Source organism: Streptomyces sp. KL116D (assembly GCF_030766975.1).
Classification (GTDB): domain Bacteria; phylum Actinomycetota; class Actinomycetes; order Streptomycetales; family Streptomycetaceae; genus Streptomyces; species Streptomyces longispororuber_A.
The window spans coordinates 1-108171 of record NZ_JASERH010000042.1 but is presented as its reverse complement, the minus strand read 5'-3'; the positions used below and the strand labels follow the sequence as shown (position 1 = coordinate 108171).

Below are 108171 nucleotides of genomic sequence, written 5' to 3'. Positions count from 1 at the left end.
CGTCTGCACGGCGGCCTCGTCGAGAAGGGTGCGCGGGGTGGCCGACGAGCGGCGCTCCGTGCCCAGCAGCGCGGCCGTGACCAGGTCGTCCCAGGTGGCGGGAGCGGTGCCCGTGGTGCTCTTGGTACCTGTGGTGCCCGTGGTGATGGTGCGGCCATCAGTGCCAGCGGTATCCGTGATGTCCGTGGTGGTTGAGGGGGTTGAGGAGGTTGAGATGGTCGAGGTGGTGGCGGTGGTCGTCATGAGGGTCTCCGGTCCTTTCCGTCGTGCACCTGCTGCGGCCCCGTCTCGGTGCGGGATGTCTCCGCGCGGCGAGGCCGCGGGGCGGCTCCGCCGCGCTCCGGTCAGCACAGCGATATGACCTCGGCCGCGTCGTCCGGCGTCCACGTCGACAGCGGGCGGAAACCGGTGTGCCCGCACTCGCCGAAGACCGTCACCGGACCCCCGCCGGACAGCGCCGCAAGCCGCCACAGACCGGGGGACGCGATCGCCTGCGCGGTCACGGGGAGCGCCGACTTGCCGTCGGAGTCGGCCAGTTGCCAGCCGCCGTCCGGGTCCTGGGTCGGTATGACGTCCGCGAGCGTCACCGGCCAGGACACCAGCCACGGATCGTCGGTCAGGGCCCGCCCGTACGCGGCGAGCGCGCCGGCCACGTCAACCCCCGCAGGACGTACGGGGCTTGGCGACGGCACCCCGAACTGGCCGCCCAGCTCCGCCCGCAGGGACCCCGCCCCGGGATGACGCGACACGGCGGCGTCCAGGGTCAGGCCCACCGGCAGGGCCAGGGAGGGGGCGCGGCCCGCCGCCCCATAAGAGAGGAGGAGTGCCGTGCGCTCCGACGCCGTGCCGTACAGCCAGACGCGACGCGTGGTGAGGTGGCCGTCCGCCGAGTCGTACTGGGACAGGACCAGCCAGTGGTCCCGCGCCGGCGCCGCCGTGGCCTGGGGTGACAGGCCCACACGGGTGCGGACCGTCGCCGCCAGGTCGTCGGGCAGCTCGTCGCGGTGCAGCCAGCCCTGGTCGAGGAGGTGCAGCAGCGCGCACTCCTCCAGCAGCCGCACCGGCCAGCCAGGACCCGAACCCGGTATCGCCCCCAACTCCCGCACCCGCGCCGCGAGTCCGGGCGCCTGCGCGTCGACCATCCGGGCGGCCGCCTCGTCCCACATCCCGTAGCCCGCCTGCTCGGCCTGGGCCAGACCGCCGCGCAGCAGATCAGCGAGCCGCTGCTCCAGCTCGGTGACGCCCGCGCTGATCCGCTGCGCGCGCCGCTCGGCTCTGCGCCGCACCGCCTCCGGATCTGCCGGGGGCGCGGCGGAATCCGGTGCCGCCGCGGCGGCCTCCTTCGACTCCGCCCGCTTCCTGCGCCCTTCCAGCCACTGCTCCGCCCAGTCCGGCGGCGTCCCCCCGGCCGGCAGCTGGGCGTCCCCGCCCGCCCAGAGCAGCAGCAGTCCCAGCGCGTGCTTGCACGGGAACTTCCGGCTCGGGCAACTGCACTTGTACGCCGGGCCCGCCCCGCCGCCCGCGCCCGCCCCCGTGTCCACGATCGTCTGGTACGGCCTGCTGCCGCTGCCCTTGCACAGTCCCCACACCGCCCCCTCGTCCGAACTCCCGGTCGCCGACCAGGGTCCCGCTGCCCCGAGCTTGCTTCCCGCCTTGCGTGACGCGGCGTCAGGCGCCATTGCCAGCACCTGGTCCGTCGTCCAGCGCACCCCCTGCTGAGTCATGTCTTCGACGGTAGGTCCCGCCACTGACAATCCGTCCGACAACTGCTGTGACCTGCGGCGATGTTCAGGCCGACGTCGATTGTCAGTGGCGTGGTGCACCGTGGAACACATCGCTCGACGAGGGCGGACAACTCCTCGTCGGGATGGTTCGAGTTGGGCGAGTTGGAGGGGGACAGCCATGACCGTTTCCGTCGAGGACCAGGCCGGAAGCACGAGCGGGACCGGGGCGGGGGCCGGGGCCGGGACCGAAGTCGCGGAGCAGGTGCTGCGGCCGCACGCCGAGGACGCGTTCGCGGACGAGCTCGCCGCGCTGGCCGCACAGGACGACCGGCCGCGGCCGGCCCGCTGGCGCCTGTCGCCGTGGGCCGTCGCCACGTATCTGCTCGGCGGCACCCTGCCCGACGGCACGGTGATCACGCCGAAGTACGTGGGACCGCGCCGCATCGTCGAGGTGGCCGTCACGACGCTGGCGACGGACCGGGCGCTGCTGCTGCTCGGCGTCCCCGGCACCGCCAAGACGTGGGTGTCCGAGCATCTCGCGGCCGCCGTGAGCGGGGACTCCACGCTGCTGGTGCAGGGCACCGCGGGCACGCCGGAGGAAGCGATCCGGTACGGGTGGAACTACGCACAGCTGCTGGCGCACGGTCCGAGCAGGGACGCGCTCGTGCCCAGCCCCGTCATGCGCGCGATGGCGGACGGGATGACGGCGCGTGTGGAGGAGCTGACCCGTATCCCCGCGGACGTCCAGGACACGCTGATCACGATCCTGTCCGAGAAGACGCTGCCCATACCGGAGTTGGGGCAGGAGGTGCAGGCGGTGCGCGGGTTCAATCTGATCGCCACCGCCAATGACCGCGACCGCGGGGTCAACGACCTGTCGAGCGCGCTGCGCCGCCGGTTCAACACCGTGGTGCTGCCGCTGCCCGCGAGCGTCGAGGCGGAGGTCGGCATCGTCTCGCAGCGGGTCGAACAGCTGGGCCGTTCCCTGGAACTGCCCGCCGCGCCGGACGGCATCGACGAGATCCGCCGGGTCGTCACCGTCTTCCGCGAGCTGCGCGACGGCGTGACCGCGGACGGCCGGACGAAGGTGAAGTCGCCCAGCGGCACGCTGTCCACGGCGGAGGCGATCAGCGTCGTCACGAACGGCCTGGCCCTGTCCGCGCACTTCGGGGACGGCGTGCTGCGCCCCTCGGACATCGCCGCGGGGATCCTCGGCGCCGTGGTCCGCGACCCGGCCGCCGACCGGGTCGTCTGGCAGGAGTACCTGGAGGCCGTGGTCCGCGAGCGGGACGGGTGGAAGGACTTCTACCGGGCCTGCCGCGAGGTGAGCGCATGACCGCGCCGCTGCTGCTCGGCGTCCGGCACCACGGGCCGGGCTCCGCGCGGGCCGTGCGCACCGCCCTCGACGCGGCCCGGCCCCGGGTCGTCCTCATCGAGGGGCCGCCGGAGGCGGACGGCCTGGTGGCGCTCGCCGCCGACGAGGACATGCGGCCACCGGTGGCGCTCCTCGCCCATGTCGTCGACGAGCCGGGCAGGTCGGCGTTCTGGCCGTTCGCCGAGTTCTCGCCCGAGTGGGTCGCGATCCGCTGGGCGCTGCGGCACGAGGTGCCCGTCCGCTTCATCGACCTGCCGGCCGCGCACAGCCTCGCGATGCGTGGTGCGGAGGAGGAGGGGAGTGAGGGAGGGCACGGAGGGGACGACGGAGCTCCCGAGGGCGACCGGGGCGTGGCGGCCGCGGTGCGGGTCGATCCGCTCCGGGTGCTCGCCGAGACCGCCGGGTACGACGACGCGGAGCGCTGGTGGGAGGACGTCGTCGAGCACCGGGAGGGCGACCCGTTCGCCGCGCTCGGCGAGGCGATGGGCGCGCTGCGGGAGTCATCGGGGGACGGAGCGGACGGGACGGAGGGGGCGGAGGGAGCGGAGGGTGCCTACGGGGGCGACCGCCGTGACCTGCTGCGCGAGGCGTACATGCGCCTGCAAGTGCGGGCCGCGCAGCGCGAGTTCACGGACGGGGTCGCCGTCGTGTGCGGCGCGTGGCACGTGCCCGCGCTGCGCCTGCGCACCACCGCGACCGCCGACCGCGCCCTGTTGAAGGGACTGCCGAAGGCCAAGGTCGACATGACGTGGGTGCCGTGGACCCACCGGCGGCTCGCGCGGTCGAGCGGCTACGGGGCGGGCATCGAGTCACCCGGCTGGTACGGACACCTCTTCAGCGTGCCCGACCGGCCCGTGGAGCGGTGGCTGACCAAGGTCGCGGGACTGCTGCGCGACGAGGACCGCATCGTGTCGTCCGCCCACGTCATCGAGGCGGTGCGGCTCGCCGAGAGCCTCGCCGTGATGCGCGGCAGGCCGCTGGCCGGGCTGACGGAGACCACCGACGCCGTGCGGGCCGTCCTGTGCGAGGGCTCGGACGTGCCGCTGTCGCTCATCCACGACAAGCTCGTCGTCGGCGACGTCCTGGGCGAGGTGCCCGAGTCCGCCCCCGCCGTGCCGCTGCAGCGCGACCTCGCCCGGCAGCAGCGCACCCTGCGCCTCAAACCGGCGGCGCTGGAGAAGGAGTTGGACCTCGACCTGCGGGGCGACACCGACGCCGCGCGCAGCCGGCTGCTGCACCGCCTGCGGCTCCTCGGCATCGCCTGGGGCGAGCCGGCCAGATCCGCCCGCGGCTCCACCGGCACCTTCCGGGAGACGTGGCGGCTGCGCTGGGAGCCGGAGCTGTCGGTGCGGGTCGCCGAGGCGGGCGTGTGGGGGACGACCGTGCTGGCCGCGGCGACCGCCAAGGCGGAGACGGACGCCGTCGCCGCGACCGCGCTCGCCGACGTCACCGCGCTCGCCGAGCACTGCCTGCTGGCCGGCCTCGCGGACGCGCTGCCCACGGTGATGCGGGTGCTCGCCGACCGGGCCGCTCTCGACGCGGACGTCGGCCACCTCGCCCAGGCGCTGCCCGCCCTCGTCCGCGCCCTGCGCTACGGGGACGTGCGCGGTACGGACACCGGCGCGCTCGCCGGGGTGGCGACGGGCCTCGCCGAGCGCGTCTTCGTCGGCCTGCCGCCGGCCTGCGCGGGCCTGGACACGGACGCGGCGACGGAGATGCGCGGCCATGTGGACGCGGTGCACACCGCGGTCGGCCTCCTTGAGGACACGGGGCTGCGCGAGCGCTGGCGCGCGGTGCTGCGCACCCTCGCCGGGCGGGACGGCGTGGCCGGGGTGATCAGGGGCCGGTCGGCGCGGATCCTGCTGGACGAGGGCGAGTTGACGGACGAGGACACGGCCCGCCTGATGGGTCTCGCACTGTCCCCCGGCACCCCGCCCGCCGAGGCCGCCGCGTGGATCGAGGGGTTCGTGGGCGGCGGCTCGGGCGGCGGCCTGCTCCTCGTCCACGACGAGCGGCTCCTCGCGCTGGTCGACGGCTGGCTGACGGGTGTCCCGGAGTCCGCGTTCACCGATGTGCTGCCGCTGCTGCGCCGCACGTTCTCCGCGTACGAGCCCGGGGTCCGGCGCACGCTGGGCGAGCTGGTCCGCCGGGGGCCCTCCGGGGGTGGGGCGGTCGGGGTGAGCGGGACTCCGTCCGGTTTCGCGGAGGACCTCGACGCCGAGCGGGCCGATGCGGTGGTGCCCGTGGTGCGGTTGCTTCTTGGGGCGGGTGCCGGGGTTGGGGTCGGCGGATGAGGGTGGGGCGGGCCGGTGCGTTCCCGGGTGCGGGCCGGTGGGGGCTGGTCGCGCAGTTCCCCGCGCCCCTGAAAGGCATGCGCTGGCGCGCAGCCTTCAACGGGCCGCCCAGGGGCGCGGGGAACTGCGCGACCGGCCACGACGAGACCCGCGGACGCCGACGAGAAGCGCCCGGCGGACGGCACTGCGCAACAGCGACCACGTGAAGGCGGCGACATGACCGAAACGACTACCGGCACCGGCCACGACGAACCCGCACCCGCCTCCGGCGAGAACCTGGCAGACGCGACAGTGCGACAACAGCGGGAACGACCTTGAGGGGGAAGTGAGATGACGTACCCAGAAGCCGGCGGAGCCGAGCGGTTGCGGCGCTGGCGCCTCGTGCTGGGCGGCGATGCCGCCGACGGCACCGGCTGCCAACTGGCGGGCCAGGACGCCGCGATGGACGGCGCCCTGACCGCGCTGTACGGCTCGGGCCAGGGCAAGAACCAGCCGGCCGGCGGCAGCCGATCCGCCGGGCTCGGCGCCTCCGCCCCCTCGGTCGCCCGCTGGCTCGGCGACATCCGCACGTACTTCCCGTCCTCCGTCGTCCAGGTCATGCAGCGCGACGCGATCGACCGCCTCGGCCTCTCCGCGCTCCTCCTGGAGCCGGAGATGCTGGAGGCGCTCGACGCGGACGTGCACCTGGTCGGCACGCTCCTCTCGCTCAACAAGGCGATGCCGGAGACGACCAAGGAGACGGCCCGCGCCGTCGTCCGCAAGGTCGTCGACGACCTGGAGAAGAAGCTCGCCACGCGCACCCGGGCGACGCTCACCGGCGCCCTCGACCGCAGCGCCCGGATCAGCCGCCCGCGCCACCACGACATCGACTGGAACCGCACGATCGCGGCCAACCTCAAGCACTACCTGCCGGAGTACCGCACGATCGTGCCCGAGCGGCTCATCGGGTACGGGCGGGCCTCGCAGGCGGTGAAGAAGGAAGTCATCCTCTGCATCGACCAGTCGGGCTCGATGGCGGCGTCCGTCGTCTACGCCTCCGTGTTCGGCGCCGTGCTCGCCTCCATGCGCTCGATCCAGACCCGCCTCGTCGTCTTCGACACGGCGGTGGTCGACCTCACCGACCAGCTGGACGACCCGGTCGACGTCCTCTTCGGCACCCAGCTCGGCGGCGGCACCGACATCAACCGGGCGCTCGCGTACTGCCAGTCGCAGATCACCCGGCCCGCGGAGACCGTCGTCGTCCTCATCTCGGACCTCTACGAGGGCGGGATACGCAACGAGATGCTGAAGCGGGTCGCCGCGATGAAGGCGTCCGGGGTGCAGTTCGTGACGCTGCTCGCGCTCTCCGACGAGGGCGCGCCCGCCTACGACCGGGAACACGCGGCGGCGCTCGCCGGACTCGGGGCGCCGGCGTTCGCCTGCACGCCCGACCTGTTTCCCGACGTCATGGCCGCGGCCATCGAGAAGCGGCCGCTGCCGATACCGGACGCGGCGGCGGAAACCGGGGGAGCGGTGGCGAACCGGATATGAGTACCCATCGGTAACACGGGGCTTGCGCAGCCTCCCGCGTCCCGTGCGAGGATCGGCGCACCGTGACTTCCCCGATGGCCCTTCCCGCCCCCGCCGAGCGCCTGCCGCGCTCGACGGGCGGTCGGCGTGCGCTGCAACTGGCGCTGCTGCTCGGCGGGTTGATCGCCCTCGGTTTCCTCTGCGGCGGCCGGGCCCACGCGGACACGTCCACCGACAGCCTCGTACCGCACACCGCGGCGGCACGGGACGCGGTGTCCGATGCGGTGCGCGGAGTGCGCGAGCGGGTGGCGGAGCCGGTGCGCGAGCGCGTGGCCGAGCCCGCCACCGAGCCGGTCAGGGAGCACCTCGCCGAGCCGGTTCGGGAGCACGTCACCGAACCCGTTCGGCACCGGGTCACCGAGCCCGTGCGCGACCGGGTGGTCGACCCCGTGCGCGAGCAGGTGGTCGACCGGGCCACCGAACCGGTTCGCGAGCACGTCGTCGACCCGGTGAACGACCGGGTCCTGCGGCCCGTCCTCCACACGGTGGACGACGTCGTGCGGCCGGTCGGCGCCTTGACCGGGGCGGTCGTCGAGGGGCTCGCCGAGGCGGCGCCCCGGCCGTTGCCGTCCGGCTCGCCGTCGTGGCCGGGACTCCCCGGACTCCCGGGCCTGCCCGGCGTGTCCGACCCGGCGCCGCAGCCGCCCACCACGGGCGTACCGCGGCAGCCGGGCAGTGACGTGGTCCCGGCCGGCACCGAGAAGCGGCCCGCCACCCGCCCGGACGCCAAGTCCCCGGCGGAGCGGACGGCTCACGCGGTCGTGGACCAAGGTGCCGGATACGCGTACGGATACCGGCCCGCCGGCCACCGGGCGGCTCCGGTCGCACGGGCCGCGGGTCAGCCGGGCGCGCCCGCCGCGCCGCCGCGTCCCGACGGCGTGCCCTCGGCCGGTGCGGCCGCGGGTGACGGCGGTTCGACCCGGCACGGTGATCTGCACGCGGCGGCGTTCGGCGGCCGCCTGCCCGTTCTGCTGGTGCCCGGCGCGCTCGCGTCCGGCGCCCCCTCGCCGGTGGCCGACCGGCATCGCGACATTCCCGAATTTCCCGGCTAGGGCAGCCAGTTCCCCGCTCGACCTGCCGCGCGGGGGCGGAACAGGTCTGCCCGACACCCCGGAGTCCCTCCGGAACCAGCCGGAACTCGAAGGAATCACGCACTCATGAACAAGAACATCCGCCGCTCCATCGTCATAGCCGCGGGCGTCTCCGGCGCCTGGGCCCTCGGCTCGGCCGTGGCCAGCGCCGACGAGCTGCCCGCCCACTCGGTCTCCGTACCGGACGTGGCCGGTGACGCCGTCGCCGACGTCCAGGACACGGCCGCGCACGTGACGGACCAGGTCACCGGCAAGGCGACCGGCAGCAAGGCCGCCGACCGGGTCACCGACAAGGCCGCCGCCACGAAGGCCGCCGCCAAGGCCGCGCCCGCCGCCGAGGCCACCGCCGCCAAGGTCACGGCCCACGCGACCGCCGCCGCCGAGCAGGCCCGCCAGTACGTCGAGGGCGCACACACGGCGGTCACCGACAAGGCCGCCCCGTCCGTCCCCTCCGTGGCCGACGCCCGGCAGGAGGTCGACTACCTCTTCGGCCCGCTCGCCTCCTTCGCCCCCGAGCTCCAGCAGGAGCTGTCGCGGGCCGCCGCCCAGGACCCCGGCTACGTGCTGGACCAGACGCGCGAGCAGGTCCAGGACCAGGTGACGACCAGCGCGCAGTTCGCGCAGGTCCACGCGCAGAACCTGGTCGACCAGGTGCGCGTCGACCAGGTGCGGGCGACCGCGACCCCGGTCGTCGACGAGACCGCCACCGCCGTCCTGCCGCCCGTCGCCGCCACCGCGGTGCACGGCGTGCTGCCGGTCGTGGACCAGGCGCTCGGCGACGTCACGGTGCTCGCGGGCGGTGCCGTCGGGGACGTGACGCCGTTCGCGCAGACCGTCGTCGGCGACAACGTCGCGCCCTTCGCCGCCGGCGTCACCGGGCAGGTCCAGCCGCTGGCCACCGGGGTCACCGGTGAGGTCACCCCGTTCGCGCAGGCGGTCGTCGGGGACGACGTCCAGCCGTTCGCCGGCGGCGTCGTCGGCGCCGTGCAGCCGCTGGTGCAGACGGTCGTCGACCACGTGCGGCCGGTCGTGCAGGGCGTCGGCACCAGCGCGTACGGCCTGGCGCAGGGCGTGACCGGTGACGTGGCGCCGTTCGCGTACGGGGTGGTCGGCGAGAACGTCGCGCCGTTCGCGCAGACCGTGGTCGGCGACGACGTGGCGCCGCTGGCGGGCGGCGTCGTCGGCGAGGTCGCCCCGTTCGCCCAGGACCTCACGGGCACCGTCACCGCCGACGTCCAGCCGCTCGCGGGCAACGCCGTCAGCGGCGTGCAGGGCGTCGCGTCCGCCGTCGCGCCCAGCTACGTCCAGGGCATCTGACCGACGCCGCGACGCCCGGACGGCCGAACGCCATCGGTCGGACCGGGCGGACAGCCGGCGTACGGGCGGGTGACCCCGTGGGGACGGGACCGCCCGCCCAGGGCTCCGGTGTGAACTTCCGGCGCCCATCGGGTGGCCTCACCGTGCGTACCCCCGCACGGTGAGGCCTCGCACAGCCGCAGAGAAGCGGCGAACGGCGGCAAACAGCGGCACAAACGGGACGCTCTGTGACCGGTATCACCGCTCAGGTGTGATCTGTGATTTAGAAGCCGTCGCTGAGCGGCGATAACCTGCGAGACGGACATGCCGCGTACCCGGCCACTGTGTACGCCTCGTACGCCTCCCTTGTGACAGCGGAGTCACGTTGCCCATCGCGGCACGCCCACGCAGGAAATCGAACCGCGAGATCACTGATAGGGACGGACGCGCGTGGACCTGTTCGAGTACCAGGCGAGGGACCTCTTCGCCAAGCACGGTGTACCGGTGCTGGCCGGTGAAGTCATCGACACGCCTGAGGCAGCCCGCGAGGCGACCGAGCGTCTTGGCGGCAAGTCTGTCGTCAAGGCCCAGGTGAAGGTCGGCGGCCGCGGCAAGGCGGGCGGCGTCAAGCTGGCCGCGAACGCCGACGAGGCCGTGGCCCGAGCCACCGACATCCTCGGTATGGACATCAAGGGCCACACGGTCCACAAGGTGATGATCGCCGAGCTGTCTCCGGAGATCGAGGCGGAGTACTACGTCTCGTACCTCCTCGACCGCACCAACCGCACCTTCCTGGCCATGGCCTCGGTGCAGGGCGGCATGGACATCGAGGAGGTCGCGGAGAAGACCCCCGAGGCCCTCGCGAAGGTCCCGGTCAACGCCGTGGACGGCGTGGACATCGCCAAGGCCCGCGAGATCGTCGCCCAGGCGAAGTTCCCGGCCGACGTGGCCGAGGGCGTCGCCGAGGCCCTGGTCACCCTGTGGGACACCTTCGTCGCCGAGGACGCGCTCCTCGTCGAGGTGAACCCGCTGGTCAAGACCAAGGACGGCCGCATCCTGGCGCTCGACGGCAAGGTGTCCCTGGACGCCAACGCCGACTTCCGCCAGCCGGAGCACGAGGCTCTCGAGGACAAGGACGCAGCCAACCCGCTCGAGGCTGCTGCCAAGGCCAAGGGCCTCAACTACGTCAAGCTCGACGGCGAGGTCGGCATCATCGGCAACGGTGCCGGTCTGGTCATGTCGACGCTGGACGTCGTCGCGTACGCCGGTGAGAACCACGGCGGCGTGAAGCCGGCCAACTTCCTCGACATCGGCGGCGGCGCCTCGGCCGCGGTCATGGCGAACGGCCTGGAGATCATCCTCGGCGACCCGGACGTCAAGTCCGTGTTCGTCAACGTCTTCGGCGGCATCACCGCCTGTGACGAGGTCGCCAACGGCATCGTCCAGGCGCTTGCCCTCCTGGAGGAGAAGGGCGAGAAGGTCGAGAAGCCGCTCGTCGTCCGCCTCGACGGCAACAACGCCGAGCTGGGTCGCAAGATCCTCTCCGACGCCAACCACCCGCTGGTGCAGCGCGTGGACACCATGGACGGCGCGGCCGACAAGGCCGCCGAGCTCGCGGCCGCGAAGTAAGGGACGAGGGACAGAACAGCCATGGCTATCTTCCTCAACAAGGACAGCAAGGTCATCGTCCAGGGCATGACCGGTGCCACGGGCATGAAGCACACCAAGCTCATGCTGGCCGACGGCACGAACATCGTCGGTGGCGTCAACCCGCGCAAGGCGGGCACGTCCGTCGACTTCGACGGCACCGAGGTCCCGGTCTTCGGCTCGGTCGCCGAGGCGATGGAGAAGACGGGCGCCAACGTGTCCGTCCTCTTCGTCCCGCCGGCCTTCTCCAAGGCCGCCGTGGTCGAGGCGATCGACGCCGAGATCCCCCTCGCCGTCGTCATCACCGAGGGCATCGCCGTCCACGACTCCGCCGCCTTCTGGGCGTACGCGCAGTCGAAGGGCAACAAGACCCGCATCATCGGCCCGAACTGCCCCGGCCTCATCACGCCGGGCCAGTCGAACGCCGGCATCATCCCGGGCGACATCACGAAGCCGGGCCGCATCGGCCTGGTCTCGAAGTCCGGCACGCTGACGTACCAGATGATGTACGAGCTCCGTGACATCGGCTTCTCGTCGGCCGTCGGCATCGGTGGCGACCCGGTCATCGGCACCACGCACATCGACGCGCTCGCCGCGTTCGAGGCCGACCCCGAGACCGACCTGATCGTCATGATCGGTGAGATCGGCGGCGACGCCGAGGAGCGCGCGGCCGACTTCATCAAGGCCAACGTGACGAAGCCGGTCGTCGGCTACGTCGCCGGCTTCACGGCGCCCGAGGGCAAGACCATGGGCCACGCCGGCGCCATCGTCTCCGGCTCCTCCGGCACCGCGCAGGCGAAGAAGGAGGCCCTCGAGGCCGCCGGCGTCAAGGTCGGCAAGACGCCGACCGAGACGGCGAAGCTGGCCCGCGAGCTCCTCTCGTAACCAGCGGCTGTACACAGATCAGTGGGCCCGCACCGGCGACGGTACGGGCCCACTGATCGTTTCCGGCTACTCGGCGGCGGGGGCGAGCCGCTCGGGACCGCCGCTCAGCTCGCCGCGCAACTGCCTGCGCAGCTCCAGGTCGCCCTCCGTCAGCCGGTCGGGGCCGGTCAGCGGCGGTACGCCGCTGATGGGTGCGCCGGGCGCGGGCACCGGTTCGTAGTGCGTCGGCGCGACCCGGACGGTGAGGGCCGTGGCGCCGACGATCAGCACGGTGACGGCGATCGCGGCCCGGGTCCAGAACCGGGTGCGCTTCTCGCTGCCGCTGCGCACCAGGGTCGAACCGGGCGCGTCGAGCTTCTCCGCGCCCGCCAGCTCCGTCAGCCGCCGGTGCAGCTGCTCGGGGACGGCGAGGTCGGGCAGCTGCTCGGCGACGGCCTCGCGGGCGTGCAGGATCCGGTTGGCGGCGGCCGGGGTGCTGGCCTCCGTCTCCGCGGCGGTCTCCGGCAGGTCGAGACCCACCCCGTCGTAGAGCAGCAGCGTGCGCCGGTAGGCCGGCGGCAGGCTCAGGAGTACGTCGAGGAGCTTGCGGTCGTCCGGGTCGGCGGGCGGCGCGTCCGGGTGGCGGTGGGCCGGGCGCATCCGGTGCCAGGGCGACATCGCGTACTCGTACGCCGCGGCCCGCACCCAGCCCGCCGGATCGGGGTCGACCGCGACCTCCGGCCAGCGCTGCCAGGCCTGCTGGAAGGCGCGTTCCACGGACTCGCGGGCGAGCGTGCGGCGGCCGGTGAGCAGATAGGTCTGGCGCACCAGGTGCGGTGCGCAGTGGGTGTAGAGCGCGTCGAAGGCCTCGGACGCGGACTTCAGGGGGGTCCGTTCGGTGGGGCGGGGCTTCGGGGACGTCGTCTTCGCCAGGTCCACCGATGGGGTGGTGCTCGCCGCGCCGACCGCGACCAGCTCCGGTTCCTGCACCGGCGCGGCTGCCGGTGCCGGTGTTCCGGCGAGCTCCGTGAGGAGCTTCGCGTAGGCGACTCTCTTACGGCCTCTGGGGGAGGTACGGCCCGATTCCCAGGAACGGACCGTTTCGCGTGTCACGCCGACCGTCGCGGCGACCTGAGCCTGTGTCAGGGACTTCGCCTCGCGGAGCCTGCGGCGCTCCTTCGGCGTCGGCAGTGGGGTGGCAGGGCCCTGCGTCATGGTGAACTCCACACACCCTTTCGCGCGAAAAAGTACATAAACGTATCTTGAGCGACACATCCGGACTTCGCCTGTTGCAAGGGGAAAGCGCGTGTCGTTGGGAGCATGGCCCGGTGACCCAAATGACCGGCCGTGGACTGTCGTTGCCCCTGCTGCTGACCCGGGTGCGGGAGCGATCGCCGGGCCCCGCCTCCGGGGTGTTCGGCGGGGCCGTGGCGGCGGGTCTCGGGCTCGGGGCGTGCGCGGTGCTCGTGATGGTGCTGTGGATCAGCTCGCCGTACCCGGACAGCGGCCCCGGCGGCGCCCTGCACACCGCCGCCGCGCTGTGGCTGCTGGCGCACGGCGCCGAGGTGGTCAGGACGGACACGCTCTCCGGGGTGCCCGCGCCGATGGGCGTGACGCCGTTGCTGCTGCTCGCGCTGCCGGTGTGGCTGGTGCACCGGGCGGCGCGGGACGCCGCGGAGACCGCGGAGGGCGAGCCCGCGGCGTCCGCGGCCGGGGCGTGGGGCGGGGTGGCGCTCGGCTATCTGCTGGTCGGCTCCGCGGCTGCGTACTACGCGTCGGGCGGTGAGCTGCGGCCCTCCTGGGTGAGCTGCGGGGCACATCTGCTCGTGGTCGCCGTCGTGGCGGCCGGGGCCGGGGTGTGGACCGCGCACGGGCGGCCGCGGGGGCCGGTGCCCGGGGTGCTGCGGCGGTGCGCGGAGGTGCTGCCGGAGTCGTTCGTACGGGAGGTGCTGCCGGTCGCCGCGCGGGCGGCGGCCGCCGGGGTGCTGGTGCTGGTGGCCGGGGGCGCGCTGGTGGTGGCCGCGGGGCTCGTCCGGCACGGGGTGGCGGTGCGGGAGTCGTTCCTGCAGCTGACGGCGGCGTGGTCGGGGCGGTTCGCGGTGCTGCTGCTCTGCTTCGCGCTGGTGCCGAACGCGGTGATCTGGGGTGCCTCCTACGCGCTCGGGCCCGGGGTCGTGCTCGGGGCGGGGCACGCCGTGGGGCCGCTCGGCGGGTCCGGTGGTCCGCTGCTGTCCGCGTTCCCCCTGCTCGCGGCGTTGCCCTCCGAGGGTGGTGGGGGGCCGCTCACGTGGGCCGTCGGAGTGGTGCCGGTCGCCGCCGCGGTGACCGTGGCGTGGTTCGTGGTCGGGGAGACGGGGGCGTGGTCGGCGGGGCGGGTCGCCGGGGCGGTGGCGGTGGCCGCGGGGCTGTGCGGCGCGGGGATGGCGTGTCTGGGGGTCGCCGCGGGCGGGGCGCTCGGGCTGGTGGCGCTGGCGGAGTTCGGGCCGGTGGGGTGGCTGGTGGGGGCGGCCTCGGTGGGGTGGGTCGTGGGGGTGGGGGTGCCGGTGGCGCTCGGGGTGCGGTGGTGGCGGGAGGCCGGGGTGCGGGGGCGGGTGTCGGCGTGGGCGGCGTCGGTGGTGGTGCGCAGGCGTGCGGCGGGGGAGCCGGAGTCTGAACTGGGGCCCGGCTCCGGTTCTGGTTCCGGCTCGGGTTCCGGCTCCGGCCCCGCCGAGTTCGAGCCCTACGACTTCTTCGACCAGGCGTCCCGCGAGTCCCGCTGGGCGGCCCTCAAGGAGGCGTCGTCGTCTCCGACGGACCACCCCGGGACGGGCGGCACCACAGACGACTGACCCGTACCGGTCCGGCCCCCGATCACTGGTGCGCGGCACCGGGGGCCGCCTTGCCCACCCTGCCGCCCCAGGCGGCAGATTGCCCAAGGCGAGGGCGGCAGTCGTTCGGTGGCGGGGAGCCGTTGCCCAGGGCGGCTGGGCGGGAGGTGTCCGAGGCGGGGCGGCAGTCGTTGTCCACGGCGGCGCGGCAGCCGCTGCCCGTGGGGGCGGGAGCCGTTGCCCTGGGTGTGGGCGGCCGCAGCTCGTTGGCCGAGGTCGGGTGACGGTCAGCGGGTGCCCAGGAGGGGGCGGAGTTCCTTCGGGAGGAGGTCTTCGCAGGACTGCTTCGCCGCGTTCGTCAGGGCGTCCGCCCGGCACTCGTAGTAGTCGCTGTACGCCATCTTGGCCGTGAACATCGCCGCCACCATCGCCAGCGCGAGACCGCCGGTGACCAGGCCGCTGACCGCCGCCGTCGTCTGCGGACGGGACGCGTCGGGGGTCGGCCTCGCCGGGGCCGGGGCGTCCGGGTCCGGGGTGCGGGGCTTCGCCCGCAGGGCGCTGATGCCCCAGTACAGGGCGAGCGCGCCGAGCAGCAGTGCCACGTACGGCCAGTTGAACAGGGCGAAGAAGAAGCCCCACATGCCGGAGAGCAGTGCGTAGCGCGCGCGGCGCTGGGCCGGGTCCGTGGGGTCCCAGCGCATGCCGCCGGCCGGACCGGGGCCCTGGCCCTCGGGCCCGCCCTGTCCGTTGCCACCGCCGCCGATGCGGGGGCGCTCGCCGAAGCCGCCGCCCTGGGCGCGGCCGGGCTGGCGGTCGCTCCACTGGCTGCCCCACGGCGTGGAGTCCGACGGCTCGTCCGAGCCCTCCGGACGGCGCGGCTGCCACGGACGGTCGGGCGTGCCCTCGGGCGGCGGCGCGAACGGGTTGTCCTCACCGGAACCGCCGGAACCACCGGAACCGCCGGAGCCACTGGAACCGCCGGAGGCCCCGGCGTTCTTCCCGGGTCCGTCGGACTCCTTGGCCGGCGACGGCGTGGGTCGGCCTTCGCGCGGCAGGACGGCGCCGGCGGGCAGCGTGAGGCGAAGGCTTCGGTCCGGCATCAGGTGTGCGTCTTCCCTTGGGTCGTCGGTCACATAGGTCGTCGGTCACATGGTTCGCGGTGCGGGTCGGCCCGCTCTTCAGGTCAACGTCCAGTGGCCGTCCAGCGTTCCGTGACGCTGACGCTACCTTCAGCCCTCGCCCCCGTCCCATGGGGCCCGTCCGGTGTGCCGGTATCGTTGCTGCCGGTCGGCCGCTTCGTAGGGTTCCCCGTATCGGGGACGCCGAAGCCTTCGTACGACCGTACAAAAACGCATGACGCTCTCCAGAAAGGGCCCCGCCGTGGCCAAGGCCAAGCGCCTCGTCGTGCTGGTCTCCGGATCAGGTACGAATCTGCAGGCTCTGCTCGACGCCATCGCGGCACAGGGGACCGGGGCGTACGGCGCCGAGATCGTGGCCGTCGGCGCCGACCGCGAGGACATCGCCGGACTCGAGCGCGCCGAACGCGCCGGAATCCCCACCTTCGTGTGCCGGGTCAAGGACCACGCGGACCGCGCCGACTGGGACCGGGCGCTCGCCGAGGCGACCGCCGCGTACGAGCCGGACCTGGTGGTCTCGGCGGGCTTCATGAAGATCGTGGGGAAGCACTTCCTCGCGCGGTTCGGCGGGCGGTTCGTGAACACGCACCCGGCCCTGCTGCCCAGTTTTCCCGGTGCGCACGGTGTGCGGGACGCGCTCGCGTACGGCGCCAAGGTCACCGGATGCACCGTCCACTTCGTCGACGACGGCGTCGACACCGGCCCCATCATCGCCCAGGGCGTGGTCGAGGTCCGGGACGAGGACGACGAGAGCGCTCTGCACGAGCGCATCAAGGAAGTCGAGCGCACGCTGCTCGTCGATGTCGTGGGGCGTCTGGCCCGTAACGGCTTCAGCATTGAGGGACGAAAGGTAGTTATCCCGTGACCGCCGAGAGCAACAAGCGGCCCATTCGCCGGGCGCTGGTCAGCGTCTACGACAAGACCGGTCTGGAGGAGCTGGCGCGCGGGCTCCACGAGGCGGGCGTCGAGCTGGTGTCCACCGGTTCGACCGCCGCGAAGATCGCCGGTGCCGGGGTCCCCGTCACCAAGGTCGAGGAGCTCACCGGGTTCCCCGAGTGCCTCGACGGGCGCGTGAAGACGCTGCACCCGAAGGTCCACGCCGGCATCCTCGCCGACCTGCGCCTCGAGGACCACCAGAAGCAGCTCGCCGACCTGGGCGTGAAGCCGTTCGACCTGGTCGTCGTGAACCTCTACCCGTTCCGCGAGACCGTCGCCTCGGGCGCCACCCCCGACGAGTGCGTCGAGCAGATCGACATCGGCGGTCCGTCGATGGTCCGCGCCGCCGCCAAGAACCACCCGTCGGTCGCGGTCGTCGTCAACCCGGGCGCGTACGGCGACGTGCTGAAGGCCGTCGCGGACGGCGGTTTCGACCTGACCGCCCGCAAGCGCCTGGCCGCCGAGGCGTTCCAGCACACCGCCTCGTACGACGTGGCCGTGGCCTCCTGGTTCGCGGACGACTACGCCGCCGCCGACGACAGCGGTCACCCCGAGTTCCTGGGCGCCACCTACACGCGCAAGAACGTCCTGCGCTACGGCGAGAACCCGCACCAGGGCGCGGCCCTCTACGTCGACGGCACGGGCGGCCTCGCCGAGGCCGAGCAGCTGCACGGCAAGGAGATGTCGTACAACAACTTCACGGACACGGACGCCGCGCGCCGTGCCGCGTACGACCACGAGGACCCCTGCGTCGCGATCATCAAGCACGCGAATCCGTGCGGCATCGCGGTCGCCGGGAACGTGGCGGAGGCCCACCGCAAGGCCCACGCCTGCGACCCGGTCTCGGCCTACGGCGGCGTCATCGCCGTGAACCGGCCGGTCACCAAGGAGATGGCGGAGCAGGTCGCCGACATCTTCACCGAGGTCATCGTCGCGCCCGACTACGAGGACGGCGCCCTCGAAGCCCTCACCAAGAAGAAGAACATCCGCGTGCTGCGCGCCCCGAACGGCCCGGCCGCGACGGTCGAGACGAAGCAGATCGACGGCGGCGCGCTGCTCCAGGTCACCGACCGCCTCCAGGCCGACGGCGACAACCCGGCCACCTGGACCCTCGCGACCGGCGACGCCCTGTCGCAGGGCGAGCTGGACGAGCTGGCGTTCGCCTGGCGCGCCTGCCGCGCCGTGAAGTCCAACGCGATCCTGCTCGCCAAGGACGGCGCCTCCGTCGGCGTCGGCATGGGCCAGGTCAACCGCGTCGACTCCTGCAAGCTCGCCGTCGAGCGGGCCGGCGAGGAGCGGGCACGCGGCTCGTACGCCGCCTCGGACGCGTTCTTCCCGTTCCCCGACGGGCCGCAGATCCTGATCGACGCCGGAGTGCGGGCGATCGTGCAGCCCGGCGGTTCGATCCGTGACGAGCAGGTCGTCGAGGCTGCCAAGAAGGCCGGCGTGACGATGTACTTCACGGGCACGCGGCACTTCTTCCACTGAGCCGCCCCGCACCACACGCGGAAGGGCCCGCCGGTCGACGACCGGCGGGCCCTTCCGCGTGTGGTGCGGGTTCACCGCACCTGGACGACGACCGTGCTCGCGACCTTGTCGTGCCAGCCCTGCTTGCGGCCGGACTTGTCCCAGAACGGGGAGAGGTAGACGAGGAGCTGGCCGATGCCGCAGGCGAACGCGCCGACCGTCGGGATGACCCAGCGCAGGAAGCCGCCGCCGATGCCCGGCTTCTCACCGGTCTCCGCCTTCAGGACGCGGATGCCGACCGCCATCTTGCCCAGCGTGGCGCCGGCGAACGCGACCATCAGGACCTCGTAGAGCAGCACGAGGAGCATGAACAGGCCGGCGACCGGCAGGACCGAGGACTGGAAGTCCGAGACGGCGTTGTCCATGCACGTGTCGTACGTCGACGAGCCGGCGTCACAGGCGCGCACGTCGTCGACCAGGTCGGTGAACTTCGGCGCCAGGATCACCGCGTACACGATGAAGAACAGCACCCCGTCGATCAGCCGCGCGCCGAACCTGCGGCCCATCGAGGCGATCGGCGGCGTACCGGGCGGCATCCCCTGCTGGGGGTAGGCGCCGTAGGGCTGGCCGGGCTGCTGCGGGTAGCCGTAGCCCTGCGGCGGCACTCCCTGCGGGGCCTGCTGCCCGTACGGGCTGCCCTGCGGCGGTTGCTGTCCGTAGGGGTTGTTGGGGTCGCCGAAACTCATGGCGTGATTCCTCCGGGGACGGTGAGAGGCAGTGGTGGACGATGTGAGGGAGCGGCGCCGATCATGGTTCTCAACCCGATGGCCCCCTGTCCAGTGGGGGGTATGGGCTGTTGTGCAAGTGCAACTTGGGTGAACCAGGGCCGCCCTGAAACAATGGGTGCCATGACCGCCCAGATTCTCGATGGCAAGGCCACCGCAGCCGCGATCAAGTCCGAACTGACCGCCCGCGTGGCGGCGCTGAAGGAGAAGGGCGTCACGCCCGGCCTCGGCACGATTCTCGTGGGGGAGGACCCCGGCAGCCAGAAGTACGTGGCAGGAAAGCACCGTGACTGCGCGCAGGTCGGCATCGCGTCGATCCAGCGCGAACTGCCCGCCACGGCGACGCAGGAGGAGATCGAGGCGGTCGTCCGCGAGCTCAACGAGGACCCGGCCTGCACCGGCTACATCGTGCAGCTGCCGCTCCCCAAGGGCATCGACGAGAACCGCATCCTCGAACTGATGGATCCGGCCAAGGACGCCGACGGCCTGCACCCGATGAACCTCGGCCGCCTGGTCCTGAACGAGCCGGCGCCGCTGCCCTGCACCCCGTACGGCATCATCACGCTGCTCCGGCAGCACGGCGTCGAGATCAAGGGCGCCGAGGTCGTCGTGGTCGGCCGTGGCGTGACCATCGGACGGCCGATGCCGCTGCTGCTCACCCGCAAGTCCGAGAACGCCACGGTCACCCAGTGCCACACCGGCACCCGTGACCTCGCGAGCCACCTGCGGCGCGCCGACATCGTCGTGGCCGCCGCGGGCGTCCCGCACCTGATCAAGCCCGAGGACATCAAGCCGGGCGCGGCCGTGCTCGACGTCGGCGTCTCGCGCGACGCGAACGGCAAGATCGTCGGCGACGTCCACCCGGGCGTGGCCGAGGTCGCCGGCTGGATCTCGCCGAACCCGGGCGGCGTCGGCCCGATGACCCGCGCCCAGCTCCTCGTGAACGTCGTGGAAGCAGCCGAACGGAACGCGAACGGTGTCGGCTGACGCGGCCGGGGGCGAGAAGAAGCGGGGCACCCGGCGCTTCCCGCTGTGGACGCGCGACACCGCGCGCCCCGAGGGCGGCGGCCGGGCGGCCCCGGGTGACGCCCCGGCGCCCGCCCGGCAGTGGCCGCTGATCGCCGTCCTGTCGGTGGCCGGGCTCGGGCTGCTGCTCACCGCCTTCGACCTGTTCCGGGTCGGCTGCATCCTGGTCGGGGTCGCCCTGCTCGGCGGGGCCGTGCTGCGCTGGGTGCTGCCGTCGGTCGGCATGCTGGCCGTGCGCTCGCGCTTCACGGACCTGGTCACGTACGGGATCCTCGGCCTCGCCATCGTGCTGCTCGCGATGATGGCGCAGCCGGATCCCTGGCTGAAGATCCCCTTCCTCCAGGACACTTTGCACTTCACCGTGAGATGAGCAGGGACACGTGACGGACGGGGCGCCCGAGGTGGAGCCCCGTCGTCCCTGTGTGGTGATGTCCGGGTAAGTTCGGGGATTTTGTCGTACGAAGGTGGACAACGCACCTAGTCTGGGAAATCCGGACGGTCTCGGACGTCCCGGGCCCGGAGTCGTGCGAGGGGGCACGCTTCGGTGGTCCGCGCCTGTCGAATGCTGTCGAATGCCCCCGTGCGCCCCCGCCCGGGGAACTGACATCCTGGCTACTCGCATCCCATTGGGTAGCCAGTGGGGGGCCACAGCGTTGGCGCGGCGCGGGGGGAATCAGGCACGTATGGGGGGAATAGGGGGAAGGCAATGCCTCGTTGGAGGGCGCTACCGGACGAACTCGACCCGCAGGTCAAGGAGTTCGCCAGCCAGTTGCGTCGGCTGGTGGACCGCAGCGGGCTCGGGATCGCCGCTCTGGCGGACCGCACCGGGTACAGCAAGACCTCGTGGGAGCGGTATCTGAACGGACGGCTGCTGGCACCGAAGGGCGCGATCGTCGCGCTCGCCGAGGTGACCGGCACCAATCCCGTTCACCTGACCACGATGTGGGAGCTCGCGGAGCGCGCGTGGAGCCGCTCCGAGATGCGCCACGACATGACCATGGAGGCGATACGGATCTCCCAGGCGCGGGCCGCCCTGGGAGAGTTCGGCGGACCCGCGGCCGGGACCAAGCAGGCCGGCGGCAAGAACGGGAGCGCGACCGCCTCCCGGGTCACCGGCGTCGCCGGACCCGCCGGCGTGTCGCCGACCGTGCCGCCGCAGGGCTCGGCGCCGCGCGTGGACCAGTTCGGTCCGCCCGCGTCACCGGCGGCCCCCGCGGCCCCGGCCACGCCGCAGGGGGGCGGCGGAGGCAGGCGGCGGCTCACCATGTTCCTGGCCGGAGTCCTCGGCGCGGCGATCGTCGTGCTCATCGCCTACGTCCTGACCAGCGGCGACGACGACAAGGGCAACAAGGCGGAGCCGACGCCCGCGGCGACGACCAGCGCGCCCCAGCTGCCCGCGGGCGTCCAGTGCGTGGGCGCCGACTGCACCGGCAAGGACCCGGAGGCCATGGGCTGCGGCGGCGACCTCGCGGACAGCCCCGCCACGACCACCGTCGGCACCGTCACCGTGCAGGTCCGCTACAGCAAGACGTGCAAGGCGGCCTGGGCCCGCGTCCAGGGCGCCACGCCCGGCGACAGCGTGCAGCTCAAGGCCGGTGCCAAGGCGTCCAAGAAGGGCCTGGTCGGCGACGCCGACACGGACGCGTACACGCCGATGCTCGCCGTCGGCTCCGCCGCCGAGGCGAAGGCCTGCGCGACCCTCGCGTCCGGCCAGAAGGGCTGCACGGAGTAACGGAGCAACCCGTCGGTGAAGAAGTGCGCATGGGGGAGCCCCTTCGGGGAAGGCGCAGAAATACCCCCACGGGAGTGCTCACCCCAGTGGCACCCCCACGGCGGCCGCCGCAGCCCACTCTCCCGGGCCGGCGGCCGCCCCCGTGTTCGGACACCGACACGGTGGGGTGGCTCTGTGGGGCGAGCCACACGAACCCGGGGGTTCGGTGCGGGCGGGGCGCGATAGCCTGACGAGCGGATCTCTTGATGTAGAGAGATCGATCAAAAGACCTGCTGTCATACGGAGAACGCCATGACCCGCACTCCCGTGAACGTCACCGTCACCGGCGCCGCCGGCCAGATCGGCTACGCACTGCTCTTCCGCATCGCCTCCGGCCAGCTGCTCGGCGCGGACGTGCCGGTCAAGCTGCGCCTCCTGGAGATCACCCCGGCGCTGAAGGCCGCCGAGGGCACCGCCATGGAGCTCGACGACTGCGCGTTCCCGCTGCTCCAGGGCATCGACATCACCGACGACCCGAACGTCGCCTTCGACGGCACGAACGTCGGCCTGCTCGTCGGCGCCCGCCCCCGCACCAAGGGCATGGAGCGCGGTGACCTCCTGGAGGCCAACGGCGGCATCTTCAAGCCCCAGGGCAAGGCCATCAACGACAACGCCGCGGACGACGTCAAGATCCTCGTCGTCGGCAACCCGGCCAACACCAACGCCCTCATCGCCCAGGCCGCCGCGCCGGACGTACCGGCCGAGCGCTTCACCGCGATGACCCGTCTGGACCACAACCGCGCGCTCACGCAGCTCGCGAAGAAGACGGGCTCCACGGTCGCCGACATCAAGCACCTGACGATCTGGGGCAACCACTCGGCCACCCAGTACCCGGACATCTTCCAGGCGTCCGTCGCGGGCAAGCCGGCCATCGAGGCCATCGGCGGCGACGAGGCGTGGCTGGCCGACGAGTTCATCCCGACCGTCGCCAAGCGCGGCGCCGCGATCATCGAGGCCCGTGGCGCGTCCTCGGCCGCGTCGGCCGCCAACGCCGCGATCGACCACGTGTACACGTGGGTCAACGGCACGGCCGAGGGCGACTGGACCTCCATGGGCATCCCGTCGGACGGCTCCTACGGCGTCCCGGAGGGCCTGATCTCCTCCTTCCCCGTCACCACGAAGGACGGCAAGTACGAGATCGTCCAGGGTCTGGACATCAACGAGTTCTCGCGTGCGCGGATCGACGCGTCCGTCAAGGAGCTGGCGGAGGAGCGCGAGGCGGTTCGCGGCCTCGGCCTCATCTAGGCTCCGGCCACTTCCGGCATCCGCAGTACGCCGACCGCCCGCACGGGTCTCCACGACCCGCCGCGGGCGGTTCACGTTTTCGGGCCGGGCGCGGCTCCGGTGGGTGCTGGTCGCGCAGTTCCCCGCGCCCCTGGAAGGCCGACTTCGGCTGCGGGCCGGTGGGGGCTGGTCGCGCCGTTCCCCGCGCCCCTGGAAGGCATGCGCTGCGCGCAGCCTTCCCCCGGCGGGGAGAGGCCGCACCGCAGGTGCGCTTCTCAGGGGCGCGGGGAACTGCGCGACCAGCCACGACGAGAGCCGCACTCGACCAGAAGTCGAACGTCCCACGGCGAACAGGCGGCTCACCCGCGGAGCGTCGTGGCGCACCAGTCCGCAAGCCGCCCCAACCACGCGCCCCGAACATTGCCGAGCAGATGATCACCACCCGGCACCGACAGATACGTGCCGGACGGCGCATCCGCGGCGAGGCGAGCCCCGTTGCACACCCCCGGGATCACATCGTCCGCCCCGTCCACGACGAGCACCGGCACCGTGATCCGCGAAGCGACCCCGCGCAGGTCGACGCACGCGAGGAAGTCGCGCGCGGCACCCTCCGAACCGGCCCGCTGCACCAGCGTCTCCCGCACGAACGGCACCGTGTCGTCCCAGCCGGTGATCCGGTACGGCCCGCTGACCGTGGCCACCGCCCGGATCCGCGGTTCGTGGGCCGCGCTCCACGCCGCGTAGTAGCCGCCCAGGCTGAGCCCGACGACACCGACCGGCACCGGGCCGAGCCGCTCGTGCAGCGCGTCGACGACCCGGCCCACGACCCGTTCGTAGTCCGCGGTGACCGTGGTCGTCGCGGCGCGCACGCCCTGGCCGGGGCCGTCCATCGTGAAGACGGCGGTGCCGCGCGCGAGCAGCGCCTCCGTGAGGTCGTGGAACTCCTCCTTGGACGAGTCGAGACCGGGGATCACCACGACCACCCCGTGGGCGGCGTGCCCGGCGCCGCGCAGCCAGCCCGCGTACGACTCGTCCTCGACGCGCACCGCGTCCGGTTCGAGGAGCGCCAGGGCGCGGCCCATCGCCGCGTCGGCCTGCGCGGCGGCGTCCGCTGTCAGGGCGCGGTCGGGGTGCGGGAGCAGGACGGCGCAGTGGAACCAGCGGGCGGCCGTACGGAAGGCCTCCCCTGCGGACCGGTCCGCGCCGTGGGCCGACTCGTATCGGGCGGCGTCGGCGAGGTGGCCGCGTGCGGCGTCCACGAACGCGGCCGGCCAGTCGAGGAGGTCGGTGAGACCGTGGGTGACCCGCTCGTACGCGAAGGGGTCGAGGCCCGCGCCGTACGTGCGTGAACGGTTCTGGGCGATGAAGTCCGGGAGGATGGAAGGGAGTTGGAAGAAGGCGGAGCGGTGGGACATGGCCAGGGCCTCCGGGGTCGGTTCAGGTTCGGGTTCGGGTCCGGGTTTGGATTCGGATTCAGGAAACGGTCAAGACGGCATTGCCGCGGATACGGCGGTCACGCAGGTCGACGAGGGTCGCGGCGGTCTCCGACCAGTCCGTGACACGGCCCAGCTCCGGGTGCAGCCGGCCGTCGGCGACGAGACGGACCAGTGCCGCGAGGTCGTCGGCGTAGGACTCGGGGAAGTCCGCGTAGTGGAAGTGGCGCAGGGTCGCGGACTCGGGGCCCTTGAAGAAGTCGAAGAAGTCCAGGGTGACCGGGGTCCGGCTCGCCTGGCCGAACCAGACGAGCGTGCCGCCGCGCCGCAGCTTCGCCAGGGCGACGGGCAGCGCGCCGCCGCCGGTGGACTCCAGGACCAGGTCGTACGGCCCGCCGCCGCCCGCGCCGGCGACGTCCGCGACGACGTCCCGCGCACCCAACTCCCGCAGCCGCGCGCCCCGTTCGGGGGTCGCCGACACCGCGGTGAGGTGCGCGCCCGCGGCCGCCGCGAGCTCGGTGACGTAGTGGCCGACGCCGCCGGACGCCCCGGTCAGCAGTACCCGGCGCCCGCCGACCGGACCCGCCGCCCGCAGCAGCCGCAGAGCCGTCAGCCCGGCGAGGGGGAGTGCGGCGGCCCGCACCGTGTCGACGGAGTCGGGCAGTTCGGCGAGCGCCGATGACGGCACCGCCGCGTACTCGGCCCAGCCGCCGCCCGCCGGATGGCCCACGACGCGGCGCCCCGCCTCCGGCCCGCTGCCGTCCGCCGCCTGCTGCACGACGAGGCCCGCCACGTCCTTGCCGGGCCGCCAGCTCGCCCCGGGCTCCTCCAGCTTGAACGTCTCGCCGCGGTTCACCGAGTACGCCTCGACCTTGATCAGCGCCTCGTCGGGGCGCGGCCGAGGCTGCGGCAGCTCGGCGAGGACGACGTGCGGTTCTCCGGAGTGGGCCTTGCCCGTGGGTACGTAAGCTCGCATGCCGTCAGTGGACCGGGGCGGGCACCGGGCGGTCCAACAACCGGTCACCGGGTACGACAACCGATGGTTGTTCCCTAGGGTGCCGGGTGTGAGCACCGGTGAATCAGACCCCGAGAGCGCAGTGGACCTCGATTCGGGCCTTGATGCGGACCTCGATGCGGACCTTGATGCGGACCCCGATGTGGACCTCGATCTGGCACAGGTCCGCGCCTTCGCCGCGGTGGCCGACGAGCGGCACTTCGGGCGGGCCGCGGCCCGGCTCGGCATCACCCAGCAGGCCCTGTCCAAGCGCGTCGCCCGCCTCGAATCCCTGCTGGGCGTACGGCTCTTCGAGCGCGGCCCGGGAGGTGTCACGCTGAGCGGCGCCGGCGCACGGTTCCTGGAACCGGCCCGCGGCGCCCTCGACGCGGGCCGGACCGCCGTCGACGCCGTGCGCGGCACCCCGCCGCGGCCCCTGCGCATCGATGTGTGGGGGCACCTCTACGCGCCGATGCGCACGGTCGCCGCCCTGATCGAGGGAGCGCCGGGGTGCGCCGTCGAACCCGGGGCGGGCCGCGACTACCCGTCGGTCGTCGACGCGCTGCTGCGGGGTGACGCGGACGCCGGGTTCGGGCGCGTGCACGCCCTGCCCGACCAGGACCGGGCCCTGGTGCGCCGCCTCGTGCGCCTCGAACCGGTCGACGCCGTGCTCAGCGCCCGCCATCCGCTGGCCGGCGCCGACAGCCTGCGCCCGGCCGACCTGCGCGACTCCACGCTCCGCTACCCGGCCGAGACGGTGCGGCTCGACTTCCTCACCCGGTTCGCCGACCGGTTCGGGATCGCGTCGCGCCGGGGCGGGCCCAACCTCGGCCTGGAGTCCTTCCTCGACCGTCTCCGCGACGAGCCGGGGCAGTTCACCCTCTTCCCCTCCGACGTGCCACTGCCGGACGACCCCGGCCTGCGCGTCGTACCGCTCGTCGACCCGACCCCGCTCTACGCGTGGTCCCTGGTCTGGCCCGCCGGGCGCGAGCATCCGGGGATCGCCGGACTCCTGCGGGCCGCCGCCCGCTCGGCGGGCACCCGCCGCTGGCTCGACCACGATCCGGTACGGGACTGGCTGCCGGACACGGACCGGCCCTGAGGGGGGGGGTGGGGGCTGGCCCGCGCCGATGCAAGTGGGCTCAGCGGGTGCCGTCGCCGAGTGACGCCAGCTTCGACACGTCCACCGACGCGTCGGCCGGCGGCGTCCTGACCGGGACCGGCTTCCCGTAGTCCGCGTAACGGGTCGTCGTGTCGGTGGCCCGCGCCCCGGCCGCGCCGGCGCTCACCTCCGTGTACCCGAGGGCGTACGGCGTCCCGTGCGCGGCCACGTACAGCGTGCTCGTCGTGCCGTCCGCCTCGGTGGTCAGCGGGACGACGCGGGTGCCGTCGAGCGTGGTGGGCTCGCCCTCGCGCACGGTCTCCCGGCCCGTCCCGCCGTCGCGGATCTGCCGGCGCAGGGCGCTCAGGTCGCAGACGCTCGCCAGGTCCGCGAGGGTCCGGTCGTCGGCGGGGCCGGTGACGTAGCGGCCCTTGAGGAGCTTCGCCGCCGCCCTGCCCTCGGCGCCCGGCAGGCGGGTGCGCCACAGCTTCGCGTCCATGCGCATCCACACCCGGTCGTCGCTGCGCACGATGTCGGCCCTGCCGTGGGCGCCGAACGTGACCGACGCCATGCAGTCGTCCTCGCGGTCAAGGGCCAGGTCCAATGCGGACGGGGCCGACGTGCCGGCACCCTTCGACCGGTCCTCGACCGTGACGTGCAGTGACGAGGAGTTCAGCAGCGCCTGCCGGGCCCGGTCGGCCAGCTCGCGGGCGCTGGAACCGCGCCCGGCGCCGACCGGTGCGCCGTCCTTGTCGTCGTCGCCCGACCAGGCCGTCGCCGCGATCAGCGTCGCCGTGCACACCGCCGACACCAGCACCCACCCGTAGCCGGTCTTCCTGGCCTCGGACTTCTTCGCCTCGGACTTCCTCGCCGCGGCCTTCTTCGCCTCGGCCTTCATGGCACACACCCCCAGGGACAGAACGTCCCTCAGGGTACGTTTCGGCGCTTTCGCAGGTGTACGTGGTGACGCAGCGCACTTTCGACCACGGTTCGCGCATGCTTTCCACACCCCAGGGCAGGGGCTTCCGACGTCACCACGAAACCTTCCACGGCTTTCGCGGTGCTCGGGGGACAGATCCGGAACGGAAGGCAAAGCAGGACGTGTCAGTACAACAGACCATCCATGTCGGCGGAACGTGGCGCGGAGCCACCTCAGGGGACACCCGTGACGTCATCGACCCCGCGGATGCCAAGCCGTTCGCCGTGATCGCCGAGGGCGGCGCCGACGACGCGGACGCCGCGATCGCCGCCGCGCGCCGGGCCTTCGACGAAGGGCCCTGGCCGACGACGCCCGTCGCCGAGCGCGCCGCGCTGCTGCGCCGCGTCGCGGACCTCCTCGTGCGCGACCGGGAGGAGATCGGCCTCCTGGAGAGCCGGGACGCCGGAAAGACCGTCGAGGAGGGGCGCGTCGACGTCGACTGCGTCGCCGACGCCTTCCGCTACTTCGCCGACCTCGTCGTCGGCGAGGGCGCGGGCCGTGTCGTCGACGCCGGCTCCGACGAGATCCACAGCGTCGTCGTGCACGAGCCGGTCGGCGTCTGCACGATGATCACGCCCTGGAACTACCCGTTGCTGCAGGCGAGTTGGAAGATCGCCCCGGCGCTCGCCGCGGGCAACACCTTCGTCATCAAGCCGAGCGAGATCACACCGCTGACCACGGTCGTGCTCATCGAACTCCTCGTGGAGGCCGGCCTGCCGGACGGCGTCGCCAACATCGTGACCGGCCCCGGTGCCACCGTCGGCGCCCGCCTCTCCGACCACCCCGACGTCGACCTCGTCTCCTTCACCGGCGGCCTGGTCAGCGGCACCAAGGTCGCCCAGGCGGCGGCCGCGTCCGTGAAGAAGGTCGCCCTGGAACTCGGCGGCAAGAACCCGAACGTCGTCTTCGCCGACGCCTGCGAGACGGAGGACGGCTTCGACACCGCCGTCGACCAGGCCCTCAACGCCGCCTTCATCCACAGCGGCCAGGTCTGCTCGGCCGGCTCGCGCCTCATCATCGAGGAGTCGGTGCGCGAGCGCTTCGTCGCCGAACTCGCCCGCCGCGCCGCGAAGATCCGCCTCGGCCGCGGCACCGAGGACGGTGTCGAGTGCGGGCCGCTCGTCAGCGAGCAGCAGCGCGACAAGACGGAGTCGTACGTCGCCTCCGCGCTCGCCGAGGGCGCCGTCCTGCGCTCCGGCGGCAAGCGCCCCGAGCCGTCCGACGTACGGCCCGCCAGCGGCTACTTCTACGAGGCGACCGTCCTCGACCAGTGCCACCGCGAGATGCGCGTCGTGCGCGAGGAGACCTTCGGGCCGATCCTCACCGTCGAGACGTTCCGCACCGAGGACGAGGCCGTCGCGCTCGCCAACGACACCGAGTACGGGCTCGCCGGCGCCGTCTGGACCGCGGACGCGGGCCGCGCCCGCCGGGTCGCGGGACGGCTGCGCCACGGCACCGTCTGGATCAACGACTTCCACCCCTACCTGCCGCAGGCGGAGTGGGGCGGCTTCGGGAAGAGCGGCGTGGGCCGCGAACTGGGCCCCGCCGGACTCGCCGAGTACCGCGAGACCAAGCACGTCTACCAGAACCTGGCACCGAAGCCGGTGCGCTGGTTCGCGGGCTGAGCCCGCCCCCGTACACGTACGCCCCATTACGCGAAGTACCTTGCGACGCCTTGGAGTTGACGCATGCCTGAGAAGAACGAGAAGCCCGGCGACGGGACCACGTACGACTACGACTACGTCGTCGTCGGCGGCGGCACGGCCGGATCGGTGATCGCCTCCCGGCTCACCGAGAACCCCGACGTCACCGTCGCCGTCATCGAGGGCGGCCCCAGCGACATCGACCGCGACGACGTGCTGACGCTGCGCCGCTGGCTCGGCCTGCTCGGCGGCGACCTCGACTACGGCTACACCACCACCGAGCAGCCGCGCGGCAACTCGCACATCCTGCACAGCCGCGCCAAGGTGCTCGGCGGCTGCTCGTCGCACAACACGCTCATCTCGTTCAAGCCGCTGCCCGGCGACTGGGACGAGTGGGCGGCCGCGGGCGCCGAGGGCTGGGACCACACGGCGATGGACCCGTACTTCGCCAAGCTGCGCAACAACATCGTCCCCGTCGACGAGAAGGACCGGAACGCCATCGCCCGCGACTTCGTCGAGGCCGCGCAGGCCGCGACCGGCGTCCCGCGCGTCGAGGGCTTCAACAAGGGCCCGTTCAAGGACGGCGTCGGCTTCTTCGACCTGGCGTACCACCCCGAGAACAACAAGCGCTCGTCCGCCTCGGTGGCCTATCTGCACCCGCACATGGAGGCCGGCGACCGGCCCAACCTGACGCTGCTGCTGGAGACCTGGGCCCACCGGCTGGAGTTCGACGACTCGCTCACCGCGCGCGGAGTGCGGGTGCGCGGCAGGACGGCGCGGAAGCGCTCATATCCGCCCGGCGCGAGGTCATCGTCTGCGCCGGCGCCGTCGACACCCCGGCTGCTCCTGCGCACTCCGGCATCGGCGCCGACGCAGGACCTGGAGAAGCTCGGCATCCCCGACTGCACGACCTGCACGGCGTCGGCGAGAACCTGCTCGACCAATCCCGGAGTCGGTCATCGTCTCGGGAGACCGACGGCGCCGATCCCCGATCAACAGCGCCGATGCGGACAGCGACGCGGCCTGTTCGTCCAGCGCGACCCGGACGCGCCGGGCCCGACCTGATGTTCCACTTCTACGCAGATCCCGTTCACCGACAACCCCGAGCGGCCCGGCTACGAGAAGCCCGCGCACGGGTGTCGATGACGCTCGAACATCCCAAGCCGCGCAGCCGCGCCGCGCTCTACCTGACCAGCGCCGACCCCGAGTCAAAGCTTCCGCCCTCGACTTCCGCTACTTCACCGACGAGGAGCGACTACGACGGCCGGACGCTCGTCGACGGGATCCGATCGCGCGCGAGATCGCGCGGACGCGCTGGCCGGCTGGCTCAAGCGCGAGGTGTGCCCTGGGCCGGACGTCGCGGGCGACGAGGCGCTCAGCTGAGCACGCCCGCAAGGCCGCCCACACACCGCCTACCACCCGGCCGGCACCTGTCGGATGGCGCGCCACGAGCGACGAACTCGCTACGTGGTCGACCCCGAGCTGAGGGTGCGCGGGCTGGATTCGGCATCCGGATCGCCGACGCGCGTCCGTCTTCCCGACGACGCCCGCGGTCGAACCCTGATGCAAGTACGGCGCTCGATGGCCGGGCGAGCGAGTCGCGCCGAGCTGTTGGGCGGTGGTGCGCGATGAGCACGTCCACGCACACGTGCACGCAGATCCCGCTCCGGCGCAGGCGCGCCCCGGCGCCAGAGCCCTCGTCTGCGGTCCGTACGCGACCCGTGGAAGGTCTTCGGCCCGAAGGCCAGACCGCGTCCCCGGCGACCGCCGAGCTGGCCGGCCTGGGCGCCGCCGACCTGCGCGCCCGCACCGTTTCTGCACGCGCCGCCGTGCGCGACGTCTCCTTCTGACGTCCGCAAGCGCGGCGAGGTCTTCGTCGTCATGGGCCTGTCCGGCTCGGCAAGCCGACCCTCGTGCGCTGCCTGACCCGCCTCATCGAGCCGACGTCCGGCACTCCTGTCGATCGACGGCGAGGACGTCCCGGCATGGACAAGGCCCGGCTGCGCGAACCGCGCCGCCACCGCGCCGCGATGGTCTTCCAGCACTACGGCCTGCTCGCCGCACCGCGCGCGTCATCGACAGCGTCGCCTACGCGCCCGAGAGATCAGGGCATGCGGCCGCGCCGAGCGCCGCGCCAGCGTCTTCAGGCCGCCGGATCGTCGCGCAGGTCGGCCTGGAGGGCTCGGAGCAGCGCCGCCCCGGCCAGCTCTCCGGCGGCCAGCAGCAGCGTCGTGCGCGCCCGCGCCCGGCGCTGGCCGTCGACGAAGTCCTGCTCTTCGGCGAGCCGTTCGGCGCGCACTCGACCCGCTGATCCGGCGCGACATGCAGGAGAGGTCGTGCGCCTGCACCGCGAGGAGGGCCGCACGATGGTCTTCATCACGCACGACCTGCAAAGCGAGGCCCTGCGCCTCGGCGACCGGACATCGCCCTGATGCGCGACGGCGAGACCGTGCAGCTCGGCGCGCCCGAGGAGATCGTCGGGCGCGCCCGCCGACGACTACGTCCGCGACGTTCGTCCGCGACGTGCCGCGCGAGCAGATCATGACGGTGCGGCGGGCCATGCGCCCCGCCGACGCCGACGAGGCCGAACGCGGCGTCGCCCTCGCACCGACGCCACCGTGTCCGACGCCATCGAGGCGGTGGCCCGCAGCGGTTCGCCGCGCGGGTGATGGACGGGGGCCGCTGCCTCGGCATCGTCGACCACGAGCGCCTGATCGCGGCTGCTGGGAGTCCGCCTGGGGCTGGTGACGGGGCTGATGGGGTTGCTGGGTCCACCGGGTCCGACGGATCGCGCTGGGACCTCTGGGTCCGACGGATCACTGGACCGGCTTGGGATCACTGGGACCGACTAGGATCACTGGGACCGACAGGATCACTGGGACCGACGGGTCGGAGGTCGAGAAGGAGGCACCGGCCACGGGTGGGGCGGCACGCCCGCGACGGAGGCCGAGGTGGCGCCCGAGGCGGCGCCCCGAGCGGCTTCCGCGGGCGAGAGGCGGTCTGATGACGGCCGCCGTCACCACCGCCCCGCTGGACAAGCGCGGGGCGGGCCCCCTCGCGGGTCTGCGCCGCCACCGCGGCCTCGGCAGCTCCTGCTGCTCGCCGTCTGCGCCGCGGCGGTGATCATCCCGCTCGTCGACGCCAAGTGGTCCAGCGGGACCTGGCCCCACGCCCTCACCGTCGACCTGACCGAGCCGCTCTCGGCAAGGCCAGCGACTGGATCATCGACAACCGCGACAGCCACCCGCTGTTCCTCTACTTCTTCGGCCACATCAGCAACGCCATCGTGAGATGCTCGTACGCGCCGTCTACCTCGTGCTCCTCGCCGCCGGCTGGCCGGAGTGACCGCCGCCGCCGGGCTCATCGCCTGGCGCGTCGCCGGCTGGCGCGCCTCGCCGCGTCCGCCGCGATCGCCTTCCTGATCTGCGGCTCCTCGGCATGTGGGTGCCACCGTGCAGACCTACCGCGCTCATGGTCGTCGCCGTGTTCGCCTCGGTGGTCATCGGCGCCCTGTTCGGCCTCGCCGCCGGACTGAGCGACCGCATGCACCGGGCCCTGCGCCCGGTCCTCGACACCATGCAGGTCTTCCCCGCGTACGCGTACCTCCTCCCGGTCGTCCTCGTCTTCGGCATCGGCGTGCCCGCCGCGGTCCTCGCCACCGTCGTCTACGCCGCACCGCCCATGGCCCGCCTCACCGCGCTCGGCCTGCGCGCTCCGCCGACGGCGGCGTCATGGAGGCCGACGCCTCCCTCGGCGCCACCGCCCGCCAGCGCCTGGTGACCGCCCGCCTGCCCTGGCCCGCCAGGAGATCCTGCTCGGCCTCAACCAGACGATCATGATGGCCCTCTCCATGGCCGTCATCGCCTCGGTGATCGGCGCGAGGCGGCCTCGGCGACCGCGTCTACCGGCCTCGCCTCGGTCGACGTCGGCGCCGCACTCGCCGCCGGCATCCCGATCGTGCTGCTCGCCGTCGTCGCTCGACCGCGTGACCAGCGCGGCAGGCGCGGGACGGGGCGACGACAAGCCCGCCTCGCCCTGGAGGTGGGGCGTCGTCGCGGCCGGCACCGTGGTGGAATCGCGCTCGCGGCCCGCTTCGCCGACCGCCTCGACTGGCCCGACGCGTGGATCGTCAACATCGCCGACCCCGTCAACGACGCCGTCGACTGGATGACCGACCACCTCTACGCGGTGTCTACATCGGCGGCACCGCCGACTGGGCCGCCCACTTCACCACCTGTCCTCGACCCGGTGCGCTCCGGCCTGACCACGGCTGCCCTGGTGGTCCGATGCTGCTGATCGTCGCCGCGCTCGCCTGGCTCATCGGCACCTGGCGCACCGCCCTGACCGCCGTCCTCGCCATGGCCGCGATCGGCGTGCTCGGCGTCTGGGCAGCCGTCTCTCGACACGCTCTCCCAGGTCCCCGCCGCCGTCGCGGTCACCCTGGTCATCGGCTTCGCCATCGGCATCGCCGCGCGGCCCGCAGCGAACGCCTCGAACGGACCCTGCGCCCGTCCTCGACGTCTTCCAGACGATGCCGCAGTTCGTCTACTCTGATCCCGGTCGTCGCCCTCTTCGGCGTCGGCCGCGCCCCGGCCGTCGCCGCGGCCGTCGTCTGGCGCCGCACTGCCCGCCGTCATCCGCATCACCACGCAGGGCCTGCGCCAGGTCGACCCGGCCGCGATGGAGGCAGCCCGCTCCATGGGCGCCACCAGCGGCCAGCAGCTGCGCCAGGTCCAACTCCCGCTCGCCCGCCCGGCACTGCTCCTCGCCAGTCAACCAGGGCGTCGTCTGGTCCTCGCCGTCGACATCATCGGCGGCCTCGTCGGCGGCGTGACGCACTCGGCTACGACGTCGTCTTCGGCCTCGCCCAGGGCGACCTCGCCACCGGCCTCGTCGCCGGCGCCGCGATCGTCTGCCTCGGTCTGATGCTGGACCGGGTGACCCAGCCGACGGAACGCCGCGCACGCGGCGGGAAGGAGAGCACCTGACCATGGCATCGCACACGCACCCGCACCCGCATGCGCCCCCGCACGCGTAAGGCGGTGGCGGCCGTCGCCGGGCGGGCGCCCTGCTCGTCGTCACCGGCTGCGGCGCCGCCGACATGACCAAGCAGGCGTCCCCGTACGCCAACGCCCACGGCGCCAAGACCGTGACCTCTCCGTCCAGTCCTGGGTCGGCGCCCAGGCCAACGTCGCCGTCGCCCAGTACCTCCTGGAACACGAACTCGGCTACCGCGTCGACACTGCGTCCAGGTCGACGAGGTCCCCGCCTAGAGACGCCTCAGCCAGGGCCGCGTCGACGCGATCATGGAGGACTGGGGCCACCCCGACCAGGAGGCCCGGTACGTCAGGACAAGAAGACCATCGTGAACAGGCGGCGACCTCGGCGTCACCGGACACATCGGCTGGTTCGTCCCACGTACTTCGTCAAACAGCACCCGGACGTCACGGACTGGAAGAACCTCAACAAGTACGCCGACAGCTGAAGACCGCGGAGAGCGGCGGCAGAGGGCCAACTCCTCGACGGCTCGTCCTACGTCACCAACGACAAGGCCTGGTCCAGAACCTCAAGCTCGACTACCAGGTCGTCTTCTCCGGCTCCGAGGCCGCCCAGATCACCAGATCAAGCAGTTCGCCAAGCAGAAGAAGCCGTTCCTGACGTGCTGGTACCAGCCCCAGTGGCTCTTCAAGAAGGTGCCGATGACCGAGGTGAAGCTGCCCGCCTACAGGAGGGCTGCGACGCCGACCCAAGAAGGTCGCCTGCGCCTACCCGAAGACACCACTGCAGAAGTGCCTCAACGCCGACTTCTCCAAGGACGGCGGCAAGGCGGCGGCCTTCTGAAGAACTTCCAGTGGACGACGGAGGACCAGAACGAGGTCTCCCTCTGATCGCCGACCAGAAGCTGTCCCGGACGAGGCGGCGAAGCGGTGGATCGACGAGCACCGGTCCACGTGGGAGGCGTGGATGCCCAAGTAGGGCTTCGGGGAGGGGCGACCGCGTCGGAGGCGTGGTTGTCGGAGAGCGGGCAGATTTCTGGTGCCGGGTGCCTTTCCTGACGGGGGCACCCGGCACGCTCGTCTGCCGCCACCCGGGCCACGCGCTACCGCAGACCGTCCGCGATCTCCCGCAACGCCGCTACCGCAGACCGTCCAGTGATCTCCCGCAACGCCGCTGCCGCCCTGCGCTGCAACCCCGGCCCGAACGTGATCCGCGTCACGCCCCCGCCTCGCCCCACTCCCGCAACGAGGGCCCGCCGGGCGGCGCCCCACGGTGATCAGGCCCCTCGATCTCGGCCCGCAACCGCGGCAACGCGTCGATCGGCGCCCCGATCGGACACACGCAGTCGACGCCCGCCGCGACATACAGCCGAGCCCGCTCCACCGCCTTCGCGACCGGGTCGTCCACGCCCCTGATGAACGTGTCGATCCGCGCGTTGAGCACGATCGGTCCGGCCGCCGCCGTACCTCGGCGGCACCAGCCAGTCGGCCTGCCGGTGCGGATCCTCGAGCGCCGGCCGCCCGCACGCGGGAGCCGAGTCCTCCAGGTTGCACCCGGCGGCCCCGGTGCTCGAGGGCATGCCGCTCCGCAGCTCCACTTCGGCGCGATCCGTACCCGCCCTCGATGTCCGCCGACACGGGCACGGACGCCCCGCCCGCACGGTCCGATCGAGATCACCGCGGCGAACATCTCCTCCGCCGGCGCGTCTCCCCGTCCGCAGCGTAGCCGAGCAGAAGCGGCCACTCCGGCACTCGGCGTCGCCAGAGGCGGGACCCGGCCTCCTCGAAGACCCGCGCACTCGCCGCGTCCCACGGCCCGCAGAACCAGCGGGTCACCCGGGGAGCGAGCTTGGTGCAACGCACGCAGGGCGTCGACCTGCGGCCACGCTGGTGGCCACGAGTCCGCCTGGGACGCCCGGCCGGTCTGGTCGGTCTGGTCGGTCTGGTCGGCCGGGTCGTCATGGTCTGTCCGACCGGCCTGGCCTGTCTGACCGGTCTGATTACCACCACGCTGGTCCTCCCGGCTCCGATCCGACGGCTCACCATCAGCCGGTTCCAACTGTTGATCACGGTGATCACCCCGAGTCAGATGGGCGCAGTTCGGCCTCACTGAAGTTAGCTTGGCGGCGAGCCCTACCGTTGCACACCTCGTCGGGCACGAACCTCGGTCAGCACGGTCCGCCGGCGTCCGTCAACGCCAGCGCCGCCCGCTCCCGCTCGCTGTGTACAACTCCCGGCCTCGCGCCAGGCATTGAGCAGCGCGATCCGCTTCGCGCTCTCCCATTCTTCTCCACGGCGACGTCGACGTGCATGTCCAGACAGAACGCGCACTCATTGATCTGCGACGCCCGGATCATCACCAGCTCTGCGAGGACCGGATCACCCAGGCCCTTCCTGGCAGCCGCACCGAACGCGACCATCGCGTCCCGAACCTTGGGGTCCAACTGCGTCATCCGCGCGGTCGCCTGAAGTCCCCCGCCTTGTAGTGCCCGGCCACCTTGCGCGTGCTGACCCCGAACCGGTTCCACGCGTTGATCGTCGCGATCGTCGCGATCAACTGGCTCAGCTCCCGCTCGCCGTACACACGCGCGCGCCCGCTCGTACACGTCGTCCGGCACGAACCCGTCCGTGAGCACGGTGACCGCCTCGGTCAGTGCGAGCGCCGCCACCCCCCGCTCCGTGTAGACGTGCTGGGACTCCTCCCACGCGCTGAGCTGGATGATCCGCTCCGCACTCTCTCCGCCGCCAACGCGTCCTTGGAGTGGATGTCCAGGCAGAACGCACAGTGGTTGAGCTGCGAGGCCCGGATGAGCACCAGCTGGTACGTCACCGATCCAGCCCTGACGAGCCGCCGCGTCGAGCCGGACCATCGCCTTGTAGACCTCGGGCGCATGCCGCGCCCAGTCGAGCCGAGGCGTGTGCTCGTGCACGAACCCGGTGCCGGCGGCATCGCGTCGAGCGCGGCGGAGCGGCCGTGGCAGTGGCGGCAGCGGGTGCGGCCGTGCTGCTGGGGGCGGCGGCAGTGGGCGTCGCAGTGGTGGGCGTCGCAGTGGTGGGCGTCGCGCTCGGCGGCCGCGCCGGTCGTCGCGCTGCCCGTCTTCTCGTTCGCTGTGGTCATGCTCGACCCTACGAACGCATTAGCCCAGGGGTATGGTCCATTTCCATGGTGGATTCCTGGGCCACTTCGCCCTCCGGTCAGGCACTCGGTATCGATCTCCACATCGAGCCCACCGGCTCCGGCCTGCGCAAAGGCCTGACCGACGCTCCCTGCGCGAGCCGTCCGCGGCGGACGCCTGGCCCGGGCACCCGGCTCCCCGCCTCGCGCACCCTCGCCGTGGACCTGGGCATCGCCCTGCAACACCGTCGCCGACGCCTACGCCGACCTCGTCGCCGAGGGCTGGCTCACCGCCCGCCAGGGCTCCGGCACCCGGGTGGCCGAACGCCCCGTGGAGGCGCCCACGCCCCACGCCCGCCCCTGGCCGCCGCACCTCGGGTGGCCTGCGCTACGACCTGCACCCCGGCAGACCCTGACCTCGCCTCCTTTCCCCGCGCCGACTGGCTCAAGGCCGCCTCGCCGCGCCCTGACCTCCGCCCCGAACGAAGCCTCTCGGCTACGGCGACCCCCGCGGCCGCCCCGAACTGCGCACCTCCTCGCCGGCTACCTCGCCCGTGCCCGCGGCGTCCACACCGACCCCGACCGCATCGTCATCTGCGCCGGATTCCACCACGGCCTGATGCTGCTCGGCGATGTGCTGTGCCGTCGCGGCGTGCGGAACGTGGCAGTGGAGTCGTGACGGCCTCGACGCTCCACTGGGACGTCCTCACCCGCACAGGCCTGCGCACCCGCCCTCTTCCCTTCGACGAACTGGGCACGGACCCCGGGGCACTGGACGACTGGGGACCGGCACGAGGGGCTCGGTGGGGCAGCCGGGTGGGGCGACGCGCGGGTGGCGGGCGGGCGGCGGGCGTGGGAGCAGCGCTGCTGACGCCCGCCCACCAGTTCCCGATGGGCGTGCCCCTGCACCCCGACCGGCGCGCTGCCGCCGTCGACTGGGCGCCGCACGGGCGGCCTGATCCTGGAGGACGACTACGACGGCGAGTTCCGCTACGACCGCCAACCCGTCGGCGCACTGCAGGGCCTCGACCCCGACCGGTCGTCTACCTCGGTACCGCGAGCAGTCCCTCGCCCCCGGCCTACGCCTCGGGTGGATGGTCCTGCCCGCCGCCCTGACCCAGAAGTGGTCGAGGCCAGGGCAGCATCGACTGTCGTGCGGAGTCTCGACCAGCTCACCCTCGCCGAGTTCCTGAACTCCGGCGCCTACGACCGCCATCTCGCGCGGCGCCCGCCTGCGCTACCGACGTCGCCGCGACCAACTCGTCGCAGCCCTGGCCGAACACGCCCCGGCCGTCCACGCCACCGGCATCGCCGCCGGTCTCCACGCCGTCCTCCAACTCCCCCGGCACCGAACAGTCCGTGGTCCGAGCCGCCGCCTGGCAAGGACTGGGCGTGGCCGGCCTGTCCAGCTTCCGCCACGAGGACACCGCCGCCTCCGACGCCCGGGCCGACGCTTGCGGTGGGTTACGGCACCCACCCGACCACGCCTGGTCCGGTGCACTGGACGCCTTGTGCCGAGTACTGCCCTAGGGCTTGAGGTCTGCCGGTTTGGGCTCGAGACCGTGCCCCGGCCTGAGCTGGACTCTGCCCCTTGGCGTTGGCCCTTGGTGTTCGCCCTGGTGGTGGCCCTTGGTGTTGGCCGTCGGCTTGACCCTTGGCGTTGGCCCTTGGTGTTCGCCCTGGTGGTGGCCCTTGGTGTTGGCCGTCGAGCTTGACCCTTGGCGCTGACTGCCCCTGAGCAGCCACCCGGACGATCTCCTAAGCAGCCACTCGAACGATCTCTCCTAAGCAGCCACCCGAACGCCCCCCTACTCGACCACCCCAACCGACTCCACGCCATCCGCCACCGGCGCCTCCCCGAACCTCGCCAACGCCAGGGCCCCCGCCACAGCCACCACAAACCCCAGCACCGCCAGCCACTCGAACCCCGGTCGCGTCCGGTCCCCGAGCCACACCACCCCGACCAGGGCCGGCCCACGGTCTCCCCGACGACCATCCCTGCCGTCGCCACCGTCACCGATCCACGCTGCAACGCCGACGTCAGCAGCAAGAACGCCGCACCGCCGCACCAACAGCGCATAGGTCGCCGGATCTCGTCAGCAGCTCTCCCGGTGACACGTCGTCGATGAGCCGCACACTCACCTCGACCACTCCGAATCCCAACCCGGCCGAGCCCGAGCGCCACGGGCCCGCCCCGCCCGGGCAGCCGCCCCGCCACGCCGCCGAGCAGCAGCACCCCGGCCGCGACCCCGAGCATCGCGAACCGCAGCGCGTCCGAGCCGGTCCCGTCTCAGCGCCCGACGCCAGCCCCAACATCGCCAGTCCCGCACACACGGTTCCCACCGCGCCCCACTCCGCGCCGGTCAACCGGACCCGCAGCAACCGCGCCGCGACTCACCGCCGTGACCGCCAGACTCGCCGCGAGCGCCGCCCCCACGGCGTAGATGGGAATCGACCGCAACGCGACGACCTGCAGCACGAATCCGAGCCCGTCGAGCCCGAGCCCCACGACATAGCGCCACCGCCGCAGTGCCCTCATCAGCAGAGCCGGGTCCACCCCCGAACCTGTTCCCTGGCTCCGCCGCCCGCGCGGCCATCGCCTGGAGAACGGACGCCGTACCGAAGCAGATCGCCGAGCCGAGCGCACAAATCATTCCAAGAGGCACAAAGCGACTGTAGAGGAAGGGAGTCGGAGGCCGCCCGCGGAGCGGTATGCGTTGCGGCTGCCCACTCTTCTACGCCGACCGCCGACGAACATCTGACGGCGCCGTGGCAGAGGACGACAGGCCACGGCCGAGCAGGAGCCGCCGGCCACACACCCGGCGGTGCCTGCGGTAAACGGGGGAGTTGAACTGATGGCGGAGAAGAGGCGACGCGCTGCGGTCCAGCACGGTCGTGCTCGGCGGCATGGGCGTGCTGGCCACAGCCCTGACGTCCTGTGGATCCGATCCGGACCAGCGCTGTGTGGACCGCGACAGCTACGACGTGGTCAACGGCTGCAAGATCGTCAGCGACCAGTACTGCAAGAACGGTTCCGGTCGAGCACGGTCGGCAAGGGCCGCAAGTCCGGCACCGGAACCGGCGGCAGCGCCGGCAGCACTGAAAGAGCGGCCGGGTCGACGGCGACTGGTACCACGACGCCGACGTCAGCGGCCGATACGCCGACTACGGGACCTTCAGCCGCAGTGAGGCCGTGGACCGCGACGGCTTCGATGCTCGGCTCCGCGGCTGAACCAGCGATGCGCCGCCACACCATTCAGCCCCGCGACGGCTGGCGGCAGACCGTCGAGAGCCAAGGGCTCATCTACCCCCTCACCCGCTACCCGGACGACTCCTGCGCCCGTACTGGGACGAGAGCGCCTACTACGAGTTCACTCTCCCGAGGTCGAGGCCCTGGAGGAGGTCGTCGAGGAACTGCACGAGATGTGCCTGGCCGCGGCCGAGCACCTCGTCACCCACGATCGCCTCACCGACCTCGGCATCACCGATCCACGGCTCGCGTCACTGATCCGTGAGTCCTGGCACCGGCGTGCCGAACTTCCCTCCGTGTACGGCCGGTTCGATCTCCACTACGACGGCCGCACGGGAGCGGCGAAGCTCCTGGAGTACAACGCCGACACCCCCACCTCCCTGGTCGAGGCAGCCAGCCCGCAGTGGTTCTGGATGGAGGAGCGCTTCCCGGTGCCGATCAGTGAACTCCTTCACGAACGGCTGATCGACGCCTGAAGAAGCGGCGGCGCTCCTGCCGCCGGGCAGCCCTCTACTACTCGCCCACTCGGCCGGCGATGAACTCGGCGAGGACCTGATGACCGTCGCCTATCTGCGGGAGACCGCGGAGCAGGCCGGGCTGGAGACGGACTCCATCTCCATGGAGGACATCGGCTGGGACCGGCTCTCGGGCCGTTTCGTCGACAAGAAGCTCCGCTTCATCCGCAGCTGCTTCAAGCTCTACCCTGGGAATGGCTCACCACCGACCGCTTCGCCCCGCACGTGCTGGGCACCTCGACAACGGCGGCGGCACCGGCACCACTCTCTGATCGAGCCCGCCTGGAAGATGCTGCTGTCCAACAAGGCGCTGCTCGCGGTGCTGTGGGAACTCTTCCCCGGCCATCCGAACCTCCTTCCCGCCTACCTGACGGCCCGCGTGAACTCGCCGGCACCACGGGGTACGTCGCCAAAGCCTCTGCTGGGCGCGCGCGCCGGCGTCACCATTCACGAAGCGGCCGCAACACCGACCGACCTCCCGGCTCGTGAAGAAGCCTGCTGCTACCAGGAGTTGAGGCCCTGCCCGACTTCGACGGCAGCCGCCGAGTCGTGCTCGGCGCGTGGGTCGTCGAGAACGAAGCGGCCGGCCTCGGCATCCACGTGAGCCCGCGGATCTGATCGCGGACGAGTACGCCCGCTTCCTGCCCCACGTCATCCTCTTTCAGCGCCCGGCCGGGCCCGGACCGATCGATTCCGGGCCCGGCCGCGGCGCCCACGGTGCCGCGGGACGTCATCACTCTTCAGGTGTCAAGGAACTCTCGGATGTCTCCGGGCGCTGCCGTTCATGCGCCGAGTACCGCGCGGAGCTGGTCGAGCCCCAGTCCAGATCCTCCTTACTGATCACCAGGGGTGCGATCCGGATCGTGGAGCCATGGGTGTCACTTCACGAGCACACCCCGGTCCATCAACTTCTCCGAGATCTCCCGCCCGTCCCGTACGCCGGATCGATGTCGACGCCCGCCCACAGGCCGCGCCCCCGTACCTCCGTGTGACCCTGCCGGTGCCGGTCAACAGCCCCAGTTCCGCGTGCAGATGCTCGCCCAGCTCCGTCGCCCGCTGCTGGAACTCACCCGTGCGCAGCATCGCGATCACCTCCAGGGCCACCGCGCACGCCAGCGGATTGCGCCGCCGAACGTCGACCCGTGCTCGCCCGGCCGGAACACGCCCAGCACTGCCTTGCTCGACACCACCGCCGACACCGGAACGACACCACCACCGAGCGCCTTGCCCAGCACGTACATGTCGGGCACGACACCCTCGTGCTCGCAGGCGAACGTCGCGCCGTCCGTCCGAGACCCGACTGGATCTCGTCCGCGATGAACAGCACCTCACGCTCGCGCGTCAGCTCACGGACGGCCCCCAGATACCCGGCCGGTGGAACGAGGACCCCCGCCTCTCCCTGGATCGGTTCCAGGAGCACTGCCACGGTGTCCTCGGTGACCGCCTCCCGAAGCGCCGCCAGGTCCCCGTACGGGACGATGTCGAACCCGGTGTGTACGGCCCGGTCCGCCCGCGCCTCCGGGTCCGTGGAGAAAGGACGATCGTCGTCGGTGCGGCCGTGGAGTTGTCCGCGGCGACCACGATCCGGGCCCTGCCGTCCGGCGCCTTGACCCGGTACCCCCACTTCCGGGCGGTCTTCACGGCGGTCTCCACCGCTTCCGCCCCCGTGTTCATCGGCAGCACCATCTCCATGCCGCACAGCTCGGCGAGCTCCGTACAGAACTCGGCGAACCGGTCGTGATGGAACGCCCTCGACGTCAGGGTGACCCGCTCCAGCTGGGCCTTGGCCGCTTCGATCAGCCGCCGGTTCCCGTGGCCGAAGTTCAGCGCGGAGTATCCGGCGAGCATGTCGAGATAGCGGCGCCCCTCGACGTCCGTCATCCATGCGCCGTCCGCCGTGGCGACGACGATGGGTAGCGGATGGTAGTTGTGCGCACTGTGCTCGTCGGAGGAGCGGATCAGGCTCTCCGTAGCGGTGCGGTCCCCGGTTGCGGGAGAAGAGAGTCACAGAAGTCACGGGATCTCCGTTCTTACGGCTCTGTGAGCCTTGCGGCTCTTACGGCGCAGAGAGACGGGTTTGTGGCCCTTTCTATCTACGTCGCTCGCACATCCTGGACGTGGAAACCTCGCGCACCAAAGGCGCGCCCGGTACTAGTGATCCCAGGGCCGTGATGACTGGCGCGCTTGGATGGGACCGACCATCGGGGAGCGGCTCGTGAACTGTGTGCCGTGCGCCTGGGCCGAACCGTGCACGGCGCCCCTTGTGTCCGACATCGCTCAGTTGACGAGAACGTCCCGGAGGTCCGTCATGACAGAGCCCACCCCACTTCTTCCTCGCTGTCCACCGAGTCCGTGGCCTTCCGCAGCGCCCTCGACGTCATTCGGGGCGTGGAGCGGGTCGCGGACGCCATCGGCCAGGAGATCGCCGACCCGGCGCGAAATGCTCAAGCTGATCGCTTCCGAGAACTACGCCTCTCCGGCCACCCTGCTGACGATGGGCGAACTGGTTCCGGCGACAAGTACGCCGAGGGCACCGATCGGCCGCCGCTTCTACGCCGGCTGCCGCAACGTCGACACCGTCGAGGCGCTGGCCGCCGAGCACGCCCGCGAGCTCTTCGGTGCCCAGCACGCTACGTCCAGCCGCACTCGGGATCGACGCCAACCTCGTCGCCTTCTGGGCCGTCTCGCCGACCGTGTCGAGGCACCCGCCCTGGAACGGGCGGTGTCCGCAGCGTCAACGACCTGTCGGACGCCGACTGGGCAGAGCTGCGTCGAGGCCTTCGGCAACCAGCGCATGCTCGGCATGTCCCTGGACGCCGGCGGCCACCTCACCCACGGCTGCCGGCCCAACATCTCCGGCAGATGTTCGACCAGCGCAGCTATGGCACCGACCCGGCCACCGCAGCTCGACGCTACGAGGCCCTGCGCGCCACGGCCCGCGAGTTCAAGCCGCTGATCATCGTCGCCGGATGCTCGCCTACCCCCGATCAGCGTGAACTACGCATCATGCGGGAGATCGCCGGCCGAGTCGGCGCGACGCTGATGGTCGACATGGCGCACTTCGCAGGTCTACCGTCGCCGGCAAGGTCCTCACCGGTGACTTCGACCCGGTGCCGCACGCGCGAAGATCGTCACCACGGCCACGCAAGTCGCTGCGCGGCCCGCGTGGCGGCATGGTCCTGATGCGACGACTCGCTCGCCGCCCAGGTCGACCGCTGCCCGATGGTGCTGGGCGGCCCGCTGCCGCACGTCATGGCGGCCAAGGCCGTCGCCCTCGCGGAGGCCCGCCGTCCCGACTTCCGCGAGTACGCCCAGGCCGTCGTCGACAACGCCCGCTGCGCTTGCCGAAGAGCCTGATCCGACGCGGTGCCACGCTGGTCACCGGCGGTCGCGGACCAGCCACCTCAATCAGATCGATGTCGCCACCTCCTACGGATCTGACCGGCCGCCGGCCGAGTCCGCGCTTCTTGATTCCGGCATCGTCACGCAACCGCAATGTCCGTTCCGGCCGACCCGAACGGCGCCTGGTACACCTCCGGCATTCGCATCGGCGCCGCCCTGACCACGCGTGGCCTGGGCACGGCCGAGATGGACGAGATCGCGGCCCTGATCGATCGAGGTCCTCACTGCCGCCGAGCCCGGCACCACCAGTAAGGGCGCCCCGTCAAGGCCCAGCACGTGCTGGAGCCCAAGATCTCCGACGAGGTCTCGCGGCGCTGCCTGACCTGCTGACCGGCTTCCCCCTCTACCCGGGCGTCGACCTCAGCTGAACCAGTCCGCTGCCTCCTGCCAGGTCACTCCCGGCGGGAGGCGGCGGTGCTTTTTCACTGCGGCGTCTGCGGGCGGCGGACCCGCTCACACCGGGCTGTCGCTGTGTCCCGTGGTTCACTGGCGCGGTCCGGTGTCCTTGTGCTGTCGTATCGAGGCCACGGTCTGCGGAGAGACGAGATCACCAGGGGCCGCTAGCGCAGCTTAGGCCATGGCTGCGGCGCAGTCGAGCGCCGCCCACCGCACCAGTCGCGTGTCCCCACTCTGTGTCGTGGCTGCCGAGGGAAGCAGCGGGAGAGGCCGTCTCCTGGTCCGGAGTTCTGGTCCGGGTCCGCGGGGAATATGGGCGCCGCGCACTCCGTCGGACTTCTTACCCATGACCCCGAGCTTGCGCAGCAGAGGCCCGCAGGGCGGCCGGCTGCTCCGCCTTGTGCCAGTGGCCGGTCGACGACTCGGCGCATGTCGGTGGACGATGTGTATCCGGACTTCCTTGCTGCCCGGGGTGTCCGGGTAGACACGGTCCAATCGCCATGGCTGCACGTCGTGGATCATCCATGTCACGTTCAGCTGGCGCGCTCCGACGGCGAGTCCGGGCGGCGGCTCTTCCTTCTGATCCGGCCGGCCGAGCGGCTGGTCAGCCGGCCGTACTCCTTGTCGCTGACAGTAGAGAGCCGCGCTCTCCCGCGAAACTCTCCGGCGATACGACCAGGACGCTCGTCGGCCCGCCGATAGCCGACGCCTGTGAGCGCGCAACAAGATCGCATGGCGAGTGCGGCCGCGGGCGCCAGTGACCAGCGCGGACGGTCTCCTAGCCGTGTGCATCAGAGACCGCCGATCCGCCGGCGCGGCTCGCGCCGGTTCACTTCTGGTACACCGCTCGGGCCGCCCAGGTTCCCGATTCGCCCCGACCACTTTTTAGAAGCCACGGGGACTTTCGCCGGTGCCGAGACGGTCAGGGCAGGTTCCGCGGACAGAGCCGGAGAAACAGTCCCGGGGCGGGTGGCGACAGAAATGAAGCAGGGACTGCCTGGTGCTCGACAGTGCTCGACACGCGCCCGGACTTCGCGATCTTCAAAGCTTCCGACCGGGACGTGACGCCTTCCAGACGCAGCGTGAGCTGCTCGCCGCGCGACGTCCACAGCAACGTCGGACCGGCGACGCGCTCCGACCTGTCCCACCGCCGCCGCCCCCGTCCAGCATCAGAAGCTCGGCCGATGCTCGCGGGCGAACCACAGCCCCGTCTCCTGGCCCACACGGGAGACCCAATCGAGGCTGCACCGGAACCGTCTTGGCGAAGAAGCCGATGTCGAGCCGCGCGGGAAACTCGTCGAGCCGTGTCGTCCGCCGTCCCGCCAGCGCAGAGTGAGCAGAGTGCGGTCGCCCGGCTCCCGGGTGACCGTGATCCCGTCGGCGGCCCCAGCCGGTGCGGACCAGCGGTTCGAAACCGGCCCGGCGCACGGCCTGCTCCCGGGACAGGCACGCCGAAACAGCCAGGAACGTGAGCGCCGGACGAAGGCGTGGCCGACGGGTCGTAGCGCACCTCGGCCCGCCGAGACCCGAACCAATCCGCGACGGCCGCACCGCCGCACGGAGGCGTGAACACGGCGATCGCCGCCACTCCACAGAGCGTGGCCGTGAGCATCCGCCACCGTCTGCGGGCCCACCGTCAGAAGCCGACGCGTATGAGCGCGCGCGCGAGGCGCGGCTCGACGGCGAGGCGTGGCGACGCGCTCGGAGATGATCTGCGCCAGGACGCGCTCCGCCATGGTCTCGCCCGCGCCGTCCGGACCTTCCATCAGCATGCGGCCCAGGGCACGCAGCTCCTCGGGCAGTCCCTGCCGTCATCGCGTCGACTCGCCCATGCTCGTCACCTCCCTCCCGAAGCCGCGACGTCATCGTCGGGGCTGCTCGTGCGCTGTCGGCAGCAACTGCCGAGCTTGCGCGGCGCGCGGTTGAGCCGGGATTTGACCGTGCCCCGAGGCCAGCCCAGCGCCTGCGCGGTCTCCACCTCCTCCATCTCCAGCGAGATGGCGGTAGGTGACGACGAGCGTGAGTCCTCGCTCAGCAGCTCCAGCGCAGCGCGAGCTCGGTCGGCGCTCTCCTCTGAGTGCCGCGACCGCGGGTCGGCCGACTCCGGTAGTCAGCGGCTCGGCCTCGGCCAAGGCGGCCTCCCGGTCGGCGACGGAACGCTGCCGACCCGCCGATCTCACTGTGTTCCTCGTCTCATTGGCGACGATCGTGAGCAGCCACGGCTTGAACGCCGAGCCGTCCTTGAACCGCCCCAAGCTGCGATACGCCTTGAAGAAGGACTGCTGCACGACATCTTCCGCGTCCGCCCCCGCGCCCAGCGCTCTGGCTGCCCGCAGGGCGATCCCGGTGAGGCGCAGAGCACTCCGCGGCACGCCTCCGGCTCTCCGGCGCGCACGCGGGCGATCACCGCGCCTCGTCGACGACGTGGCTCCAGGACTTCTGTGTCCTCCCACTCTTTGATACACCGGCCGACGAGGGATCGGTTCCCACCCGTCACGCCCGAGTTCTCAGCAGACCGTCACGCCCAGGCCCGTGATATCGCCCATCGGTTCCGCACTTGTCGTGCACGCAAGTGCCCTACACCCGTCCCCAAGCAGCGAGAGACACCTGAGAGAATGAGGACATGGCTCTCTGATCGTCCTCGCGTGCTCTCTCCCGGAATCCAGCCCACCGCAGGCTCGTTCCACTCGGCAGCTACTCTTGGTGCGGTCCGCCAGTGGGTGGCACTGCAGGAATCCCATGACGCCTTCTACATGGTTGTGGACCTGCACGCGATCACCGTTCCGCAGGACCCCGCCGAGCTGCGCGCGAACACCCGGCTCGCAGCCGCCAGCTCCCTGGCCGCGGGCTGGACCCGGACCGGTGCACCCTCTTCGTGCAGAGCCACGTCCCCGAGCACGCTCAGCTCGCCTGGTCGCGAAGACTGCCTCACAGCGGCTTCGGCGAGGCGAGCCGCATGACGCAGTTCAAGGACAAGTCCGCCAAGCAGGGCGCCGACCGCGCCCACCGTCGGCCTCGTTCGCGTGCCCGATCCTGCAGGTCGCGGACATCCTGCTGTACCAGGCCAGACGCAGGTCCCGGTCGGCGAGGACCAGCGCCAGCACATCGAGCTGACCCGCGACCTGGCGACGCGCTTCAACGGCCGCTTCGGCGACACCTTCACGCTCCCGGCGCCGTACATCCTGAAGAGACGGCGAAGATCTACGACCTTCAGGACCCGTCGATCAAGATGAGCAAGTCGGCGTCGACGCCGAAGGGGCCTCATCAACCTGCTCGACGAGCGCAAGACCACCGCCAAGAAGGTCAAGAGCGCGGTCACCGACACCGACACCGTGATCCGCTTTACGACGCGGCGAGACAAGCCCGGTGTCAGCAACCTGCTCACCATCTACTCCACCCTCACCGGCACCGGTATCCCGGAACTGGACGCAGAAGTACGAGGGCAAGATGTACGGTGCGCTCAAGACGGACCTGGCCGAGGTCATGGTCGACTTCGTGACGCCGTTCGGACCCGCACGCAGGAGTACCTGGACGACGGAGACGCTCGACTCGATCCTGGCCAAGGGCGCGGAGAAGGCGCGGGCCGTCGCCGCCGAGACGCTGTCCCAGGCGTACGAGAAGGTCGGCTTCCTGCCCGCCAAGCACTGAGCCCGCACCAGTCGCACGTCCCGCCCGCATGCCCACTACACGACGACAGGAGTACGACGTGGGGACCGTAACGATCGGCGTTTCGATCGCGGTCCCGAGCCTCACGGCAGCCTGCTCCAGGAGCGGCGTGCGGGCTTCGGCGACGCCGCGGCGCGCGGCATTCCCACGCACATCACGCTGCTCCCGCCGACCGAGGTGGACGGCGGGAGTCTGCCGGCGATCGAGGCACACCTGGCGGAGGTCGCCGCGTCCGGGCGCCTCTTCGCGATGCGTCTGTCCGGTACGGGAACCTTCCGCCCGCTGTCGCCCGTCGTGTTCGTGCAGGTCGTCGAGGGTGCCGAGGAGCCTGCACATGGCTCCAGAAGCGAGTACGTGACGCTTCCGGGCCGGTCGCCCGGAGCTGCAGTTCCCGTACCACCCCACGTCACGGTGGCGCACGGCATCGCGGAAGAGGCGATGGACCGTGCCTTCGAGGAGCTCGCCGACTACGAAGCAGCGTGGCCGTGCACGGAGCTTCGCCCTGTACGAGCAGGGCGCGGACGGGGTCTGGCGGAGGCTGCGGGACTTCACCTTCGGTAAGCCCGCGCTCCCCGCCCAGTCCCGACCGCTCGGCCCGAGGGCGCCGCCTGCCCGCCGGCTGATCAGGCCCGGCGAGCGGCACCGGCCACGACGGCACGCGACCGGCCCCGTACGCCGTGGCGCGCAGCTTCTGGACGATGCAGACCGGAAGCCGACGGAACACCGGCCGCGGTACATGCCGCAGTGCCGACATCACCACCCGCAGCGTCCCGGCACCCACGCCGTCTCCGGCGGCGCCGCAGCCCGTCTCGATGGCCTGCGCGACCGCTCTCGGCGTCGTCGCCATCGGGGCCTCCGCCAGGCCCGCCGTCATCTTCGACCGCACGACAGGCCGGGCGCACCACCATGACGTGCACGCCCGTGCCGTGCAGTGCGTCTCAGAGCCCTGGGCGAAGGCGTCGAGACCGGCCTTGCTCGATCCGTAGATGAAGTTGGCGCGGCGGGCGCGTTCGCCCTGCCACCGACGAGAGCACGACCAGCGAACCGTGCCCCTGCGCCTGCAGCGCCGGGCGCGAGACCAGTCCCGCCGAGACGGCGCCCGTGGAGTTGGTCTGCGCGACGCGGCGGCCGGCATCGGCTCGCCCTCGTCGCGGGCACTGGTGCGCCGAGGAGTGCCGAAGGCGCAGGACCATGTCGATGCTCGCCCTCGGCGAAGACCTTGCCGCAGGGTCTGCCTCGATGCGACTCCGGTCAGCGCGTCGAACCGGACGGTGCGCGCGTCAGCGCCAGCTCGCGCAGCTGCGCCGCACGCACTGTCGAGCGCCGGCGAGGGCGTCCACGCAAGCCGAGACGGTGCGGGTGCGCCGGGCGACGAGGCGGCGGGCCGTCGCGAGCGCGATCTCGGATGTGCCGCCGAGGATGAGCAGGGACTGCGGGGTGCCGAAGGCGTCCTTCATGAGAACCAGACTCCAATGGGGCGGGGCCGATGGGCGACGCGTCGGCGCCGGTGCCGGCCGCGCGTGCCGGACTGCGGAAATTCGAGGGCCGGATCGGGAACCCGGTCGGCGAGCGGTGTATCAGAAGTGACAGCAGCGCGCGAGTGGCCGGCCTGGGCGCGGGAAAGCCAAGTGAGCGTGCGGGAAAGGGAGTTGATGGACGCTGAGCGGTCCGGTCGGCGTGGGAGCACGGAGTCAGTGCGAGGGCGCTCGCTCGCGTCTGCGGTGCAGGGGACACGCGGGTGCGCGCCGTCGTTCACAGACTCAGTCGGCGAGACAGGTCCGAGCAGAACACGCCGTGCGGATCCAGTCGCGCCCGCACGAGCGGAAGTCGTCCAGTCGCGGATACATGGCGGACAGCAGGTCGGGCGGAGCCGGAGTCCTGGCAGAGATAGATACGCCCGTCCGCAGCGGCCACCTCCTCGTCGAGTTCGTCGAGGACACGCTGAGCCCCGGCAGGTTCGCGGGATGTCGAGGGCGAGCGTCCAGCCGGCAGCATGTGGAAAGGACAGCCAGCCCGGATCGCCGTCGCCGAAGCGCTTGAGCACGGCGAGGAAGGAGGGGCAGCCGCGCTCCGAGATGCGCTGCACGATGCGGCGAAGAGCTGTCTCCTGTCCGTACCCGACGACGAACTGGTACTGCACGAATCCACTGCGCCCGTAGATGCGATTCCAGTGCGGGACTCCGTCGAGAGGGTGGAAGAACGTCGACAGCTTCTGGATCTCGCCGACCCGGGCCTTGGGCGCCTCGGTACCACAGCTCGTTGAACGGCCGACGGTCGTGCGGCCCAGCAGCCCTTCGGGCAGGAACGAGGGGCGGCGGGCAGTTGGCCCGGGCGGAAGGCGAGCGGGGATCGGCGTGCTCGGATGGGCAGCGCTTCGAGGGGCGCGTGATCGCCGCGGGTCAGTACCGAGCGGCCCATCGCGGCTCCGCGGGCCAGCAGGTCGATCCAGGCGACCGAATAGCGGTAGCGGTGGTCGGTGGCGGTGAGGCGGGCCATCAAGTCGTCGAGGTCCGAGGCCCGTTCGGTGTCGACGGACATCAGTGAGGTCTCGACGCGCTGCAACTGGATGCTCGCCGTGAGGATGACCCCGGTCAGGCCCATACCGCCGGCCGTGGCGTCGAAGAGTTCGGTGCCGCGTTCCACGACACGGACTTCTCCGTCCGCCGTGAGGAGTTCCAGGGCGAGGACGTGGCGGGCGAAGGAGCCCGAGACGTGGTGGTTCTTGCCGTGGATGTCGGCGCCGATCGCGCCGCCGACTGTGACGTAGCGAGTTCCCGGGGTCACCGGGACGAACCAGCCGAGAGGGAGGAGGACTTCCATCAGCCGGTGCAGTGAGACACCCGCATCGCATCAGCACGGTGCCGCCGTCGGCGTCGATGGCGTGGATCCGGTTGAGGTCCGTCATGTCGAGGACCGCGCCGCCAGCGTTCTGAGCGGCGTCGCCATGAGCCCGGCCCAGGCCGCGTGCGATCCCGCCGCGTCGGCCGGGCGCGGCACACTCGGACGGCCGCGACGGTCTCCTCGTACGAGCGGGGACGCACGAGGTGCGCGGACGTGGGCGCGGTGCGGCCCCAGCCGGTGACCGGCACCGAGTCATAGCCAGGATGCGGCGCGGGGAGCGCTGCCGTGGCGCGGGCCTCGGCCGGCGAGGTGGCGGACGAGGGTGTGGCCGCGGCTGCCGGGACGGGAATAGCGCCGCAGGGGAGATGGCGGTGGCGTCGCGGGCGTGGTTGAGGAGTTGGGCGCCGATACGGGGTGTGGGACCGGACTGAGGCGCGGCGACAGGCGCGGGGCACGGAAGCGGGGGTGGATACAGGGTCGGCAGCCATGTGCGCGACGGTATCGCCACAAGAAGGGAGGTTCGTCCTAAACCTAGCGATCCCTCACCGAAATGGGTGATTGATGGGGTGTCACCCTAAATTGCCCAAGATGTAGGTGTTTTGGGATTCAGAGTGAGCCACATGGACGACATGGACCGCCGATTGCTGTCGGCACTGCGCGACTGTGGCACCGACCGGCGCGTGGCGACAGCCGCACGTGCACTGTCCTGGGCCGGCGAGCACGGCGCCCTGTGGCTGGTCGCCGGCCTTGTGGGGCGCGCGCGGCCGACCGCGAGCGGCGTGGTGCCTGGCTGCGTGGCACGGCCCTCACCGCGGGGGCGCATCTGGCCAGCATGGGCGTCAAGCGTGTGGTGCGCAGACCAAGACCGGGGGCGGAGATCGGTGTCGAGCCGTTGGTGAGGACTGCGGGGAAGCACTCGTTCCCGAGTTCGCATGCGACCTCGGCGGCCGCGGCGGCAGTGGCCTACGGAGCGCTGCGGCCGGTGGGGGCGCGGCTGGTGCCGCCGTTGGCCGCCGCGATGTGTGTCTGCGCGATGGTCGTCGGGTGCACTACCCCTCCGATGTCGCGGCAGGGGCGGCGTTGAGGCGCGCTCACCGCACGGCTGGGCGCGCGGTGGATGACCGGGGGTGCCGGGCGGTGACCGAGCGCATGGAGAGGGCTGAGCAGCGTCGGAGTGGCGCAGAAGTCGCTGAAGCCGCAGGTGTCGCCGAAGTCGCTGAAGGGTCGACAAGTTGAGCGCGGTCGGGGCGCTTAGCGGTGGGCGGGACGGAGCGCGGGACGTGGGAAGGTGAGGACGGGATGGCAGGCGGGAGCGGAGCGCGGTTGGTCGAGGGCGGCACGGGTCGGTGGGACGGCCACGGCGAGTTCTGGAGCGACCCCGAGATCCGGCGCAGGCAGTGAGACGGACGACGTCGGTCGGCTGGCCGCAGGGCTGTTCAGGACGGCACGGCCGCGCCAGTGGGTGAAGAACGTCCTCGTGGTGGCGGCGCCTGCGGCGGCGGGCAACTGTTCGCACGGCACGCGCTGGTTCAACTGGCTCTTGTCTTCGTGCTGTTCACGGCGGCCGCTTCGGCGGTGTACCTGATCAACGACGCGCGGGACGCCGAGGCCGACCGGGCGCACCCGGTGAAGCGGAACAGGCCGGTGGCTGCCGGGCAGGTGCCCGTGGCGGTCGCCTACATGGTCGGGGAGCCCTGGCCTTCCTGGCAGCCGGCTGCCGCGGCGGTGCTGTGCAATCCGGCGACGGCCGCGCTGTTGACGGCCTATGTCGGCGTGCAACTGGCGTACTGCATCAGCCTCAAGCACGTGCTCGTCGTCGACACATGGTCGTGGTGACCACCGGATTCCTGATGAGAGCCATGATCGGCGGAGACTTGCGCTGATTCCGTTGTCGCGCGCTGGTTCCTGATCACGCGGGATTCGGGGCGCCGCTCATGGTGTCCGCCAAGCGGCACTCGCGCCGTGCAGATGGCAGAAAGCGCGCGCCACGCGGGCGCTGCTCACCGAGTACATCGACGAGGGCCATCTGCGTTTCGTGATGGCAGCTCTGCGGCCGGGGTCGCCGTGCTCGCGTACTGCGTGTGGGCGATGGAGGAGGGGGTGTGGCGCGGAGCAGCCTGTTGCCGTGGCGGCAGTTGTCGGTGGTGGCCTTCATCCACTCGCGGTGCTTTGAGACAGCCGCGGTCTTCGCCGACCGGGGCACGGCGAGCCGGAGGACGTGGCGCTGCGGGACCGGGCTCTGGCGGTGATCGGCCTGGTGTGGCTTCTGGCAGGTGTACGGGCTCGCGGTCGCCGACTGGTGAGAGCGGCGAGCGCTGTTGTGCGGGAAGCCGAGGCAGAAGAACGGTGAGGTCGGCGAGAGAGCGCCGAGGAGGTGGACGAGGTGGGCGAGAGGTCGACGAGGTGGAGATGGCGGCCGGGACAGGTGGAGGCACAGGTGGATGCCCAGGTGGAGGCGCAGTTGAGGGGCAACGCCGAGGCTCGGGCGAGTGGACCGGGCGGAGGCGGAGGCAGAGGTGAGAGAGCAGGGTTGACGGCAGGCGCGCAGGAGCCGAGGCCGAGGCTGGGGTGGATGGTGAGGTGGTGGGAGAGAGCGTTGGGGCCGGGTGTGGGTGGCGCGGTTGCGGGGGATGGGGCCTGAGTTGTTGGGGTTCGCGGCGGCGTCTGTGCCTATGCGGCGTGGACCTGGGCTGCTCCTCGTGTGGCCGCGGGGGCCGGTGGGGATGGACCCGCTGTCGGCCAAGAGCGCTGTCGTTCGTGGCCGGTTGCTCGGTGGCGTATGCGGGGAACGCGCTCGGGGACGTACCGCAGAAAGACTGCGTCTCCCGGCTCCGCCAATACGGGGTGTTCTTCGCGGTGAATGTGGCGGGGGCGCTGGTGCAGCTGCTGTGCATTGCGGTGTCGCACTACGGGCTCGGACTCACCTCACCCCGGCGGACACGATTTCGGGAGGCGGAGTGGGGATGGCACTGGCGACGGTGCTGCGGTTCTGGGGTACTCGAACCCTGGTCTTCGGAGCGCGGCGGCCCGGCGAGGGCGCGGGCTGAGGTGCGTGGGACCGGAATGAGAGGGCCGTCGTGAGAGAAGGCGGTTCGGGCGAAAGCGGCTCGGGCGAAAGCGGTTCGGGCGAGAGCGGTTCGGAGGCGGTTCGGGAGAAGGCAGGGAGAGAGGGGTTGGCGAGACGGAGTCGGAGTGGGCAGGGCCGTGCTGAGCAGTCGAGGGAACGGTCGTTTGACGGGCGGTCGTTCGACGGAGGGCGGACGGGGCCGGGCCGAAGGATGCGAGACCGGTCGAACCGGTCCAGTAGGGCAGGCTTGGATCATGGACTGGCTGAAGAAACTCCCGGTGGTCGGGCCGTTCGTCGCCCGGCTGATGCGAGACCCATCGCCTGGCGCGCTTGGCGAGCGCCTGGACGAGGTGAAGTGGGCGCGGCTTGCGGCAGCGACGACGTTCATCAGCTACTGGCGTTGTTCCCGCTGCTCACAGTGGCCGCGGCGGTCGCGGCCGGCACGCTCGGTGCCGACCAACAGCAGAAGCTCGAGGACAAGATCGGCGATCAGGTCCCGGGGATCGCCGACCAGTTGGACATCGGGGCGCTGGTCGACAACGCGGGGACGATCGTCGTGGCCGGAGCGTTGCTGCTGTTCGACGGACGGTGTCGGGTGGGTCGGTTCGATGCGGGACCGCCTGCGGACCGTGTGGGAGTTGCCCGACAGCGAGGAGAACCCGGTTCTGCGCAAGCTCAAGGACGCCGGGGTGCTGGTGGGGCTCGGTGGGGCGGGGCTCGCCTCGCTGGTGGCTTCTGGACGGTCGCGTCCACGGCGGTGGGCTGGACCGCGGATCAGGTGGGGATCGACAGGGAGGGCTGGGGCGGGTTGTTGTTGCAGGTCGCGGCGTTCGCCGTCGCGGTGCTCGCGGACTTCCTGCTGCTGTTGTACGTGCTGACGCTGCTGCCGGTGCAGCCGCCGCGGCGGGATCTGGTCACGGCGGCGTTGATCGGGGCGGCCGGGTTCGAGCTGCTGAAGATGCTGCTCGGTGGCTATATGAAGGGCGTTGCGGCGAAGAGCATGGCCGGGGCGTTCGGCACACCGGTCGCCTTGCTGCTGTGGATCAACTTCACGGCGAAGCTGGTGCTGTTCTGCTCGGCGTGGACTGCTATCGACCGGGGGCGACGCGGAGCTGGAGGCGGAGGAGGGGGAGGCCGCGCCGACGGGGACGACGGGGTGGAGGGAGGCCCGGCGGACCCGGTCGGCGGTCCGAACCGCCCCGCACCGGCCGGGAGCTGAGGTCGAGCCACCAACCGCTCAGCATGTCGAGCCGGAGCCGGAGCCGGAGCCGGAGCCGGAGCCGGAGCCGAGCCCAGAGTTCCAAATCCGGCCACTTGCCCCCAGGAACCCGAAGTCCCAGAACCCCGGCGTCCCAGAAAGCCGCTCCCGGCCCGACCCGACTCGACCCCGCTCAGCTCTTCCGGCTGGGCCGGCCACTTCTTGCGGACCACGAAGACCGCGCCGGCAGGACGACGAGGACGCCGCCGGTGATGGCCAGGGCGATGCCGATGCCGCTGGAGCTTTCGGTGGCGACGGCGGCGTGGGCGGCCGGCTTGTCCGGGCCCGCGTCGCCCTGGGGCTGGCCGCGCCGGCGGGGCCGGAGCAGAGTCGGCGGAGGTGGCGCTCTTCGGCGGGACGAGGGTGCCGACCGGAGTCACCTTGCCGTCGGCCTGGAAGCCCCAGTCGAGGAGGCGGGCCGTTTCCTTGTAGACGACCTGGCTCTCCTTGGTGTCGGGGTTCATGACGGTGACCAGCAGGACGCGGTTGTTGCGCTCGGCGACGCCGGTGAAGGTGGCGCCGGCGTTGGTGGTGTTGCTGCCGTTCTTGACGCCGGCGATGCCCTTGTAGGGGTCGAGGCCGGGTGCGCCGGTGAGGAGGCGGTTGGTGTTCTGGATCTCGAAGCGGCCGGTGGTCTTCCTTCTTCTGCGACTCCGGGAACTTGGCGGTGGCCGTGGAGGCGTACTCGCGAAGTCCTTCTTCTGCAGGCCGGAGCGGGCGAAGAGAGCGAGGTCGTAGGCGGAGGAGTGCTGGCCGCGTCGTAGCCGTCGGGGCTGACGACGTTCGTGTCGAAGGCCCGGAGTTCCTCGGCGTGGGCCTGCATGTCCTTGACGGTCTGCGTGGACGCCGTGGTTCGCGGCGGACAGGACGTGCACGGCGTCGTTGCCGGAGCGAGGAGGAAGACGCCGAGCCACAGGTCGTGGACCGTGTGGGTGAAGCCACTCCGCTCACGCCGACCAGGCTGGAGCCCTCGCCGCCCATGCCGAGCGCAGCAGGTCGGAGGGGACGACCTTGTGCGTGGTCGTCTTCAGGGAACTTGGGCGGACGGTGTCCGCGAAGAGCATCTTGAGGGTGCTCTGCGCAGCTCCAGTGCAAGCGTTGTGTGCGGCGAGGATGTCGCCCGACTCGGCGTCCGAGACGATCCAGGACTTGGCGGTCAGGTCCTTGAGTGACGGGGGCGCCGGTCAGGAGGTTGACCTGTGCCCGGCTTGGCGAGCTGGTCGCCGCCGATCTCTCGACATGTTCGCCGGCGGTCGCCCTTCTTCGCGTCGTCGCCCTTGCTCGGGCTGCTGCTCGGCTTGTCCGCGGCGGACGCGGGCACGGCAGCGGTCAGAGACAGAGCGGAGGCGGTGAGCAGCACCGCGGAAGTCGTGAGCAGCGCCGACCTGAGCGGGCCGGGGACGCGCGTGGACCTCTTCATGTACTGACATGTACGACGCATGGGAGTCAGGCACGGTCGGAAACGTACATGTACCCGGCTCGTAAGTCTCCGTCGAGGTGTTCTGTGTCTCGCTGTCCCCACCCCGGCGGCGGCAGCGCGACGGCGGCTGGCGATACTGAAGGTATGAAGCTCAGCCGCCCCGTCTCCCGGTTCCTTCTCGCCTTCGGGGTGTGGAGCTGGATCATCTGGATCACTTTCGTCAAGAACCTGTGGAAGGACGGCAGCGGCCTCGCCTTCGACGACGCCGGGGATCCGACCGCCCACTTCTGGGTCCATCTGACGCTTGCCGTCGTCTCCTTTGTCTTGGGGACGGTTGTCGGGGGCATCGGGTTCCGCGGAGTGCGCGCACTGCGCCGTACGTCATAGCTCGTCCCCGACCCGAGGGCCGTAACGCGTCCCGTAGCTCGTCTCCACTGTTCGTCCGGCTCGTTCTTGGCTGACCGAGCGGAAGGGCGCACAGCGCCGTGGTCGTTGTCTCGTACTGGTCGCTCTCGTCGCGCTCTGCGGCGTTCGCGGGCGCACTACTACGCCTGAGCGGCGTCACGTGCGGGACACCACGGCGGGGCCGTGGCCGCGCCGGCTGTGCGGCGTGCTCGTGCGGCGGCCCGTGCTGATCGCTCGCGGTGATCGCGGAGCGGGTCGAGGCTGCTCGTTCCTGCTGCAGCGGTGCCGGCGTGGCCCGGGTTCCTGTGGATGGCGTTCTCGCTCTATCTGCGCTTGCGTTGCTGGTGGGGAGGTCGTGCGGCCGTTGCTGCGCCGCGTGCTCGACCGGAAGGCGCTCGCCGCCCCGGCGGAGCAGCCGACCGCGGCCGCAGCCACCCGCACATCCCCGGCCACCCTCACGGATCCGGTCACCCCTTCCGCCCCGGCCACCCTCACGGATCCGGCCACCCCACCGTCTCAGCGACCCCCACCGCCCCGGCCACCCCACACACACCCGCCGTCTTCTCCTGGCCCGCACCGTGGTGTCGCGGCGACCGTTGCCGCCGCGGGGGTCGTGAGGGAACGGGCGCGTACGTGTTGCGGGGCCGGAGCGTGCAGCGGGTCACCGTTCCGCTGGCGACTTCCGCGTGCGGCCCACGGGTTCAGGATCGCGCGTCAGCAGTACATCCACATCGGTCCGGTGCTCGGCCGGGGTTCGCCGAGCGCGTCGTCGGCACGATCAACGCCACGCGCAGCCTCGATCTGATCGCGGTCGTCGGTGACTCTGGTCGACGGGAGCGTGGAGAACCTCGCCCCGCGGTCGCGCCCCTCGCCCGGCTCAGAGCCCGAGGCACGGCACGTTCTTCGTCACCGGCAGCCACGATGTACCTCTCGGGTGCGGAGCCGTGGGTGGAGCGACGTGCGCGAGATCGGCCTGCGGCCTGCCGTTGTTGGAGAACGCGCGGGTCAAGAGATGGGCGCCTTCGACCTGGCCGGGGTCAATGTGACGTCACGAGAACTACGGCGACGGTCCCGATTACGCCAGGGACGCTCGGTGACCGTGACCGGTCGCGGGCCGCGGTGCTCCTGGCGCACCAGCCCGTGATGATCCACGAGGCCGTGAAGCGCGGAGTCGACCTCCAGCTGTCCGGGCACACGCACGGCGGCCAGCTCTGGCCGGGCAGCTTCATCGCCGACGCGGCCAATCCGACTCGCGGGCCTGGAGCGTTACGGCGACACGCAGTTGTACGTGAGCCGGGGCGCGGAGGTGCGTGGGCGCCGCCGGTCCGCGGCGCGCCCTCCGACATCACGGTCGTCGAGCTCGCTTCGAAACAGGCCTGAGCCCCTCCCGGACGCCCGAGTCGCCCACCACGCCCACCGCCACGCCCACCACGCCCGCCACGCCCGCCACGCCCGCCACGCCCGCCACGCCCACCACGCCCACCTCACGCCCAGGATCGTCCCAAACGCGGACGACCACCGGTCCCGGCATGATCCCGGGCGCCCCGCCCGGGCTCCGCCGCCAGGCCCCGGTGAAAGAGGCCGGAAACCCGGTTGCACCTGCGCGTATCCCTCGGAACGTCTCGCACCTCGAATACTCACCGAGTCCCTCTACACCTCAAACTCCCGTGATTCAGTGAGCCTCGTCACTGGGGAGTGGCGGGGGAGGACTCGACGTGCGCACGGTTCGCTGGCAGGACTTCATCGCGACGCTGCATGGTGCTCGTCGCGGCGGGTGGCCTGGGCGGCTGGCGGCAGCTGCTGCCGCAGGAGCGAGCGCAGCGCAAAGCCGGTCGCCGTCGGGACGACGGACGCCGTGCACGCCGCTCGATCCGGCGAGGCGCGTACGACGCGATGAGCTCGTGGGCGCTGTACAGCAATGTGTTCCAGTCACTGCTGACCTCTCGACGCGGGCGGCACGTCCCCGTGCCGGACGCCGCGCAGAGCTCGCCGTTTCGTCGGGTCGGGCCTGCGCGTCTACCGCTGCGAGATGCGGGCCGGGGTGCGCTTCCCGAGCGGTCGCGCGATGACCGCGCGTGGACGTGAGGTACTCCTTCGACCGGGTCAGGAAGATCAATTCGCCGGTCGGTCCCGCGTCCTCCTCGCGACACGCTCGATTCGGTGGAGGCGAGCGGCCGCGTCGTCACCTTCCACCTCTCCTCGCCGGACGCCACCTTCTCAAGCGTCGCCACGGGCGCGGGCGCCATCGTCGACCGGAACGTCTACGCCCGAGGACGCCCTGCGCTCCGGCAACGACGTCGGCGGCACCGGCCCGTACACCTGAAGTCGTACGAGCCGGGCGGCCGGGCCACGCTCGTGCCCAACTCCCGCTACCAGGGCCCCGCGAAGGTGCCGGACCACGCGACCGTCCAGCGCGACTTCAAGCGACTCCGCCGCTCTGGAGTCGGCGTGGAAGCGGCACGCATCGATCGACGTCGCGGCGCGCCAGTTGCCGCCGGCGCTGCTCGCGGGCCTGCCGTCCACCAGCGACCCGGACCAGCGGCTCACCGAGGCCGACAGTGCCGAGACGCGCAACCTCGTCCTGAACGTGCGGGCGGGCAAACCGCTGCACGACCGGCGGGTGCGGCAGGCGCTGGCCGCCCTCATCGACCGGGACGAGCTGGTCGAGTCGGCGTACAAAGGGACGGTCGACTCGCTCTTCTCCGTGATCCCGCGCGGCATCACCGGGCACACGACCGCGTTCTTCGACGCGTACGAAGCGGATCCGGCGCGGGCCCGGGCGTTGCTGCAGCGGGCCGGGGCGAGCGACGCCGGTCCGGTTCGAGGATTCGCGTACTGGGCGCGCGGCGCCGCGTCCAAGGCGGAGGCCCAGGAGATCCGGCGGCAGCTGGAGGAGGTCGGGCCTGTTCGAGGTGGCGACGAAGTATCGCTACGACTGGGCCGAGTTCCAGAAGCGCCACACGGCGAAACTGGACGCGTACGCGGTCGGCTGGCTGCCCGATTTCCCCGACCCGACACGTTCACGGCAGCAGCTGGTGCGCACCGGATCCGGGATGCACAACGGTTACAGCAGCAAGCCCGTAGACGAACTCATCCAGGCGAGTCAACAGTACGAGGATCGCAGTCGCACACTCTAAGGACTTTCGTCGGCTCCAGCAACTCGTCGCCGACGACGTCCCGATCATCCCCCTGTGCAGCTGCAGGAGTACGTGCTGAGCACGAACGACATCACGGGTGGCCAGTACCTGTCCGACGGAACCGGCGTGTTCCGGCTCTGGAGCCTGAGCTGGATCTGACCGGGGTGCCGGACGGGCGGGCCCTGCGGGGGCCCGTCGGGCCCGGCCGGATCTGGCCGAATAGCGTCGGAGAACTGTGACCGCCGCGACACGGAGAGTGTCGGACTGGCGCTGCTCCCTATGTCCGAACCTGCGTTCACCGTGTGCGTGGACCCGGGTAGGGGGGCTCGAACAGGCGGAGGAGGAGGTGGCTACGTGTGTTGCGACGCAGTGCGTTCAGACTGCCGCGGCACCCGGCCTCGGTAGGAGTTGCGCGGCTGCGCGTGCGCGATCATCTGGCGGTCTGGGGTCATACGGGACCGGCCGACGCGCTCGACATCGCGATCCTGCTCGTGTCGGAACTGGCGACGAACGCGGTACGGCACGGGCCCGTGCGTGAGCGCGAGTTCGAGTCGCGGTGACGGTACTCGCGAAGGCTCGTGCTTCATCGAGGTGTCCGACGAGTCGACGGGTGATCCCGAGGTCAGACCTCCGCGCACCGCGGAGGACGAGGGCGGCCGCGGCCTGCATCTCGTCGACGCCCTCGCCGAGGCGTGGGGCGTGTGGCACCGGGGCCGTTACGGCAAGACCGTGTGGGCGCTGGTGCGTTCCTGACCGGGTTCCAAGGAGCCGGGCCCTGCCCCTAGCCCCCTCCGCAGACCCCGACCTCTGCGAGGACTCCGACCGTTCCGCAGACCCTTACCTCTGCGAGGACTCCGACCGTTCCGCAGGTCGCGCCCCCTCCGTAGGCCCTGACCGTTCCGCAGGTCGCGCCCCCTCCGTAGGCCCCGACCGTTCCGCAGGTCGCGCCCCTCCGTGGCCGCCGGCCTTCCCACCGGCAGGTACACGGTCACCGTGAACCCCGCGCCCGGCTCCGTCCGGACGGACACCTCGCCCCCGTGGGCCGCCACCACCCCGTGCACGATCGCCATTCCGAGTCCGCTGCCCGCCGCCCCGCCCGCCCGGAAGAACCGGTCGAAGACGCGGGCCGCGTCGTCCGCGGCGAGGCCAGGGCCCCCGTCGGCGACGGTCAGCCGGACCACCCCGGCCTCCCTGGTGACGGCCAGGGCGACCGGCGCCTCCACGGGGGTGTGCACGCGGACGTTGCCGAGCAGATTGCCCAGGACCTGGCGCAGCCCCGACTCGTCGGCCCCTGCACCAGCACCGCCCCGTCGGCGGTCACGGTCACCGGCCGGTCCGGCTGCTGCACCCGCAGGTCGTCCGCGGCGTCCCGCACCAGCCGGCTCACGTCGACGTTCCTGAACCGGAGTTCGGGATGCTGGTCGAGGCGGGCCAGGGTGAGGAGTTCGTCGACGAGCCGCTGCATGCGGTCGGCCTCGGCGAGCACCCGCTGCCAGGCGCGGGCCCGCTCCTCCGGGTCGCGCAGCATCCCCGCTGTCGTAGAGCTGGAGGTAGCCGCGGATCGCCGACAGCGGGGTGCGCAGTTCGTGCGAGGCGTCGGCGACGAACCGGCGCAGCTGGGACGCGGTGCGCTCGCGCGTCTCGAAGGCCGATTCGACCTGGTGCAGCATCGAGTTGAGGGCGAGCCGGAGCTGCTCCGTCTCCTGGACGGGGTCGCGGCGCGAGGGCACCCGCCGGGTCAGATCGCCCTCGGCGATCGCTGGACGCGGTCTCCACCATGTCCTCCAGGGGCGCAGTCTCCGGTGCGCGCCGATCATGGTGAGCACGGCCAGCAGCGTCAGCAGGGCGATGCCGAAGGCGAGATCGAGCCGCAGCACCTTGCGGATGCCGGACTGCAGATCGGCCGTGGAGGTCGCGATGAGGACGGTGGTGTCGTCGGCGAGATGGGCGCCGACGACGCGGAATGGATCGTCGTCGAGGTCAGATCGCGCACGGAGGTGTCGCGGGCGAGGGCCCGCGGGTCGTCGACGGCGTCGGCCAGGGCGCGTTGCGCTGCGTCGGCCGCAGGGTGCCGACGGCGACGGGATCGCCGTCGGCGTCGACGGCGACGAACAGCGACTTGGCGCCGGGCAGCCCGCCCACCTGCCCGCCCTCGTCGGACGGCTGCATCTTGTCGAGGAGCGATGCCCAGTTCGCTGAGCGCCTGGACCTGTTTGAGGGTGATGCCGGTGTGCTGGATCGAGGTGCGGGACGACTTCAGTTCCTGGTCGATGCTGTCGAGCAGGTAGTGCCGCATGGAGATCAGGCTGACCGCGGTCGCGGCGGCGATGCCGAGCGCGACCAGCGCCACGTTCGTGAGGGTGAGCTTGGCGCGCAGCGAGTGCGGGAGCCGTGCCGCCGCCGTTTCACGTCGCCGCCGCGAGGCTCGTAGCCGACGCCGCGCCGGGTCGTGATCAACGGCGGGCCGAGCGCGTCGAGTTTGCGCCGCAGATAGCTGATGTACGTGCTCGACGACCGTCGACTCGGCGGTGGCCGCGTGCTCGAACTGCCGCCCGTGGCGCAGGAGTTGTTCTTTGGGGACGACCCGACCGCCGTTGCGCACGAGGAAGCGGAGCAGCGCGTACTCGGTCGGGGTCAGCTGCACGGTGCGGCCGGCCCGGTGGGCGGTGTACGTCGCCTCGTCCAGTTCCAGGTCGCCGTAGGTCAGCGGGGGCCGCTGCGGCCGGGACGTCGGTGGCGCGGGTGCGGCGCAGCACGGCGCGGATCCGGGCTATCACCTCGTCGATGTTGAACGGTTTGGTGATGTAGTCGTCGCTGAAGCCGAGTGCGCCGACGACCTCGGCGGGCGCGTCGCGGGCGGTGAGGAACACCAGCGCCAGGTCGGGCTGCCGGGCCCGCAGTTCCCGGCCGAGGGCCCGGCCGTCGCCGTCCGGCAGCATGATGTCGAGCAGGGCCACGTCCGGCCTGGTCCGCTCGGTGAGGGCGAGGGCCTGGCGCACGGTGCCCGCCGTCGCGACCTCGAAGCGGTGGTAGCGCAGCGCGATCGCGAGACGTCGGCGATGCTCGGCTCGTCCTCGAGCGAGCAGCACCGTCGCGGGCGCCTGTTCGGGGTTTCCTGTTCAGGGTCCGTGCCGTTGACCGTCATGAGCCAAGTATCGGCCTCGTCGCCGATCCGGCCGACCCTGTCCGTTTTGGAGTTCCTTGAGAGTCATGGGCGGGGCGCGGCGTTCCGCGGCCCCGCCGTCGGATGCTGAGGCCCACGCCCGGGGGACGGCCACCCGACGATCGACAAGGAGCGAGCGACGTGACGGCATTGGCACGGTGGTGCTTTCGGCACCGCATCGTGGTCCTGCTGCTGTGGCTGGGGGCGCTGTTCGGCCTCGGGGCCCGGCGGCACCGTGGCGGGCACCGACTACTCGAACGTGTTCTCCCTGCCCGACACCGATTCCAAGACCGCGTACGACCTGATGGCGAAGGCCTTCCCGGAGAGCGCGGGCGACACCGACACCATCGTATGGAAGACCGGCGAGGGCTCCGTGCGGGACGCGGCCGTACGGTCCAGGATCGAGCCCGCGCTGAAGGACATCGCCGCGCTGAAGGGCGTCGGCGAGGTCACCGGGCCGTACGGGAAGGCGCCGGGCCAGATCAGCCGGGACGGCACCATCGCCTTCGCTCAGGTGACCTTCACCGAGCAGGCCAACGAGGTGCCCAAGGAGCTCGTCCAGGACGTCGTCGACCGCGCGCAGGCGGTCGAACGCGGCGGCCTCCAGGTCGAGTTGGGCGGGCAGGCGATCACCCGCGTCCAGGAGCCGCCGCAGGGTCTGTCGGAGGCCGTCGGCATCGTGGCCGCCGCGGTGGTGCTGTTCCTGGCGTTCGGCTCGCTGTTCGCGATGGTGCTGCCCATCGTCGTCGCGATCATGGGCGTCGGTACGGGGCTCATGTCGACGGCGCTGCTCAGCCACGTCACGAACGTGCCCGAAGTCGCCCCGCTGCTCGGCTCGTTGATCGGGCTCGGCGTCGGCATCGACTACGCGCTGTTCATCGTGACCCGGCACCGGCGCGGCATCCAGCGGGGCCTGGACCCGGAGGAGTCGGCGGTCCAGTCGCTCAACACCTCCGGGCGCGCCGTGCTGTTCGCGGGCGGCACCGTCTGCATCGCGCTCGCCGGGATGCTCGTGATGAACATGCGCTTCCTCGACGGCGTCGTCGTCGCCACGTCCCTGACGGTCGTGCTCTCCGTCCTCGCCGCGATCACGCTGCTGCCCGCCCTCCTCGGGATGCTCGGGCCGCGCGTCCTCAGCCGCCGCCAGCGCCGCAGGCTGGCCGCGGACGGCCCCGAGTCGCCGGAGGCGAGCGGTCTCGCGGCGCGCTGGTCGGCGTTCGTCCAGAAGCGGCCGCGGACCGTCGGCGCGGCGGCCGTCGTCGTCATGCTGGTCCTCGCGATCCCGGTGCTCTCGCTGCGCCTCGGCGCCACGGACCAGGGCAACCACAAGGGAGTCGACGACCACGCGGCGGCCTACGACCTCCTCGCGGAGGGCTTCGGGCCCGGTTTCAGCGGCCCGCTCCAGGTCGTCGTCCCCGGCGGCGCCGACGCCACGGACCTCGCGGCGCGCATCCGTACGACCGAGGAGCGTCGCGCAGGTCGCGCCGCTGCCAGCCCGCGAACTGGGGTCTCCGTCGTCCAGGTCGTGCCCACCACCTCGCCGCAGTCCGTCGAGACCGACGAACTCATCGACCGGCTGCGCGACGACGTGATCCCGCGGGCCGGGGTCGAGGCGCACGTCGGCGGGGTGACCGCGGTGTTCAAGGACTTCGCGGCGGTGACCGGGGACCGGCTGCCGTACTTCGTCGGCACGATCATCGCGCTCGGTTTCCTGCTCCTGCTGATCGCGTTCCGCTCGCTGGTGGTGCCGCTGACGGCGGCGCTGATGAACCTGATCGCGGCGGCGGCCTCCGTCGGCGTCCTCGTCGCGGTCTTCCAGTGGGGCTGGGGAGCGGAGGCCCTCGGCCTCGGCAAGGAAGGGCGATCACCGCGTTCCTGCCGGTGATCATGCTGTCGCTGCTGTTCGGCCTCTCCATGGACTACCAGGTGTTCCTGGTGAGCCGGATGCACGAGAGTGGGTGCACACGAAGGACAACGCGCGGGCGGTGCGGGTCGGTCTCGCCGAGACCAGCCGGGTCATCAACTGCGCGGCACTGATCATGGTGTGCGTGTTCTCCGCGTTCGTGCTGAGCGGCGACATGGAGGGCGCGATGGCGGGGATCGGGCTCGCGGCGGCGGTCGCGCTGGACGCGTTCATCCTGCGGACGGCGCTGGTGCCGGCCGCGATGCACTCTGCTCGGCCGCGCCAACTGGTGGCTGCCCACCTGGCTGGAGCGCCGGCTGCCGCATCTGGCGGTGGAGCCGCGGGAGGCCGCCGTGCCCGCGCAGGCCGCGCCGCCCGCGGTGGAGCGGCCGGGCGGGCCGACCGTGGTGCACGGGTTCCTGCGCGCACCGGACGGGGACCCGCTGGCCGGCGCCACGGTCACCCTCATCTCGCGCGGCGGCCGCCAGCTGGACCGGGTCAGCTCGCTCGCCGACGGGTCGTACATCGTGTCCGTGCCGGAGCCCGGGGCGTACGTCCTGGTGGTGACGGACCGTCAACTGGCGCCACTGGCCCGGCACATCACGGTGGGCGAGCAGCTGGTGTACGACGTGGAACTGCCGGACGAAGTGGACGCGACGCCGTAGGACCGGCGGCGGAACCTACGCGCGTCGCCTGCCGGTCGGTCGCGCCCGGCGGCGCAGGGCCAGCAGTCCGCGCCCGCGAGGGCCGCGACCGCGGCGGATCCGCCGAGCGCCCAGCCCTCGCCGCCGCCGGACTTCACGGCGGCGGCCGGGGCGCCCGCCGCCGGGACGCGGCGGCCGCCTTCTTCGGCTGTTCGCTCAGCGGCGTGACCAGTTCGCCGACGGCCCGCACCGTGTCACCGGCCGCGAACCCCCAGTCGAGCAGCGCGGCCGTCTCCTCGTACACCGCCTCGTAGCCCGCCTTGGGGTGCATCACGGTGACGAGCGGGTGCGGCCGTCGCGGGTCGCGGCGCCGGTGAAGGTGTTGCCCGCGTGCGAGTGTAGCCGTTCTTGACGCCGATCAGCCCTCGTACGGGGTGACGCCCTGCGGTCAGCAGACGGTCGGTGTTCTGGATCTGGAACGTCTTGCCGCCGCCCGCAGGAAGTCGGCGACCTTCGTGGCGCAGTACCGCGGAAGTCCTTGCTGCGCAGTCCGGCGCGGGCGAGCAGCGCGTGAGGTCGTACGCGGACGAGACCTGCGGGTGGTCGAAGCCGTCCGGGCTGACGACGTGCGTGTCGCCCGCCTGAAGGTCCTCGGCGCGGGCCCAGCATCGCCGCGACGGTCTTGTCGACGCCGCCGTACATCGAGGCGAGCACGTGCACCGCGTCGTTCCCCGAGCGCAGGAAGACGCCCTGCCACAACTGGTGGACGGTGTACGTGGTCCCGGCCTGGATGCCGACGAGGCTGGAGCCCGCCGGGATGCCCGCCAGGTCCTCGGCGGTCACCTTGTGCCTCAGGTCGTGCGCGAACTCCGGCAGGACCGTGTCGGCGAAGAGCATCTTGAGCGTGGAGGCGGGCGGCAGCGCACGGTGGGCGTCGTACGAGGCGAGCACCTCGCCGCTGTCGTCGTCGGCGATCAGCCACGCCTTCGCGGCGAGCCGGCAGCTTCGGCGCCCCCGCGCCGCGCCGCACCTGCACCCCGGAGGCGGCGAGCCGCTCCCCGCCGACCGCGCTCGCGGCGGAGGCCCGCTGCGCGGGCAGGGCGAGAGCGGCGCTCGCGCCGAGGCCCAGACCGAGGGCGGCACGACGGCTGAGCGGGGCGGAGTGCGAGTGGTACCGGGCATCCCGTGACCGTACCGGCCCTCGCTGAGGACCGGGTAAGAGGGTCCCGGCGCCGGCCGTCAGGGCCCAGCGAGGTCATCCCGGCAGGAGAGTCGGTGAACGGCTCGTGCACCTCCAGGACGAGCGGCCGCAGCACGGAACCGGGCGAGGGCCACGCCCCGGGTGGTCAGCCGGGCCCCCGCTCGGCGAGCCGCCGGCTGCGCTCACGGTCCTGCGAGCTGTCGAGCACCCAGTACAGGACGAGGCCCATCTGGGACAGCCACATCAACTCGGGCAGTATCCCGGCGAGTTCGGCCGGCACCTTCGCCTGGAGCCGCGCAGCACCTCCCGGTGCACGTCGATCGCGGCCTCCCGCGCGTGCTCCGACTCCGGTGAGAAGCTGAGCGGGGACTCCGGGTCCGCCGCGTTCTTGAAGAACTGGGCCGCGAACTCGTGGTACGGCTCGGCGATCTCCAGCCACACCCGCAGCACGCCCGCGAGCCGCTTCTCCAGATCGGTGCTCCGTGTCGAGCACGGGCCGGACCGCCGCCTGGTGCTCCGCGGCGATCCGGTCAGTAGAACCCCTGGATGAGGTGTTCCTTGCCCGCGAAGTAGTAGTACGCGTTGCCGACCGAGACCCCGGCCTCCTGGGCGATGGCCCGCATCGTGGTCTTGTCGTAGCCCCGCTCCCGGAAGAGCCGCATCGCGGTCTCCAGGATCAGCGCGCGCGTCTGCTCGCTCTTCGCGCCCTTGCTCTCGGCTTTCTCTGCCGCCACGGTCCCCGAGCCTAATCGCCCGGGCGGCAGGAGCTGTCACAGGCGGGCGGCTCGTCCCCGTAGCCGTACGCCTCGTAGAACCAGCCAGTCCTTCGGGTCGTACGTCCAGCCGTCCGCCCTGCGGTAGGCGCCGCCCCGGCCTGCCGGTCCCGGGTGTGCTCCCGGTACCTGGCGGCGCCCAGCACCACCTGCTTGGCGATCTTCATCCCGGCGGGCGTGTGACCATCCGGTGGGCCGTGGCCTCGGTGGTCGCGCAGGGCCCACATGCAGACGATCCAGGCGGCGGCGCCGCGGTAGATCTGCCCGCCGTCCCCGATGACGGTGATGTCGCTGAGGGTGGCGGCGTGGTCGAGGCCGGGGAACAGCGCCCGGGCCCGGAGTGTCCCGCGGGCACCAGGTCCAGCGGCACCAACTGGCGCTGCTTCACCAGCCAGTTCCGCAGGTACGTGCAGAGCGGGCACTCGGCGTCGTACAGCACCGTCAGCCGGCGGACCGGGACGTCCCCCGGGCGTCCCGGTCCTCGGCCGCGCGCGGGGCTCCCACCGCTGTCACGCCCCGGCCACCGGAGCGGCCCACCCCTGCGGCGGGACCGGCGGCTGCTGCTCGCGCTCCATGACGCCGCGCCGCCGGATCTTGTTGAGGACGTAGACGTTGCCCAGGTGCATCACGCCGAGCACGAGGAGGACGACGCCGAGCTTGGTCGAGAGGGCCTCGAAGACCTCGCGGGTGGTGGCGATGTCCTCGTCGCCGCTCAGGTAGAGCGCCACGAACCCGAGGTTCACCAGGTAGAAGCCCACCACCAGGAGGTGGTTCACGGCGTCGGCGAGCTTCTCGTTCCCGTGCAGGACGTCGGCCAGGAAGATCCTGCCGTTACGGCTGAGGGTGCGCGCCACCCAGATGGTCAGACCGATGCTGACGACGAGGTAGACGACGTAAGCGACAACTGTGAGGTCCATGCCCCACCCTCCCTGAACGCGTTCAAAAACGCTGACAGGCATGAATGTAGACCTGTTTTTGAACACGTTCAAGCGAGAGTTGTCGTACGTGACGGGCGTCTCAGAGGGGTGGTTCGGAGGGTGGTTCCGGGGTGGTTCGGAGGGGAAGCGGAACCCTCAACTCCGCGCCAGCTCCGGGCGCTTGAGGTAGTCGGTGAACCCGATGACGTTGCCCCACGGGTCGGCGAACTCGACGACATGTACCCGGTGGAGGTGGAGAAGGGCGGGTCGAGGGGCTCGACGCCCGCCGCCGTCAGGGCGTCGGCGGCGGCGCGGGCGTCCGGCACCTCCAGCCACAGCCGGGCCGCGGGCCACGGCGGCGGGCGGTGCCCGTAGTCGTCCTCGGCGCGCAGCAGCAGCCCCGGCGTCTCCTTGCCCACGCCGAGCAGCGCGATCCCGGCCTCGTCGAGGCGGAACTCACGGGGAACCCGGCGCGCTCGTAGAAGGCGACGGCCTCGGGCAGGTCCCCGACGGGGAGCAGGACGTTGTCGAAGCCGAGGATGCCCGGAGCCAGCTGAGGTGACATAACGTCAGATTAGCCATGAATCGGGCACATTCCCGCTCATCTGTTCATCGGCGAATCCGTGGCGCCCCGGTCACCGCGGTCATCAGGCAGTACACGGAGGTCGACGCGGCCAGGAACATGATGTTGTTCTTGGCCCCGCCGAACGCGACGTTGGCGACCGGCTCCGGCGTCAGCAGCCGGCCGAGCAGGGTGCCGTCCGGGTCGTAGCAGTGCACGCCGCCGTCCATGGCGGCGGCCCACAGGCGTCCGCCGTCGTCGAAGCGGATGTTGTCGAACCGCCCGTACCGTCCCGCATCTCGGCGAAGACCTTGCCGTCGGAGAGCGTGCCGTCCTCGCGCACGTCGAATTCGCGGATCACGCCCGACCGGGTGTCGGAGACGTACAGCCTGCTCTCGTCGGGCGAGAACACCAGCCCGTTCGGCGCCCCGAAGCCGTCGGCGACGAGCCGCACCTCGCCGCTGTCGGGGTCGATCCGGTGAGACGTTGTTCGCGCCGATCTCGGACTCCGCGCGGAACCCCTCGTAGTCGCTGGTGATCCCGAAGTCCGGGTCGGAGAACCACACCGAGCCGTCCGAGCGCACCACCGCGTCGTTCGGGCTGTTCAGTGCGCTTGCCCTCCCAGCGGTCGGCGAGCACGGTGATCCGTCCGTCGTGCTCGGTCCTGGTCACGCGCCGGCCGCCCTGCTCGCGGCTGATCAGCCGGCCCTCGCGGTCCAGGGTGTTGCCGTTGGTGCGCCCGGCGAGCGGAAGACGCTCACCGCGCCGCTGGTCTCGTCCCAGCGCAGCAGCCGGTCGTTCGGGATGTCGCTCCAGATCAACTGCCGCCAGGCGGGCAGGTAGACGGGCCCCTCGACCCAGCGGCCGCCGGTGTGCAGGACCTGCATCCGGTCGTCGCCGTTCATGCAGCGTCCGGTGCGGAAGCGCTCGTCCAGATCTCGTACGATCACGGGGACGGTATCTATGGACACGATCATCCTCTACGGGTGCGGTGCTGAATCTCATCCCGTCGATGACGACTATGGCAGAACGGGATACGGTTGCGCCATGCAGATCGTGGACGACATCGACCGCAGGCTCATCGCGGCGCTCCAGCAGGACGCGACCACCTCCTACGCCGCCCTCGGCAGGAGGCGGGCCTCTCGGCGGGCGCCGCGCACGAGCGCGTGCGGAAGCTGCGCGAGCGGGGCGTGATCCGGTGCACGACCGTCGACGTGGACCCGGCCGCAGCTCGGCCAGGGCGTCCTCGCCTTCGTGATGGTCGAGTCGTCGGCGTGGATGGGCGAGTCGGCGGACGCGTTCGCGGCGATCCCCGAACTCGTGGAGGCCCATGTCATCGCGGGCAGCGCCTCGGTCCTGGTCAAGGTCCGCACCGCCACCACCGGGCAACTCCAGGACGTGCTGCGGCGCTTGTACGCGATCGAGGGGTCAGCGGGACGCAGGCCACCGTGTCCCTGGAGACGTTCTTCGAGCGGGGCGCGTCACGGCGGGCGCCGCCGGCTGATTGTCAGTGCCCGGCCCTACTGTCCTCGGCATGGGAATGGTGACGTTCGTCGACGAGACGACATCAGGGGGCAGGGCCCGCCTTCGGCCTGGAGATAGCCGAGGAGCGGCTCACGGTGCGGGAGCTGATCCGGCGCAGGGTCTTCCAGGAGGTCGCGGAGTTCAACGCGCGGTCCGCTCCCCAGGTGTTCCAGGGCCTCGTCCAGCCCGAGGACGCGGAGCGCGTGCTGAACGGGTACGCGCTGCGCACGCCGCGCCGGATCGACCCCGAGGCACAGGCGGCCCGCGCCCTGGCGGCGTTCGAGGGGAACGGGTTCCTGGTGCTGGTCGGCGACCGCCAGGTGACGGAGCCGGACGAGGAGATCGAGCTGCCGCTCGGCGTCGAGGTGACCTTTCTGAAGCTCGTCGCGCTGGTGGGTGGCTGATGATCGAGTCACCCGCGGAGTACGCGCTCCTGGTCGACGTGATCCTCGACCTGATCGGGGCGGGCGAGACCGAGGGCCCTCGTGCCCGAACTCCTCGCGCTGGGCGCGATGGCCGACGACCACTGGGGTCACCTGGGCCGCAAGGTCGTGGACGCGCTGCGCGGCGCGGACGAGTACCGGGCGCGGCTGGTGCACGCGCTCGCCGGGCGGTACGTCGAACTGGACGGGGGCGCGGCCGGGCGCCGCTCGATCGTGGCGCTGCTGGGCGCCATCGGCGAGGTGCGCACCGGGGAGCCGGGCGGTCCGCAGGACCTGCGCCCCGCCCTGATCCGGCTCGCCGCCGAGCAGGACGTCCACTACGACGACCGCCAGCTGCTCCGGCTCGCCGAGCTCGAACTGGCCGACGGGCACGAGCTGCCCGCCCCGGGGAGTTCGTCGCGGTCGTCCGCGCGCACCTGCCTGACCCGGTGGCGGGTCCCCGAGGGACTCGGAGCACTCGTGAGACGACTGACCGACCCCGTGCTGAACCCCGGCGAGGCCTGGGCCGACGCCGCCCTCGCCGACGTCGCCGAACGCGGCACGGAGTGGCGTGAGCTGCTCGCCCACGCCAGGACCGCCTCGGCCGCCCGCCCTCCGCCAAGTGGGACGCGGCCGCGCGCAGCGCTGATCGAGCCGCTCGACACCGAAGCGGTCCGGGAGCGGCTGACGCACTGGCTGCGGCTCGTGGGCCGGCCCCGCACCCGCCCGCTGCTGCACCGCGGCTGGGGCGCCGACCCGAACGCGACGTTCGACGCGTACAACACGGACGCCCTGCGCGGCCTCACCTGGATCCTCGCGCTGCTGCCCGCCCACGCGGACACTCGCCCGTGCCCTCGGCGCCCTCGTCGAGACCGCGCTCAAGAAGGTCTCGAGGGCTCGGCCGGTCAACCCCAAGCGTGGCCAACGCGGGGTCAACGCGCTGGCGCGCATCGACGGCGAAGCCGCCCTCGCCGAGCTGGCCCGGCTCGGCACCCGCGTCACGTACAAGGGCGCGCTCAAGCTCCTCGACACCGCCCTCGAAGCCCGCGCCGCGGCCTCGGCCTCACCCGTGAGGAGATCGAGGAGCTGGCCGTGCCCGCCTACGGCTGACCGAGGTCGGACGCCTCGAGGTCGAACTCGGCGACAGCGCCGCCCTGCTGGAGGTCCGCGGCGCCGAGGCCCACGCTCGCGTGGCGCGGCGCGAGCGGCACAGGCGGTCAAGTCCGTCCCGGCCGCCGTCAAGCGCGACCACCCCGACGAGCTCAAGGAACTGAAGGCCGCCGCCAAGGACATCGACAAGATGCTCAGCGCCCAGGCCGAGCGCCTCGACCGGCAGTTCCTCGCCCGGCGCAGCTGGCCGTACGCCACCTGGCGCGAGCGCTACCTGGACCACCCGCTGGTCGGCACCCTCGCCCGCCGCCTGCTGTGGACGGTCGACGGCACGCCCGCCGGATACGCGGACGGCGCCCTGCGGACCCTCACGGACGACCCGGTGGCGGACGGCACCGAGGTCACCCTCTGGCACCCCGTCGACCGCGAGCTCCCGCCGAGATCGTCGCCTGGCGCGACTGGCTGGAGCGGCACGCGATCACCCAGCCGTTCAAGCAGGCCCACCGCGAGGTGTACCTGCTCACCGACGCCGAGCGCACGACGGGCACGTACTCGAACCGGTTCGCGGCGCACATCGTCCGCCAGCACCAGTTCCACTCCCTCGCCGCGGTCCGCGGCTGGCGCAGCAAGCTGCGGCTGTGCGTCGACGACGAGGCGCCGCCCGCCACCCGCGAGCTGCCGCAGTGGGGGCTGCGCGCCGAGTACTGGATCGAGGGGGACGGGGAGGGTACGGCACGGACACCACCGAGTCCGGCAGCTATCTGCGGCTGCGCACCGACCAGGTCCGCTTCTACCCGATCGGCGCCCCGGAGAACTCGGCGCACTGCTACGGCGGCGAGTACCGCATGTGGCTGCAGCGACGGCGCGGACCCCGTCGAGCCGCTGCCGCTCACCGACGTCCCGCCGCTCGTCCTGTCCGAGAGTCCTGCGCGACGTGGACCTGTTCGTGGGCGTGGCCAGTGTGGGCAACGACCCGACGTGGCAGGACGGCGGCCCCGGCGGCCGGTCCCGCGAGTACTGGGCGTCGTACGGCTTCGGTGAGCTGAACCAGAGCGCGGAGACCCGCCGCGTGCTGCTCGAACGGCTGGTGCCGCGCCTCGCCGTCGCCGACCGGTGGTGCACGATCGAGGGCCGCTTCCTGCACGTCAAGGGAGAGCTGCACACGTACAAGATCCACCTGGGTTCGGGGAACATCCTGATGACGCCGACCGACCAGTACCTGTGCATCGTCCCCAAGTCCGGCGCGGGCGCCGCCCGCAGGCCGGCTACCTCCCCTTCGAGGGCGACCGGACCCTGGCGGTGGTGCTCAGCAAGGCGATGATGCTGGCCGACGACACGAGGATCACGGACCCCACGATCCTCAGCCAGATACGCCGCTGAGAACGGCGTGGACCCCGCTCCGGAAGGGAGCAGGGGTCCACGGACCAGCAGGTGTGACACGGAAGGTCAGTAGCGGCGCGTGATCAGCGCGCGCTCGCTTCCTGGATCGCCTTGGTGACCTCGATGCGCACGCGGGCAGGCGTCCGTGCAGTTGAAGGTGGTGCGGCAGCGCCACACACCGTCACTGGTCGTTGAGGATCTCCAGGCGCTGCTCCCCGGCCTCGTCGCGCGAGTCGAAGATGAAGCGGTGGGCGTTCACGATCGCGGCAGGACCGAAGTACTGGCCGTCGTTCCAGAACACCGAGGCAGGACGACGTGCACGCGGCGCACAGGATGCGCTTGGTGGTGTCGTCGAAGCGCTCACGGTCCTCGGCGGACTGCAGACGCTCACGCGTCGGCTCGTTGCCCTTGGTGACGAGGAACGGCATGACGTCGCGGTACGCCTGGAAGAACGGGTCCATGTCGACCACGAGGTCCTTCAGCACGGTGAGGCCCTTGATGGCCTCGACCGTGATCGGCTTCTCGGGTTGATGTCGCTTGATGAGCGTCTTGCAGGCAAGGCGGTTCTTGCCGTTGATGCGCATCGCGTCGGACCCGCAGATGCCGTGCGCGCAGGAGCGACGGAACGTCAGCGAGCCGTCGAGCTCCCACTTGATCTTGTGGAGACCGTCGAGCACGCGCTCCTTCGGGTCGATCTCCAGCTGGAAGTCCTCCCACACGGCGTCCGCCGAGATCTCCGGGTTGAACCGGCGGATCCGGAAGGTGACCGTGATGAGGTGCGAGGACGTGGAGTCGTTCTCCAGGGCCTCCAGCTTGTCCATGGTCGGAGTAGCCATCAGTACTTACGCTCCATCGGCTGGTAGCGGGTCTGGACGACCGGCTTGTAGTCGAGACGGATGGACTCGTTGCCGTCGTCGCCGACCTCGCGGTACGCCATGGTGTGGCGCATGAAGTTGACGTCGTCGCGGTTCGGGAAGTCCTCGCGGTAGTGACCGCCGCGGGACTCCTTGCGGGCCAGCGCGGACGTCGCCATGACCTCGGCCAGGTCGAGCAGGTTGCCCAGCTCGATGGCCTCCAGGAGGTCGGTGTTGAACCGCTTGCCCTTGTCCTGGATCGCCACGTTCTTGTAGCGCTCGCGCAGCTCGGCGATCTTCTCGACGGCCGTCTTGATCGTCTGCTCCGTGCGGAACACCATCACGTTGGCGTCCATGCACTCCTGCAGCTCGTTGCGCAGGACGGCCACGCGCTCGGTGCCGGTGGAGTTGCGCAGGCGCTCGACGGTCTCCTCGACCAGCGACGCCGGGTTCTCCGGGAGCTCGACGAAGGCGGCCGTGTGGGAGTACTCGGCGGCGGCGATGCCGGCACGACGTCCGAAGACGTTGATGTCCAGCAGCGAGTTGGTGCCGAGGCGGTTGGCGCCGTGCACCGAGACGCAGGCGACCTCACCGGCGGCGTACAGGCCGGGGACGACGGTGGTGTTGTCCGCGAGGACCTCACCCTCGACGTTCGTCGGGATGCCGCCCATGGCGTAGTGCGCGGTCGGCTGGATCGGGATCGGGTCCGTGTAGGGCTCGATGCCGAGGTAGGTGCGCGCGAACTCGGTGATGTCCGGGAGCTTGGCGTCCAGCTGCTCCGGCGGCAGGTGCGTGAGGTCGAGGTAGACGTGGTCGCCCTCGGGACCGCAGCCGCGGCCCTCACGGATCTCCGTGTAGATGGAGCGGGACACGACGTCACGGGACGCGAGGTCCTTCATGACCGGCGCGTACTTCTCCATGAAGCGCTCGCCGTCCTTGTTGCGGAGGATGCCGCCCTCACCGCGGGCGCCCTCCGTCAGCAGGATGCCCATGCGCCAGATGCCGGTCGGGTGGAACTGGAAGAACTCCATGTCCTCCAGCGGCAGACCCCGGCGGTAGCAGGCGGCCTGGCCGTCACCGGTCAGCGTGTGCGCGTTCGACGTCACCTTGAAGAACTTGCCGGTGCCGCCGGAGGCGTAGATGACCGACTTCGCCTGGAAGACGTGGATCTCGCCGGTGGCCAGCTCGTAGGCGACCACACCGGCGGACTTCTTGACGCCGTCCTCCTCGACGAGGAGCTGGTCCAGGACGTAGAACTCGTTGAAGAACTCCACGCCCTCCTTCACGCAGTTCTGGTACAGCGTCTGGAGGATCATGTGGCCCGTGCGGTCCGCGGCGTAGCAGGACCGGCGGACCGGCGCCTCGCCGTGGTTACGGGAGTGACCGCCGAAGCGGCGCTGGTCGATGGTGCCGTCCGGGGTGCGGTTGAACGGCAGGCCCATCTTCTCCAGGTCGAGGACCGAGTCGATGGCCTCCTTCGCCAGGATCTCGGCGGCGTCCTGGTCGACCAGGTAGTCGCCGCCCTTGATCGTGTCGAAGGTGTGCCACTCCCAGTTGTCCTCCTCCACGTTGGCCAGCGCGGCGGCCATGCCGCCCTGCGCGGCGCCCGTGTGGGAGCGGGTGGGGTAGAGCTTGGTCAGCACGGCGGTGCGGCTGCGCTTGGTCGACTCGATGGCCGCGCGCATGCCCGCGCCACCGGCGCCGACGATGACGGTGTCGTACTTGTGAATCTTCACGGGTTCGCTCGCCTCGGCTTTAACGGATGTTCGGGTCGAAGGTGAAGATCACCAGCGTGCCCAGCAGGACGGTGAAGACCGTCGCGGCGTACAGCAGGCCCTTCAGCCACATACGGGTCTGGGGGCGCTCGGCGTAGTCGTTGATCACGGTACGCAGGCCGTTGGCGCCGTGCAGCATCGCGAGCCACAGCATGAGCAGGTCCCAGCCCTGCCAGAACGGGGACGCCCAGCGGCCCGCGACGAACGCGAAGCCGACCTTGGAGACGCCGCCGTCGAGGACGAGCTGGATGAGCAGGTGGCCGATGACCAGAACGACGAGGACGACACCCGACAGGCGCATGAACAGCCAGGCGGCCATCTCGAAGTTGCCGCGCGTCGAGCGCGGGGTCTTCGAGGTGCGCTTGCGGGGGGCCTCGATGTACGGAGCCGGGTTGTCGACGTCGTAGACGGGGGCGCCCTCGACGGGGCCGACGCCGGACGTGCCGTCCGACTTGGTGAGGGTGGTGTCAGACATGTCTGGCCTCAGCTCCCGAAGAGTTCACGGACGGCGTGGCCGAGGACGGGGTACAGGGCCCCGACCATCAGGACGACCCAGATGCCCACGACGGTCCAGAGCATCTGCTTCTGGTAGCGCGGGCCCTTCGACCAGAAGTCGACGGCGATCACACGCAGGCCGTTGAGCGCGTGGAACAGGATGGCGGCGACGAGGCCGTACTCCAGCAGCGCGACGATCGGCGTCTTGTAGGTGGAGACAACATCGTCGTACGCCTCGGGGGAGACGCGGACGAGAGCGGTGTCCAGGACGTGTACGAACAGGAAGAAGAAAATGAGGACACCGGTGACTCGATGAGCCACCCACGACCACATGCCTTCCCGGCCGCGGTACAGCGTTCCAGCCGGCACGGAAGAACCCTCCGGGAGCGGGGACTGAGGGCCGCGCCGGCTTCACTGTCGGTCGGGCCCGGCCGGGTACGGTCCACCGGCCGCTCGTCATCGTATCGACGAGTTGTCGGCTCGCTCGCCCGGGGGCCTCTGGTGTGATCAAACAGGCAATCAAACAGGCACGTACGGGCTATTGCCGATGCTTTCTCGCCGGGTCTCGCCGGTGTTCTCGCTCCGGGCGGGCGGGAGATGACGGACATGTCGCGTGATGCGGCCCCGGGCGAGCCGCCGCAGCTCCTCCGCGGCGAGCACCCGCTCCTCCTCCCGGTCGTTGCCGAGGCGGTCGCGCAGCCCGGCGAGCAGGTGGTCGAGGGCCTCGCCGGGGGCGATGTCGTCCAGGCAGATCACGAAGGCGTGTCCGAAGCGGTCCTCGTACGCGGAGTGCGCCGCGGCGAGCGCCGTGAACGCGGCCGCATAGGCGGCGGCGTCCGGCGGGACCGGCAGGTCCTCGCAGGCCAGGGCCTCGCTGATGTCGGCGGGCGAGAGGTCGTACGCCGCCTCGTCGGCCGCGGCGAGCAGCGCGTCCAGGTCCGGGTACGGGCGGTGCGCGGCGAGCCGGTGGGCCCAGGCGCGGCTGCCGCAGCAGCTGAGCAGGGCCTGCTCGGCGGCGTCCTGCGGCAGCGCGTTGAAGTGGGTGAGTCCCCCGTGTGGTGTGGCCTGGGCCGGTATGGGCAGGCGGCCGGGTACGTGAGGGGGGCGGTGCGCGGCCAGCGGGTGCCTCCGGCGGGAACGTGGGCTGGATGTGTGGATCGTGTGTGTGTCGCAACGCTAGCGATGGCTGATTGCGGGTGTCCGACGGATGCGCGAATTTCACTCGGACGGGAGAGTTTGGGGAGTCGAGGTGGACGTTGCGGGGGCTGCGGGGGCGCCCCGCCCCCGTAGGGGTGATGATCGTTGGCGGGTGCGGGTTCGGAGTCGCTGATGACACAGCCCCGCCTCTGAGGGAGTGAGGGTTCGTGGAGCGTGAGCGGAAGGCCCTGTTGGGCGGGGCCGCCGTCGTGGCCGTCGGGGCCGTCGTCGTGACCGCCGTGGTGTGGCCCGATCCTGCGGACGACGGCGGTGGTGGGACGCCGGTGGCCGGGCGGACCAGCGCCTCCGCCTCGCCCACGCCCTCGCCCACCCGCTCGTACCCCCTCTCCTCGCCCCCGCGCACGATCCCCGCGGTGCGCGACTTCGCCCCGGCGCGCGGACCGGGGTGGAAGCCGGACGGCGGGAAGGTCGTCGTGCGGGACGGGAGACTGGCCGACGAGGGGCGGCTCGTCGCCGGCGAACTGGGACTGACGTACGGGGACGACGAGAAGGCCGGGCCCGGCGACGTCGAGCTGGCGCTCGGCGGGGCGCGCGGCGCGAACGCCGAGTCGTACCGGATGACCGTGTCCGACGGCCGGGTGCGGATCGTCGGGCCGAGCGACACCGGCGTGTTCTACGGGACGCGCACCCTCAAACAGGAGGTGCACGGCGGCGGCACCGCGCCCGAGGGCGTCGTCGACGACGCACCGGCCAAGCCGCAGCGCGGCTTCAACCTGGACGTCGCGCGCAAGCACTTCACCGTCGGCTGGATCAAGGACCGGATCCGGGAGATCGGGGACCTCAAGTACAACCAGCTGGGACTGCACTTCTCCGACGACCAGTCGTTCCGCATCGAGTCCGACTCGCATCCGGAGATCGTGTCGGCCGAGCACCTGACGAAGGCGCAGGTCCGGGAGATCCTGGCGCTCGCCGCGGAGCGCCACGTGAGCGTGGTGCCGGAGATCGACTCGCCGGGACACCTCGGCGCCGTCATCCGCGCCCACCCCGACCTCCAGCTGCGCGACGTGGGCGGGGTGCCCACGCGCGGCGCCGTCGACATCTCCAAGCCCGCTGCCGCGCAGATCGTGGACGACCTGCTGAAGGAGTACGCGGAGCTCTTCAAGGGCGTGTACTGGCACCTGGGCGCCGACGAGTACCAGGCGCTGGTGAGGACGGACCCCGAGGCGTCCTACCCGCAGCTGGCCGCGGCGGCGCGGCAGCGGTACGGGACGAACGCCCGGGTCAAGGACCTCGCCACCGGCTGGCTCAACGACCGGGTGCGGACCATGCAGCCCTTCGACCGGCACCTGAAGGCCTGGAACGACGGGTTCTTCACCGGTGGCGTCGTGGAGGCGCACAAGGACCTGGAGGTCGCGTACTGGACCGGCAAGGAGATCGGGGCGCGCGAGCCCGCCACGTATCTGAGCGCCGGCCGCAGGATGACCAACTTCAACGACGAGTACCTGTACTACGTGCTCGGCCAGCCCAACACCTTCGTGTACCCGACCGGGCAGCGGATCTACGAGAGCTGGACCCCGCTCGTGCTGCGCGGGACCGCGCCGGTCCCGGAGAAGTACGACGACCAGATCCTCGGCGGCTCCTTCGCCGTCTGGTGCGACATCGCGTCCGCGCAGACCCAGGACCAGGTCGCGCAGGGCATCCGGATGCCGCTGCGGGCGACCGCCCAGAAGCTGTGGGACGCACAGAAGCCGGAGCTGAGCTGGTCGCAGTTCGTCGAGCTGGCGGCCAAGCTGAGCGGCTGACCTGCGTATACGGGGTGGACAGCGCGACCCGCGGAGCCGTATGTTCCGCAGGCCGCGCGGCCGGGGGGCCGGAACATCCGCGGTGTTCCCTGGGGAGGGGCGCAGCCGTGCTGTGCAGAAAATGCGGGCGGAACAACGCGCTGGTCGAGGACGGGCTGTGTGCGCGCTGCGCCGACGAGGCGTTCGGATCGCTGACGCCCGCGCCGGGGCCTGACGTGGTGCCCGACGCGCCGGGGCCGCCCGCGCCGCCCACGCCGCCGTTCCGGATGACCGGGGCGCTGCCACTGTCGCCGAACGCGTTCGCGCTGGCCGTGACGGTGCTGCTCGCCGTGGTCGTCGTGACCGACCTGTTCGCCATCGTGGTGGGGGTCCAGGAGTTCCGGCTCCTGTCCGACCTGCTGGCCGGACAGGACGGCGGCACGGCCGACCTGACCCGGCTCGACGAGTCGTACGCGCTGGCCGGGAAGCTGCAGCAGTACGTCTTCCTCGCCACCGGCGTCGTGTTCATCGCGTGGTTGTTCCGCGTGCGGCACAACGGCGAGGTCTTCGCGCCCGACGGGCACAGCAAGGCGCGGCCCTGGGTGCTGTTCGGCTTCGTGGTGCCGATCGCCAATCTGTGGTTCCCGCGGCGGATCGCGCTGGACATCTGGGCCGCGAGCGAACCGGCGGGCCGGTGGGGACGCTGGCGGGTCGACTGCTGGTGGTTCGTGTGGCTGGCGGCCACGGCGACCTCCTGGCTCCTGGGGACGTGGTACGAGGAGGCGGAGACCCTCACCGGCATCAAGGACGCCACCGGCGCCCTCGTGGTCTCGGACGCCGTCGACATCGTCAGCGCCGCGTTCGCGATCCTCTTCGTCCGGTCCCTCACCGCGCTGCAGAACCAGAAGGTCATGGCGGGGGCGTACCGGCCCTAGTTCGCGTTTCCGGTGGCGAAGTCCCCGGACCCTGTGGTCTATTCGGCCAGAGCCGCGAAGAACACCGGGACGGGGGCACGGGTATGGGCTACTGGGGCTATTACGTGGTGGCCAGAAGTGGGCGTCCGCTGAAGGAGCTCGAGGCCCTGGGCGGGGTGCGGGACGAGCTGACGCTGCTGGAGGAGCGGGCCGAGGGCTGGCAGGTGTGGGAGTGCCCCGGCGGATCGGGGGAGCAGACCCGGGACGTCGGCAGCATGAACTCCCTCGCGGCGGAGACGGGTTCACCCGCTCTGTTCGCATACGTCATGGACTCCGACTGCGCCGTCGTCGAGGCGGCGGCGCCGGAGAGCGGGGCGTGGACGACGTGTCTGGGGCGCACCGCGATGGCCCGGTACATCGGCGGGGACGAGCGGTCCCTCGAGGACTACTTCCTGCCGCCGCGCGACGCCGCGGAGCGGGCCGTCGCCTGGGCCGCCGAGTGCGGCCGGACCGTGCCGCAACAGCCGCTGCACGACGTGCTGCGCGCGGACGCCGACCCGTCGGCGGAGGAGCTGTTCTTCCGCTTCCTGGACCGGCTCGGGGTGGCCTCCCTGTGACGTTCCGGGCCGGCACGGCGCTGTAAGTCCCGTAGTCGTGAAGGGGAATTGCCGGGTCCGCGTCGGGGAGGCGTACGTCCATGAGCCTGGTGGAACTGATCGCGCAGGCCGATGAACGCAGCCTCGCCGCGAGCGGGCTCGCCTGCCTCGACCGGTGCCTGCCGCTGCTCGGCGGCGACGCGGCCGCCGACGACGAGGTGCTGCGCCCGCTGTGGGCGAGCCTCGCCGAGGACGGCGCGGGCTGGCGCGAGCGGCTCGCCGTGGCGCGCGGCGCGCTCGACGGGGCCGGCGCGGACGGCGAGGCGGCGGAGCTGGTGCGGCGGATGCTGGGCGCCACGCCCGACACGGCGGGCGCCGAGGGCTGGCGGAGCTGGGCCGACGCCTGCTCGGTGGCGGCGCTCCAGGTGCACCGGATGCTGGACACCGTTCCCGAGCGGGCGGGCTCCGCGGCGAGCGTGAGCGCGCGCCGCGAGGGCCGCACGGACGGCATGTCGCCGCTCGTCGCCGCCGAACTGCGCCGCCAGACCCGGATCCTGGAGCTGCTCACCGGCGGGGGCGCGGGCGGGCTCCGGCAGGCGCTCGACCTGTCGACCGAGGGACGCAGGGTGCTGCGCGCGGTCGTGTCGCGGCGGGCCAGAGGCCGCGTGTGATGCACGAGGTGGGGCGTCCGTCCGGGCGCGCCCTCGCCGTGGTCGTGGCCGTCGCCGCCCTGGTGGCCCTCGCGGTGCTGCGGCCCGCGGAGCCGCTCGGCATCCGGCAGCCGTACTGGGCGCGGGAGTTGGCCGCGGCGCTGCCGGGCGGCGGCCCCGGCTGCGGCACAGGGGCCCCGGGCCGGTCGACGGCCGCCCCGGCCGGATCGGCCCGTCTCACCATCGGCGCGTACGGCTACTACGGGCCTGACCCGCGCGCCCACGAACCGGAGCGCTACACCGTCTCCGCCCATCTCGCCCCCGGCCCCGAGCCGTTGCGGCTGAGCGCGCTGCGGGCCGCCGTCGACATCTACGGGCCGCACGGGCGGGGCCGCACCGCGAGCGCCCGCGACCTCGCCGTGCGGGTGGTCACCGGCCCCGCGTCGAAACCGGTCCGCCCCGGCCGCGACGGCACGTACCGCTTCACGCGCGGCGACGACCTGCACCTCGCCGTGGAGCTGCCGGCGGCCGCGGTCTGCCCCGGCGACAGCCTGTCGTCCCTGAACACCTGCGACCCGCCCCGGACGAACCAGATCGAGGACTGCCCGGTCGTCCGTCTCGCGCTCACCGCGCACGGCCTGCCCGGCGGCCGTCTGGTCACCGTGTCGTTCGAACCCGACGCCCGCGACGCGTGAGGCCGCGGGCCGGACCCGGCCGCCCCCTCCGACGGCCGGGGCCGGGGCCCGCGGGGAGTCCGGAGTAACCCATGCGCACCGTCCCGCGCAAGCGATCGCACAAATCGGACACGGGGTCGGCGGGCGCGGACCGTACGCGAGAGGGCCGCGGGGGCGGTCGGCCCCCACGGCCCTCTCCTTGCCTGCTGAACTCGCCTGCTACGGGGCCAGGTTGGTCCCGAGACGGGCACCGGCCGGGCTGCCGACCGTGGTGTTGTTGAACGTCTTGGCCGAGGTCAGACCCAGACCGCTGGAGTTGCTCGGCACGTACATCAGGGTGCCGTTGCCCGCGTCCTCGCCCGCCGTGCCGATCACCAGGTCGGTGCGGCCGTAGCCGGACAGGTCGGCGAGGGCCACCGACGAGCCGAGGTTGTCGTTCGACTCGGTGGAGCCGGGGATGCCCGCCGTGTCCTGCGTGACGGCGATCGAGCCGGTGCCGGTCAGACCGGTGGACGAGCCCTTGAGGAGCAGCGACGTACCGGCGTTGGAGCGGTTCGAGGTACGGGTGATGTCCTCGTTCGGGGCGCCCGTCAGGACGTCCGCGTAGCCGTCCAGGTTGTAGTCGCCGACGGCCACCGAGGCGCCCATGGCGTCGCCCGCCTCGGCGGCGCCCGGGACACCGGACGTGGCCTGGCTGATGACCTTGGCGCCCGTGGCGGTCAGGCCGGTGCCGGCCACGCCCTTGACGAAGGTGACCTGGCCGCCCGCGGCCGCGCCGGACTCGGCCGTGTAGGGCTGGCCGATGACGATGTCGTCGACGCCGTCGCCGTTCATGTCGCCGGCGCCGATGGAGCGGCCGCCCTTCACGGTCAGCGTCGCGGCCTTGCGCAGGCCGCTCGCGCCGCCCTTGTACCAGACGACCCGGCCGATGCCGGTGCCGTCGCGGTAGTTGAGCGCGACGTCCGCGTAGCCGTCCTGGTTGAAGTCGCCGGAGGCGGCGTCCGCGTAGGACAGGGCGGCCTCGCCGGTGGTGATGGTGGAGTCGGTGTCCCAGCCGTCGCCGTAGCGGGCCATCCAGGTGCCGCCGACGCCGGTGGACGCGGCGAACACGTCGGCGGTGCCGTCCGCGTTGAAGTCGCCGACGGCCACGGCGGAGCCGAAGCGGGCGCCGGTCAGGTCGTAGCTGCCGTCCAGGTTGAGGCCGAGGCCGGTGGTGAACGCCGGGCCGTACAGGATGGTGGCGGCGCCGCGGTCCTTGTGGCCGGTCGTGTCGTCCTCGCCGGGCTGGCCGACGACGATGTCGGTGTAGCCGTCGCCGTTGACGTCACCGGTGGCGGTGGACGCGCCGAACTCGTCGCCGCTCTCGCCCGCGCCCGGGATGTCGGGGCTGGACTGCGAGATCAGCTTCTTGCCGGTGGCCGTCGGGCCGGACGTGCCGCCCGGGACGATGGCGATCTGGCCGCCGCTCGCGCCCTTCGGGATGCCGGTGACGATGTCGGGCGTGGCGTCGCCGATGACGTTCTGGGAGGGCAGGGCGTGCGAGATGCCCGGGGTCGCGGCGAGCGTCGCGATCCGGCCCAGCTTCGGGTACAGGTTCGCGCCGGGGCACGCCGTGTTGTTCGTGTCCTTGTGGCCGAAGACGCGGGGCAGGGTCTTCGTCGTGCCCAGCGGGACCTTGTTGCCGTCGACGCCCAGGTCACCGTTGGACGTCAGCGTGACGGAGCTGTTCGGCGAGATGCCGTACTGGCCGAACTTCCAGGCGACGACCCGGGCGATCGAGTCGAGCGCGGCCTTGGTGGGCTGCATCTTCTCGAAGTTGCCGATGTACGAGATGCCGACGGTGTCCGTGTTGAACCCGTAGTCGTGGGCGCCGTGCACCGGCAGGTCCATGCCGCCGCTGCGGCCCTCGAAGATCTGGCCGCAGCGGTCGACCACGAAGTTGTAGCCGATGTCGTAGTAGCCCTTGGAGATGTGGTCCTGCTGGATCTCGCGGAGCCGCTTGGCCGACTGCGAGCAGGGGACCTGGTTGTCCGAGTCGACGCCCGTGTGGTGGACGACGGCGGCCTTGATCTCCGTGTCGTACGCCGGGGTTCCGTCGTAGTTGGTGCCCGCGCCCCACTGCGCCTGCGTGATGATGTGCGGCTTGACGACCGTCGAGGGACGGGCCTCGGGCACCGTCTCGGACGGCGAAGGCGAGGCGGTGTCCGCGGGCGACGAGGCCGGGGCCGAGCTCTCGGGGGCCGTGGTGGAGGCCGGGGCGGTCGGCGTCGCGGACTCGGTGGCGTCCGTGGACGTGCTCGCGCTCGGGGTCTCGGCCGGGGCCGTCGTCTCCGCGGTGAACGCGGCCGGCTCGAACCGGGCGTTCTTGCCCTTCACGGCGCCGGTGCCCGGGTCGATCAGCTTGACGTCCATGCCGGACGGCAGGTCGGACGCCTTGCCGTCGGCGTCGACCACGCGGACCTCGACACCGTCCGAGTCGGTCTTCGTCGGCACCGACGCGGTGCCGCCGCGTATCGCGGACCGCTCGCGCTCGTCGCCGTCGGCGTCGTTGGTCTCCTTCGGCAGCGTCGTCCAGGAGCTCCAGTCACCGGTCTCGGCGTCGCGCGCCCGGAACTGGGCGGTGCCGTCGATCTCGTCCTCGGGGTTCTTCCACGTCACCGAGACGGCACTGAACTGCTGCGTCGACTTCTGCGGCACGACCTTGCGGTCGCCCTTCGTCTGCAGGTCCAGCGAGTGCACGGACGCGGCCCGGAACGTCGCCGGGCTCTCCGTGCCGGCACCGCCCGGATCGGCCATCGCGTAGGCCGTCACCCCGGCCCCGCCGAGGACGACCGCACCGACCGTGATCCACGCCCGCCGCTTGAGAGTCAGCGGCTTGTACGCGTGCGCGGCGCGCGTTTCCTGAGCCTTTCCGCGCGAATGTCGCGGGCTCAAATGCCCCACCCCTTGAAGAAGTTCACATAAACCCCGCGTGAACCGCGGGTAGATGTTCTGTTCAGCGAAAGACCGTCGAGGAACGTCACACGTTGCACAGATGTGTCGTACGTCACTGGGTGATCTCCGATCCCGCGCCGGTGCCGGTCGCCGTGCCCAACGCGGCCGGGCCGTACGGGGTGCCGGCGGAGACGACGGACTCGCTGCCCGGGGCGCCGAGAGCGGCGTCCGCCGAGCCGTCCCCGTCGTGGTCGGCGAGCGCGAGGGCCGCGCCGAAGCGGTCGGCCGGGTCCCCGTCGCCGTAGGTGGCGGCGGGCTCGGCGCCGAGCCCGGTGGCCGCGCCGCGCAGCAGGTAGCCGTGGCCGGCACCCGGGGCGCCGGCCAGCACGTCGGCGTACCCGTCGTCGTCCGTGTCGCCGACGGCGAGCGCCGACCCGAGACCGGCCCCGGCCGCGGCCGGCACGCCGGCCTCGGCGCCGGTCGTGGCGAGCCCGTCCGCCGTACCGCCGAACACGATGAGCCGGCCGCCGTCCCCGGCATCGGGCCGGCCGACGACGAGATCGGCACGGCCGTCCCCGTCGATGTCACCGGCGGCCAGCGCCTGCCCGCCCCGACCGTCGAGCGTGACCGCCTCGCCGGTGCGCAGTCCGGACGCGGAGCCGCGGGCCACGACCAGCGGCCGGGCCCCGGACGCCGTACGGAAGGTGAGCGCCGCGTCGGTGTATCCGTCGTGGTCGAAGTCGCCGGTGGCCAGCGCCGGGTCCTCGACCGGCCCGTCCGCGAGCGCGAGCGGCGCCGAGAACGCGCGGTCGGCGCCGTCCACGGTCCACGCCCGGCCGGAGCCCGGCGAGACGGCGAGGAGGTCGTCGCCGCCGTCCCCGTCGAAGTCACCGGTGGCGAGCGCGGACCCGAAGCGGGCACCGCTCGTCCGGACGGCGGTCGGTTCGTTGATCATTCCGGCCTGTCCTGTGAGGCCGTTCGCCGAGCCGCGCAGGATGCTGACGCCGCCTTCGTCGTTCGCGCCCGCGGTGACCTCCTCGCCGGGCGAGGCGACGGCCAGGTCGGTGTACCCGTCGTGGTCGAAGTCGCCGTAGGCGGTGGCCGATCCGAAGCCGTCGCCGTCCTCGGAACCGCCGGGGACGCCCTCGCTCTCCTGGGTGAGGACGGCCCTGTTCGCCGCGTACGGGGCGGTGCGGGCGCCCGGCAGGACGGTCACCTGGCCGGCGCCCGGGTGGGCGTTCGCGGTGGCTCCGGCGATGCCGGCGGCCAGGTCGGCGCGTCCGTCACCGTTCGTGTCGCCGTGCACGGAGCGGGAGTTGAGGGCGGCGGCGGCCGTGCGCAGGGCGGGCAGGTCGCCGTACAGGTTGGTGCCGGGGCACTCGGTCGGATAGCCGTCGCGGTGCCCGGAGATCCGGTTCATCGTCACCAGCTGGCCCTGCGTGAACTTGCCGTTGTCGGCGCCCGCGGCCATCACGAGCGAGCCGGCCGGGTTGATGCCGTACAACCCGAGTTTCCAGGCGGCCAGTTCGGCGATCGCGTCGCGCACCGGCGCGGTGGAGGTGGCGGTGTTGTAGTCGCCGAGGACGGCGACGCCGCTGGTGTCGGTGTTGAAGCCGTAGGTGTGCGCGCCGTAGACCGGCTTGTCGACGCCGCCCGCCCGGCCCTCGAAGATCGTGCCGCACTTGTCGACGAGGAAGTTGTAGCCGATGTCGTTCCAGCCGTTCGACTTCACGTGGTACGTCAGGATGCCGCGGATCACCGAGGCGGACTCGGCGCACGTGTAGTCGTTCGTGCCGGCCGTGTGGTGCACGAACACGGCCTTCGTGTCGGTGGTGTACGTCGGCGGGTCCGCGACCAGGGACTCGTCGGCGCCCCACCCGGCGCGGGTGGTGATGGGCGGCTGTCCGGCGACGGACGCGGCCGGCTCGGTCAGTTCGGTCCGCGGTCCGCGCGCCGGCGCCCCGCCGTCGGGGTCGACCAGTTCGGCGCGCAGCCCGGCGGGCAGGCGCGCGCCGCTGACCTCGACCTGGACGCCGTCGGACGGGCCGACCCACAGCGGCTGGGTGCCGCCGCGCACCCCGTCGGCGGCGCGGTCGGGGCCCGACTCCGGTGCGTGGACGTCGAGTTCGAGAGTGTGCCAGGGCGACCATTGCCGGGTGGTGGCGTCGCGGGTGCGGACCTTGACCGTGCCGTCGAGCGTGGCCCTCGGGTCGTTCCAGGTGACGCCGACCATCCGGAAGGGCTCGGTGGCGCGGGCGGCGAGGATGCGCCGCGCGGGATCGGACCCCGGCACGGCGACCGTGTGCACGACTCCGGTCCGTACGGGGCGGGTGGCTCCGGCGAGCTGCGGGTTCCGCTGCCCGGACAGGGCGACGCAGCTCAGCACGACGGCGGCGGCCAGGGCGGTGCGGGTGGCGGCCCGGCGCACCGAATGCGGGTGGATCACTGTGCGGTCCCCTCGGTGGCGTTCTCGGGCGCGGCCAGCTCGCCCTGACAGGTGGCGCGGCCGTAGCTGCCGAACGCCGTCGCGGTCTGAACGTGCTTGCCACGTATGGCCAGTTGGCACCGGGCCTCGCCACCCTTGCCGTCGAGCGCGACGGTGATGGTGGGCGCCTCGCCCAGCGGGACGCGCACGGTCGTCTTCCAGGGCAGGGCGGCGTCGTGGACCACCACGCCCGTGCCCTTCTCCCTGCGCGCCTGGAAGGTGAGGTCCGCCGAGCCCTTGCCGGTCACCTCGTACGTCACCGCGGCCGTCGGCACCGGGGGCTTGGCGGGTTCCTCGTCGGTGTTCAGGACGCCGTAGACCACCAGGCCCGCGCAGGCGGCGAACACGACGACGCCCGCCGCGATGCCGCGCCGGTCGACCGAGCGGGCGGACGCCACGGCGCCGCCCTCCTCTTCCGATTCCGCCGGTCCTGGCGTCGGTTCTTTTGTTTCGGTCGAGGTCATGTCGGCATTCGGCTTTCCGGTAGGTGGCGGAGCCGGGCGGTTATATCGCATGGCTGTACGTGGTTTCCAGCGTGTGGACAAAAGGGGCTTCCCCCTGACCGGCGAGGGCGGCTTCGACCCGCAATGACCTGCTCTTTTGCCCGGTCAGGTCGCTCTTTGCGGATATCTGGAGCCGACTGTCCCATTTCGCCGACCGGTTGACTGGGTCCCTTCCGAGTGATTAGAAATCGCGCCGCTATGAACAGGTGCGCAGCCGGCCGGGAGAAGCCCGTCCGGTCTATTCGGCGTGCCGAAAAACGAAGGGCCTCAGGGCGTGAAAGTCCGATACGGGAGATTTCTCTCCTGTCTCGTCGTCTCCGCGGTGGTGAGTACGGCGGTGCCACAGTTGGCCTACGCCGCCGCGCCGTCCGACGGTGGAGACGACGGCAAGGGTGTCGTCGACACGGTCAAGGGCTGGTTCTCCGACGACGATGACGAGGGCGGCGAACAGCCCCCCACCGGCGGCACGTTGGCGATACCCAGCCGCGAGAAGCTGCCGAAGGCCAGGCGCAAGGCCCCGGCGAAGCGGGTGCGCGAGCTGACCTCGCGGCGCACCGAGCACGCCCGGTTCTGGGAGCTGTCCGACGGCCGGATCCAGGCCGAGGTGTCGGCCGTGCCGACGGCGTACGGGACCGGCAAGGGCAGGAAGAGGACCTGGAAGTCGATCGACACGGGCGTCGAGGCGACGGACGCCAAGGGATTCGACTTCGCCAACACCGCGAATTCCGGCCGGAGTTGGTTCGGTACCGAGCCGGACAAGGTGCTGCGCTTCCAGGCGGGCACGGACGGCCCGGCCGTCACCCTGGGCCTGGACGGCGTGGACGCCACGTCGCTCGACCCCGCGGCCAAGGGCTCCACGGTCACGTACAAGGACGTGGCCGCCGGCGGCGCCGACCTGCGGTACGAGGTCGGCCCGGGCCGGGTGAAGGAGAACATCGTCCTGGCGAAGGCCCCCGCGGGCCGGATCTCCTACACCTTCACGCTGAACACCGGCGGCCTCACCCCGAAGGCCCGCAAGGACGGCTCGATCGCGCTGTACGGCGAACTGCCGAAGACGCCGGTCATGACGATCCCGGCCGCGTTCATGACGGACACGCGCAAGGACGCCGATTCGCCGTACGGGCTCGCCTACAGCCCGAAGGTGAAGCAGCGGCTCGTCCGCGACGGCAAGCAGTGGAAGATCGTCGTCACACCGGACGCCAAGTGGCTGGCCTCGTCGAAGCGCCAGTACCCGGTGACGATCGACCCGACGATCACCATCACCCCGTCCGCGACCCAGTCGCAGGACACGATGGTGCTGTCCGACCAGCCGACGGCGAACTTCAACAACACCTGGAAGCTGTCCGCCGGTAAGACCGACACGGGCATCTCCCGTTCGCTGATCAAGTTCCCGCTGAGCGAGATCCCGGCGGGCACCAAGATCGACACGGCGCGTCTGGAGATGTACTACGACCAGACGCACACCACCAACGCCAACGACGTCACCATGGAGGTGCACCGGGCGACCGGCGGCTGGGACGAGTCGACGGCGACGTGGTCCAACACCTCCGCCCTGTCGGGTGAGTTGTCGGGGACGACGTACCAGATCGACGACGGTGACGCGGGCACGGCCGCGGTCGGCGAGTGGCCCAAGGCCACGACGACCGGCGGCGCCGCCACCAACGACGACTTCGCCTACAACAAGAACACCGCCACGGGCGAGACGTACACCTACCAGCCGGTGATCCCGGAGACGGCGTCGTACCGGATCGAGGCGCACTACCCGCCCGCGACCGACGCGGCGACGGCGGCCCCGTACACGATCACGCACCGGGACGGCACCGCGACGGCGACGGTCAACCAGACCGGATCGGCCGCCGCGTGGAAGGCCCTGAGCAGCACGCAGTACTACTTCAGCCGGGGCAACACCGGCAAGGTGGTCCTGGGTGACACGGGATCCTCCACGACCCGGAACATCGCCGACTCGATCCGCCTGGTGAACCCCGCGCAGATCGTCAAGAACACCGGCGAGTACAACGCCTGGCACAAGTTCGCGGTGACCGACACCGTCCAGAAGTGGGTCTCCGGCACGGCCACCAACAACGGCTTCGTGCTCCAGGCCAAGGACGACACCGTCGCCTCGACGCTCACCGGCGGCCCCCGCTACGAGGCCGGTGACGGCACCTCGTACGGCGGCGAGGAGTCGAGCTACCCGCGCCTGACCGTCACGTACGGCAAGGTCGGCTCGGCGCTCGACTCCCCGACGGTCGTGCACGACACGGGCCCGGAGCTGTCCTGGTCGGCGTACTCGAACAAGACCGGCGACAGTGGGCTCGACATCGCCGAGTACCAGCTGCACCGCTCCACGCAGCAGACGTTCACGCCGAGCGCGGCCACCCTCGTGGCCCCGATCGACAAGGCGACCACCGCCTACACGGACACCACCGCGAAGCCTACGCCGGACTCCTCGTCCGCCGAGATCGGGCGCTCGTACTACTACCAGATCGTGGTGAAGACGAAGGACGGGTCCGTCATCGGATCCCCGACCCGCGTCGTCGGCGTCCCCAAGGCCGGCCGCACCATGAAGATCGTCCAGGGCACGGCCGGCGGCGTCACCGACACCACGCTCTCCTCGCAGCAGCCCACCACCAACCAGGACGCGATCCAGTCGTTCGGCGTGGGCCAGAAGTGGCTGAGCATCGGCAACAACTCGGGCACGTACGGCAGGACGCGCACGACGCTGAAGTTCCCGACGTCGTCGATCCCTTCGACGGCCACGGTCCTCGACTCCAAGCTCTACATGTGGGGCGCGGAGACCACGACCGACACCGACGGCGCGATCTACGAACTCCACGGCCTGAACAAGGACTTCGACGAGACGACGGCCACCTGGAACAACGCCACCGCCTCAACCGCCTGGACCGCGGCGGGCGGTGACTACGGCGCGGCCGTCTCCGACACCGTCGCCCAGGTCTCCGAGGTCGGCCGCCACTGGTGGGACGCCACGTCCATGACGCAGGGCTGGGTGAAGACCCCGGCCGGCAACAAGGGCGCCCTGCTCAAGCTCAAGGACGAGACGACGACGGGCCCGCAGGAGCGCACCCTCTTCCTCTCCTCCGAGGGCGAGGACCAGCAGCTCGGCCCGATGCTGCGCGTCATCTACGTCGACTCCACGACGGAGAACACGTACTACGCGCCGCAGACCCCGGCCCGGATGACCCCCAACTCCACGTACACGGTGGACTTCACGGTCACCAACACCACCAACGCCGCGTGGGCGTCCGGTGAGCGGGTCCTCTCCTACACCTGGAAGCTGCCCGACGGAACGGACATGACGACCGGCGGCAACCAGGTCAAGACGGCGGTCCCGGCCCTCCTGCCGGGTCAGTCGACGACGGTCAAGGCCAAGGTCAACACGCCGATCAACTCCGACTCCGGCAGCCACCGCACCGAGTACGTCCTCGGCTGGGACATCCAGAAGGTCTCCGACAGCACCTGGCTGTCCGCGGGCACCGGCGGCATTCCGACGCTGAAGCAGAACGTGGCGGTGGAGGACCCGACCTCCAACACGCTCGGCCTGGAGAAGTTCTACTCGTACACGGGCAAGAACACGGGCGCCGGCTCGACGGTCATGACGAACCTGGCCTCCGGCAACGCGGTGTGGTCGTACAACGCCTTCAGCAACCCGGGCCGCGGCCTGAGCACCTTCGCCCGCTTCTCCTACAACTCGCTCGACACCTCGGACACGGTCTCGGGTCCCGGCTGGTCGGCGCAGTTGGCCGGCCCGATCCGGCTCGGCGCACCGGTCGACTTCCACCCGAACCCGAGCGCGAACACGACCGAGATCCGGCTGCCCGACGGCGACGGCACGACGCACGTCTTCACCAAGCAGTCGGACGGGAGCTGGAAGGCTCCCGCGGGCGTCCACTACAAGGTCACGATGAAGTCGGGCCTGGACTGCACCCCCGACAAGGACCCGGTGCCGGACGCGTGGACGTTCACGCGCCCGGACGGCACGCGGTTCCTCTTCGGCTGCGACGGCTACCTGACGTCGGCGATCGACAAGAACGGCAACACGCAGACGTTCACGTACGAGGAGCGCAAGTCCAACAACAAGCCGACCAAGTTCCTCAAGTACGTCACCGACCCGGCGGGCCGGAAGACGCTCACGGTCGAGTACTACGCGAAGTCCGACGCCACCAGCGTCAAGAGCGTCGACCACGTCAAGTCGATGACGGACATCTCGGGCCGGACGCTGACCTTCGGGTACTCCACCGAGGGCCTGCTGACGAAGCTGACCGACGGCGCGGGCTCCGGCAAGGAGAAGGTGTTCACCTTCACCTACGACGCCACGCAGGGCAACAAGAACGTCAAGCTCGTCGACGTCCAGGACCCGCGGCAGCACAGCACCAAGCTGGCCTACAACGAGCCCAAGGACGGCGACGACCCCCAGTTCCACTGGTGGACGAAGACGATCACCGACCGGCTCGGCGGTGACACCGGCTACACGTACGCGGTGAACGCCGCCAACGCGAAGTTCGTGGACGCCTCGGTGAAGGACGCCGAGGCGCACACCACCAAGTACACGACGGACGACTTCGGGCGCCCGGTGCAGACGGTCAACGCCAAGTCCCAGACCAGCAAGATGAGTTGGGACGCGGACAACAACGTCACGTACCTGGAGGAGGCGAACGGCGCCAAGACCGCGTACTGCTACGACCAGAAGACGGGCTACCCGCTGTGGTCGCGCGACGCCGAGCACAACAAGTCTGGGGTCCCGGACCAGTCGCAGTGCGCACCGGGTACGTTCCCGGCGGACTCGCAGCAGTACACGTACCAGACCCGGCTCGACGGGTTCAGCGCCGATCTGTTCACCAAGACGTCTCCCGAGGGGCGCAAGTGGCAGTTCGGGTACGACGCGTTCGGCAACCTGAAGACGGTCACCGACCCGAAGGGCGTCGCGACGTCGACGGCGGGTGACTACACGACGTCGTACGAGTACGACGGCTACGGCGAGCTGACCAAGGCGACGGACGCCAACGGTCACGCGTCGGTGAACAGCGACTTCGGCCCGGCCGGCTACCCGGCCACCATCACCGACGCGCTGCAGAAGTCGACGTCGTTCGTGTACGACGAGCGCGGCCAGGTCCGTGAGGTGACCGACGCGCTGGGCAAGAAGACGACGCAGACCTACGACGTCTACGGGCGCCCGCGGGTCAGGACGGTCCCCAAGGACCAGGCGCGCGGCGAGTACATCACGTCGCCCGAGCCCGTCTACGACGCCAACGACAACATCACCACCTCCACGGCCGCCAACGGCGCGGTGATGACGGCGGTGTACGACGCCGCGGACCAGATGACCTCGTCGACGGATCCCAAGGACACCGAGACCGGGCCCGAGCGCAGGACCGACTACACGTACGACCGGGTCGGCAACGTCACGTCGACGACCACGCCCAAGGGCACGGCGACGACGACGGACGCCACCGACTACGTCACCAAGCACACCTACGACCAGATCTACCAGCTCACCTCGGTGGTCAACTCCGCCGGGGACAAGATCTCCTACGCGTACGACGAGGTCGGCAACCTCGTCACGGTCGTCGACCCGAAGAAGAACGCGAGCGCCGACCCCGACGACTTCACCACCAGGACCGGCTACGACCTGGACCACCGGACCGTGTCGGTGACCGACGCGCTCGGCAAGACCAGCTCGCGCACCTACGACAAGGACTCGCTCGTCGTCGCCACCAAGGACGCCGAGCAGAACCAGACCCTGATCACCTACGACGAGAGGGGCAAGCAGACCGAGGTCAAGGTCCCGCACGACGGCACCACCACCCGCTCGTCCACGTACGAGTACGACCAGGTCGGCAACACCACGAAGGTGGTCACCCCGCGTGGTGCGGAGACGGCGAACACCGAGGACTTCAGCTCCCGTACCGAGTACGACGCGCTGAACCGGCCGGTGAAGCAGTACCAGCCCTACGACCCGGCGGACGGCCGCTACAACGACCCGAACGTCTACACCGAGACGTCGTACGACGCGGTGGGCCGGGTCGCCAAGACCTCGATGCCGCCGTCCGAAGGCCAGACGGCCCGCAGCGACACCACGTACTCGTACTTCGACAACGGCTGGACCAAGTCGTCGACGGACCCGTGGGACATCGTCACCACGTACGACTACAACGAGCTGGGCCGGCAGACCGCCCGCACGCTCACCTCGTCGGGAGGCTCCGCCGACCGCACGATGAGCTGGGCGTACTACCCGGACGGCAAGCTGAAGTCGAAGGCGGACGCCGGTGTGCCGGTCGGCACGGCGGTCCCGCTCGTCGACAACTCCGACACCCAGAGCACCAGCTCCACGGGAACCTGGTCGCACGCCAGCGCCACCGGCCAGCAGGGCTTCGACCACCAGGTCCACGCCGCCGGCAGCGGCACGGACTCGTTCACCTGGACGCTGAACATCCCCAAGGACGGCAGCTACACCGCCTACGTGCGCTACCCGAAGGTCACCGGCGCCGCGACCGCCGCCAAGTACACGGTGACCAAGTCCGACGGGTCGACCACGGACGTGGTCCGGGACCAGAACGCGACCCCGGGAGCCTGGGTCAGCCTCGGTTCGTTCACCCTCACCCAGGGCAACGCCGCCAAGCTCCAGCTGTTCCAGAACAGCGCGGGCGCGGTCGTCGCCGACGGCGTCAAGCTCGTCCGCGACAACTCGGCCGACACGGACGACGAGAAGCACGCCTTCGCCTACGCCTACGACGTCAACGACAACCTGACCTCCATCGACGACACCTCACCCGGTGCGCCGATCGACGACTACGCCATCCGCTACACGGGCCTGGACCAGATCCAGAAGGTGACCGAGTCGCTGGCCGGGGCGGAGAAGAAGTCCACCTCGTACACCTACGACGCCAACGGGCAGCCGGAGACCGTCACCCACCCCGACCAGTTCTCCAAGTACACCTACGACGCACGTGACCTGACCCAGAAGGTCGAGGTCGGCACGTCCGCCACGGACACGTCGCCGAAGGTCACGTCCTACACGTACACCGACCGCAGCCAGGTCCTGCGGGAGACCAAGAACAACGGCAACACGGTCGACAACACCTACTTCCTCGACGGTGCGCTCAAGACCGCCGTGGAGAAGAAGTCCAACGGCACCCTGGTCGCCTCGCACACCTACGACTACGACGCCAACGGCAACCAGGCCAAGGACGTCGTCCGGAAGATGAACGCCGACGACCACTCGGCGTACCTCGACTCCACGCTCACCTACACCTACGACCCGGTCGACCGGCTCGCCAAGTCGGTGAAGACCGGCAACGGCGCGTCGACCGACACCTACGTCCACGACGACAACTCCAACGTCGTCAGCCAGACGGTCAAGGGCGCGTCCACGACCTTCGACTACGACCGCAACCGGCTCCAGAGCGCGTCCGTCTCGGGTGCCTCGTTCCAGTACACCTACGACCCGTTCGGCCGGCAGGAGTCGGTCACCAGCAACGGCAAGGTCGTCGGGCGCAGCGTGTACGACGGCTTCGACCACGTCGTCGAGTCCCAGAAGATGGACGGGACCGGCACGATGAAGTCGACGAAGTACACCTTCGACCCGCTCGACCGCACCCTGTCCAAGACCGCCGAGGGCAAGACCACGGACTACGAGTACCTGGGTCTGTCCGGCGAGGTCCTGGACGAGAAGGTCGCCGGCCAGCTGTCCAAGTCCTTCCAGTACAGCCCGTGGGGCGAGCGCCTGTCGCAGATCAAGCACGCCAAGGACGGCGCGGACGAGGACACCTACTACAGCTACAACGGCCACACGGACGTCGAGGCGCTGACCGACAAGGACGGTGACACCAAGGCCACGTACGGCTACACCGCCTACGGCAGCGACGACTCCTCCGAGTTCACCGGCATCGACAAGCCCGACGCCGCCGACCCGACCAAGGAGGACTACAACCCCTACCGCTACAACGGCAAGCGCTGGGACGCCCAGTCCGGTACGTACGACATGGGCTTCCGGGACTACAGCCCCGGTCTCAACCGCTTCACCACGAGGGACATGTACACCGGCGCGCTGTCGGACATGAGCCTGGGCGCCGACCCGTTCACCGGCAACCGCTACGCCTTCGGCGGCGGCAACCCGGTGAGCAACGTCGAGATCGACGGTCACTTCTTCGGCTTCGACGACGCGATCGAAGGCGTGGGCGCACTCGTCGTGGTCGCCGTCGTGGTGACCTACGCGGTCGCGACCGACAAGGACGTCTCCGACTCCCTCGACTCCGCCTTCGACTCGATCGTGTCGGGTATCGGGGACCTGTTCGCCGACGACGACGCCGACTCCGGCTCGGACCCCGAACCGGAGCCGGCCGCCCGGCCGCGCCCCGGTCCGATTCAGGGCGGTGACTCGGGCACCGACAACAAGAAGCGGTGCGAGGACGATCCCAAGTCGACCCGGTTCCAGTACCAGCCGCTGGACGGGGCCGGCCGCGCGCAGGGAGCCACCGCGCTGCTCTGCCCGGGCGACCTCAAGGCCCCGCTCGCGAGCCGGGACGACGGCGGTTCGGTGAACGTGTACGGGTTCCCTGACCCCGCGCAGAACACTCCCCGCTCGGGCAAGGGCAACATCTTCGACCGTACGCACATCGTCGGTGACAAGGTGAGCGGCGACTGGGTGGACGAGAACCTGTTCACCGGGTTCAAGCGCATGAACCGCAGCGGCATGCGGCGTTGCGAGATCAAGATGGAGAAGCAACTCGCGGCCGGAAAGTGGGTCATGTACACAGGGAAGGTCAACTACAGCCACACCACGGGCTACGCGGACAGCATCACCATGTCGGCCTACACCGAGGACGGGCCGCTGTTCAGCAACGTCGTGGTGCAGAACAGTACGGATTGGCAGACGACATGTTGAGGCTCGAACAGCTGGAGGCCGCGCTTCCGTCGATGACCCGGTGGCGGGTGCCCGGAGGGCGCAGCGTGGACTGGGGGGTTCTCGAAGGAGACCTCGGGTCGCGGCTGCCGTCCGACTTCCGTGCGCTGGCCGAGGCGTACCCGGTGCTGGTCATCGGGGACTTCCTCACGGTGTCCCTGCCGGTGTCCGGCGCGGAGGCGGCCTGGGCGTCCGAGGCCGGGGACGACGAGATCCTCCAGGACCTCTACGAGATGGAGGACATGGAGGACTACGTTCCCTACCCGCAGCCAGGCGGTCTGATCGCCTGGGCGGAGTCCAACGCGGGTGACACCTTCTACTGGAAGACGAGCCCCGCGGACCCCGACGCATGGACCGTGGTCGTCCGCACGGACAACGCCGACTGGATCGAGTTCCCCGTCGGAGCCGTCGAGTTCCTGGCCGGCGTGTACGGCCGCACGATCGCCGTGCCCGGCATGCCCGGGGACTTCCCCGGCGACGCCCCGGACGTGAAGGGGCTGAGTGACCGCGTCGGCTGACCGGTGACGGTCCGCAGGAGCGGGTGAACAGCGGTCGCCCCCGGGATTCCCTGGGGGCGACCGTCGTCTCCGGTAGAGCTGTCCAGTGACCGGGAGTGGGCGGGGAGGCGGACGTGAGGGGTGCCGTGAGGCGGCTGGTCTCATCAGGGCGGATGTCCGGCGTGGCGGTGGCGGCGGTCGCCAGCATGGTCGTGCTGGCCGGATGCGGGACGGGGCCGGCCGAGGGGCGTGACACGTCCCGGGTGGCCGGCGCCGGGAGCGAGGACGGGGTCCTGCGGCACGACCGCAAGCCGGTGGCCGACCGGTTCCCCGAGTTGGGGGCCTTCAAGAGTGTGGTGTGGGCCTCCGACGTCCTGGGACAGGACAGCAGGGGTGTGCCGGGCCCGTCGGATGTGCGGATGTCCGGTGTCGTGCGGCTCACTGCCGCTCAGTCGGGAGACCTGAGCAAACGGTATGCGTGGCGTTCCACACCCGGCCGCCCCGATGTCATGAAGCCCCTGTCGAGTCATGTGCCGCAGGCAGGCGAGTGGAAGGACAGTGCCGACTTCACGGAAGCCGTGACCGGTGGGCGCTATTCCGCGTCGTTCTCCATTGATTTCGGGCGGAGGGTTGCAGTGTTCGACGCAGTCAACCCGGAGCGCAAGAACGAGTAGGCCCGCAGTTGCCTCCGCAGTCCCGGCTCCCGGGGCGTTGCGGTGGTAGGTGGGTGGGACGCCCGGGTGCGGGTGAAGGGTCCGCCGCTTTGTCTGGATGGTGGCCTGCGGTTCGACGGCTGCTGGATAACCGGCCGGTCGGGCAGCGGTAAGGCACGTGGTGGGTGAGGGGCGAGCATGCTGGGGATCACGCCGGCCGGTGACGACCCGGGGCCTCTGCCGCCCGTTCGCGGTCCCCTGACGTCCGGGGGCGGTCCGGGTTCGCCGGGGAGTCTCGTGCGGCGGATGGTCGCCGTCGGCATCGACATAACCGTCGCCGTGGTGTGGATTGTGGGGCCGCTGGTGTGGGTGCTCGATCCGCTGCTCGACGCGGTCGATCCCTCCGTCGAGCAGGGCGGCTCGCCTTCCGGCTGACCGCCGTGGCCTGGGCCATCGTGTGCGCGCTCGGGTACTCGCCGGTGTGCGTCGCGCGGTGGGGCGGGACGATCGGCAAACGGGTCATGGGACTTGAGGTGGTGCGGGCTGACGGTGGCGGCTGCCGGTTGCCTTACCGGAAGGCCGTGCTGCGGCACCTCCTCAACCTCGTCACGTACACCGTCACGCCGCTCACCATCGCCTGCGTCAGCGCCATCACCTTGAGCGAGGACAAGCGGAGCCCCGTGGACAAGGTGGCGGGGAGCGCGGTGGTTCGGCGTTGAGGGTGCTGCTGGGTGATGGTGGCGGTGTGCGGCGGTGCGCCTGCGGCCTATCCCGTGAGCATTCCGGAGTGCGCTCCTGACAACGTGCCGGGTCGGTGGCCGGGTTGGCTGCCGGGGTGACGCGGATGCGGGGGTGGCCTCCTCGCCCCTGCGGCCTCATACGTCGAAGGGGCGGAACGAGACGAGCGCTCTGCCGTCCTTCTCGTACACGACGTCGATGTCGATCGCCATGGCCCCACCTTTCGCGGCCGGGTTCAGTTCGACGTGAGTGCAGGCGTCGACGGACTTCGGGTAGCAGTCCGGCTCCAACTCCGCGTCCGGGTAGGCCGAAGCGAGCCAGGTGCGCAGGGCCGGTCGGCCGATCCGGAACTCGGCGTCGTACTGCGTGTCCAGCCAGACCCGCACCGAGCACTTCGCGTCGTACGCCCCTGGCGGAAGCCTCTTCTGGTCGGCGAAGCGCATGGCGTCGGCGCAGGAGGCCGACTGCTTGGTGCGGAAGGGGTCGTCGGTCGTGGCGAAGGCGATGACCTGCCAGGTCACCCAGCCCGCGCACGCCAGGACTACGGCCGACGCCGTCAGCAGGATCGCCCTGCGTCTTCGTTTCTGTCTGCCCATGCGGCGCGGCTCAGGCCTCGTCGCTCTTGACCGACGTCACGAACGCCGCCCATGCCGCTCCGCTGAACACGGTTGCCGGGCCGGTGGGGTGTTTGCTGTCGCGGACGGGGATGTGGGCGAGGCGGTGAGTGTCGTTGACCTCGGGGCAGTCGCCGCTGTCGCCGCCGCTGTAGCTGGACTTGCGCCACAGCGGCAGGGCCGACGCGTCTCGGATCGTCGTGGGCGGGCTACTGATGTCGGTCATGCTCGTAATCCTCCGCGGTGGAACGAAGCAGCGCCAGGGAATCGCGGTGCGGCAGGGCATCGGCCATGGCGTGATCGTAGGCCGCGTGGCACTGCCGTACCACGGACGGGACCGCTTCGTCGCCGGGCTGCGGGAGCTGGACTCCCGGCTGCGTATCCCGCGCGCCATGTTCGCCGAACTCGCCGCCCGCGTAGGGGACTGGTTCGCGCGCGGGCACACCCCCGAGAGCGTGTGGCAGCACATCCGCCGGAACCTTCCCGGGCGGCTCGGCTGGATCGAGCGGCCGGGCGGCCTGCTGAGATACGTACTCGCCGACATCCCACCCGTCCCCGTCCCCGTCCAGCGACCGGCTCCGGCCCCGGCCCCGGTCCCACGCATCTCGCGGATGCGGGAGTGCGAGGGCCAAGGACACGTACAGGCGCGGCTGTTCCTGCCGGTGGGCGACGAGACGCTGTGCGGGGCCTGCCGCACAGGAACCGGTCGTACGTGAACCCCTGGTTGCGTAGAGGGGGACGGCCGGTTTGGCCCGGATCGACAGTGATGCTTTCGGGTGTGTGCGCGCTGATTCCCATGGCTACCCGAGTGCCGGGTGTGCCTCAATGAGCCGTCTGCAATGTCCTGTTGGGTTTTCTCCGGAGTGAGTGACGACAACGTGAGCCCTCGTTCGTCCCATGCGTACAGATCGATGAACCTGAAGCGGAGGGTGTGGGTCACCCTGGGTGCCGTCGTCCTCGGCGGCGGCGGGGTCACCGCCTACGCCGTCGCCAACCCCGCCCACGACGCGGGCGCGGTCCTCCAGGACAAGCGGCCCGTGAAGGTCTACGACCTCGCGCTGCCGGGCACCGCGAGCGGGCGGAAGGAGCTGCCGCGCAAGGACACCGCGCAGTTCTCGCTGCTCGGCGTCTCCTGGACCGGCGCCGGCGAGCGGCTCGACGGTACCGCGCAGGTGCGCACGCACAGCCTGGCGACGGGGGAGTGGAGCGCCTGGCACGACCTGGAGCTGGACACCGACCCGCTGGAGAAGCCGGAGCAGGGCGCGCGCGGCGCGTCCGAGCCGCTGTACGTGGGGCCCTCCGACGGCGTGCAGGTCCAGGTCGCCCACGAGGACGGCACAACCGCCGCGCTGCCCAAGGGACTTGAGGTCAACCTCGTCGACCCGGGCGTGGTGACCGACGCCGAGGCGAAGCGGCCCGCGATCACGGCGGAGCCCGCCGCGTTCGTCGCCGAGAGCGGCACCCCCATCGCCGGGACGGCCACGACCTCGACCGCGCCCACGCCCGTGGACACCGCGACGAGCGCACCCGCCACCCCGGCCGACACGGCCACGCCCACCCCGACCGCCACCGTGCCCACCGCACCCCCGTCGACCGCGCCCAAGCCGCCGATCACGTCCCGCGCCGGCTGGGGCGCCGACGAGTCCAAGGTCGAGGACCCGCCCGAGTACAACGCGGACGTGAAGGCCGTCTTCGTCCACCACACCGACGGCGCCAACGACTACTCCTGCGCCGACTCGGCCTCCATCGTGCGCGGCATCTACGCGTACCACGTGGACGTCGAGGGCTGGAACGACATCGGCTACAACTTCCTCGTCGACAAGTGCGGCACCGTCTTCGAGGGCCGCAAGGGCGGCACCGACCTGCCGGTGCTCGGCGCCCACACCTACGGCTGGAACCGCGAGTCCGTCGGAATCGCCGTCCTCGGCAACTACGTCTCCACCAGCGGCTCGAACGCCGCGCTGACCTCGATCGCCCGGGTCGCCGCCTGGCGGCTCGGCCAGTACGGCGCCGACCCGGCCGGCACCGTCCAGCTCACCGCGGGCGCGACCCAGAAGAACTACTTCGGCACCAGCTTCACCGCGGGCACGCAGTACACGTTCAAGCGGATCTCCGCCCACCGCGACGGCTTCAACACCCAGTGCCCGGGCACCTCCCTCTACGGTCAGCTGTCGACCGTCCGCACCTGGGCCGCCGGCCCCGTGGCCGGTCTGAAGACCACCACCGTCGACGGCGCGAGCCTGTCCGGCACGACGTACTACACCAAGGGCGCCGTGACCGTGCACTGGTCGGCCACCACGCCGGCCTCGCTGATCTCCAAGTACGAACTGCTCGTCGACGGCAAGGTCGCCGCCACGGCCACCGGCTCCGCCACGTCCGCCGCCGCGACCCTGGCCGTCGGCAGCCACGCCGTCGCCGTGCGGGCCGTGCACCAGTCGGGCAAGGTCACGACCACGGCGGCGCTGACCTTCGTCGCCGAGACGACCGCGCCGACCTTCAGCACCGCCCCGAAGATCTCCCTGCGCACCGGCACGGTCAACACCACCTCCGTGCCCGTCACGCTCGGCTGGAAGGCCACCGACGACAAGGCCCTGCGCGAGGTGAAGCTGCTCGCGCCGGGCACCGCCACGTTCGGCCCGACGACCACCAGCTCCAACCGCACCGTCGCGTCCGGCACCGCCACCACGTGGTCGATGCGGGCCTACGACTGGGCGGGCAACTACCGCAACTCCTCCGCCGCCTACACGCCGGTGATCCAGCAGGAGACCTCGGCCGCCAAGTCCGGCAGCTGGACGTCCCGTTCTAGCTCCAGCTACCTCGGCGGCAAGTCCTACTCCAGCGGCTCCAAGGGCGCGAGCCTGACCTGGACCTTCACCGGCCGGTCCGCCTCCTGGGTGGTCTCCCGGGCCAGTGGTTCCGGGCAGGCGTACGTGTACGTCGACGGCGTCAAGGTCAGCACCGTCGACCTGAAGTCCTCGACGACCGCGTACCGGCAGGCGATCTGGACCAAGACCTGGTCCAGCAGCGCCACGCACAAGGTGAAGATCGTCGTGGTCGGCACCAGCGGCCGCCCGACCGTCACCACGGACGGCCTCGTCTACATCAAGTAGGTCCCGGCGGGGCGGTGGTCGGGCGCGGCAGGCCGGGCCCGACCACCGCGGGGAGCCGGGAGATCCGTTCGTGCGCTCTGTTCGCCTCGCACGGGGTTGTGCCGTTTCGGCGCGGATTGCCTCCGCCCTCGCATCGACGGCGACCGTTGCTGTATAACCGGGCCGCTTCCGCCGAACGCCCCCGTCAGGGCTGTTCCCGGCGATGTTCGCGATGAGTTTCCCAGCCCCTCGGAGGGTTCATTCATGCTGCCCGCATATCGCATACCCATGGCTTCCGCCGCCTTCGGCGCCCTGCTGCTGGTCACCGCCTGCGGCGGGGGCGGGAGCGGGGCATCGGACGAGGTGCGGGCCGGTGGCGCGGAGCGGGACCGGCCGACCGCGACCGCCTCTGCGTCGGCTTCCGCCTCGCCCTCCGCGTCGGCGTCCCGCGGCGCTTCCGCCTCCGCCTCGCCGGGGAAATCGGCGTCGAGCAGAGCGAGTTCGTCGGTCAGGGCCTCCGCCTCCGGTACAGGCGCCACCACCGCCCCTGCCGCCACCAAGGCCCCGGCCCCCGCCTCGACCCCGGACTTCCCGGTCCCCGTGAACGTGGGCAACGCCACCCAGGTCATCACCGTGAAGGCGAGCGGCTCGTACGCGACCGTGACCGCCTGGGCCAAGGGCGCGAGCGGCTGGAAGTCCGTGCTGTCGACGACCGCCGGGCGCGTCGGCTCCAACGGCGTCGTCGACGGCTCGACCCGGCGGCAGAACACGTACACCACGCCCTCCGGGACGTACACCCTCACCGAGGGATTCGGTGTGGAGGCCGGTGGTACCGCCATGCCCTACACGCGCGTGAACTCGACCCATTGGTGGGTCGAGGACCCCGAGTCGAAGTACTACAACTCGATGCACACAGCGACGGGCGCCGACTTCCCGCTCATCGAGACGGGCGACCGCGGCAGCGAGCACCTGATCAACTACCCGACGCAGTACGCGAAGGCCCTCGTCATCGACTTCAACCGCTGGCCCGCCACGCCCGGCCGCGGCGCGGGCATCTTCCTGCACGTCAACGGGTCAGGGGCGACGGCCGGTTGTGTGTCGGTGCCGCGCGCCACGATGGACCGGATCATGGGATGGGTGCAGCCGGGGGCGCACCCGCGGATCGCGATCGGCTAGGCAGCGGGGGTAGGGCCGATGCCTTCCTCTCCGTGCGAGCCGTCACGCGGCGTCGTGACCCAGCCCGTACGTGACGTCGATCCACCCCTGTTGTGACATGGGCGCGGATCCTGAGCGCAGGACGGCCGGGCGTGCGCCACGGCGGACTTGTCGGCCATCTGGTGATGTGTCGCCGCGGTGGATGGGCGGGTCGGGCCTGCGGTATAACCGGCGCCGCTCAAGCCCCGTCCGGCCTCGCAGAGGAGTGGAATCCGTGTTCCGTACCGTCCCCGGCCGCCGTACCGCGGCCCGTGCCACCACCGTGCTGATTGTCGCCGCGCTGGCCGCGACCGGCTGTTCCGGGCAGGGCACGTCCGGGAAGAAGCACCGGTCGACGTCGTCGCGCGAGACGGAACGGGAGCGGACCGGCGACGCGCGGACACCGGCCGCCGGACGGCCCGAGGCGGCGCCCCGGCCGCGGACCGCCGCCCAGTTCGTCGAGCGGGCCCGGCGGGCCATGCGCGCCGAGCACGGCTGGACGTTCGCGCTGCGCGGCACCCAGTCGCTGGTGATGGCGGGCGGGGCCCCGGACTCGGCCACGTTCGCGGCGACCGCCCACCGCACCACGGGGCCCGACGCCTTCCGGTCGACCGGCACCGTCACCGGCAAGAGCGGGCCCAGGAGCGAGCGCGTCTTCCTCGTCGACGGCACGGTGCACGAGAAGACGGAGGGCAAGTCCTGGAAGCAGGGACCGCTGTCCGATCCGGAGATGGCCGACCAGGTCGAGGACCCGGTCGCCGAACTGGACGTCCTCGCCCGCTACGCCAAGAGCGCGAAGGTCACCGGCGCGGGCACGCGGACCGGCGAGGTGCGGCTGCGGGTCCGGGCGAGCGGCTGGCGGCTCGCGGCCGCGAAGAAGCGCCCGGCCCTCACCTCTCCGGTACGCGAACTCCAGCCGCTGCTCGACCAGTTGAGGAAGGTCGGCGTCACGGCCACCGACAGCCAGGTCACCCTGAAGGACTTCGAGGAGACCTGGGTCCTGGACGCAGGGCACGGCTACCGGCTCGCCTCGCACCAGTACGCCTTCACCTTCGTCATCCCGTACCGGGGAAAGGACATCACGCTCACTCAGGAGCTGCGCCAGGAGAACCGCGGCGTGTTCGAGGGCCGCGTGACGCTGCCCGCGGAGGCGGCCGGTGCGGCCGGGGCGGCGGGCACGGCCTGACGCGCGAGGGCGGCCGAGGGTTGTACGGCCGGACACAAGTCGTGGTGTGAGAAGCGACATGTGGGGAAGCTGTGACGGTTGAGTTCTCCGGTCCGCTGGTCAAGTGCCAAGCAAATAAGGGGTGCTCACCATGCCTGAGGGTGATGTTCAGGCGGCGGACATGCGGCGGCACGCCGCGGCGTTCGTCGCGCGGGTGGCCTCGTCGCGGCTGCCGCTCGACTACTCCGTCGCCAGCCTGCGCGTCGTCGACTTCCTCATCGACGGGCTGCGCAAGGGGAGCCCGGGGCGCGGCCGCGCGTCCGACGCCGTGCTGTTCGGGCTCGGCGCCTACGTCGGCGAGGTGCTCGCGCGCCGCGCCGGAGCCGAGTGGGTGGACCTCGACGCGACCCAACGCGCCTACTTCGCCCAGCACGTGGGCGTGCGGATGCCCGACGGGCGGGTGTGGAGCCCGCTCGGCAAGGTCGTGAACCGGTACGAGGTCGGGCCCGAGGAGTCGCTGCAGACCTTCTACCTGACCCTCCCGGGACGGAGCCGGGCATGCGCCGCGCTCTGATCACCGGGGCGTTCGTGGTGGCGCTGGCCGGCAGCGGAGCGGCGTACCACCCGGTCACGCCCCCCGCGCCCGAGCCCGGCCGGCACCACCTCGGCCGGTCCGCCGCCACGGCCGTCGGCGTGACACCGCCGAAGTCAGCCGAACAGGTGCGGGGGGAAAGGCTGTTGACGGAGGCGAGCAAGCTGCTGCGGGACGCCGACTCCGTCCGCATGGCCGCGGCCGTCACCAAGGACGGGAAGCGGATCCGCACGGACCTGCGCATGGACGCCGACGGCAACTGCGTGGGCACGCTGGACGCCGGGCCCGGCATGCGCGGCGACCTCGTCGTCCTCGCGGGCGAGAAGCCCGAGGCGTACATGCGGTTCACCGACGCGTCCCTCGCCGAACTGCGCGCCATGGCCGAGCAGAAGGGCGGCGAGACGGCCGCCCGGATCGGCGAACGCACCGCCCTCGTCCGCGGCAAGTACGTGAAGTCGCCGCCGGGCCCCAAGGGCGCCGACGCCGTGGCGAAGCAGTGCCGGATCGGCGAGGCCATGGGCGCGCAGGCGAGCGCCACGGCGGGGACGCGCGCCCAGCCCACCGTGCGGCGCAACGGCCGCAGCGTCGTCCCCCTCGTCCCGCCGGCCGGTTCCGGTGACCGCGGGAAGGCCTACGTGGACGCCCGGGGGAAGCCTTATCTGCGGTCCCTGCAAGGGGTGTCGGGCGGGGCGAGCGTCTCCGTGACGTTCTCCGAGTACGGCGCTCCCGTGTCCGTGCGGCGTCCCGCGCCCGGTCTGATCGTGGAGTTCCCGGCGGACGAGGACTCGATGTTCGCCGTCTGATCCCGGGACGCCCCGGTGAGGCCCCTGGCGACGCTCCCCTGTGACGTTTCTGTGGGTGGGGGCGCAGATCACTAGGGGGACTCGTGGGCGGACACGCATCCGCCCTTTCCGAAGTCGTACGAAGAGGAAAGCGGTTGGGCCAGGGAGGGGAACCCCGTCGTACGCAGGCGCACGACGGGGAGCTGGGCGCAGCCGTGGCGCGGGCCCAGGAAGGCGACGAGGCAGCGTTCGCCGTGGCCTACCGGCTCGTCCAGCCGGGCCTGCTGGGCTATCTGCGCGGGCTGGTCGGCGAGGAGGCGGAGGACGTCGCCGCCGACGCCTGGCTGGAGATCGCCCGGGACCTGGGGCGCTTCCGCGGCGACGGGGCGGGCTTCCGCGGCTGGACCGCGACCATCGCCCGGCACCGCGCGCTCGATCTGCTGCGCCGCCAGAAGGTGCGGCCCCGCCAGTCCGTCCTGGAGCAGGACGTCCTCGATCTGCCCAGTCGGCACAACACCGCCGAGCAGGCCTTCGAGACCCTCTCCACGGAACGCGCCCTCGCCCTCATCGCGGAGCTCCCCCGCGACCAGGGCGAGGCGGTGCTGCTCCGCGTCGTCGTCGGGCTCGACGGCCCGGCGGCCGCCCGTGTCCTCGGCAAGCGGCCCGGCGCTGTGCGCACGGCCGCGTACCGGGGCCTGAAGCGGCTCGCCCGGGAGCTGGGTGTGACGGAAGACGGGCCGGACACGCTGGGGGAGTCGAGATGACTGACAACTCCTCGCCGCCGGTCGACCCTGCCCCCGTCGCTCCGGCACCTCTGGGCGAGTTGCTGGCCGCCGCCGTCCGCCCGGACGCTCCCGACGCGGACGGGCAGGTGCGGGCG

The 108171-nt window shown here is 71.6% G+C and carries 74 protein-coding genes and 31 pseudogenes; 63 read left to right on the top strand and 42 right to left on the bottom strand.

All coding sequences use genetic code 11. The annotated features are described in order from the left end of the window. A pseudogene (locus RBJ77_RS17690) lies at positions 1 to 243 on the bottom strand (hypothetical protein); the annotation flags it as partial. Positions 244 to 344: 101 nt separating this feature from the next. After that, positions 345 to 1724, bottom strand: coding sequence for an SWIM zinc finger family protein (locus tag RBJ77_RS17685; protein ID WP_372345904.1), 1380 nt, complete (start codon positions 1722 to 1724; stop codon positions 345 to 347). 178 nt (positions 1725 to 1902) lie between these two features. Between RBJ77_RS17685 and RBJ77_RS17680 the strand changes: the two genes are divergently transcribed. From RBJ77_RS17680 to sucD, 7 genes are all read left to right on the top strand, one after another. Next, positions 1903 to 3060, top strand: a complete 1158-nt coding sequence (locus tag RBJ77_RS17680) for an AAA family ATPase (protein ID WP_372345903.1) — start codon at positions 1903 to 1905, stop codon at positions 3058 to 3060. Then, positions 3057 to 5393 carry a DUF5682 family protein gene (locus RBJ77_RS17675; protein WP_372345902.1) on the top strand — a complete coding sequence of 779 codons (2337 nt, stop codon included), beginning with the start codon at positions 3057 to 3059 and terminating at the stop codon, positions 5391 to 5393. The genes RBJ77_RS17680 and RBJ77_RS17675 overlap by 4 nt, the downstream gene beginning before the upstream one ends. A 330-nt stretch (positions 5394 to 5723) precedes the next feature. Then, on the top strand, positions 5724 to 6923 hold the full coding sequence (locus RBJ77_RS17670; protein ID WP_372345901.1) for a VWA domain-containing protein: 1200 nt from the start codon (positions 5724 to 5726) through the stop codon (positions 6921 to 6923). Between the two features lie 62 nt (positions 6924 to 6985). Next, on the top strand, positions 6986 to 8014 hold the full coding sequence (locus RBJ77_RS17665) for a hypothetical protein (protein WP_372345900.1): 1029 nt from the start codon (positions 6986 to 6988) through the stop codon (positions 8012 to 8014). A gap of 105 nt (positions 8015 to 8119) precedes the next feature. Then, entirely contained in the window at positions 8120 to 9370 is a 1251-nt protein-coding gene (locus RBJ77_RS17660) for a hypothetical protein (protein ID WP_372345899.1), read from the top strand. Positions 9371 to 9799: 429 nt separating this feature from the next. Continuing rightward, positions 9800 to 10978, top strand: coding sequence for an ADP-forming succinate--CoA ligase subunit beta (gene sucC, locus RBJ77_RS17655; protein WP_207825189.1), 1179 nt, complete (start codon positions 9800 to 9802; stop codon positions 10976 to 10978). Between the two features lie 21 nt (positions 10979 to 10999). After that, entirely contained in the window at positions 11000 to 11881 is an 882-nt protein-coding gene (sucD, locus tag RBJ77_RS17650; protein ID WP_372345898.1) for a succinate--CoA ligase subunit alpha, read from the top strand. Positions 11882 to 11947: 66 nt separating this feature from the next. On the opposite strand, the gene RBJ77_RS17645 is transcribed toward sucD, so the two are convergent. Beyond that, positions 11948 to 13075: a helix-turn-helix domain-containing protein gene (locus RBJ77_RS17645; protein ID WP_372345897.1), complete on the bottom strand. Its 1128-nt coding sequence runs from the start codon at positions 13073 to 13075 to the stop codon at positions 11948 to 11950. Between the two features lie 122 nt (positions 13076 to 13197). On the opposite strand from RBJ77_RS17645, the gene RBJ77_RS17640 reads away from it, so the two are divergent. Further along, positions 13198 to 14688 (top strand): DUF6350 family protein, encoded by a 1491-nt coding sequence (locus RBJ77_RS17640; protein ID WP_372345896.1) that lies wholly within the window; start codon positions 13198 to 13200, stop codon positions 14686 to 14688. Positions 14689 to 14954: 266 nt separating this feature from the next. On the opposite strand, the gene RBJ77_RS17635 is transcribed toward RBJ77_RS17640, so the two are convergent. After that, positions 14955 to 15767, bottom strand: coding sequence for a hypothetical protein (locus RBJ77_RS17635; protein ID WP_372345895.1), 813 nt, complete (start codon positions 15765 to 15767; stop codon positions 14955 to 14957). Positions 15768 to 16020: 253 nt separating this feature from the next. On the opposite strand from RBJ77_RS17635, the gene purN reads away from it, so the two are divergent. Both purN and purH read left to right on the top strand, forming a co-directional pair. Next, complete coding sequence (gene purN, locus RBJ77_RS17630; protein ID WP_372345894.1) at positions 16021 to 16668, top strand: phosphoribosylglycinamide formyltransferase; 648 nt, start codon at positions 16021 to 16023, stop codon at positions 16666 to 16668. Beyond that, positions 16665 to 18227: a bifunctional phosphoribosylaminoimidazolecarboxamide formyltransferase/IMP cyclohydrolase gene (purH, locus tag RBJ77_RS17625; RefSeq protein ID WP_372345893.1), complete on the top strand. Its 1563-nt coding sequence runs from the start codon at positions 16665 to 16667 to the stop codon at positions 18225 to 18227. The genes purN and purH overlap by 4 nt, the downstream gene beginning before the upstream one ends. Before the next feature lie 71 nt (positions 18228 to 18298). Here purH and RBJ77_RS17620 read toward each other — a convergent pair whose 3' ends face one another. Next, positions 18299 to 18952, bottom strand: a complete 654-nt coding sequence (locus RBJ77_RS17620; protein WP_372345892.1) for an RDD family protein — start codon at positions 18950 to 18952, stop codon at positions 18299 to 18301. 162 nt (positions 18953 to 19114) lie between these two features. Here RBJ77_RS17620 and RBJ77_RS17615 point away from each other — a divergent pair, with 162 nt between their 5' ends. From RBJ77_RS17615 to RBJ77_RS17600, 4 genes are all read left to right on the top strand, one after another. Further along, a complete protein-coding gene (locus RBJ77_RS17615) occupies positions 19115 to 19978 on the top strand; it encodes a bifunctional methylenetetrahydrofolate dehydrogenase/methenyltetrahydrofolate cyclohydrolase (protein WP_372345891.1) in 864 nt (287 codons plus the stop codon). After that, complete coding sequence (locus tag RBJ77_RS17610; protein ID WP_372345890.1) at positions 19968 to 20387, top strand: DUF3017 domain-containing protein; 420 nt, start codon at positions 19968 to 19970, stop codon at positions 20385 to 20387. The genes RBJ77_RS17615 and RBJ77_RS17610 overlap by 11 nt, the downstream gene beginning before the upstream one ends. Before the next feature lie 336 nt (positions 20388 to 20723). Further along, on the top strand, positions 20724 to 21749 hold the full coding sequence (locus RBJ77_RS17605; protein WP_372345889.1) for a DUF2690 domain-containing protein: 1026 nt from the start codon (positions 20724 to 20726) through the stop codon (positions 21747 to 21749). A 291-nt stretch (positions 21750 to 22040) separates the two neighbouring features. Further along, positions 22041 to 23033: a malate dehydrogenase gene (locus RBJ77_RS17600; protein WP_372345888.1), complete on the top strand. Its 993-nt coding sequence runs from the start codon at positions 22041 to 22043 to the stop codon at positions 23031 to 23033. A gap of 338 nt (positions 23034 to 23371) precedes the next feature. On the opposite strand, the gene RBJ77_RS17595 is transcribed toward RBJ77_RS17600, so the two are convergent. Together RBJ77_RS17595 and RBJ77_RS17590 are read right to left on the bottom strand one after the other, a co-directional pair. Continuing rightward, positions 23372 to 24427 (bottom strand): alpha/beta hydrolase family protein, encoded by a 1056-nt coding sequence (locus RBJ77_RS17595; protein ID WP_372345887.1) that lies wholly within the window; start codon positions 24425 to 24427, stop codon positions 23372 to 23374. Between the two features lie 58 nt (positions 24428 to 24485). Continuing rightward, a complete protein-coding gene (locus tag RBJ77_RS17590) occupies positions 24486 to 25421 on the bottom strand; it encodes a zinc-binding dehydrogenase (protein ID WP_372345886.1) in 936 nt (311 codons plus the stop codon). Between the two features lie 181 nt (positions 25422 to 25602). Between RBJ77_RS17590 and RBJ77_RS17585 the strand changes: the two genes are divergently transcribed. Then, positions 25603 to 26541 (top strand): LysR family transcriptional regulator, encoded by a 939-nt coding sequence (locus tag RBJ77_RS17585; RefSeq protein WP_372345885.1) that lies wholly within the window; start codon positions 25603 to 25605, stop codon positions 26539 to 26541. Positions 26542 to 26581: 40 nt separating this feature from the next. On the opposite strand, the gene RBJ77_RS17580 is transcribed toward RBJ77_RS17585, so the two are convergent. Further along, complete coding sequence (locus tag RBJ77_RS17580) at positions 26582 to 27439, bottom strand: hypothetical protein (RefSeq protein ID WP_372345884.1); 858 nt, start codon at positions 27437 to 27439, stop codon at positions 26582 to 26584. 203 nt (positions 27440 to 27642) lie between these two features. Between RBJ77_RS17580 and RBJ77_RS17575 the strand changes: the two genes are divergently transcribed. The 7 genes and pseudogenes from RBJ77_RS17575 to RBJ77_RS17545 all read left to right on the top strand — a co-directional run bounded on the left by RBJ77_RS17575 (position 27643) and on the right by RBJ77_RS17545 (position 35139). After that, the gene (locus RBJ77_RS17575; protein WP_372345883.1) at positions 27643 to 29145 is read left to right on the top strand and encodes an aldehyde dehydrogenase family protein; all 1503 of its coding nucleotides are present in this window, start codon (positions 27643 to 27645) and stop codon (positions 29143 to 29145) included. A 63-nt stretch (positions 29146 to 29208) separates the two neighbouring features. Further along, positions 29209 to 29961 (top strand): annotated as a pseudogene (locus RBJ77_RS17570) (GMC family oxidoreductase N-terminal domain-containing protein); the annotation flags it as partial. Beyond that, positions 29871 to 30074, top strand: a pseudogene (locus RBJ77_RS17565) (hypothetical protein); the annotation flags it as partial. The pseudogenes RBJ77_RS17570 and RBJ77_RS17565, both read left to right, overlap by 91 nt. A 526-nt stretch (positions 30075 to 30600) precedes the next feature. Then, complete coding sequence (locus RBJ77_RS17560) at positions 30601 to 30795, top strand: hypothetical protein (RefSeq protein ID WP_372345882.1); 195 nt, start codon at positions 30601 to 30603, stop codon at positions 30793 to 30795. A 69-nt stretch (positions 30796 to 30864) separates the two neighbouring features. Then, positions 30865 to 31918 (top strand): annotated as a pseudogene (locus RBJ77_RS17555) (ATP-binding cassette domain-containing protein); the annotation flags it as partial. A gap of 245 nt (positions 31919 to 32163) precedes the next feature. After that, positions 32164 to 34151: pseudogene (locus RBJ77_RS17550) on the top strand (ABC transporter permease). Positions 34152 to 34181: 30 nt separating this feature from the next. Next, positions 34182 to 35139 (top strand): annotated as a pseudogene (locus RBJ77_RS17545) (ABC transporter substrate-binding protein). A gap of 124 nt (positions 35140 to 35263) precedes the next feature. Here RBJ77_RS17545 and RBJ77_RS17540 read toward each other — a convergent pair. After that, positions 35264 to 36027 (bottom strand): annotated as a pseudogene (locus tag RBJ77_RS17540) (isocitrate lyase/phosphoenolpyruvate mutase family protein). Here RBJ77_RS17540 and RBJ77_RS17535 point away from each other — a divergent pair. Then, positions 36010 to 36273 (top strand): hypothetical protein, encoded by a 264-nt coding sequence (locus RBJ77_RS17535; RefSeq protein WP_372345913.1) that lies wholly within the window; start codon positions 36010 to 36012, stop codon positions 36271 to 36273. The pseudogene RBJ77_RS17540 and the gene RBJ77_RS17535 sit on opposite strands and share 18 nt — an antisense overlap. Before the next feature lie 55 nt (positions 36274 to 36328). Here the strand turns inward: RBJ77_RS17535 and RBJ77_RS17530 are convergent, their stop codons facing one another. The 3 genes and pseudogenes from RBJ77_RS17530 to RBJ77_RS17520 all read right to left on the bottom strand — a co-directional run bounded on the left by RBJ77_RS17530 (position 36329) and on the right by RBJ77_RS17520 (position 39929). After that, positions 36329 to 36580 carry a carboxymuconolactone decarboxylase family protein gene (locus RBJ77_RS17530; protein WP_372345911.1) on the bottom strand — a complete coding sequence of 84 codons (252 nt, stop codon included), beginning with the start codon at positions 36578 to 36580 and terminating at the stop codon, positions 36329 to 36331. Positions 36581 to 36609: 29 nt separating this feature from the next. Further along, positions 36610 to 37090 (bottom strand): annotated as a pseudogene (locus RBJ77_RS17525) (carboxymuconolactone decarboxylase family protein). 1993 nt (positions 37091 to 39083) lie between these two features. Further along, positions 39084 to 39929: pseudogene (locus RBJ77_RS17520) on the bottom strand (hypothetical protein). A gap of 201 nt (positions 39930 to 40130) precedes the next feature. Between RBJ77_RS17520 and RBJ77_RS17515 the strand changes: the two are divergent. From RBJ77_RS17515 to RBJ77_RS17505, 3 genes and pseudogenes are all read left to right on the top strand, one after another. After that, positions 40131 to 40507 (top strand): annotated as a pseudogene (locus tag RBJ77_RS17515) (hypothetical protein). Continuing rightward, positions 40504 to 41001, top strand: coding sequence for a glutathionylspermidine synthase family protein (locus RBJ77_RS17510; RefSeq protein WP_372345910.1), 498 nt, complete (start codon positions 40504 to 40506; stop codon positions 40999 to 41001). Before RBJ77_RS17515 ends, RBJ77_RS17510 begins: the two are co-directional and overlap by 4 nt. 79 nt (positions 41002 to 41080) lie before the next feature. After that, positions 41081 to 41644 carry a glutathionylspermidine synthase family protein gene (locus RBJ77_RS17505; protein WP_372345881.1) on the top strand — a complete coding sequence of 188 codons (564 nt, stop codon included), beginning with the start codon at positions 41081 to 41083 and terminating at the stop codon, positions 41642 to 41644. 178 nt (positions 41645 to 41822) lie between these two features. On the opposite strand, the pseudogene rocD reads toward RBJ77_RS17505, so the two are convergent. Continuing rightward, positions 41823 to 43002, bottom strand: a pseudogene (rocD, locus tag RBJ77_RS17500) (ornithine--oxo-acid transaminase). Positions 43003 to 43228: 226 nt separating this feature from the next. Between rocD and RBJ77_RS17495 the strand changes: the two are divergent. From RBJ77_RS17495 to RBJ77_RS17480, 4 genes are all read left to right on the top strand, one after another. Continuing rightward, the gene (locus RBJ77_RS17495; RefSeq protein ID WP_372345880.1) at positions 43229 to 43996 is read left to right on the top strand and encodes a hypothetical protein; all 768 of its coding nucleotides are present in this window, start codon (positions 43229 to 43231) and stop codon (positions 43994 to 43996) included. After that, positions 43903 to 44223 (top strand): hypothetical protein, encoded by a 321-nt coding sequence (locus RBJ77_RS17490; RefSeq protein WP_372345879.1) that lies wholly within the window; start codon positions 43903 to 43905, stop codon positions 44221 to 44223. The genes RBJ77_RS17495 and RBJ77_RS17490 overlap by 94 nt, the downstream gene beginning before the upstream one ends. 39 nt (positions 44224 to 44262) lie before the next feature. Further along, a complete protein-coding gene (locus RBJ77_RS17485) occupies positions 44263 to 44397 on the top strand; it encodes a hypothetical protein (RefSeq protein WP_372345878.1) in 135 nt (44 codons plus the stop codon). A gap of 138 nt (positions 44398 to 44535) precedes the next feature. After that, the gene (locus RBJ77_RS17480; protein WP_372345877.1) at positions 44536 to 44694 is read left to right on the top strand and encodes a hypothetical protein; all 159 of its coding nucleotides are present in this window, start codon (positions 44536 to 44538) and stop codon (positions 44692 to 44694) included. 2006 nt (positions 44695 to 46700) lie between these two features. On the opposite strand, the gene RBJ77_RS17475 is transcribed toward RBJ77_RS17480, so the two are convergent. Continuing rightward, positions 46701 to 47126, bottom strand: coding sequence for an RNA polymerase sigma factor (locus RBJ77_RS17475; RefSeq protein ID WP_372345876.1), 426 nt, complete (start codon positions 47124 to 47126; stop codon positions 46701 to 46703). A gap of 327 nt (positions 47127 to 47453) precedes the next feature. Here RBJ77_RS17475 and trpS point away from each other — a divergent pair. Next, a pseudogene (trpS, locus tag RBJ77_RS17470) lies at positions 47454 to 48486 on the top strand (tryptophan--tRNA ligase). A gap of 111 nt (positions 48487 to 48597) precedes the next feature. Further along, positions 48598 to 49065, top strand: a complete 468-nt coding sequence (locus RBJ77_RS17465) for a 2'-5' RNA ligase family protein (RefSeq protein ID WP_372345909.1) — start codon at positions 48598 to 48600, stop codon at positions 49063 to 49065. Between the two features lie 142 nt (positions 49066 to 49207). On the opposite strand, the pseudogene RBJ77_RS17460 reads toward RBJ77_RS17465, so the two are convergent. Then, positions 49208 to 49961 (bottom strand): annotated as a pseudogene (locus RBJ77_RS17460) (SDR family NAD(P)-dependent oxidoreductase); the annotation flags it as partial. 295 nt (positions 49962 to 50256) lie between these two features. Next, positions 50257 to 51593, bottom strand: a pseudogene (locus RBJ77_RS17455) (FAD-binding protein). Between the two features lie 372 nt (positions 51594 to 51965). Between RBJ77_RS17455 and RBJ77_RS17450 the strand changes: the two are divergent. From RBJ77_RS17450 to RBJ77_RS17435, 4 pseudogenes are all read left to right on the top strand, one after another. Next, positions 51966 to 52486 (top strand): annotated as a pseudogene (locus RBJ77_RS17450) (phosphatase PAP2 family protein). A gap of 279 nt (positions 52487 to 52765) precedes the next feature. Then, a pseudogene (locus tag RBJ77_RS17445) lies at positions 52766 to 53648 on the top strand (decaprenyl-phosphate phosphoribosyltransferase). A gap of 327 nt (positions 53649 to 53975) precedes the next feature. After that, positions 53976 to 54392: pseudogene (locus RBJ77_RS17440) on the top strand (GtrA family protein). Positions 54393 to 54666: 274 nt separating this feature from the next. Next, positions 54667 to 55631 (top strand): annotated as a pseudogene (locus RBJ77_RS17435) (YihY/virulence factor BrkB family protein). A 1195-nt stretch (positions 55632 to 56826) separates the two neighbouring features. On the opposite strand, the gene RBJ77_RS17430 reads toward RBJ77_RS17435, so the two are convergent. After that, entirely contained in the window at positions 56827 to 57090 is a 264-nt protein-coding gene (locus tag RBJ77_RS17430; protein ID WP_372345875.1) for a hypothetical protein, read from the bottom strand. A gap of 144 nt (positions 57091 to 57234) precedes the next feature. Between RBJ77_RS17430 and RBJ77_RS17425 the strand changes: the two genes are divergently transcribed. Further along, positions 57235 to 57477 carry an SCO4848 family membrane protein gene (locus RBJ77_RS17425; protein WP_372345874.1) on the top strand — a complete coding sequence of 81 codons (243 nt, stop codon included), beginning with the start codon at positions 57235 to 57237 and terminating at the stop codon, positions 57475 to 57477. Positions 57478 to 58840: 1363 nt separating this feature from the next. On the opposite strand, the gene RBJ77_RS17420 is transcribed toward RBJ77_RS17425, so the two are convergent. Then, positions 58841 to 59014 (bottom strand): hypothetical protein, encoded by a 174-nt coding sequence (locus RBJ77_RS17420; protein WP_372345873.1) that lies wholly within the window; start codon positions 59012 to 59014, stop codon positions 58841 to 58843. Between the two features lie 236 nt (positions 59015 to 59250). On the opposite strand from RBJ77_RS17420, the pseudogene RBJ77_RS17415 reads away from it, so the two are divergent. Both RBJ77_RS17415 and RBJ77_RS17410 read left to right on the top strand, forming a co-directional pair. After that, positions 59251 to 60791, top strand: a pseudogene (locus RBJ77_RS17415) (ABC transporter substrate-binding protein). Between the two features lie 197 nt (positions 60792 to 60988). Beyond that, positions 60989 to 61385 (top strand): annotated as a pseudogene (locus tag RBJ77_RS17410) (ATP-binding protein). Here the strand turns inward: RBJ77_RS17410 and RBJ77_RS17405 are convergent. The 5 genes and pseudogenes from RBJ77_RS17405 to RBJ77_RS17385 form a co-directional block, all read right to left on the bottom strand. Further along, entirely contained in the window at positions 61349 to 62128 is a 780-nt protein-coding gene (locus RBJ77_RS17405; protein WP_372345908.1) for a sensor histidine kinase, read from the bottom strand. The pseudogene RBJ77_RS17410 and the gene RBJ77_RS17405 sit on opposite strands and share 37 nt — an antisense overlap. Then, positions 62107 to 62160 (bottom strand): annotated as a pseudogene (locus RBJ77_RS17400) (hypothetical protein); the annotation flags it as partial. The pseudogene RBJ77_RS17400 and the gene RBJ77_RS17405, both read right to left, overlap by 22 nt. A 55-nt stretch (positions 62161 to 62215) precedes the next feature. Next, positions 62216 to 62302: pseudogene (locus RBJ77_RS17395) on the bottom strand (hypothetical protein); the annotation flags it as partial. 310 nt (positions 62303 to 62612) lie between these two features. Continuing rightward, complete coding sequence (locus RBJ77_RS17390) at positions 62613 to 62801, bottom strand: hypothetical protein (RefSeq protein WP_372345872.1); 189 nt, start codon at positions 62799 to 62801, stop codon at positions 62613 to 62615. A 258-nt stretch (positions 62802 to 63059) separates the two neighbouring features. After that, positions 63060 to 63718 (bottom strand): annotated as a pseudogene (locus RBJ77_RS17385) (response regulator transcription factor); the annotation flags it as partial. 227 nt (positions 63719 to 63945) lie between these two features. Here RBJ77_RS17385 and RBJ77_RS17380 point away from each other — a divergent pair. Then, positions 63946 to 66363, top strand: a pseudogene (locus RBJ77_RS17380) (MMPL family transporter). Between the two features lie 133 nt (positions 66364 to 66496). Here the strand turns inward: RBJ77_RS17380 and RBJ77_RS17375 are convergent. The 9 genes and pseudogenes from RBJ77_RS17375 to RBJ77_RS17335 form a co-directional block, all read right to left on the bottom strand. Next, on the bottom strand, positions 66497 to 66676 hold the full coding sequence (locus RBJ77_RS17375) for a hypothetical protein (RefSeq protein ID WP_372345871.1): 180 nt from the start codon (positions 66674 to 66676) through the stop codon (positions 66497 to 66499). Continuing rightward, positions 66673 to 67524: a hypothetical protein gene (locus RBJ77_RS17370; protein WP_372345870.1), complete on the bottom strand. Its 852-nt coding sequence runs from the start codon at positions 67522 to 67524 to the stop codon at positions 66673 to 66675. Before RBJ77_RS17370 ends, RBJ77_RS17375 begins: the two co-directional genes overlap by 4 nt. Before the next feature lie 47 nt (positions 67525 to 67571). Continuing rightward, positions 67572 to 68205, bottom strand: a pseudogene (locus RBJ77_RS17365) (TetR family transcriptional regulator); the annotation flags it as partial. Between the two features lie 83 nt (positions 68206 to 68288). Beyond that, positions 68289 to 68761 (bottom strand): annotated as a pseudogene (locus RBJ77_RS17360) (thiol-disulfide oxidoreductase DCC family protein). 64 nt (positions 68762 to 68825) lie between these two features. Next, positions 68826 to 69233, bottom strand: a complete 408-nt coding sequence (locus tag RBJ77_RS17355; RefSeq protein WP_255974653.1) for a hypothetical protein — start codon at positions 69231 to 69233, stop codon at positions 68826 to 68828. A gap of 156 nt (positions 69234 to 69389) precedes the next feature. Beyond that, positions 69390 to 69798 (bottom strand): annotated as a pseudogene (locus RBJ77_RS17350) (VOC family protein). Between the two features lie 44 nt (positions 69799 to 69842). After that, complete coding sequence (locus RBJ77_RS17345) at positions 69843 to 70025, bottom strand: hypothetical protein (RefSeq protein ID WP_372345869.1); 183 nt, start codon at positions 70023 to 70025, stop codon at positions 69843 to 69845. Then, positions 69968 to 70249 carry an SMP-30/gluconolactonase/LRE family protein gene (locus RBJ77_RS17340; protein ID WP_372345868.1) on the bottom strand — a complete coding sequence of 94 codons (282 nt, stop codon included), beginning with the start codon at positions 70247 to 70249 and terminating at the stop codon, positions 69968 to 69970. Before RBJ77_RS17340 ends, RBJ77_RS17345 begins: the two co-directional genes overlap by 58 nt. A 244-nt stretch (positions 70250 to 70493) precedes the next feature. Further along, positions 70494 to 70745, bottom strand: a complete 252-nt coding sequence (locus RBJ77_RS17335) for an SMP-30/gluconolactonase/LRE family protein (protein WP_372345867.1) — start codon at positions 70743 to 70745, stop codon at positions 70494 to 70496. A gap of 106 nt (positions 70746 to 70851) precedes the next feature. On the opposite strand from RBJ77_RS17335, the pseudogene RBJ77_RS17330 reads away from it, so the two are divergent. From RBJ77_RS17330 to RBJ77_RS17305, 6 genes and pseudogenes are all read left to right on the top strand, one after another. Continuing rightward, positions 70852 to 71342, top strand: a pseudogene (locus RBJ77_RS17330) (Lrp/AsnC family transcriptional regulator). After that, positions 71330 to 71723, top strand: a pseudogene (locus RBJ77_RS17325) (hypothetical protein). Before RBJ77_RS17330 ends, RBJ77_RS17325 begins: the two co-directional pseudogenes overlap by 13 nt. An 81-nt stretch (positions 71724 to 71804) precedes the next feature. Further along, entirely contained in the window at positions 71805 to 72851 is a 1047-nt protein-coding gene (locus RBJ77_RS17320; protein ID WP_372345866.1) for a hypothetical protein, read from the top strand. Next, positions 72811 to 73218, top strand: a pseudogene (locus RBJ77_RS17315) (DUF4132 domain-containing protein); the annotation flags it as partial. The gene RBJ77_RS17320 and the pseudogene RBJ77_RS17315, both read left to right, overlap by 41 nt. After that, positions 73167 to 73892, top strand: a complete 726-nt coding sequence (locus RBJ77_RS17310; protein ID WP_372345865.1) for a DUF4132 domain-containing protein — start codon at positions 73167 to 73169, stop codon at positions 73890 to 73892. The pseudogene RBJ77_RS17315 and the gene RBJ77_RS17310, both read left to right, overlap by 52 nt. Next, the gene (locus RBJ77_RS17305; protein ID WP_372345912.1) at positions 73786 to 74172 is read left to right on the top strand and encodes a hypothetical protein; all 387 of its coding nucleotides are present in this window, start codon (positions 73786 to 73788) and stop codon (positions 74170 to 74172) included. Before RBJ77_RS17310 ends, RBJ77_RS17305 begins: the two co-directional genes overlap by 107 nt. A 125-nt stretch (positions 74173 to 74297) precedes the next feature. Here the strand turns inward: RBJ77_RS17305 and RBJ77_RS17300 are convergent. The 5 genes and pseudogenes from RBJ77_RS17300 to RBJ77_RS17280 all read right to left on the bottom strand — a co-directional run bounded on the left by RBJ77_RS17300 (position 74298) and on the right by RBJ77_RS17280 (position 78357). Beyond that, positions 74298 to 75067 (bottom strand): annotated as a pseudogene (locus RBJ77_RS17300) (succinate dehydrogenase iron-sulfur subunit). Next, entirely contained in the window at positions 75067 to 76821 is a 1755-nt protein-coding gene (sdhA, locus tag RBJ77_RS17295; protein ID WP_372345864.1) for a succinate dehydrogenase flavoprotein subunit, read from the bottom strand. The pseudogene RBJ77_RS17300 and the gene sdhA overlap by 1 nt, the downstream one beginning before the upstream one ends. A 19-nt stretch (positions 76822 to 76840) precedes the next feature. Continuing rightward, positions 76841 to 77335, bottom strand: a complete 495-nt coding sequence (locus RBJ77_RS17290; RefSeq protein ID WP_255974641.1) for a succinate dehydrogenase hydrophobic membrane anchor subunit — start codon at positions 77333 to 77335, stop codon at positions 76841 to 76843. Between the two features lie 8 nt (positions 77336 to 77343). After that, a complete protein-coding gene (sdhC, locus tag RBJ77_RS17285; protein WP_111663982.1) occupies positions 77344 to 77724 on the bottom strand; it encodes a succinate dehydrogenase, cytochrome b556 subunit in 381 nt (126 codons plus the stop codon). 150 nt (positions 77725 to 77874) lie between these two features. After that, positions 77875 to 78357, bottom strand: a complete 483-nt coding sequence (locus RBJ77_RS17280) for a 2-oxo-4-hydroxy-4-carboxy-5-ureidoimidazoline decarboxylase (RefSeq protein WP_372345907.1) — start codon at positions 78355 to 78357, stop codon at positions 77875 to 77877. Between the two features lie 362 nt (positions 78358 to 78719). Here RBJ77_RS17280 and RBJ77_RS17275 point away from each other — a divergent pair, with 362 nt between their 5' ends. The 5 genes from RBJ77_RS17275 (at position 78720) to RBJ77_RS17255 (ending at position 83149) form a co-directional block, all read left to right on the top strand. Then, positions 78720 to 80315, top strand: a complete 1596-nt coding sequence (locus tag RBJ77_RS17275; protein WP_372345863.1) for a glycoside hydrolase family 20 protein — start codon at positions 78720 to 78722, stop codon at positions 80313 to 80315. Between the two features lie 107 nt (positions 80316 to 80422). Beyond that, positions 80423 to 81229 (top strand): DUF4328 domain-containing protein, encoded by an 807-nt coding sequence (locus RBJ77_RS17270; RefSeq protein ID WP_372345862.1) that lies wholly within the window; start codon positions 80423 to 80425, stop codon positions 81227 to 81229. 83 nt (positions 81230 to 81312) lie between these two features. After that, on the top strand, positions 81313 to 81825 hold the full coding sequence (locus tag RBJ77_RS17265; RefSeq protein ID WP_372345861.1) for a hypothetical protein: 513 nt from the start codon (positions 81313 to 81315) through the stop codon (positions 81823 to 81825). A gap of 80 nt (positions 81826 to 81905) precedes the next feature. Further along, entirely contained in the window at positions 81906 to 82475 is a 570-nt protein-coding gene (locus RBJ77_RS17260) for a hypothetical protein (RefSeq protein ID WP_372345860.1), read from the top strand. 8 nt (positions 82476 to 82483) lie between these two features. Further along, entirely contained in the window at positions 82484 to 83149 is a 666-nt protein-coding gene (locus RBJ77_RS17255; RefSeq protein WP_372345859.1) for a hypothetical protein, read from the top strand. A gap of 198 nt (positions 83150 to 83347) precedes the next feature. On the opposite strand, the gene RBJ77_RS17250 is transcribed toward RBJ77_RS17255, so the two are convergent. From RBJ77_RS17250 to RBJ77_RS17240, 3 genes are all read right to left on the bottom strand, one after another. Further along, complete coding sequence (locus RBJ77_RS17250; protein WP_372345858.1) at positions 83348 to 86062, bottom strand: N-acetylmuramoyl-L-alanine amidase; 2715 nt, start codon at positions 86060 to 86062, stop codon at positions 83348 to 83350. A gap of 112 nt (positions 86063 to 86174) precedes the next feature. Beyond that, positions 86175 to 88508 carry an FG-GAP-like repeat-containing protein gene (locus RBJ77_RS17245; protein ID WP_372345857.1) on the bottom strand — a complete coding sequence of 778 codons (2334 nt, stop codon included), beginning with the start codon at positions 88506 to 88508 and terminating at the stop codon, positions 86175 to 86177. Continuing rightward, positions 88505 to 88945, bottom strand: coding sequence for a hypothetical protein (locus RBJ77_RS17240; protein ID WP_372345856.1), 441 nt, complete (start codon positions 88943 to 88945; stop codon positions 88505 to 88507). Before RBJ77_RS17240 ends, RBJ77_RS17245 begins: the two co-directional genes overlap by 4 nt. Before the next feature lie 1396 nt (positions 88946 to 90341). On the opposite strand from RBJ77_RS17240, the gene RBJ77_RS17235 reads away from it, so the two are divergent. The 5 genes from RBJ77_RS17235 to RBJ77_RS17215 all read left to right on the top strand — a co-directional run bounded on the left by RBJ77_RS17235 (position 90342) and on the right by RBJ77_RS17215 (position 99836). Beyond that, positions 90342 to 97949: a DNRLRE domain-containing protein gene (locus tag RBJ77_RS17235; RefSeq protein ID WP_372345906.1), complete on the top strand. Its 7608-nt coding sequence runs from the start codon at positions 90342 to 90344 to the stop codon at positions 97947 to 97949. Then, complete coding sequence (locus RBJ77_RS17230; RefSeq protein ID WP_372345855.1) at positions 97943 to 98485, top strand: SMI1/KNR4 family protein; 543 nt, start codon at positions 97943 to 97945, stop codon at positions 98483 to 98485. The genes RBJ77_RS17235 and RBJ77_RS17230 overlap by 7 nt, the downstream gene beginning before the upstream one ends. A gap of 152 nt (positions 98486 to 98637) precedes the next feature. Beyond that, on the top strand, positions 98638 to 99138 hold the full coding sequence (locus tag RBJ77_RS17225) for a hypothetical protein (RefSeq protein ID WP_372345854.1): 501 nt from the start codon (positions 98638 to 98640) through the stop codon (positions 99136 to 99138). Between the two features lie 285 nt (positions 99139 to 99423). Next, the gene (locus RBJ77_RS17220) at positions 99424 to 99552 is read left to right on the top strand and encodes a hypothetical protein (protein ID WP_372345853.1); all 129 of its coding nucleotides are present in this window, start codon (positions 99424 to 99426) and stop codon (positions 99550 to 99552) included. A 5-nt stretch (positions 99553 to 99557) separates the two neighbouring features. Continuing rightward, a complete protein-coding gene (locus tag RBJ77_RS17215; RefSeq protein ID WP_372345852.1) occupies positions 99558 to 99836 on the top strand; it encodes an RDD family protein in 279 nt (92 codons plus the stop codon). 156 nt (positions 99837 to 99992) lie between these two features. On the opposite strand, the gene RBJ77_RS17210 is transcribed toward RBJ77_RS17215, so the two are convergent. Next, a complete protein-coding gene (locus RBJ77_RS17210) occupies positions 99993 to 100451 on the bottom strand; it encodes a hypothetical protein (protein WP_372345851.1) in 459 nt (152 codons plus the stop codon). A gap of 10 nt (positions 100452 to 100461) precedes the next feature. Continuing rightward, a complete protein-coding gene (locus RBJ77_RS17205; RefSeq protein WP_372345850.1) occupies positions 100462 to 100695 on the bottom strand; it encodes a DUF397 domain-containing protein in 234 nt (77 codons plus the stop codon). An 85-nt stretch (positions 100696 to 100780) separates the two neighbouring features. On the opposite strand from RBJ77_RS17205, the gene RBJ77_RS17200 reads away from it, so the two are divergent. From RBJ77_RS17200 to RBJ77_RS17170, 7 genes are all read left to right on the top strand, one after another. Then, the gene (locus RBJ77_RS17200) at positions 100781 to 101185 is read left to right on the top strand and encodes a hypothetical protein (protein ID WP_372345849.1); all 405 of its coding nucleotides are present in this window, start codon (positions 100781 to 100783) and stop codon (positions 101183 to 101185) included. 201 nt (positions 101186 to 101386) lie between these two features. Then, the gene (locus RBJ77_RS17195; protein WP_372345905.1) at positions 101387 to 103579 is read left to right on the top strand and encodes a peptidoglycan recognition protein; all 2193 of its coding nucleotides are present in this window, start codon (positions 101387 to 101389) and stop codon (positions 103577 to 103579) included. Positions 103580 to 103846: 267 nt separating this feature from the next. Beyond that, the gene (locus RBJ77_RS17190) at positions 103847 to 104734 is read left to right on the top strand and encodes a L,D-transpeptidase (protein ID WP_372345848.1); all 888 of its coding nucleotides are present in this window, start codon (positions 103847 to 103849) and stop codon (positions 104732 to 104734) included. A 253-nt stretch (positions 104735 to 104987) separates the two neighbouring features. Beyond that, on the top strand, positions 104988 to 105938 hold the full coding sequence (locus RBJ77_RS17185) for a hypothetical protein (protein WP_372345847.1): 951 nt from the start codon (positions 104988 to 104990) through the stop codon (positions 105936 to 105938). A 130-nt stretch (positions 105939 to 106068) separates the two neighbouring features. Beyond that, complete coding sequence (locus RBJ77_RS17180; RefSeq protein ID WP_372345846.1) at positions 106069 to 106491, top strand: hypothetical protein; 423 nt, start codon at positions 106069 to 106071, stop codon at positions 106489 to 106491. Continuing rightward, positions 106476 to 107312: a hypothetical protein gene (locus RBJ77_RS17175; protein WP_372345845.1), complete on the top strand. Its 837-nt coding sequence runs from the start codon at positions 106476 to 106478 to the stop codon at positions 107310 to 107312. The genes RBJ77_RS17180 and RBJ77_RS17175 overlap by 16 nt, the downstream gene beginning before the upstream one ends. A gap of 134 nt (positions 107313 to 107446) precedes the next feature. Beyond that, positions 107447 to 108055, top strand: a complete 609-nt coding sequence (locus RBJ77_RS17170; RefSeq protein WP_372345844.1) for an RNA polymerase sigma factor — start codon at positions 107447 to 107449, stop codon at positions 108053 to 108055. The last annotated feature ends 116 nt before the right edge of the window (positions 108056 to 108171 follow it).

Excerpts from the sequence above, each read along its gene's own strand:
- RBJ77_RS17580 (WP_372345884.1), bottom strand. The coding sequence starts at position 27,439 with ATGAAGGCCGAGGCGAAGAAGGCCGCGGCGAGGAAGTCCGAGGCGAAG.
- RBJ77_RS17175 (WP_372345845.1), top strand. The coding sequence starts at position 106,476 with ATGCGCCGCGCTCTGATCACCGGGGCGTTCGTGGTGGCGCTGGCCGGC.
- RBJ77_RS17615 (WP_372345891.1), top strand. The coding sequence starts at position 19,115 with ATGACCGCCCAGATTCTCGATGGCAAGGCCACCGCAGCCGCGATCAAG.
- RBJ77_RS17670 (WP_372345901.1), top strand. The coding sequence starts at position 5,724 with ATGACGTACCCAGAAGCCGGCGGAGCCGAGCGGTTGCGGCGCTGGCGC.
- RBJ77_RS17235 (WP_372345906.1), top strand. The coding sequence starts at position 90,342 with ATGGTGCTGTCCGACCAGCCGACGGCGAACTTCAACAACACCTGGAAG.
- RBJ77_RS17205 (WP_372345850.1), bottom strand. The coding sequence starts at position 100,695 with ATGACCGACATCAGTAGCCCGCCCACGACGATCCGAGACGCGTCGGCC.
- RBJ77_RS17635 (WP_372345895.1), bottom strand. The coding sequence starts at position 15,767 with ATGCCGGACCGAAGCCTTCGCCTCACGCTGCCCGCCGGCGCCGTCCTG.
- RBJ77_RS17180 (WP_372345846.1), top strand. The coding sequence starts at position 106,069 with ATGCCTGAGGGTGATGTTCAGGCGGCGGACATGCGGCGGCACGCCGCG.
- RBJ77_RS17355 (WP_255974653.1), bottom strand. The coding sequence starts at position 69,233 with ATGGACCTCACAGTTGTCGCTTACGTCGTCTACCTCGTCGTCAGCATC.
- RBJ77_RS17675 (WP_372345902.1), top strand. The coding sequence starts at position 3,057 with ATGACCGCGCCGCTGCTGCTCGGCGTCCGGCACCACGGGCCGGGCTCC.
- RBJ77_RS17230 (WP_372345855.1), top strand. The coding sequence starts at position 97,943 with ATGTTGAGGCTCGAACAGCTGGAGGCCGCGCTTCCGTCGATGACCCGG.
- RBJ77_RS17640 (WP_372345896.1), top strand. The coding sequence starts at position 13,198 with ATGACCGGCCGTGGACTGTCGTTGCCCCTGCTGCTGACCCGGGTGCGG.
- RBJ77_RS17620 (WP_372345892.1), bottom strand. The coding sequence starts at position 18,952 with ATGAGTTTCGGCGACCCCAACAACCCCTACGGACAGCAACCGCCGCAG.
- RBJ77_RS17495 (WP_372345880.1), top strand. The coding sequence starts at position 43,229 with ATGGGACCGACCATCGGGGAGCGGCTCGTGAACTGTGTGCCGTGCGCC.
- RBJ77_RS17590 (WP_372345886.1), bottom strand. The coding sequence starts at position 25,421 with ATGCGAGCTTACGTACCCACGGGCAAGGCCCACTCCGGAGAACCGCAC.
- RBJ77_RS17600 (WP_372345888.1), top strand. The coding sequence starts at position 22,041 with ATGACCCGCACTCCCGTGAACGTCACCGTCACCGGCGCCGCCGGCCAG.
- RBJ77_RS17645 (WP_372345897.1), bottom strand. The coding sequence starts at position 13,075 with ATGACGCAGGGCCCTGCCACCCCACTGCCGACGCCGAAGGAGCGCCGC.
- RBJ77_RS17210 (WP_372345851.1), bottom strand. The coding sequence starts at position 100,451 with ATGGGCAGACAGAAACGAAGACGCAGGGCGATCCTGCTGACGGCGTCG.
- sucD (WP_372345898.1), top strand. The coding sequence starts at position 11,000 with ATGGCTATCTTCCTCAACAAGGACAGCAAGGTCATCGTCCAGGGCATG.
- RBJ77_RS17260 (WP_372345860.1), top strand. The coding sequence starts at position 81,906 with ATGAGCCTGGTGGAACTGATCGCGCAGGCCGATGAACGCAGCCTCGCC.
- RBJ77_RS17530 (WP_372345911.1), bottom strand. The coding sequence starts at position 36,580 with ATGGTCGCGTTCGGTGCGGCTGCCAGGAAGGGCCTGGGTGATCCGGTC.
- RBJ77_RS17560 (WP_372345882.1), top strand. The coding sequence starts at position 30,601 with ATGGCGCGCCACGAGCGACGAACTCGCTACGTGGTCGACCCCGAGCTG.
- RBJ77_RS17265 (WP_372345861.1), top strand. The coding sequence starts at position 81,313 with ATGGGCTACTGGGGCTATTACGTGGTGGCCAGAAGTGGGCGTCCGCTG.
- RBJ77_RS17480 (WP_372345877.1), top strand. The coding sequence starts at position 44,536 with ATGTCCGTTCCGGCCGACCCGAACGGCGCCTGGTACACCTCCGGCATT.
- RBJ77_RS17605 (WP_372345889.1), top strand. The coding sequence starts at position 20,724 with ATGCCTCGTTGGAGGGCGCTACCGGACGAACTCGACCCGCAGGTCAAG.
- RBJ77_RS17490 (WP_372345879.1), top strand. The coding sequence starts at position 43,903 with ATGTTCGACCAGCGCAGCTATGGCACCGACCCGGCCACCGCAGCTCGA.
- RBJ77_RS17595 (WP_372345887.1), bottom strand. The coding sequence starts at position 24,427 with ATGTCCCACCGCTCCGCCTTCTTCCAACTCCCTTCCATCCTCCCGGAC.
- RBJ77_RS17430 (WP_372345875.1), bottom strand. The coding sequence starts at position 57,090 with ATGAAGAGGTCCACGCGCGTCCCCGGCCCGCTCAGGTCGGCGCTGCTC.
- RBJ77_RS17220 (WP_372345853.1), top strand. The coding sequence starts at position 99,424 with ATGGTCGCCGTCGGCATCGACATAACCGTCGCCGTGGTGTGGATTGTG.
- RBJ77_RS17425 (WP_372345874.1), top strand. The coding sequence starts at position 57,235 with ATGAAGCTCAGCCGCCCCGTCTCCCGGTTCCTTCTCGCCTTCGGGGTG.
- RBJ77_RS17370 (WP_372345870.1), bottom strand. The coding sequence starts at position 67,524 with ATGCCCGGTACCACTCGCACTCCGCCCCGCTCAGCCGTCGTGCCGCCC.
- RBJ77_RS17390 (WP_372345872.1), bottom strand. The coding sequence starts at position 62,801 with ATGCAGCCGTCCGACGAGGGCGGGCAGGTGGGCGGGCTGCCCGGCGCC.
- RBJ77_RS17290 (WP_255974641.1), bottom strand. The coding sequence starts at position 77,335 with ATGTCTGACACCACCCTCACCAAGTCGGACGGCACGTCCGGCGTCGGC.
- RBJ77_RS17505 (WP_372345881.1), top strand. The coding sequence starts at position 41,081 with ATGACCGTCGCCTATCTGCGGGAGACCGCGGAGCAGGCCGGGCTGGAG.
- RBJ77_RS17345 (WP_372345869.1), bottom strand. The coding sequence starts at position 70,025 with ATGGACGGCGGCGTGCACTGCTACGACCCGGACGGCACCCTGCTCGGC.
- RBJ77_RS17225 (WP_372345854.1), top strand. The coding sequence starts at position 98,638 with ATGTCCGGCGTGGCGGTGGCGGCGGTCGCCAGCATGGTCGTGCTGGCC.
- RBJ77_RS17680 (WP_372345903.1), top strand. The coding sequence starts at position 1,903 with ATGACCGTTTCCGTCGAGGACCAGGCCGGAAGCACGAGCGGGACCGGG.
- RBJ77_RS17660 (WP_372345899.1), top strand. The coding sequence starts at position 8,120 with ATGAACAAGAACATCCGCCGCTCCATCGTCATAGCCGCGGGCGTCTCC.
- purN (WP_372345894.1), top strand. The coding sequence starts at position 16,021 with ATGACGCTCTCCAGAAAGGGCCCCGCCGTGGCCAAGGCCAAGCGCCTC.
- RBJ77_RS17485 (WP_372345878.1), top strand. The coding sequence starts at position 44,263 with ATGGTGCTGGGCGGCCCGCTGCCGCACGTCATGGCGGCCAAGGCCGTC.
- RBJ77_RS17685 (WP_372345904.1), bottom strand. The coding sequence starts at position 1,724 with ATGACTCAGCAGGGGGTGCGCTGGACGACGGACCAGGTGCTGGCAATG.
- RBJ77_RS17190 (WP_372345848.1), top strand. The coding sequence starts at position 103,847 with ATGGCTTCCGCCGCCTTCGGCGCCCTGCTGCTGGTCACCGCCTGCGGC.